The organism is Bacteroides caecimuris (assembly GCF_001688725.2).
Taxonomy (GTDB): domain Bacteria; phylum Bacteroidota; class Bacteroidia; order Bacteroidales; family Bacteroidaceae; genus Bacteroides; species Bacteroides caecimuris.
Map to the genome: position 1 here is coordinate 1441785 of NZ_CP015401.2, position 115343 is coordinate 1557127.

87 protein-coding genes and 5 pseudogenes (1 of these 92 only partly in view) are annotated in these 115343 nt (G+C 45.7%); 61 read left to right on the plus strand and 31 right to left on the minus strand.

What is annotated here, in order from left to right; genetic code table 11:
• The 3 genes in view from A4V03_RS06080 to A4V03_RS06090 are tightly spaced (at most 54 nt apart) and all read right to left on the minus strand, a layout consistent with a single transcriptional unit that may run on beyond the window.
• A protein-coding gene (locus A4V03_RS06080) for a S46 family peptidase (protein WP_065538306.1) crosses the window boundary here: on the minus strand, nucleotides 1-1242 show its 5' portion. It extends 918 nt beyond the left edge of the window; 1242 of the gene's 2160 nt are visible here — the first part of the coding sequence; its start codon is at nucleotides 1240-1242; the stop codon falls past the left edge of the window.
• Nucleotides 1243-3402, minus strand: coding sequence for a S46 family peptidase (locus A4V03_RS06085; RefSeq protein WP_065538307.1), 2160 nt, complete (start codon nucleotides 3400-3402; stop codon nucleotides 1243-1245).
• A 54-nt stretch (nucleotides 3403-3456) separates the two neighbouring features.
• Complete coding sequence (locus A4V03_RS06090; protein WP_065538308.1) at nucleotides 3457-4701, minus strand: anaerobic sulfatase-maturation protein; 1245 nt, start codon at nucleotides 4699-4701, stop codon at nucleotides 3457-3459.
• A gap of 157 nt (nucleotides 4702-4858) precedes the next feature.
• Here A4V03_RS06090 and A4V03_RS06095 point away from each other — a divergent pair, with 157 nt between their 5' ends.
• On the plus strand, nucleotides 4859-5593 hold the full coding sequence (locus tag A4V03_RS06095; RefSeq protein WP_065538309.1) for a DUF4369 domain-containing protein: 735 nt from the start codon (nucleotides 4859-4861) through the stop codon (nucleotides 5591-5593).
• Nucleotides 5594-5920: 327 nt separating this feature from the next.
• Here A4V03_RS06095 and A4V03_RS06100 read toward each other — a convergent pair whose 3' ends face one another.
• Nucleotides 5921-6679 carry a lysophospholipid acyltransferase family protein gene (locus A4V03_RS06100; protein ID WP_065538310.1) on the minus strand — a complete coding sequence of 253 codons (759 nt, stop codon included), beginning with the start codon at nucleotides 6677-6679 and terminating at the stop codon, nucleotides 5921-5923.
• 348 nt (nucleotides 6680-7027) lie between these two features.
• Here A4V03_RS06100 and A4V03_RS06105 point away from each other — a divergent pair, with 348 nt between their 5' ends.
• Both A4V03_RS06105 and A4V03_RS06110 read left to right on the plus strand, forming a co-directional pair.
• Nucleotides 7028-8263: a site-specific integrase gene (locus tag A4V03_RS06105; RefSeq protein ID WP_004291422.1), complete on the plus strand. Its 1236-nt coding sequence runs from the start codon at nucleotides 7028-7030 to the stop codon at nucleotides 8261-8263.
• 11 nt (nucleotides 8264-8274) lie between these two features.
• Complete coding sequence (locus A4V03_RS06110) at nucleotides 8275-8637, plus strand: hypothetical protein (RefSeq protein WP_004291423.1); 363 nt, start codon at nucleotides 8275-8277, stop codon at nucleotides 8635-8637.
• 77 nt (nucleotides 8638-8714) lie between these two features.
• On the opposite strand, the gene A4V03_RS06115 is transcribed toward A4V03_RS06110, so the two are convergent.
• Nucleotides 8715-9020 (minus strand): helix-turn-helix domain-containing protein, encoded by a 306-nt coding sequence (locus A4V03_RS06115; protein WP_004291424.1) that lies wholly within the window; start codon nucleotides 9018-9020, stop codon nucleotides 8715-8717.
• Nucleotides 9021-9051: 31 nt separating this feature from the next.
• Nucleotides 9052-9351: a helix-turn-helix domain-containing protein gene (locus tag A4V03_RS06120; protein WP_004291426.1), complete on the minus strand. Its 300-nt coding sequence runs from the start codon at nucleotides 9349-9351 to the stop codon at nucleotides 9052-9054.
• Nucleotides 9352-9489: 138 nt separating this feature from the next.
• On the opposite strand from A4V03_RS06120, the gene A4V03_RS06130 reads away from it, so the two are divergent.
• The 17 genes and pseudogenes from A4V03_RS06130 (at nucleotide 9490) to A4V03_RS06215 (ending at nucleotide 36401) form a co-directional block, all read left to right on the plus strand.
• Nucleotides 9490-9915 carry a helix-turn-helix domain-containing protein gene (locus A4V03_RS06130; RefSeq protein WP_004291432.1) on the plus strand — a complete coding sequence of 142 codons (426 nt, stop codon included), beginning with the start codon at nucleotides 9490-9492 and terminating at the stop codon, nucleotides 9913-9915.
• A gap of 3 nt (nucleotides 9916-9918) precedes the next feature.
• Nucleotides 9919-10269, plus strand: a complete 351-nt coding sequence (locus tag A4V03_RS06135; RefSeq protein ID WP_004291454.1) for a helix-turn-helix domain-containing protein — start codon at nucleotides 9919-9921, stop codon at nucleotides 10267-10269.
• A 20-nt stretch (nucleotides 10270-10289) separates the two neighbouring features.
• Nucleotides 10290-11861: a DUF3945 domain-containing protein gene (locus A4V03_RS06140; protein WP_004291455.1), complete on the plus strand. Its 1572-nt coding sequence runs from the start codon at nucleotides 10290-10292 to the stop codon at nucleotides 11859-11861.
• A 60-nt stretch (nucleotides 11862-11921) separates the two neighbouring features.
• Nucleotides 11922-14009, plus strand: coding sequence for a type IA DNA topoisomerase (locus A4V03_RS06145; protein WP_004291456.1), 2088 nt, complete (start codon nucleotides 11922-11924; stop codon nucleotides 14007-14009).
• Nucleotides 14010-14036: 27 nt separating this feature from the next.
• Nucleotides 14037-14624 carry a DUF1896 domain-containing protein gene (locus A4V03_RS06150; RefSeq protein ID WP_004291461.1) on the plus strand — a complete coding sequence of 196 codons (588 nt, stop codon included), beginning with the start codon at nucleotides 14037-14039 and terminating at the stop codon, nucleotides 14622-14624.
• A pseudogene (locus tag A4V03_RS06155) lies at nucleotides 14614-18300 on the plus strand (N-6 DNA methylase); the annotation flags it as partial. The gene A4V03_RS06150 and the pseudogene A4V03_RS06155, both read left to right, overlap by 11 nt.
• 126 nt (nucleotides 18301-18426) lie before the next feature.
• The gene (locus tag A4V03_RS06160; RefSeq protein ID WP_016278433.1) at nucleotides 18427-19638 is read left to right on the plus strand and encodes a tyrosine-type recombinase/integrase; all 1212 of its coding nucleotides are present in this window, start codon (nucleotides 18427-18429) and stop codon (nucleotides 19636-19638) included.
• The gene (locus tag A4V03_RS06165) at nucleotides 19635-20591 is read left to right on the plus strand and encodes a tyrosine-type recombinase/integrase (protein ID WP_016278434.1); all 957 of its coding nucleotides are present in this window, start codon (nucleotides 19635-19637) and stop codon (nucleotides 20589-20591) included. The genes A4V03_RS06160 and A4V03_RS06165 overlap by 4 nt, the downstream gene beginning before the upstream one ends.
• Nucleotides 20575-21624, plus strand: a complete 1050-nt coding sequence (locus A4V03_RS06170; protein ID WP_016278435.1) for a tyrosine-type recombinase/integrase — start codon at nucleotides 20575-20577, stop codon at nucleotides 21622-21624. Before A4V03_RS06165 ends, A4V03_RS06170 begins: the two co-directional genes overlap by 17 nt.
• A 169-nt stretch (nucleotides 21625-21793) precedes the next feature.
• A pseudogene (locus A4V03_RS06175) lies at nucleotides 21794-23935 on the plus strand (helicase-related protein); the annotation flags it as partial.
• 657 nt (nucleotides 23936-24592) lie between these two features.
• Nucleotides 24593-26518: a tetracycline resistance ribosomal protection protein Tet(Q) gene (gene tet(Q), locus A4V03_RS06180; RefSeq protein ID WP_004291466.1), complete on the plus strand. Its 1926-nt coding sequence runs from the start codon at nucleotides 24593-24595 to the stop codon at nucleotides 26516-26518.
• Nucleotides 26518-28837: pseudogene (locus tag A4V03_RS06190) on the plus strand (hybrid sensor histidine kinase/response regulator). Before tet(Q) ends, A4V03_RS06190 begins: the two are co-directional and overlap by 1 nt.
• Nucleotides 28830-30152, plus strand: a complete 1323-nt coding sequence (locus A4V03_RS06195; RefSeq protein WP_004291471.1) for a sigma-54-dependent transcriptional regulator — start codon at nucleotides 28830-28832, stop codon at nucleotides 30150-30152. Before A4V03_RS06190 ends, A4V03_RS06195 begins: the two are co-directional and overlap by 8 nt.
• A 279-nt stretch (nucleotides 30153-30431) precedes the next feature.
• Nucleotides 30432-30854, plus strand: a complete 423-nt coding sequence (locus A4V03_RS06200) for a dihydrofolate reductase family protein (protein ID WP_004291474.1) — start codon at nucleotides 30432-30434, stop codon at nucleotides 30852-30854.
• A 238-nt stretch (nucleotides 30855-31092) separates the two neighbouring features.
• Entirely contained in the window at nucleotides 31093-31698 is a 606-nt protein-coding gene (locus A4V03_RS06205) for an RteC domain-containing protein (protein ID WP_004304269.1), read from the plus strand.
• A gap of 301 nt (nucleotides 31699-31999) precedes the next feature.
• Nucleotides 32000-33130, plus strand: a complete 1131-nt coding sequence (locus tag A4V03_RS06210) for an ATP-binding protein (protein WP_004291480.1) — start codon at nucleotides 32000-32002, stop codon at nucleotides 33128-33130.
• A gap of 16 nt (nucleotides 33131-33146) precedes the next feature.
• Nucleotides 33147-36401, plus strand: coding sequence for a P-loop NTPase fold protein (locus A4V03_RS06215; RefSeq protein ID WP_004291481.1), 3255 nt, complete (start codon nucleotides 33147-33149; stop codon nucleotides 36399-36401).
• 131 nt (nucleotides 36402-36532) lie between these two features.
• Here A4V03_RS06215 and mobC read toward each other — a convergent pair whose 3' ends face one another.
• Genes mobC through mobA form a run of 3 tightly spaced genes read right to left on the minus strand, consistent with a single transcriptional unit; the run spans nucleotide 36533 to nucleotide 40236 of the window.
• Nucleotides 36533-38551, minus strand: a complete 2019-nt coding sequence (gene mobC / locus A4V03_RS06220; protein ID WP_004291482.1) for a conjugal transfer protein MobC — start codon at nucleotides 38549-38551, stop codon at nucleotides 36533-36535.
• 30 nt (nucleotides 38552-38581) lie between these two features.
• The gene (mobB, locus tag A4V03_RS06225; protein ID WP_004291483.1) at nucleotides 38582-39829 is read right to left on the minus strand and encodes a conjugal transfer protein MobB; all 1248 of its coding nucleotides are present in this window, start codon (nucleotides 39827-39829) and stop codon (nucleotides 38582-38584) included.
• Nucleotides 39808-40236, minus strand: a complete 429-nt coding sequence (mobA, locus tag A4V03_RS06230) for a conjugal transfer protein MobA (RefSeq protein WP_004291488.1) — start codon at nucleotides 40234-40236, stop codon at nucleotides 39808-39810. The genes mobB and mobA overlap by 22 nt, the downstream gene beginning before the upstream one ends.
• 421 nt (nucleotides 40237-40657) lie before the next feature.
• Between mobA and A4V03_RS06240 the strand changes: the two genes are divergently transcribed.
• The 22 genes and pseudogenes from A4V03_RS06240 to A4V03_RS21525 all read left to right on the plus strand — a co-directional run bounded on the left by A4V03_RS06240 (nucleotide 40658) and on the right by A4V03_RS21525 (nucleotide 57475).
• Nucleotides 40658-41707, plus strand: a complete 1050-nt coding sequence (locus A4V03_RS06240; protein WP_084081124.1) for a ParA family protein — start codon at nucleotides 40658-40660, stop codon at nucleotides 41705-41707.
• A 2-nt stretch (nucleotides 41708-41709) separates the two neighbouring features.
• Nucleotides 41710-42150: a DUF3408 domain-containing protein gene (locus tag A4V03_RS06245; RefSeq protein WP_004291503.1), complete on the plus strand. Its 441-nt coding sequence runs from the start codon at nucleotides 41710-41712 to the stop codon at nucleotides 42148-42150.
• Nucleotides 42151-42152: 2 nt separating this feature from the next.
• The gene (locus tag A4V03_RS06250; RefSeq protein ID WP_004291505.1) at nucleotides 42153-42506 is read left to right on the plus strand and encodes a DUF3408 domain-containing protein; all 354 of its coding nucleotides are present in this window, start codon (nucleotides 42153-42155) and stop codon (nucleotides 42504-42506) included.
• Nucleotides 42507-42522: 16 nt separating this feature from the next.
• A complete protein-coding gene (locus tag A4V03_RS06255) occupies nucleotides 42523-43251 on the plus strand; it encodes a hypothetical protein (protein WP_004304280.1) in 729 nt (242 codons plus the stop codon).
• 201 nt (nucleotides 43252-43452) lie between these two features.
• Nucleotides 43453-43770, plus strand: coding sequence for a DUF4134 domain-containing protein (locus A4V03_RS06260; RefSeq protein WP_002560983.1), 318 nt, complete (start codon nucleotides 43453-43455; stop codon nucleotides 43768-43770).
• Between the two features lie 10 nt (nucleotides 43771-43780).
• A complete protein-coding gene (locus tag A4V03_RS06265; RefSeq protein ID WP_004291514.1) occupies nucleotides 43781-44113 on the plus strand; it encodes a DUF4133 domain-containing protein in 333 nt (110 codons plus the stop codon).
• Complete coding sequence (locus A4V03_RS06270; protein WP_004291515.1) at nucleotides 44110-46614, plus strand: TraG family conjugative transposon ATPase; 2505 nt, start codon at nucleotides 44110-44112, stop codon at nucleotides 46612-46614. Before A4V03_RS06265 ends, A4V03_RS06270 begins: the two co-directional genes overlap by 4 nt.
• A gap of 40 nt (nucleotides 46615-46654) precedes the next feature.
• Entirely contained in the window at nucleotides 46655-47035 is a 381-nt protein-coding gene (locus A4V03_RS06275) for a DUF3876 domain-containing protein (RefSeq protein WP_004291516.1), read from the plus strand.
• A 23-nt stretch (nucleotides 47036-47058) separates the two neighbouring features.
• Complete coding sequence (locus A4V03_RS06280; protein ID WP_004304283.1) at nucleotides 47059-47688, plus strand: DUF4141 domain-containing protein; 630 nt, start codon at nucleotides 47059-47061, stop codon at nucleotides 47686-47688.
• Between the two features lie 3 nt (nucleotides 47689-47691).
• A complete protein-coding gene (gene traJ / locus A4V03_RS06285; protein WP_004291518.1) occupies nucleotides 47692-48696 on the plus strand; it encodes a conjugative transposon protein TraJ in 1005 nt (334 codons plus the stop codon).
• Nucleotides 48697-48727: 31 nt separating this feature from the next.
• Nucleotides 48728-49351, plus strand: a complete 624-nt coding sequence (traK, locus tag A4V03_RS06290) for a conjugative transposon protein TraK (RefSeq protein ID WP_004291519.1) — start codon at nucleotides 48728-48730, stop codon at nucleotides 49349-49351.
• Nucleotides 49352-49378: 27 nt separating this feature from the next.
• Nucleotides 49379-49666 carry a TraL conjugative transposon family protein gene (locus tag A4V03_RS06295; RefSeq protein WP_018697145.1) on the plus strand — a complete coding sequence of 96 codons (288 nt, stop codon included), beginning with the start codon at nucleotides 49379-49381 and terminating at the stop codon, nucleotides 49664-49666.
• Nucleotides 49647-50999, plus strand: a complete 1353-nt coding sequence (gene traM, locus A4V03_RS06300) for a conjugative transposon protein TraM (RefSeq protein ID WP_004291521.1) — start codon at nucleotides 49647-49649, stop codon at nucleotides 50997-50999. The genes A4V03_RS06295 and traM overlap by 20 nt, the downstream gene beginning before the upstream one ends.
• Before the next feature lie 34 nt (nucleotides 51000-51033).
• Nucleotides 51034-51438 (plus strand): annotated as a pseudogene (locus A4V03_RS06305) (DUF4138 domain-containing protein); the annotation flags it as partial.
• A 39-nt stretch (nucleotides 51439-51477) separates the two neighbouring features.
• Nucleotides 51478-51966 (plus strand): hypothetical protein, encoded by a 489-nt coding sequence (locus A4V03_RS06310; protein WP_016270895.1) that lies wholly within the window; start codon nucleotides 51478-51480, stop codon nucleotides 51964-51966.
• Nucleotides 51967-52000: 34 nt separating this feature from the next.
• A complete protein-coding gene (locus A4V03_RS06315; RefSeq protein ID WP_016270896.1) occupies nucleotides 52001-53812 on the plus strand; it encodes a reverse transcriptase/maturase family protein in 1812 nt (603 codons plus the stop codon).
• 106 nt (nucleotides 53813-53918) lie between these two features.
• Nucleotides 53919-54509 (plus strand): annotated as a pseudogene (gene traN / locus A4V03_RS06320) (conjugative transposon protein TraN); the annotation flags it as partial.
• Between the two features lie 2 nt (nucleotides 54510-54511).
• The gene (locus A4V03_RS06325) at nucleotides 54512-55087 is read left to right on the plus strand and encodes a conjugal transfer protein TraO (protein WP_004291523.1); all 576 of its coding nucleotides are present in this window, start codon (nucleotides 54512-54514) and stop codon (nucleotides 55085-55087) included.
• A 7-nt stretch (nucleotides 55088-55094) separates the two neighbouring features.
• A complete protein-coding gene (locus tag A4V03_RS06330) occupies nucleotides 55095-55997 on the plus strand; it encodes a toprim domain-containing protein (protein ID WP_004291524.1) in 903 nt (300 codons plus the stop codon).
• On the plus strand, nucleotides 55994-56497 hold the full coding sequence (locus tag A4V03_RS06335) for a DUF3872 domain-containing protein (RefSeq protein ID WP_004291525.1): 504 nt from the start codon (nucleotides 55994-55996) through the stop codon (nucleotides 56495-56497). The genes A4V03_RS06330 and A4V03_RS06335 overlap by 4 nt, the downstream gene beginning before the upstream one ends.
• A complete protein-coding gene (locus A4V03_RS06340; protein ID WP_004291526.1) occupies nucleotides 56494-57021 on the plus strand; it encodes a glycoside hydrolase family protein in 528 nt (175 codons plus the stop codon). Before A4V03_RS06335 ends, A4V03_RS06340 begins: the two co-directional genes overlap by 4 nt.
• A 64-nt stretch (nucleotides 57022-57085) precedes the next feature.
• Nucleotides 57086-57475, plus strand: coding sequence for a hypothetical protein (locus A4V03_RS21525; protein WP_004291527.1), 390 nt, complete (start codon nucleotides 57086-57088; stop codon nucleotides 57473-57475).
• Nucleotides 57476-57508: 33 nt separating this feature from the next.
• Here A4V03_RS21525 and A4V03_RS06350 read toward each other — a convergent pair whose 3' ends face one another.
• The 8 genes from A4V03_RS06350 to A4V03_RS06385 are packed head-to-tail and all read right to left on the minus strand — an operon-like array spanning nucleotide 57509 to nucleotide 60854.
• Complete coding sequence (locus A4V03_RS06350) at nucleotides 57509-57817, minus strand: hypothetical protein (RefSeq protein ID WP_004304290.1); 309 nt, start codon at nucleotides 57815-57817, stop codon at nucleotides 57509-57511.
• A gap of 53 nt (nucleotides 57818-57870) precedes the next feature.
• Nucleotides 57871-58116: a DUF6956 domain-containing protein gene (locus A4V03_RS06355; RefSeq protein WP_004291529.1), complete on the minus strand. Its 246-nt coding sequence runs from the start codon at nucleotides 58114-58116 to the stop codon at nucleotides 57871-57873.
• On the minus strand, nucleotides 58113-58346 hold the full coding sequence (locus A4V03_RS06360; RefSeq protein ID WP_004304291.1) for a DUF3873 domain-containing protein: 234 nt from the start codon (nucleotides 58344-58346) through the stop codon (nucleotides 58113-58115). The genes A4V03_RS06355 and A4V03_RS06360 overlap by 4 nt, the downstream gene beginning before the upstream one ends.
• Before the next feature lie 19 nt (nucleotides 58347-58365).
• Entirely contained in the window at nucleotides 58366-58623 is a 258-nt protein-coding gene (locus A4V03_RS06365) for a hypothetical protein (protein ID WP_004291531.1), read from the minus strand.
• Between the two features lie 24 nt (nucleotides 58624-58647).
• Nucleotides 58648-59979: a PcfJ domain-containing protein gene (locus A4V03_RS06370; RefSeq protein ID WP_004291532.1), complete on the minus strand. Its 1332-nt coding sequence runs from the start codon at nucleotides 59977-59979 to the stop codon at nucleotides 58648-58650.
• The gene (locus tag A4V03_RS06375; RefSeq protein ID WP_004291533.1) at nucleotides 59976-60392 is read right to left on the minus strand and encodes a PcfK-like family protein; all 417 of its coding nucleotides are present in this window, start codon (nucleotides 60390-60392) and stop codon (nucleotides 59976-59978) included. The genes A4V03_RS06370 and A4V03_RS06375 overlap by 4 nt, the downstream gene beginning before the upstream one ends.
• 13 nt (nucleotides 60393-60405) lie before the next feature.
• On the minus strand, nucleotides 60406-60627 hold the full coding sequence (locus A4V03_RS06380; protein ID WP_004291534.1) for a hypothetical protein: 222 nt from the start codon (nucleotides 60625-60627) through the stop codon (nucleotides 60406-60408).
• Between the two features lie 11 nt (nucleotides 60628-60638).
• Entirely contained in the window at nucleotides 60639-60854 is a 216-nt protein-coding gene (locus tag A4V03_RS06385) for a hypothetical protein (protein WP_004291535.1), read from the minus strand.
• A gap of 347 nt (nucleotides 60855-61201) precedes the next feature.
• Between A4V03_RS06385 and A4V03_RS21760 the strand changes: the two genes are divergently transcribed.
• The 3 genes from A4V03_RS21760 to A4V03_RS06410 all read left to right on the plus strand — a co-directional run bounded on the left by A4V03_RS21760 (nucleotide 61202) and on the right by A4V03_RS06410 (nucleotide 66088).
• Nucleotides 61202-61414 carry a hypothetical protein gene (locus A4V03_RS21760; RefSeq protein ID WP_171031146.1) on the plus strand — a complete coding sequence of 71 codons (213 nt, stop codon included), beginning with the start codon at nucleotides 61202-61204 and terminating at the stop codon, nucleotides 61412-61414.
• 556 nt (nucleotides 61415-61970) lie between these two features.
• On the plus strand, nucleotides 61971-63224 hold the full coding sequence (locus A4V03_RS06405; protein ID WP_065538312.1) for an exonuclease SbcCD subunit D C-terminal domain-containing protein: 1254 nt from the start codon (nucleotides 61971-61973) through the stop codon (nucleotides 63222-63224).
• The gene (locus A4V03_RS06410) at nucleotides 63221-66088 is read left to right on the plus strand and encodes an SbcC/MukB-like Walker B domain-containing protein (protein ID WP_065538313.1); all 2868 of its coding nucleotides are present in this window, start codon (nucleotides 63221-63223) and stop codon (nucleotides 66086-66088) included. The genes A4V03_RS06405 and A4V03_RS06410 overlap by 4 nt, the downstream gene beginning before the upstream one ends.
• Before the next feature lie 19 nt (nucleotides 66089-66107).
• On the opposite strand, the gene A4V03_RS06415 is transcribed toward A4V03_RS06410, so the two are convergent.
• The 5 genes from A4V03_RS06415 to A4V03_RS06435 form a co-directional block, all read right to left on the minus strand.
• On the minus strand, nucleotides 66108-66683 hold the full coding sequence (locus A4V03_RS06415; protein WP_065538314.1) for a hypothetical protein: 576 nt from the start codon (nucleotides 66681-66683) through the stop codon (nucleotides 66108-66110).
• Between the two features lie 5 nt (nucleotides 66684-66688).
• Nucleotides 66689-67198 (minus strand): RNA polymerase sigma factor, encoded by a 510-nt coding sequence (locus A4V03_RS06420; RefSeq protein WP_065538315.1) that lies wholly within the window; start codon nucleotides 67196-67198, stop codon nucleotides 66689-66691.
• Nucleotides 67199-67266: 68 nt separating this feature from the next.
• On the minus strand, nucleotides 67267-68169 hold the full coding sequence (locus A4V03_RS06425; RefSeq protein WP_065538316.1) for a vitamin B12 dependent-methionine synthase activation domain-containing protein: 903 nt from the start codon (nucleotides 68167-68169) through the stop codon (nucleotides 67267-67269).
• A 140-nt stretch (nucleotides 68170-68309) separates the two neighbouring features.
• Nucleotides 68310-69650: a dihydroorotase gene (locus tag A4V03_RS06430; protein ID WP_065538317.1), complete on the minus strand. Its 1341-nt coding sequence runs from the start codon at nucleotides 69648-69650 to the stop codon at nucleotides 68310-68312.
• Nucleotides 69647-70390, minus strand: coding sequence for a polyprenol monophosphomannose synthase (locus A4V03_RS06435; protein WP_065538318.1), 744 nt, complete (start codon nucleotides 70388-70390; stop codon nucleotides 69647-69649). The genes A4V03_RS06430 and A4V03_RS06435 overlap by 4 nt, the downstream gene beginning before the upstream one ends.
• Before the next feature lie 434 nt (nucleotides 70391-70824).
• Between A4V03_RS06435 and A4V03_RS06440 the strand changes: the two genes are divergently transcribed.
• From A4V03_RS06440 to mfd, 5 genes are all read left to right on the plus strand, one after another.
• Entirely contained in the window at nucleotides 70825-71976 is a 1152-nt protein-coding gene (locus tag A4V03_RS06440) for an ISAs1 family transposase (RefSeq protein WP_024988584.1), read from the plus strand.
• A 221-nt stretch (nucleotides 71977-72197) separates the two neighbouring features.
• Nucleotides 72198-73349: an ISAs1 family transposase gene (locus tag A4V03_RS06445; RefSeq protein ID WP_065538319.1), complete on the plus strand. Its 1152-nt coding sequence runs from the start codon at nucleotides 72198-72200 to the stop codon at nucleotides 73347-73349.
• Nucleotides 73350-73581: 232 nt separating this feature from the next.
• Nucleotides 73582-74556 (plus strand): hypothetical protein, encoded by a 975-nt coding sequence (locus A4V03_RS06450; RefSeq protein WP_065538320.1) that lies wholly within the window; start codon nucleotides 73582-73584, stop codon nucleotides 74554-74556.
• Nucleotides 74549-75760 carry an acyloxyacyl hydrolase gene (locus tag A4V03_RS06455; protein WP_065538321.1) on the plus strand — a complete coding sequence of 404 codons (1212 nt, stop codon included), beginning with the start codon at nucleotides 74549-74551 and terminating at the stop codon, nucleotides 75758-75760. The genes A4V03_RS06450 and A4V03_RS06455 overlap by 8 nt, the downstream gene beginning before the upstream one ends.
• A gap of 82 nt (nucleotides 75761-75842) precedes the next feature.
• Complete coding sequence (gene mfd / locus A4V03_RS06460; protein ID WP_065538322.1) at nucleotides 75843-79217, plus strand: transcription-repair coupling factor; 3375 nt, start codon at nucleotides 75843-75845, stop codon at nucleotides 79215-79217.
• A gap of 171 nt (nucleotides 79218-79388) precedes the next feature.
• Here the strand turns inward: mfd and A4V03_RS06465 are convergent, their stop codons facing one another.
• The 8 genes from A4V03_RS06465 to A4V03_RS06500 form a co-directional block, all read right to left on the minus strand.
• A complete protein-coding gene (locus A4V03_RS06465) occupies nucleotides 79389-81275 on the minus strand; it encodes a YgiQ family radical SAM protein (protein ID WP_065538323.1) in 1887 nt (628 codons plus the stop codon).
• A 106-nt stretch (nucleotides 81276-81381) separates the two neighbouring features.
• Complete coding sequence (locus tag A4V03_RS06470; RefSeq protein ID WP_065538324.1) at nucleotides 81382-81606, minus strand: sulfurtransferase TusA family protein; 225 nt, start codon at nucleotides 81604-81606, stop codon at nucleotides 81382-81384.
• A complete protein-coding gene (locus A4V03_RS06475; protein ID WP_004312597.1) occupies nucleotides 81606-81923 on the minus strand; it encodes a hypothetical protein in 318 nt (105 codons plus the stop codon). Before A4V03_RS06475 ends, A4V03_RS06470 begins: the two co-directional genes overlap by 1 nt.
• A 79-nt stretch (nucleotides 81924-82002) precedes the next feature.
• On the minus strand, nucleotides 82003-84912 hold the full coding sequence (locus A4V03_RS06480; RefSeq protein WP_065538325.1) for a golvesin C-terminal-like domain-containing protein: 2910 nt from the start codon (nucleotides 84910-84912) through the stop codon (nucleotides 82003-82005).
• A 217-nt stretch (nucleotides 84913-85129) separates the two neighbouring features.
• Nucleotides 85130-87121, minus strand: a complete 1992-nt coding sequence (locus tag A4V03_RS06485; RefSeq protein WP_065538326.1) for a glucosamine-6-phosphate deaminase — start codon at nucleotides 87119-87121, stop codon at nucleotides 85130-85132.
• A 148-nt stretch (nucleotides 87122-87269) separates the two neighbouring features.
• On the minus strand, nucleotides 87270-88046 hold the full coding sequence (locus tag A4V03_RS06490; RefSeq protein WP_065538327.1) for an amidohydrolase: 777 nt from the start codon (nucleotides 88044-88046) through the stop codon (nucleotides 87270-87272).
• A gap of 37 nt (nucleotides 88047-88083) precedes the next feature.
• Entirely contained in the window at nucleotides 88084-88638 is a 555-nt protein-coding gene (locus tag A4V03_RS06495; protein WP_065538328.1) for a 1-acyl-sn-glycerol-3-phosphate acyltransferase, read from the minus strand.
• Nucleotides 88639-88645: 7 nt separating this feature from the next.
• Nucleotides 88646-88915, minus strand: coding sequence for a hypothetical protein (locus A4V03_RS06500; protein ID WP_004306027.1), 270 nt, complete (start codon nucleotides 88913-88915; stop codon nucleotides 88646-88648).
• A gap of 1004 nt (nucleotides 88916-89919) precedes the next feature.
• Between A4V03_RS06500 and A4V03_RS06505 the strand changes: the two genes are divergently transcribed.
• The 7 genes from A4V03_RS06505 to A4V03_RS06535 are packed head-to-tail and all read left to right on the plus strand — an operon-like array spanning nucleotide 89920 to nucleotide 105330.
• Nucleotides 89920-90813 (plus strand): ABC transporter ATP-binding protein, encoded by an 894-nt coding sequence (locus A4V03_RS06505; protein ID WP_065538329.1) that lies wholly within the window; start codon nucleotides 89920-89922, stop codon nucleotides 90811-90813.
• 15 nt (nucleotides 90814-90828) lie between these two features.
• Complete coding sequence (locus A4V03_RS06510) at nucleotides 90829-94143, plus strand: golvesin C-terminal-like domain-containing protein (RefSeq protein WP_065538330.1); 3315 nt, start codon at nucleotides 90829-90831, stop codon at nucleotides 94141-94143.
• Between the two features lie 19 nt (nucleotides 94144-94162).
• Nucleotides 94163-95659, plus strand: a complete 1497-nt coding sequence (locus A4V03_RS06515) for a TolC family protein (RefSeq protein ID WP_065538331.1) — start codon at nucleotides 94163-94165, stop codon at nucleotides 95657-95659.
• Between the two features lie 7 nt (nucleotides 95660-95666).
• Nucleotides 95667-96728: an efflux RND transporter periplasmic adaptor subunit gene (locus A4V03_RS06520; protein ID WP_065540319.1), complete on the plus strand. Its 1062-nt coding sequence runs from the start codon at nucleotides 95667-95669 to the stop codon at nucleotides 96726-96728.
• A gap of 48 nt (nucleotides 96729-96776) precedes the next feature.
• Nucleotides 96777-99875 (plus strand): efflux RND transporter permease subunit, encoded by a 3099-nt coding sequence (locus tag A4V03_RS06525; protein ID WP_065538332.1) that lies wholly within the window; start codon nucleotides 96777-96779, stop codon nucleotides 99873-99875.
• Nucleotides 99876-99892: 17 nt separating this feature from the next.
• Complete coding sequence (locus A4V03_RS06530; protein WP_065538333.1) at nucleotides 99893-104620, plus strand: efflux RND transporter permease subunit; 4728 nt, start codon at nucleotides 99893-99895, stop codon at nucleotides 104618-104620.
• A complete protein-coding gene (locus A4V03_RS06535) occupies nucleotides 104617-105330 on the plus strand; it encodes a hypothetical protein (RefSeq protein ID WP_065538334.1) in 714 nt (237 codons plus the stop codon). The genes A4V03_RS06530 and A4V03_RS06535 overlap by 4 nt, the downstream gene beginning before the upstream one ends.
• Nucleotides 105331-105358: 28 nt before the next feature.
• Here the strand turns inward: A4V03_RS06535 and A4V03_RS06540 are convergent, their stop codons facing one another.
• The gene (locus tag A4V03_RS06540) at nucleotides 105359-107575 is read right to left on the minus strand and encodes a patatin-like phospholipase family protein (protein WP_065538335.1); all 2217 of its coding nucleotides are present in this window, start codon (nucleotides 107573-107575) and stop codon (nucleotides 105359-105361) included.
• Between the two features lie 271 nt (nucleotides 107576-107846).
• Here A4V03_RS06540 and A4V03_RS06545 point away from each other — a divergent pair, with 271 nt between their 5' ends.
• From A4V03_RS06545 to A4V03_RS06560, 4 genes are all read left to right on the plus strand, one after another.
• Nucleotides 107847-109103, plus strand: a complete 1257-nt coding sequence (locus A4V03_RS06545) for an efflux RND transporter periplasmic adaptor subunit (RefSeq protein WP_024986623.1) — start codon at nucleotides 107847-107849, stop codon at nucleotides 109101-109103.
• Between the two features lie 3 nt (nucleotides 109104-109106).
• A complete protein-coding gene (locus A4V03_RS06550) occupies nucleotides 109107-112214 on the plus strand; it encodes an efflux RND transporter permease subunit (protein WP_024986624.1) in 3108 nt (1035 codons plus the stop codon).
• Entirely contained in the window at nucleotides 112211-113584 is a 1374-nt protein-coding gene (locus A4V03_RS06555) for an efflux transporter outer membrane subunit (protein ID WP_065538336.1), read from the plus strand. Before A4V03_RS06550 ends, A4V03_RS06555 begins: the two co-directional genes overlap by 4 nt.
• A 588-nt stretch (nucleotides 113585-114172) precedes the next feature.
• Nucleotides 114173-115336 (plus strand): 6-bladed beta-propeller, encoded by a 1164-nt coding sequence (locus A4V03_RS06560; protein WP_317045369.1) that lies wholly within the window; start codon nucleotides 114173-114175, stop codon nucleotides 115334-115336.
• Nucleotides 115337-115343 lie beyond the last annotated feature (7 nt).

A 115343-nucleotide genomic window follows, 5' to 3' on the forward strand; every position in this document is an offset into this window, starting at 1 on the left:
TTCCATCGTGGAAGGGATGCGCATAAAATCGAGTGCGGTGACCAATGCTTCATTGATAGCCTGCTGATGATAGATCGCGTCACGGCGATGAGCTACAATAGAGCGAATCTCATCAAAAGCTTTCTGATATGAATCATCTCCTTTTTTACGGCCGCGGGCTAATAATTCCTCTTGCTGCGCACGTTTGGTATCCAGTACGTTGAGACGTACCAGTCCTTCGTTCATACCGATAGCATTCTTCCAGTAGTTGGCTGATGAAGCATATTTGCTTGCATAATGAATACGTACGGCAGGATCTTTCAGCATTTGCTCCATGAGCACTTTCTGACGGGCTCCACGTACATGCTGGCGCATAAAGTTAGTCGTTTGCATCCGTTCTTCCACTTCGTCGGAAATCATATATCGCCAGTTACGTCCCGGAAATCCCATCACAAAGGTGAAATCTCCTTCCTGAACTCCGGCAATGCTGATTTTCAGGTGTTTCTTTACCTGCAAAGGAACGTTATCTTTTGAATATTCTGCCGGTTTTCCGTTCTTGTCCGCATAAATACGGAAAAGGGAAAAGTCGCCTGTGTGACGAGGCCACATCCAGTTGTCGGTATCTGCACCGAATTTGCCGATGGAAGAAGGAGGAGCGCCCACCATACGAATATCACTGTACACTGTTTTGATGAACATATAATATTTGTTTCCTCCGTAAAAAGCCTTGAGCTCCAGTTTTGTTGCAGGAGTTATTTCTATGTTCTCTGCTTTGGCGAAACGTTCTGCCACGGTGCCCAGATAACTTGGTGATAGGTAGTTGATACCTTCCGGGTCCGAATCTTTTTTCAGTTGCTCATTGACGTAATCGGTCACATCCAAAATCCGGTCGATAAATGTGACGGTCAATCCCGGAGTAGGAAGTTCCGCGTCACGGTTCATAGCCCAGAAACCATCTGTCAGGTAGTCATGTTCCACATTACTGTGTTGCTGGATAGCTCCATAACCACAGTGGTGATTCGTCAGTACCAGTCCTTCGGAAGAGATAATTTCTCCTGTGCATCCTCTTCCAAAGTGTACCACAGCATCTTTCAGAGAAAGACCGTACGCGTCGTATACTTCTTCGATCGGAATTTCAAGACCGAGTTCGCGCATGGCAACTGCGTTCTGAGTTTTCAGATCGGTTAGCATCCACATGCCTTCGTCGGCGTGGATGCTAAGAGTTGCCAGTGAAAATAGGACAAATAGGATTTGTTTTCTCATTTATTCTACGATTGTCATTTCATTAATCAGATGTCCGCAGTTGCCTAACTTCTCTAGAATGAACAAGACATAACGGATATCCAGGTTGATACAACGTTGCAGGTTGTTGTCGAAGTTGATGTCACCGCTCAATGATTCCCAGTTACCATCGAAAGCACAGCCGATCAGTTCTCCGTTTTCATTCAGTACCGGGCTGCCGGAGTTACCACCGGTGATGTCATTGGTAGACAGGAAGCAGACAGGCATATCACCGTTCGGTAAAGCATAACGGCCATAATCTTTCTTCTCAATCAGCTCTTTCAGTTTGGCAGGTACAACGAACTCACGGTCTTCCGGATTTTCTTTTTCAAGAATACCTTTAGTGGTGGTGTAATAGTTGTAGTGTACACCGTCTTTCGGATCGTATGGTTTCACGTTACCATAAGTCAGACGAATGGTAAAGTTGGCGTCCGGGTAAGAAGGTACAGGCAATTTCATTTCGCCCAGACCACGAATATAAGTTTTGTGTAGCAAAGCCAGTTCCTGATCCATGTCCTTGAGCTGGGAAACCAGTTTATCCATCAAGTCATATTTAGACTGGCAGTATTGCAGTGCAAGATCGTTGTCGATTGCTTTCACTGACGGCTTCTTCATAAACTTCTCGAAGTTTGCGCGGTTGGCAAAAATAGAGTTGTCGTACATATCATCAACAAATTTGTTGTAATCGCCCTTATATTTCTGCTCAATCACTTTGTAGATAGACGGACGCTGGTCAGCCGGAATCATTTCCGCATATAACGGGAACAATGCTTTAGCAACCTTGCGGTCTACTTCATGGTCATAATCTTTGTTGTGGATACTTTCGTAAGTGCTTTCCAGCGCTTTCATACGTGCTTCGATCACAGAGTCGTTCTTTTCAAGCAATGCTTCACGTGTGTTAGATAACATGACATTACCAAATTCGATAGCTCCGAAGAAAGTCTCTCTCAAGCAAGTATATTGATAATTGAGAGGAGTTGTTTTAGCTACCAAGTCGTCGATGTTCTTCACAACTGCCGCATACTCGGCATTGTTTTGTGCCTTTGCAAATTCTGCGAATTTAGCTTCCTGTGCAGCTTTCGTTCCCAACACATCATTATCGATGATGGCTTTATTCATACCGATGGAGTTTTTCCAATAATTGCTGGAACCCGCATACTTGTTAGCATACTGGATACGGATTTTATCACTGGCATTCATCACTTCCTTCAGGACAGCCAAACGTGCGCCACGAATACGGATACGCGGGTCGTTCTCCGATTCCATACGTTCTTTCACCTCTGATACAGTCAGGTAACGGCTCGTGCTTCCGGGGAATCCCATAATCATTGCGTAATCTCCTTCTTTCAAACCTTTGATAGAGATAGACAAATGTTTCTTTGTTTTCAGGGGGACATTGTTTTCACTGTATTCTGCTGGTTCACCGTTCGCGTCAGCATAGATACGGAACATGGAGAAATCGCCGGTATGGCGCGGCCACATCCAGTTGTCTGTCTCGCCGCCAAACTTACCGATAGAAGAGGGGGGAGCAGCTACCATACGTACATCCGGATATATTTTCTTATAAAAAAGATAGAATTTATTTCCGGCATAGAATGGAAGAGCCTGCGGAACAATTCCTTTTTTGTCTGCCAGGTCACTTTTGATATAAAGGTCATGAGCCAGCTTTTGAAGGAATGTATTGCTGAATGATTCGGATTCGGTGATTTCTTTTGCCGCAATCTTGGCATTGACAATATCCGTAATATCGTCGATACGTTCGATAAATGTGAATTTCAGTCCCGGAGTAGGAAGCTCTTTATCTCTGGAAGTAGCCCAAAAACCATCTGTCAGATAATCATGCTCAACACTACTATGTTGCTGGATAGAAGCGTAGCCACAGTGGTGATTGGTTAGAATCAAACCTTCGGGCGAGATAATTTCTCCCGTACATCCACCTCCGAATATACCTACAGCATCTTTGAGAGAAACACCGTTTGGATTGTATAAATCCTGGGCTTCTAGTTTTAATCCCTGTTTTTTCATCATGTCTATGGAGTGTTGCTGTTGCATCAATTGCAATAGCCACATACCCTCATCCGCTCTAACGGAAAATACAACAAGCGCAGCCAGCGCTAATAAATAAAATCTTAGTTTGTTCATTATTTAACGATAAAATTTGAATATATGATTGTTAATATGTTCTGTTCCTCATTCTCAACTCTCCACCCTCAATTCTCCATTTCTTAAAGCTTCCATGATATTAGCAGGCGGACGTTGATTCATCAGTTCGTTTTTCATGAAGTCCATGTAAGGAGCTACGTGTTTAAAGAACTGATAATAACCTTTGCATAAGTAGTTCAATCCCGGTTCTCCTTCTGCCGTTTGGCTAAAACGGTTTTTGGGGCATTCCCCGTTACAGGCAAACAGGAACTCACACTCCTTGCATTGAGTAGGGAGAGACTGGTATTTCATGTTTCCGAAGTTGTGCTGACGTTCGCTATGCATCATTTCTACCAGTGTCTTACTGTAAATGTTACCTAACTTATATTCAGGAAATACAAAATGGTCGCAAGAATAAACATCTCCGTTGAATTCCATTACACCGGCATGGCCGCAAGTCTTTGCCATCGTGCATATACCGGGTTGTTCACCCATCCAGTTGGCTAGGGTAGAATCGAATATCTGCACATAGTATTTGCCTACATCTTCTTTCACCCATTCGTCGAAAATAGTACAGAGGAAGTTCCCCCATTGTTCCGGAGTGATTGAAAAGTCAGCCAGTGTTCCGGCTTTATTTTCGGCAAGCGAAGCGAGATGACGTCCGTCTTCATGTGAAAGAATACGTTCAACGATGGGAGCGAACTGGATATACTGACAGCCGATTTCTTTGAAGAAACGATAAAACTCTAACGGATAGTCGGCATTGAAGTCGTTAATAACTGCCATTGCATTCCATTCTACCCCGTGTTTCTTCAGAAGATTGATGCCTTGCATCACTTTCACAAAAGAAGGTTTTCCCAGTTTGTTTTTGCGATACTCGTCATGAAACTCCTGGGGACCGTCGATGGAGACACCTACCAGCCAATTGTTTTCACGGAAGAATTCGCACCATTCGTCCGTGAGCATAGTTCCGTTGGTCTGGATGCAATTGTCGATCGTACGTCCGTGAGCATATTTCTTTTGCAGTTCCATTGCCCTTTTATAGAAGGAGAGTGGTCGCATCAGCGTTTCTCCTCCGTGCCAGGTGAAAAGTACCTGCGGCATGGTTTGTGAGTTTATGTACTCGTCGATAAACTTTTCTAGAAGTTCATCGCTCATAACGTGTTTGGGATTGTCTTTGTATAGGTTGGCCTTTTCCAAATAATAGCAATACTCGCATGCTAGGTTGCATACGGCACCTACAGGCTTTACCATTACATAAAGCGGTTTTGCAAAAGGAGCAAATGTTGATGTTTTCATGACTGCAAAATTAGATAAACTAAATGAAAAAAACTGCCTTACACCTATGTTTATAAGGATTATTAAAGAAAAGAGTCTTACAAGATTTAAATATTGATAAAATGTTTCATTGAATTCTGAATCAGTTGTACCTTTGTGCACAGAATTTAATGAATAGATGAACGTGAATAAAATTTTGCCTTTTTTGCTTTTGCTTCCGTTTCTAGCTTCCTGTACCAGTAAGTACAAGATTGAAGGAACATCTTCAGTGAATAGTCTGGATGGAAAGATGCTATATCTTAAATCCCTGCGTGATGGCGAGTGGGTGAAGCTGGATTCTGCTGAAGTGGTGCATGGTCTGTTTTCAATGAAAGGGAAAATAGATTCCGTACAGATGGTGACACTATATATGGATGAAGAAAGCATTATGCCGATCGTTCTGGAAAGTGGAAAAATAACCGTTACCATCAGCAATACAGACTTGAAGGCAGTGGGGACCTCTTTAAATAATGCGTTGTACGAGTTTATCAGCCAAAGAAACCAATTGGAAGAAAGTATCAGCGAACTGGAGCAGAGAGAAACCCGTATGGTATTGGATGGAGGGGATTTGGATGAAATTCACAGTCAGCTGGTAGTGGAAGGTGATTCGCTGATGAAAGCGATGAATCAGTATGTGAAAACGTTCATTTCCGACAATTACGAAAATGTATTGGGACCCAGTGTATTTATGATGCTTTGCAGCTCTTTGCCTTATCCCATTATGACTCCGCAGATAGATGAGATTATAAAAGATGCTCCTTATTCTTTTAAAGACAATAAACTGGTCAGAGAATTCCTGTCTAAAGCAAGAGAAAACATGAAGTTGATAGAAGAACATCAACGATTGGAACAAAATGCTTCAACAAATAAGTAATACTTGAATTTTTGTGTAATTCTGAAAGGCTTTTATAACTTCTTTATTTGTACGAGAGGTGTCCGAAGGACGGGGTGGTAGGATAAATGGGGTCATTCCTATCTTAGTGTAGATGATAGACTTATGTATTTACCTACCACCTCCCCCTACGGGTACTCCTCCTTCCTGAAGGAGGAGAATCGAAAAGTACAGGCATCTATCGAACTCACGTTAAATATGACAAAAGAAACTAGAGTCGAACACTTTCGCTTTCAAGGGTGTCTGCAGCAAAAAACACCGATGAAAAGGGGCTTTTTCAAAGAACTGAAGGCGGTTTATAATACTGGATTACTGATCCTGATCTTCGTTTTTCACCATTCCCTTATGTTGCTCCGGGAGGGCACTTTCAACAGCAGCGTATGCCTCTGCCATGGTTGCCTTGATATTTTCCATGCCTTTTCCTTTGGGAGGAATAGGGTTGTGAATAGTCAGAATCATGCGATGGCGATGTATCCATTTGCCTGTGCGTGGGAGGATTTCAAATGAGCCATCGATAGTGACAGGTACCACTGCCAACTGTAAATCATCTGCCAATTGGAAAGCCCCTTTTTTAAAATATCCCATGTGCCCGGTAAAAGTGCGTGCGCCTTCGGGAAAGACCACTAGAGAAACTCCGTCTTTCAACGAGTCTTTTGCCTGCCGGATGGTTTCCAAAACCTTTTTCGGACCGGAACGGTCTACAAAGATATGTCCTGCACTTTCACAGGCTTTTCCGACGAATGGCAATTTGCGCAGACTTTTTTTCATCATCCATTTAAAGTTTCTTCCAATGAAGCCGTAGATGAGGAATATATCAAATGACCCCTGATGATTAGGCACAAAAATATAGGAAGTTTTGTCATGCAGCTTTTCGCGCCCCTCAATCTTCACGGGAATCAACAGGAACAGACAAATTAATTGTGACCATATCTTCCCCGGATAATATCCCCAAAAGTGGGCTCCTCCCAAGAGGGAACCTACAATAGTGACGATTGCTGTAAGGATGGTCAGCACTAATAAAATAGGCAATGCGATGCAAATCTGATAAATATAATACAGTATCTTCATAAGGTTGGACTTTTAGTTTGCAAAGTTACTACAAAAAAGTGAAATGCGGAAAGATATAGTGATAGAATTGAGTTACAAGGGTTTTGGTTGAAGTGGCGATAATCCGTGAAGCCATTACAATCCCTGCCGAAGCCAAATCCTGACGCCGCTACGTTACTTGTTCGTAACCATGCCCGAAAATGCGACAAACGGGTACGAATAGCGAAACAAGGCTCTAAGGAATAGTGAGTTATCCATAACTCATGCGAAAAATCAGGTTACGGAAAAAGATTGCGCCGTTCCTCCCCGTTTTGCGTACCAACACCGGACTCTTCACCAACTAATTTTGAAACCCAAAAATTAAGGACAATGAAGAGTACATTTTCAGTAATCTACTACCTCAAGCGTCAGGTAGTGAAAAAGGACGGGACAGTTCCCGTCATGGGACGCATCACGGTGGACGGCAGCCAGACACAGTTCAGCTGCAAACTGACTGTCGATCCGAAACTGTGGGACACCAAAGGTGGACGTGTCACGGGCAGAAGCACGGCGGCACTCGAAACGAACCGTATGCTTGACAAGATGCGGGTACGCATCAACAGGCATTATCAGGAAATCATGGAGCGTGACAACTTCGTCACGGCGGAGAAGGTGAAGAACGCCTTTCTCGGACTGGAACACCGCTACCACACGCTGATGCAGGTGTTCCGCCAGCACAACGAGGACTACGAGAAGCAGGTGGAGGCAGGCATGAAAGCCAAAGGCACGCTGCTGAAGTACCGCACCGTTTACAAGCACATGCAAGAGTTCCTCGACATCCGCTACCATGTGAAGGACATCGCCCTAAAAGAGCTTACCCCGGCTTTCATCTCCGACTTCGAGATGTTCCTGCGCACGGACAAGCACTGCTGCACCAATACCGTGTGGCTGTACGTCTGCCCGTTACGGACGATGGTATTCATCGCCATCAACAACGAGTGGCTGACGCGCGACCCGTTCCGCGAGTATGAAATCAAGAAGGAGGAAACAACACGCAGTTTCCTGACCAAAGATGAGATCCGCCTGCTGATGGAGGGGAAACTGAAAAACGCCAAACAGGAATTGTACCGCGACCTCTACCTGTTCTGCGCCTTCACGGGGCTGTCGTTCGCGGATATGCGCAACCTTACGGAAGAGAATATCCGCACCTACTTCGACGAACACGAGTGGATAAACATCAACCGCCAGAAAACGGGCGTGGTGTCCAACATCCGCCTGCTCGACATCGCCAACCGCATAATCGGCAAATACCGGGGACTGTGCGGGGACGGCAGGATATTTCCCGTTCCGCATTATAACACGTGCCTTGCCGGTATCCGTGCCGTCGCCAAGCGTTGCGGCATCACCAAGCATATCACGTGGCATCAGAGCCGCCACACGGCAGCCACGACGATATTCCTCTCCAACGGTGTTCCCATCGAAACGGTCAGCTCCATGCTCGGACACAAGAGCATAAAGACGACGCAGATTTACGCAAAGATAACCAAAGAGAAGCTCAATCAGGACATGGAGAACCTTGCCGCAAGATTGAACGGCGTCGAGGAATTTGCAGGTTGCACCATCTAAAAAGAAAAGCCATGAAACGTGACACAATCATCATCGAGGACAAGGCAGTCAGCGTAACCGGTAACGACGTGTGGATGACCGCCACCGAAATAGCCGGATTGTTCCATACGACCGTCCCGGCAGTGAACGCCGCCATCAGAGCCGTCCGCAAGTCGGACGTGCTGAACGACTACGAGGTGTGCCGCTACATGCAGCTTGAAAACGGGCTGCACGCGGACGTGTACGCCCTTGAAATCATCATCCCGGTCGCTTTCAGGGTGAATACCTACAACACCCACCTGTTCCGCACATGGCTGGTGGGAAAGGCACTCTCACAAGAGAAACGGCAGACATACGTGATGTTCATACAGAACGGAAAAGCCGGGTATTGCTGATTGCACATACCCCATAAGACAAGTAAACGGGTAGCACCACAAAAGGTGTCACCCGTTTACTTTTTCATGAAACCGCCTCACTCCAGCGGCTTGCGGTAGTTCGCTTCCAGTACCCCGCGCAGCCCCGTTTCCGGGTAAAGCACCTTCCCTCCCAAAAGTATGAAGGGCAACACGCGGTTGTTGCGGTATTCCTGCAAGGTGCGCCGGCTCACACGGAGCAGTTCCGACACCTCGCCGTCCGTCAGGTAACGTTCCCCGTCCAGCGGAGGACGGTAGCTTTCCAGAAATGCGGACAGCCATTTCGAGCCTTTGCGCATATCCTGCACCACAGAGGCTATCGGCTCGTCTTCCATCGTAAAAACATCGTTGTTCTCGTTCATCATAACTTCGGATTCAGTGGGTGAATAAATCAAATCATCTGCCGTGCGGATAGAGCGTGCCGACAAGCGGTATCAGCCGCTTCACCTCCTCTGGCTTGTAATAGAACCTGCGGTTTATCTGCGAGTAGCCGATAAGCCGCCTGTCACGCAGCGTCTGCAACGTGCGCGGGCTTATTCTCAACTGCCCGCAGACCTCCTCGCCCGTGAGCCATCTTTCCATGCGCCCCGTGTCGCTTTTGCGCCTCAGGGCGGCGACCTTCTCCGAGAGTGCGCCGAATGCCGCCACCATCATCTCGAAAGTCTTTTTCTCGATAGATACTATTTCCATATTCATGTCATTTAGAGTTTGCCGCAAAGGTAACGAAACGGCATACAAGACGTATCGTTTTCCGCTGAAAGGCTGCCTGTTGCGCCGTTTGACCGGGTTACGGAGCCATCTTCCGCAAAAATCTTACGTGAGTCACGTAGTGAGTTGTTAAAGCCCCTTTTGTTTATTGCCGAATTTTGTCGCAGAAACAAAAAGAAAGGACTGAACATGAAAGTGATAACAATGGAAAGTTCCGCCTACAAGGAGATGATGGCGCAGATTGCGAACATCGCAGGGTACATCCGCGAGGCAAGGGACGAGAAGAAACGGAAGCGGGAAACCGAAGACAAGCTGCTTGACACGGCACAGGCGGCGAAGATGCTCAACGTGAGCAAGCGCACCATGCAGCGTATGCGCACCGACCACCGTATCGAGTATGTGGTGGTACGCGGAAGCTGCCGCTACCGCCTTTCCGAGATACTGCGGCTATTGGAGGACAACACAGTAAGGAACGAGGAAGGGACAATAGACACCCTGTTCCACAACCACACGCTGCGCACGGGCGGCAAACCAAAAGGAAGGAGGACATAGGTCATGGAACTGCTCACACGAAACAACTTCGAGGGCTGGATGCAGAAGCTGATGGAACGGCTCGACCGTCAGGACGAACTGCTGCTGGCGATGAAGGCTGAGGGGAAACAGCCCACTATCACGGAAAGCATCCGCCTTTTCGACAATCAGGATTTGTGCATGTTGCTCCAGATAAGCAAACGCACCCTCCAACGCTACCGCAGCGTAGGCGCATTGCCCTACAAGACGCTGGGCAAGAAGACCTATTACAGCGAGGAGGACGTGCTGACATTCCTTTCCAACCATATCAAGGACTTCAAAAAGGAAGATATAGCCTTCTACAAGGCTCGTATCCATAATTTCTTTCATAAATAACCCATTAAAACATTTTTCAGATGGCAAAGAAAAAAGACGAAAAGGACGTGCTGGTAGTCCGTGACGAGAAGACAGGCGAGATCAGCGTGGTAGCCGGGCTGAACGCGGACGGCACACCCAAGCGCACCCCCGCAAAAGCGGAGAACGCGCAGAGTTTCCTGCAATTCGACCGACATGGCGACGTGCTGGACAACTTCTTCAAGAACTTCTTCCGGCAGTGCAAGGAACCCAGCCGCTTCGGTTTCTACCGCATTGCGGCAGACCAAGCTGAAAATCTCTTAGAGGTGATGAAGCAACTGCTGAAAGACCCCGAAGCGAACAAGGAGCTGCTCGCCCCTCACAAGGTGGACACCTCCGACTATGAGAAGAAGGTGCAGGAAGAGATGGCAGCACAACAGACAGAGAAACAAGAACCTCAAAAACAGGAGAACATGGAACAACGGAAAGAACAGCAACAGGACAAATCCGAACAGATGCAGGGCAAACGTGGCTACCAGCCCATCGACGAGAGTAAAATCAACTGGCAGGAGCTGGAGGACAGATGGGGCGTAAAGCGGGACAACCTTGAAAAGTCCGGCGACCTTACGAAGATGCTCAACTATGGCAAGTCCGACTTGGTAAAGGTCAAACCGACCTTCGGCGGCGAATCATTCGAGCTGGACGCCCGCCTCTCCTTCAAGAAGGACGGTGAGGGAAACATCAGCCTCGTGCCGCACTTCATCCGCAAGGAGCAGAAGCTGGATGAGTACAAGGAACACAAATTCTCCGACAATGACCGGAAGAACCTCCGCGAAACGGGCAATCTCGGTAGGGTCGTGGACATTGTGGACAGGGAAACGGGCGAGATCATCCCCTCCTACATCAGCATCGACCGCAAGACGAATGAAATCACGGACATTCCGGCAAGCAGGGTGCGCATCCCGGAGCGCATCGGCAAGACGGAAATCACCACGCAGGAGCGGGACATGCTCCGCGCCGGACTGCCCGTACGCGACAAGCTCATCGAGCGCAACGACGGCAGAAAGTTCGTCACCACCCTGCAAGTGAACGTGGAGCAGCGCGGCGTGGAGTTCGTGCCGGGAACCGGCAAGTCGCCCCGTACCGCACAGACACAGGAAACCAAAGGCGACACATCGAAAAGTCAGGCGCAGGGCGGGGAAAATGCCGCACAGACCAAGAAGGAGCAACGCCGCAACACGTGGACGAACGAGGACGGCAGCATCCGCCCCATCAGCAAATGGAGCGGCGTGAGCTTCACCGACCAGCAGAAAGCCGACTATGTGGCGGGTAAAGCCGTGAAGCTGGAGAACGTGACCGACAAGCAGGGCTTCCATGCCACGATGTATATCAAGTTCAACCCGGAGAAGGGACGCCCGTACCGCTACGACACGAACCCTGACAATGCACAGCAGGTTGCTCCGTCCAACGAGAGCCGCACGCAGGTGGCGGTGAACAACGATGGCAAGACCAACGAGGCTACAAAGAATCTGAGAGAGCCGTTGCAGAAAGGTCAGACCAACCCGAAGGACGCCCGCCAGCAACAGCAGCAGGAGAAGCCGCAGAAGAAAACGGGCAAGGGCATGAAAATGTAATCCCGTGTCCGCCACTGAATCCAAAATAAAATCCAAAGTATCAACAAAAAAGAAGAAGACATGAAGACAATCATTGCAGAAAAGCCCTCCGTGGCACGTGAAATCGCCCGCATCGTGGGCGCGACAAAGAGAGAGGAAGGATATTTCGAGGGAGGCGGTTATGCCGTGACATGGGCATTCGGACACCTCGTTCAGCTTGCCATGCCCGACGGCTACGGCGTGCGCGGATTTGTCCGTGACAACCTCCCGATTATTCCCGACACATTCACGCTCGTCCCCCGTCAGGTCAGGACGGAGAAAGGTTACAAGCCCGACAGCGGCGTGGTGTCGCAGATAAAAGTCATCAAAAGACTGTTCGACACAAGCGAACATATCATCGTGGCGACCGATGCCGGACGCGAGGGAGAGCTTATCTTCCGCTACCTCTACCACTATACGGGTTGCACCACTCCTTTCGTGCGCCTGTGGATCAGCTCTCTCACCGACAAAGCTATCCGCGAGGGACTGCGGAAACTCGAAGACGGCAGCAAATACGACAACCTCTACCTCGCCGCCAAAGCGCGGAGCGAATCCGACTGGCTCGTGGGCATCAACGGCACACAGGCGTTATCCATCGCCGCCGGACACGGCACGTATTCCGTGGGGCGGGTGCAGACACCAACGTTGGCTATGGTATGTGAACGCTACTGGGAGAACCGCCGCTTTACGTCCGAAGCATTCTGGCAGCTCCATATCGCAACGGACGGTTGCGACGGCGAAGTCGTGAAATTCTCATCCTCCGAGAAATGGAAAGAGAAAGAACCGGCGATGGAACTATATAATAAGGTAAAGGCGGCAGGTTGCGCCACTGTCACGAAAGCCGAGCGCAAGGAGAAGACGGAGGAAACTCCCTTGCTCTACGACCTGACCACGCTCCAGAAAGAAGCCAACGCCAAGCACGGCTTCACGGCGGAACAGACGCTTGAAATCGCGCAGAAACTCTACGAAAAGAAGTTGATAACCTATCCGAGAACGGGAAGCCGCTACATCCCCGAAGACGTGTTTGCCGAAATTCCCAAACTGCTCGCTTTCATCGGCACACAGCCCGAATGGAAAGACAAGGTGCGGGCAAAAGCCGCCCCGACACGCCGCAGCGTGGACGACGGCAAGGTGACAGACCACCATGCCCTGCTCGTCACGGGTGAGAAACCGCTCTTCCTCTCCAAAGAGGACAATACCATCTATCAGATGATTGCCGGGCGCATGGTCGAGGCATTCTCTGAGAAATGCGTCAAGGATGTGACCACTGTCACGGCGGAATGTGCCGGAGTGGAGTTTACCGTAAAAGGCAGCGTCGTGAAGCAAACCGGATGGCGTGCCGTCTATGGCGAGGAAAAAGAGGAAATTACCATCCCCGGCTGGCAGGAAGGCGACACGCTGACACCGAAAGGCTCGTCCATTACCGAAGGAAAGACCAAACCCAAGCCGCTGCATACCGAAGCCACCCTGCTCTCGGCAATGGAAACGGCGGGCAAGGAAATTGAGGACGACGCACTGCGGCAGGCGATGAAGGACTGTGGCATCGGTACTCCCGCCACACGCGCCTCCATCATCGAAACGCTTTTCAAGCGCGGTTACATGGAACGCTGCAAGAAGTCGCTTGTTCCCACCGAAAAAGGACTTGCCCTCAATTCCGTCGTCAAGACGATGCGCATCGCCGATGTTGCCATGACGGGCGAATGGGAAAAGGAGCTGGCGCGTATCGAGCGCGGGGAACTGTCCGACGACACCTTCCGCAAGGAGATAGAGGCGTACACACGTGAGATAACCTCCGAACTGATCTCGTGCGACAAGCTCTTCGGCAGCCGTGACTCCGGCTGCGCGTGTCCCAAGTGTGGCACGGGCAGGATGCGGTTCTACGGCAAGGTGGTACGCTGCGACAACACGGAGTGCGGACTGCCCGTGTTCCGGCTGAAAGCGGGACGCACCCTGTCCGACGATGAAATCAAAGACCTGCTCACCGAAGGGCATACCAAGCTGCTCAAAGGGTTCAAGAGCAAACAGGGCAAGAGTTTCGATGCTGTTGTCGCCTTTGACGGGGAATATAACACGACTTTTGTGTTCCCGGAGGCTAAAAAGGACAAGAAATTTTCAGGACGGAAGAAATAGTATTAACTTTGCCACTTGTTCAGAGTAATGAATTGTTCTTCGATACCGGATTACACTCATACTTTGGATTTAGTGGTGGCACTCGGAGGGATACCGAGTGCCTTTTTCTTCCTTTTTCCAACCGATTATCCCGTTAATTATCAATCCGCTAAATCCAAAGTAATGAACAACAAGAAGAAAAACGAGGGTCAGACCGACTTTTCCTATTACGGTCTGTACCTGCTGGACTATCTCCGCACGAACAAGTTTGAACAGGCTGACGACACCGCTTTCATACGGGAACGGGCCGACCGTGCCGCCGAAACGTATGAGAGGGCACGGCTTGAAGGCTATCCCGCCGATGGTGCGCAGGAACTGGCGATGGACACGCTGCTGCGCGGGCTGCATTATTCCCGTTACGCCATCCTCCGCGAAGTCGTGGAAAACGAGTTTGCCGATGAAGTGCCGGAAGAGAAGCGTGAAGCCTTTGTCCTGAAACTGCTGCCGCTTGTCGGCAACGTGTTCTCCGTCTATGACCTCTCGGATGACAATTTCGCCCTGTCTTCCGATTACGACCTGCTCTACACGGAGCTGACGGGAGCAACCGTCCTTTACTTAGACGAATATGGCGTTTAACCGCAAACAGAAACTGCGGGACAACATCGAGGCGATACGGACGGCATTCATCCTTGACAGGGAAAATAGGACAGCGACAACCGAAGAGCGTGCCATACTTCAAAGGTACTGCGGTTTCGGCGGTCTGAAATGTATCCTCAACCCTGCAAAGGAACTGACGGATGCCGTCCGGTGGGCGAAATCCGACCTCGAACTGTTCGCCCCGACGGTGGAGCTGCACAGGCTTATCCGTGAGAACAGCAAGGACGAAACAGAGTACAAGCGGTTTGTGGATTCGCTGAAAGCGTCCGTGCTGACCGCTTTCTACACCCCCAAAGAGATAACCGACACCATCGCGGACGTGCTGGCAGATTACAGCGTCCGCCCCGCCCGTATGCTCGAACCGTCGGCAGGTGTCGGCGTGTTCGTGGATTCCATGCTGCGGCACAGCCCCAATGCGGATGTGATGGCTTTCGAGAAGGATCTGCTCACGGGTACAATCTTGAGGCATCTCTATCCCGACCAGAAAATGCGCACCTGCGGTTTTGAGAAAATCGAAAGACCGTTCAACAATTATTTCGACTTGGCGGTGTCCAACATTCCGTTCGGTGACATTGCCGTGTTCGACGCGGAGTTTCAGCGGAGCGACTCTTTCGGCAGACGCTCCGCCCAGAAAACCATCCACAACTATTTCTTTCTCAAAGGACTGGATGCCGTGCGTGACGGCGGTATCGTGGCGTTCATCACCTCGCAAGGGGTATTGAATAGCACCAAGACCTCCGTGCGTAACGAGCTGTTCAGTCAGGCCAATCTGGTATCCGCGATACGCCTGCCCAACAACCTGTTCACGGACAACGCGGGCACGGAGGTGGGCAGTGACCTGATTGTCCTGCAAAAGAACCTCAGCAAGAAGGAAATGTCGCAGGACGAGCGGCTGATGACCGTGATACAGACGGACACGAAAACCGCCCTGACCGACAACGCCTATTTCATCCACCACCCGGAACGCATCGTGCATACGATGGCGAAACTTGACACAGACCCCTACGGGAAGCCCGCTATGGTTTATCTGCACGAGGGCAAGGCAGCAGGCATCGCCGGGGATTTGCGCCGTATGCTCGACGAGGATTTCCATTACAGGCTTGCCATGCGCTTGTATTCGGGTTCAATCCGGCAGGCAGGAACGGAAGAAAAAGTTGCCGTTCAAAATAAAGTAGAGCGTCCTGCCATAAAATTGGAAACAGTATCCTCGGCGCAGACGGTGGAAACTCCGACAGAAAAGCCGCAACCCGCAGATGAAAAGCCGGAGATAGAACCGCGCCCGCAATATTCCGCAGGCGTGCAGCTCACCCTGCTTGACCTCTGGGGGATGACGGAAGAGGTCAGCCAACCGAAAACCTCCAAAAAGAAAAAGACGGTGAAAAAGGCAGTTACGGCAAAGTCCACTCCGCCCAAACCGAAAGTCACGGTTACACCGACAGCTCCAACTGCAAAACCCGCAATGGAGAATAAGGAGGTGAAAGCGGAGAACACCGCCAAGCCTGCCGACCCGGACGACATCTATGCCACACTGGACTGGGATACCAATCCTCCCATCAACGGTTTCTATGAAATGATGATGGGTTTGACGCCGGAGCGTAGGAAAGAACTTCGGGAACTGGCAAGGCAGCATAACGAGAAACAAGTGGCGGAAAAGACGGAAGTGAAAGCCGTGCCGGAAACTTCCCGTGAGCAGCCACGACAGGAGGAAACACAGCCGGAGGCAGTCGCCGCACCTGCCGTTACAGATACCCCATCGGAAGCGGTGGGGACTTTCCTTTTCCCCGACATCGAAGCGGAAAAGCCGAAGGAGGAAGTCGTGGACCTTTCTCCGCGTGCCTACCACCGCACGCCGGAGATGCACCTGCGCGAAGGGTCGCTGGTGGCTGACCGGGGGCGTCATAACATCGGCTACCTGAAAGACATCACGCCATACGGGGCGACATTCCAGCCGCTCGACCTGAAAGGATACCAGAAGGAAAAGGCGTTGTTGTATGTGTCGCTGCGTGACGCCTACGAGCGTCTGTACCGTTATGAATCGCTCCGGCGCGAGGCAAATGTTCCGTGGCGAGAGCATCTGAATACCTGTTACGATGAGTTTGTCATGCGCTACGGCAACCTCAACGCCAAGCAGAACGTGAAGTTAGTGATGATGGATGCGGGCGGGCGCGACATCCTTTCGCTGGAACGGATGGAAAACGGAAAGTTCGTCAAGGCGGACATCTTCGAGCATCCTGTTTCCTTCGCGGTGGAGAGCCATGCCAACGTAGGCTCTCCCGAAGAAGCCCTGTCTGCGTCGCTCAACAAATATGGTACGGTCAATCTCGACTATATGCGGGAGATAACCGACAGCACGGCGGAGGATTTGCTCACTGCCCTGCAAGGGCGCATCTACTACAATCCGCTCGTGACCGGTTACGAAATCAAAGACCGTTTCATCGCCGGAAATGTCATAGAGAAAGCGGAACGCATAGAGGCATGGATGGGTGACAATCCCGAAAATGAGCGTATGCCGGAGGTGAAGCAGGCGTTGGAGGCTCTGAAAGATGCCGAGCCGCAGCGCATCGCCTTCGAGGATCTGGACTTCAATTTCGGGGAACGCTGGATTCCGACGGGTGTCTATGCCGCCTACATGAGCCGGCTGTTCGACACGGAGGTGAAAATCGCCTATTCCGCAAGCATGGACGAGTTTTCGGTGGTGTGCGGCTACCGCACCATGAAAATCACGGACGAGTTTCTGGTGAAGGGGTATTACCGGAACTATGACGGTATGCACCTCCTAAAACACGCCCTGCACAACACCTGCCCTGACATGATGAAGTCCATCGGCAAGGACGAGCATGGCAACGACATCAAGATGCGCGACAGCGAGGGAATACAACTCGCCAACGCCAAGATTGACGAGATACGAAACGGCTTCTCCGAATGGCTCGAAGAGCAGTCGCCGCAGTTCAAGGAGCGGCTTGTGACGATGTATAACCGCAAGTTCAACTGTTTCGTGCGCCCGCGCTACGACGGCTCCCATCAGACCTTTCCCGACCTCAACCTGAAAGGGCTGGCAAGCCGGGGTATCAAGAGCGTCTATCCCTCACAGATGGATTGCGTCTGGATGTTGAAACAGAACGGCGGCGGAATTTGCGACCACGAGGTGGGAACCGGTAAGACGCTGATAATGTGCATCGCCGCGCATGAGATGAAGCGTCTGAATTTGGCACACAAGCCGATGATTATCGGGCTGAAAGCCAACGTTGCGGAGATTGCAGCCACCTATCAGGCGGCATATCCCAACGCACGTATTCTGTACGCTTCGGAGAAGGACTTTTCGACCGCCAACCGTGTGCGCTTCTTCAATAATATAAAGAACAACGACTACGATTGCGTCATCATGTCGCACGACCAGTTCGGCAAGATACCGCAGTCGCCGGAATTGCAGCAGCGCATCCTGCAAGCAGAGCTTGACACGGTGGAGGAAAACCTCGAAGTGCTACGGCAGCAGGGAAAGAACGTGTCGCGGGCGATGCTGAAAGGATTGGAGAAGCGCAAGCACAACCTTGAAGCGAAGCTGGAGAAGGTGGAACACGCCATAAAGTCACGCACGGACGATGTGGTGGATTTCAAGCAGATGGGCATCGACCACATCTTCATAGATGAGAGCCATTATCAGAACTTTTATGAGTTTCCTATTAAATTACTCAATTATTTAGTAATCATTTGTTTTGATCCGTAAACAGTTCTGATTATATTCCGTCATAATTGTAGAATAACTTTTAAACAAGATGCGATTATGGACATATTTAATCTGAATGAAAAAGTCGAGGGGCTTGTTTCTTATTTACAAGAAACCGGTTATTCAGCCATGTACATAGGCTATGTGAAGAAAATGGCTGAGTGGCTATCGGAAAATGCTAACCATTATAAATGGCAGAGTTTCTCCGACGTTGAACCGACATTAAAAGAATTGTGGTCCAACAAGTATACCTACAGGAACAAGGTACGCCTGTTGCGTGTAATCTGCCAATACATTGAGAATGGATTATTACCCGATGGTTGCAAACACTACAGCAAGCCTCACCACTATGAGTTGCTCGGCGCAGAATACAAGGATGTAACGGACATGGCTTTCAACATGGTAGACAGACGTTGCAAATTTTCAATAAATGTGAAGTATGCGCTATCTTCGTTCTTCTTCCGGCTACAGGAAATGGGAGTGTACTCATTCGAATCAATAACAGAAGATGCGGTATTGGAAGTGTTTTCCAAAGACAGAAAACCGAAAATGGGCCATTCGCTCAAATATTCGGTGGAATATGGGCTGAAAGCCTGTTTGCCTCACTATGGCAAATCCGTTGAACGTATAATCGCATACCTGCCGTCCATACCCAATATGCGGAAAAACATTCAATACCTTACGGAGCAAGAACTGACTGCTATCAGGCATACTTTAGAACACGATAGCACAATATCTCTACAGGACAAAGCCATCATAACCTTGGCCATGTACACGGGATTGCGTGGATGTGACATCTCTGCACTCACGCTTGACAGCTTCGATTGGGAACACGACCTGATAAAAATCACTCAGGCAAAGACGGGACAGCCCCTGACATTGCCACTCCGTGCCGTGGTAGGAAACGCTGTATTTGATTACCTGCTCAAAGAACGTCCCCGAAGCCCGGAACCATATGTTTTTCTTACAGTACAGGTGCCATACAGAAGGCTTCATACAAGCAATCTCGATGCTATATGCTCAAAAGTCATGTGCAAAGCAGGAATAAGACAAGGTGAAAATGAGAGAAAGAGTCTGCATCTGTTCCGCCACAATGTGGCAACGGCCCTGTTGCAGGGCGGTGTGCAGCAACCTGTCATAAGTGCCACCCTCGGCCATGCGTCCCCGGATTCTCTCGACCGCTACCTTAGTGCGGAATTCAAGAGGCTGAAGGAATGTTCATTGAGCATAGAATACTTTCCCGTAGGAAAGGGGGTGTTTGACGTATGAAAACTATTTCATTCCTATCCAACGCTATAGAATGGTATGAAAAATACCGCAAGGCTTCCGGGCGTAACAGCCATAGCTATGTCAAGAACGTAATACTGTTCGATCATTTTTGCGCAAGGGAATATCCGGGACAAACTGAGCTTACCCAAGAAATCGTGGACAGATGGTGCAGGCTACGTCCGACTGAATGCACAAACTCCTGCGTGTCACGTGTCTATCCTGTCTTGGACTTCATCAAGTACATGAACAAGCGTGGAATGACGAAAATTGACTTGCCGCAAGTGCCAAGGTCTGTGCCGAGGACTTATACGCCGCATCCTTTTACACACGATGAATTGAAACGCTTCTTTGACGCTTGCGACAACATAAAGCCAAGGCGTGGCAGACTCGCGGCCATCCAGCGCATGACACTGCCGGTGTTCTTCCGTTTACTGTACAGTTCAGGAATAAGGACAACCGAAGCCATCCTGCTGGAACGCGATGACGTAAACCTTGAAAATGGCGTGGTATCCATCAAACGTGGCAAAGGGTATGACCAGCATTATGTAGTCCTCCATGACACAATGTTGCCCCTGATGCGTACTTATGACGGAAAAATAGATGGACTGATTCCGAACCGCAGGGTGTTTTTCCCGACACCGGATGACAAGCCGCACCCTCCTGTATGGGTAACGTACCACTTCAAAGTGCTGTGGCAAAGCTGCAATTCATCCCGCGCAATCCCATACGAACTAAGGCACAACTACGCCATAGAGAACATAAACAGCTGGACACACCAAGGATTTGCCGTACATGACAAATTGCTGGCTCTAAGCAAGAGTATGGGGCACAGGCAAATAGAAAGTACATTGGCTTACTACTCTTTGACTCCGGCGATTTCGGACATAATGGCGTGTACCGACAATGAAATCAGCCAACAATTAACGCAAGACGATTATGAAAAAGAAGATTAACCCACAGGCCATGCAGATTGCCGCGTGCCTGCATGACTGGCTTGAACACCATGTGCCTTCCATCAAGGCGTGCAGCCGACATACCCTAAGAAACTACCATGTTTCCATGACGCTTTATGCAGAGTTCCTCAGAACGGTAAAAGGCATAACGCCCGAAACGTTGAATGCTGATTGCTTTTGCAAGAAAAACATTGAGGAGTGGATTGTTTGGATGAAAAAAGTCCGTAACTGTAGCCCGGCAACCTGCAATGTGAGATTGTCCGCCTTGCGCGCTTTTCTGAAATACCTATCAGATAATGACATATCATTCGTTTCAGTGTTCCTGCAGGCGGAGAATGTGCCGAATGAAAAAACTCCAAAAAGGAAAGTGATCGGGCTCAGCAAGTTGGCTGTTGACACGCTTTTATCCATGCCAAACCAAAGAACCGCCATTGGTTTTCGTGATTACACGCTTCTGCTTCTTCTGTATTCGACTGCCGTGCGCATCAATGAGCTTTTGACGCTGAAGATTTGCAATATTACCATGGACTGCGCAAAACCTCACATAATTGTCATAGGAAAAGGACGAAAGAGACGCCCAATACCTCTTCTGGCAAAGCCTGTTCAATATTTGAAGAAATACCTTACCGAGTGTCATCCTAATCCTGGCGATGCTGAAGCATTACTCTTCAGTTCAAAAAGCAGAGGTATATACACACCCATGTCTGCGGAAAATGTTAATAAAATGCTGAAAAGGTACGCAAAGATGGCGCATGGCAAATGCAGTGACGTTCCTTTGGACATACATGCGCATCAGTTCAGGCACGCCAAAGCATCCCATTGGCTTGAAAACGGCATGAACATTGCCCAAATCTCTTATTTGCTTGGGCATGAGAATATCCAAACGACAATGGTATATCTTGACATAACTACCGAACAAGAGGAAAAAGCATTGGAAACGCTTGAGGATGAAAACCAGAGGTGCGTTGGTAAGAAATGGAAATCGGCAAAAGGTAAAATGGAACTTGAGGTTTTCTTGGGTTTGCATAAATGACGAATGTGGGGTATTGTGCTTGTAATAAGTACAATGCCTCATTTCATAACAACTCACTCAATAAATAATCCGAACTATATTAAAATGCAACAAAATAAGAATCAGCAACTTGATGCGAAATTTAGGAAATTCATAAAAGTTCTGATAATGACATAAATCCAAAATTCCGGATTTGAGCCACCAGTTCAAGAATCTGACTTTCAACACGCGCCACGACCGTGTGGCGGGATTGGGAAACAGCGAGGGAAGCCAGAAGGCACTTAACATGCTCTTTGCCATACGCACCATACAGGAGCGCACAGGAAAAGACTTGGGTGCGACCTTCCTCTCCGGCACGACTATCAGCAACTCACTGACTGAATTGTACCTGCTGTTCAAGTACCTGCGCCCGAAGGAGCTGGAACGGCAGGACATAAGGTGTTTCGACGCTTGGGCGGCGATATTTGCCAAGAAGACGACGGATTTTGAATTTAACGTGACGAACAATGTGGTCCAGAAGGAGCGTTTCCGCTACTTCATCAAAGTGCCGGAGCTTGCCGCCTTCTATAATGAAATCACGGACTACCGCACGGCGGAGGATGTGGGCGTTGACCGTCCTGCCAAGAACGAGATACTGCACCATATACCGCCCACGCCGGAACAGGAGGACTTCATACAGAAACTGATGCAGTTCGCCAAGACGGGCGATGCCACCTTGTTGGGCAGGCTGCCGCTTTCGGAAACGGAAGAAAAGGCGAAGATGCTCATCGCCACGGACTATGCCCGGAAAATGGCACTCGACATGCGCATGATAGACCCGAATTACGAAGATCATCCCGACAACAAAGCGAGTCACTGTGCCAAGATGATCGCGGAGTATTATCAAAAATACGACGCCCAGAAAGGCACGCAGTTCGTTTTCTCTGATTTGGGGACATACCAGCCGGGCGACGGGTGGAACGTCTATTCGGAAATCAAGCGCAAACTGACGGAGGACTACGGTATACCGCCAAGCGAGGTGCGCTTCATTCAGGAGTGCAAGACCGACAAGGCGCGGAAGGCGGTGATAGACGCCATGAACGCCGGGACGGTGCGTGTGCTGTTCGGCTCTACCTCTATGCTCGGAACGGGTGTGAACGCCCAGAAACGGTGTGTGGCTATCCATCATCTCGATACGCCGTGGCGACCGTCCGACTTGCAACAGCGTGACGGACGCGGAGTTAGGGCAGGTAATGAGATTGCCAAACATTTCGCCGGGAACAACGTGGATGTAATCATCTACGCGGTGGAGAAGTCACTGGACAGCTACAAGTTCAACCTCCTGCACTGCAAGCAGACTTTCATAAGCCAGCTCAAAAGCGGTGCGATGGGTGCGCGTACCATCGACGAGGGGGCAATGGACGAAAAATCGGGCATGAATTTCTCGGAATACATGGCGTTGCTCTCCGGCAATACCGACCTGTTGGACAAGGCGAAACTGGAAAAGCGGATCGCATCGCTCGAAGGGGAACGCAAGTCGTTCAACAAGGGCAAGCGTGATTCGGAGTTCAAGCTGGAGTCAAAGACCGGCGAGTTGCGCAACAACACGGCTTTCATAGATGCCATGACGGAGGACTGGAACCGCTTCCTGTCGGTGGTGCAGACCGACAAGGAGGGCAACCGCCTTAATATAATAAAGGTGGACGGAGTGGATTCCGCCGATGAGAAGGTCATCGGAAAGCGTTTGCAGGAGATAGCCAAGAATGCCACGACCGGAGGGTTGTACACGCAGGTCGGTGAACTTTACGGTTTTCCGATAAAGGTGGTGAGCGAAAGGATACTCAAAGAGGGATTGGAGTTCACCGACAACCGCTTCGTGGTCGAGGGGAACTACAAGTACACCTACAACAACGGGCATCTGGCGATGGCTGACCCGTTGGCCGCCGCCCGCAACTTCCTCAACGCGATGGAGAGGATACCCTCCATCATCGACCAGTACAAGGCGAAGAACGAGGTGCTGGAGATGGAGATACCGCAGTTACAGGAGATAGCGGGTAAGGTGTGGAAGAAGGAGGACGAGCTGAAGCAGTTGAAGTCCGAACTTGCCGCCCTTGACCGAAAAATTCAGCTGGAGCTTGCGCCACCCACGCCCGAAGTCGCAGAAAAGGAGAATGAAGGGCAACAGCTCAAGCCGGAAGCGGAAGATGTGAGGAACAGGCAGGCGCAATATCCCGAAAATGCACCGCCGCAGATACGCAGTCCGGCGGATAGTATCGTTGCCAACCATGTCATAATCGGGCGTCCGGGACTGTATGCCAAGGAGGAAACCCGGTCCAAAGGATTGAAAATATAACCTAAGGAATTTTATCTGAAGTATTAATAAGGGCTATCCCAAAAGGTCTAAAAGTAAATTTTATCCTTTCTGCAAGTATCTATAGGATGGCAACTGCATTTTTTTCTTTTTGGGCAGCCCTTATTAAAATTTATTCTTATTTTAGGTTATATACATTCATGTCCATTTATGTAAAAAATTCCTGCTGACCTTGTTTATGTCTTGTCAGTCACCATTTGCAAAACCATATTTGACCCTCAAAGAGGCTGAATTTGATAAGTAACTTGCTACATACTCATAATAAGGAGCTAAATAGAACACGAATGGGAAATACACAAATGCTAAACTAAAGAAGATATTGGCCAAAATAAACGCTATACCGAGAGAGAAACTTGATTTTTCAACTTCCTAAAACGGTGTTGTTCAAACATTTCTACTTATTTGTACTTGCCAGTTGAACCTACGCTTCCCTAATAAAATGTCTATGGTAAAAAGTTAAAAAATCCTCCCACTTTTGTTAGATATATTTTTTTGTGTAATTTTGTAATCGTTATGCGGCAGTAATAATATACATATTAATACGAGTTAGTAATCCTGTAGTTCTCATATGCTACGAGGAGGTATTAAAAGGTGCGTTTCGACAATGCATCTACTGTAGTATATTATTGCTTAATCCAAATGAATATTATAAATTTAGGAATTCTTGCTCACATTGATGCAGGAAAAACTTCCGTAACCGAGAATCTGCTGTTTGCCAGTGGAGCAACGGAAAAGTGCGGCCGTGTGGATAATGGTGACACCATAACGGACTCTATGGATATAGAGAAACGTAGAGGAATTACTGTCCGGGCTTCTACGACATCTATTATCTGGAATGGAGTGAAATGCAATATCATTGACACTCCGGGACACATGGATTTTATTGCGGAAGTGGAGCGGACATTCAAAATGCTTGATGGAGCAGTCCTCATCTTATCCGCAAAGGAAGGCATACAAGCGCAGACAAAGTTGCTGTTCAGTACTTTACAAAAGCTGCAAATCCCGACAATTATATTTATCAATAAGATTGACCGTGCCGGTGTGAATTTGGAGCGTTTGTATATGGATATAAAAACAAATCTGTCGCAAGATGTCCTGTTTATGCAAACTGTTGTCGATGGATCGGTTTATCCGGTTTGCTCCCAAACATATATAAAGGAAGAATACAAAGAATTTGTATGCAACCATGACGACGATATATTAGAACGATATTTGGCGGATAGCGAAATTTCACCGGCTGATTATTGGAATACGATAATCGCTCTTGTGGCAAAAGCCAAAGTCTATCCGGTGCTACATGGATCAGCAATGTTCAATATCGGTATCAATGAGTTGTTGGACGCCATTTCTTCTTTTATACTTCCTCCGGCATCAGTCTCAAACAGACTTTCAGCTTATCTCTATAAGATAGAGCATGACCCCAAAGGGCATAAAAGAAGTTTTCTTAAAATAATTGACGGAAGTCTGAGACTTCGAGACGTTGTAAGAATCAACGATTCGGAAAAATTCATCAAGATTAAAAATCTAAAGACTATTTATCAGGGCAGAGAGATAAATGTTGATGAAGTGGGTGCCAATGATATCGCGATTGTAGAAGATATAGAAGATTTTCGAATCGGAGATTATTTAGGTGCTAAACCTTGTTTGATTCAAGGATTATCTCATCAGCATCCCGCTCTCAAATCCTCCGTCCGGCCAAATAAGCCCGAAGAGAGAAGCAAGGTGATATCCGCTCTGAATACATTGTGGATTGAAGACCCGTCTTTGTCCTTTTCCATAAACTCATATAGTGATGAATTGGAAATCTCGTTATATGGTTTGACCCAAAAGGAAATCATACAGACATTGCTGGAAGAACGATTTTCCGTAAAGGTCCATTTTGATGAGATCAAGACTATCTACAAAGAACGACCTATAAAAAAGGTCAATAAGATTATTCAGATCGAAGTACCACCCAACCCTTACTGGGCCACAATAGGGCTGACTCTTGAACCCTTACCGTTAGGGGCAGGGTTGCAAATCGAAAGTGACATCTCCTATGGTTATCTGAACCATTCTTTTCAAAATGCCGTTTTTGAAGGGATTCGTATGTCTTGCCAATCTGGTTTACATGGATGGGAAGTGACAGATCTGAAAGTAACTTTTACTCAAGCCGAGTATTATAGCCCGGTAAGTACACCTGCTGATTTCAGACAGCTGACCCCTTATGTCTTCAGGCTGGCTTTGCAACAGTCAGGTGTGGACATTCTCGAACCGATGCTCTGTTTTGAGTTGCAGATACCCCAAGTAGCGAGTTCCAAAGCTATTACAGATTTGCAAAAACTGATGTCTGAGATTGAAGACATCAGTTGTAATAATGAGTGGTGTCATATTAAAGGGAAAGTTCCATTAAATACAAGTAAAGACTATGCCTCAGAAGTAAGTTCGTACACTAAGGGCTTAGGCATTTTTATGGTTAAGCCATGTGGGTATCAAATAACAAAAGACGGTTATTCTGATAATATCCGCATGAACGAAAAAGATAAACTTTTATTCATGTTCCAAAAATCAATGTCATTAAAATAATGGAGCGGTCAGGAAATTTCTATAAGGCAATACGGTTGGGATATATACTTATCTCCATTCTTATCGGATGTATGGCATATAATAGCCTCTATGAATGGCAGGAGATAGAAGCATTAGAACTTGGCAATAAAAAAATAGACGAGCTCCGAAAAGAAATAAACAATATCAATATTCAAATGATAAAATTTTCTCTATTGGGTGAAACAATACTGGAATGGAACGATAAAGATATCGAGCATTACCATGCACGGCGTATGGCAATGGACAGTATGCTCTGCCGTTTCAAGGCCACCTATCCAGCAGAGCGCATCGATAGTGTGCGCAGTCTTTTAGAGGATAAGGAACGACAGATGTTCCAGATAGTCCGGTTAATGGATGAACAACAATCTATTAACAAGAAGATAGCCAATCAAATTCCGGTTATTGTACAGAAAAGTGTGCAGGAACAGTCCAAAAAGCCAAAACGAAAAGGTTTCTTAGGCATATTCGGCAAAAAAAAAGGAAGTAACTCCAGCAGTATCAACCACTATCCTTCATTCGGTCAATAGAAACGTAATCAGCGAACAGAAAGTGCAGGATCGCCAATTGTCGGAACAAGCCGACAGCCTTGCAGCTCGTAATGCAGAACTTAACAGACAACTGCAAGAATTGATTTGCCAAATAGAAGAAAAGGTACAAACCGAACTGCAAAGCCGGGAAAACGAAATAGTTGCCATGCGTGAAAAGTCATTTATGCAAGTAGGCGGTTTAATGGGATTCGTTCTTCTATTGTTGTTAATTTCCTACATCATCATACATCGTGATGCAAAAAGCATTAAACAATACAAGCACAAGACAACTGATTTGATAAGGCAACTGGAACAATCCGTACAACGGAACGAGGCACTGATAACGTCAAGGAAGAAGGCGGTACATACTATCACCCATGAACTGCGCACACCGCTGACAGCAATAACAGGCTATGCCGGACTGATACGGAAAGAACAGTGTGAGGATAAGTCCGGGCAGTATATCCAAAACATACTGCAATCCTCCGACCGTATGCGGGATATGCTTAACACTTTGCTTGACTTCTTCCGCCTGGACAACGGCAAGGAACAGCCCCGTCTGTCACCCTGCCGGATTTCAGCAATCACGCACACACTTGAAACGGAGTTCATGCCTGTTGCCGTGAACAAAGGGCTGTCCTTGTCCGTGAAGACTGGACACGATGCCATTGTATTGACCGACAAAGAGCGAATAATACAAATCGGGAATAACCTGCTGTCAAACGCTGTCAAGTTCACAGAAGAAGGCGGTGTTTCTTTGATTACTGAATATGATAATGGAGTTCTGACACTGGTCGTTGAAGATACAGGTACAGGCATGACAGAAGAGGAACAGAAACAAGCGTTCGGTGCGTTTGAACGTCTATCAAATGCCGCCGCAAAGGAGGGTTTCGGGCTTGGGCTTGCCATAATGCGTAATATTGTGTCGATGCTTGGCGGAACAATCCGTTTAGACAGCAAGAAAGGGAAAGGCAGTCGTTTCACAGTTGAAATTTCTATGCAGGAAGCTGAAGAACAGCTTGGATATACAAGCAATACACCTGTTTATCATAACAATAAATTCCATGATGTTGTCGCCATTGACAATGATGAGGTATTACTTCTGATGCTGAAAGAGATGTATTCCCAAGAAGGAATACACTGCGACACTTGCACCGATGCTGCGGCACTGATGGAAATGATACGCCAGAAAGAATACAGCCTGTTGCTGACAGACTTGAATATGCCCGATATAAACGGTTTCGAATTGCTGGAACTGTTGCGTTCGTCCAACGTGGGCAATTCACCAACAATCCCGGTGGTTGTGGCAACCGCTTCGGGCAGTTGTAACAAAGGGGAACTATTGGCAAAAGGCTTTGCCGGATGCCTGTTCAAACCGTTCTCCATATCGGAACTGATGGAGGTTTCCGACAGGTGTGCCATAAAAGCGACACCGGACGGGAAACCGGACTTTTCCGCCTTATTGTCCTATGGCAATGAAGCCGTCATGCTGGAAAAGTTGATAACTGAAACAGAAAAGGAAATGCAGGCGGTACGGGATGCAGCAAAAGAAAAAGACCTGCAAAAGCTGGATTCCCTGATCCACCACCTGCGCAGTTCGTGGGAGGTGCTCCGTGCCGACCAACCGCTGAATGTACTTTACGGATTGCTTCGTGGCGATGCTCTCCCGGATGGTGAAGCGTTAAGCCATGCCGTGACTGCCGTGCTGGATAAGGGAGTGGAAATAATACGGTTGGCAGAAGAGGAAAGGAGAAAATACGAAGATGAATAAGACAAAAATAATTGTGGTGGAAGACAACATCGTGTATTGCGAATATGTCTGCAATATGCTGTCACGGGAGGGCTACCGCAATATGAAGGCTTACCACCTCTCAACCGCGAAGAAACATCTGCAACAGGCAACAGATAATGATATCGTGGTTGCCGACCTGCGTCTGCCTGACGGCAGTGGCATAGACCTTTTGTGCTGGATGCGAAAGGAGGGAAAGATGCAGCCCTTCATCATTATGACCGACTACGCCGAAGTTAATACCGCCGTGGAAAGCATGAAACTCGGCTCGATAGACTATATTCCCAAACAGCTTGTGGAGGATAAACTTGTCCCCCTGATCCGTTCCATACTGAAAGAACGTCAGGCAGGACAACGCCGTATGCCTATATTCGCCCGTGAAGGTTCCGCCTTTCAGAAAATCATGCACCGCATAAGGCTGGTAGCCGCCACCGATATGAGCGTGATGATATTTGGTGAGAACGGCACGGGCAAGGAGCATATTGCCCACCTGTTGCATGACAAGAGCAAACGTGCAGGCAAGCCATTTGTGGCGGTGGACTGCGGTTCACTCTCCAAAGAGCTTGCACCGTCGGCTTTCTTCGGACACGTCAAAGGTGCATTTACAGGTGCGGACAATGCCAAGAAAGGATATTTCCATGAGGCGGAAGGCGGCACGTTGTTTCTGGACGAGGTAGGAAACCTCGCGTTGGAAACCCAACAGATGTTGCTCCGTGCCATACAGGAGAGGCGGTATCGCCCGGTCGGAGACAAGGCAGACCGGAATTTCAATGTCCGCATCATCGCTGCTACCAATGAAGATTTGGAGGTATCGGTGAATGAAAAGCGTTTTCGGCAGGATCTTCTGTACCGCCTGCACGACTTCGGGATAACCGTTCCTCCGTTGCGTGACTGTCAAGAAGACATTATGCCGCTGGCAGAGTTCTTCCGTGATATGGCAAACAGAGAGCTGGAGTGTAGCGTGAGCGGGTTCAGTTCCGAAGCACGTAAAGCGTTGCTGACACACGCATGGCCGGGCAACGTGCGGGAACTTCGGCAGAAAGTTATGGGTGCTGTATTGCAGGCGCAGGAAGGTGTTGTCATGAAAGAGCATCTGGAACTTGCCGTGACGAAACCGACCTCTACTGTCAGCTTCGCCTTGCGCAATGACGCGGAGGATAAGGAGCGGATATTGCGTGCGTTGAAACAGGCAAACGGCAACCGGAGTGTCGCCGCAGAACTGCTCGGCATAGGCAGGACAACACTATACAGCAAACTTGAAGAGTATGGACTTAAATATAAATTCAAGCAATCATAGCCCGTAATTCACTGAATTTGGCTATCTTTGCATAACATTTGAGAAAAACGGCGATTGGCAGGAGCTTTTCGCCGCCAACATATAGGATAAGACCGCAAGGCGTTTCAAGCGAAAATCTGGTAAATTGGAACTACGGAGACGATTGCGTGATGCTTATGCTATGCTTACGCATAGCGTGCATTCACGTACTCTCCGTAAAGGCTTTACCAGAGCCATCGCTTGAAGGTAGTGTGAATTGCACGCTACTTTTTTACCCTTGCCTAACGAAAGGAAACGATTATGGGTAAAGTTCAGATTCTCGCCGTACTGACGATGGACGGATGTCTTTCTTCAGAGTTATATGATAAAGCACATCAGGATTTGTGCCTTGACCGTTGCGGTCTTGATGAAATCAGGAAGAAAGCCTTTTACCGTGTGACACCGGACTATTCCATTTCAATGCTGCACGAATGGAGAAAAGACTGCACAAACATCCGTTACCTCGCGGAAGCCACACCGGACACGGCAGACTATATAAACGGACTGCTGCGGATGCACGCTGTGGATGAAATCATACTATACACCGTTCCTTTCATATCCGGAAGCGGACGACATTTTTTTAAGTCGGCTCTGCCAGAGCAACACTGGACGCTTTCCTCTTTGAAAAGCTATCCCAACGGTGTATGTCGCATTATCTATATCCTTGATAAAAAAGCAAGATAGCCAAAATGTGCGGCAAGCATACATTTCTATTTTCAGGAATAGAATAAATGTTCCGATTACAAACAATTTAAGTCGGAGATAATTTGTCCTTGTGAAAAAATACTGAATTTTATACCTCTGAAATCCAGCACTTTGTAAAATTGAGTGTTGGATTTTTTATTTTCTGCCGCGTTTTTTGCCAATTATATTCATGTGCGCACGCAGAAAACAAAGTGTAATTTTCAAAATTGACAGAACCATGAATTATTTCTTGCTGGCGGAAACCGACTTTTTCCGCCTGATAAACGAAGCCGGCGACTGCAATATGGAAACGGCATACACGGCTTTCGCCACCCAAGTGATCGAACTGTGCAACGGCGGCATGGACATGAACCTTACCGTCATCGCGCTTGCCTACATCGAAATCGAGTTGCAGCACCATCCCGTACGTAATCTGTCAGAAGAAAAAAGAGAGATTGCCGCCTACGTCAGCAAGGCTCTGTCTTTCGTAAGAAAGATGCAGAAATTCCTTGCCACGCCCCAAGTGCCACCACTAATATCCGCCAACAACGCAACAGAAACCACCGCCAGCCTTCTTCAATGGACGGGCAATGCCATCGACCTCGTGGAACTTATCTACGGCATAGACGTGATGGGCTGCATCAACAACGGCAATATGCCGCTCAAACAGCTCGCCCCACTTCTCTATAAGATATTCGGGGTTGATTCTAAAGACTGCTACCGCTTCTACACTGATATCAAACGCCGGAAGAACGAAAGCCGCACCTATTTCATTGACAGGATGCAGGAAAAACTGAACGAGAGAATGTTGCGTGATGAGGAGTTGGAGCGGATGAGAAAATAAAAAAATATCCATTACATATGAGAAGACAGGAATACTCGTATCCTGTCTTTTTATTTTCATTTAATTATATATTAATTAGCACAATATATGTGAGTTTTTCATTCCTATAAGGACAAATTTCAGAAACGTATGTCTGGTAAATTATTGAGTCATCATAGTATGAACATATATCATTACTAAAAACAATGAAACAACTTCCATAAGATTGTGGTTGTAAAAATCGCCATTTAATAGCCCGTTTTTTTTGTAAAATTCGCCAATTAAAAAAATATGATTATCTTTGCATTATATTTTATAAGGTATGGAAACAGTAAATAGAATACTTCAAGAGAAGATTACAGCACGAATCGCGCCCAATAAAGCAGTACTGATTTTTGGTGCTCGCCGTGTTGGTAAAACGGTAATGATGCGTAAAATTGTGGACAACTATTCAGGTAGGACGATGATGCTCAACGGCGAAGACTACGACACATTAGCACTATTGGAGAATCGCTCAATAGCCAATTATCGGCATTTATTGGATGGTATTGATTTGCTGGCTATTGATGAGGCACAGAACATACCACAAATCGGTAGTATTCTGAAGTTGATAGTTGATGAAATACCGGGAATAAGTGTCTTGGCAAGTGGTTCTTCGTCATTCGATTTGCTGAATAAGACTGGTGAACCGTTGGTCGGCCGCAGTACGCAATTTCTCCTTACACCATTCTCGCAACGGGAAATCGCACAGACGGAAACGGCACTTGAAACCCGCCAGAACCTCGAAGCGCGCTTGATTTACGGTTCCTATCCCGAAGTAGTAATGATGGAGAACTATGAACGTAAAACAGACTACCTACGTGATATTGTCGGTGCATACCTGCTTAAAGATATCTTAGCAATTGACGGCTTAAAAAATTCGAGCAAGATGCGCGATCTACTGCGATTGATAGCTTTTCAGTTGGGCAGCGAAGTTTCTTACGAAGAGTTAGGTAAACAACTCGGCATGAGCAAGACGACCGTTGAAAAATACCTCGACCTATTGGAAAAGGTCTTCGTTATCTATCGTCTGGGGGCTTATTCGCGTAACCTACGCAAGGAGGTTACAAAAGCTGGCAAGTGGTACTTCTACGACAACGGCATTCGCAATGCCATTATCGGGGCTTTCTCACCGCTGGCCATTCGGCAGGATGTCGGTGCGCTGTGGGAGAACTACATCATCGGAGAGCGGCGCAAAGCGAACTTCAATGAGGGACTGCACAGGGAGTTCTATTTCTGGCGCACCTACGACAAACAGGAAATCGACCTGATTGAGGAGAGTGCCGACAGTCTTACCGCCTTGGAGTTCAAGTGGGGAAATAAAATGCCGGCCGCACCGAAAGCCTTCCAAGAAGCCTATCCCTATGCCGAGTTTCATGTGGTAAATCGGGAGAATTATTTGGAGTTCGTATAATCAATAAATTACGTATATGGAAACAAAACTACAATCCAAACAGCAATATCCGCGGTTTATCCAAAATAAACCGTGTGGTATTGACAAATTCGATGGAGGTTCGCAAGAAAGGTTGGCAAAAACTATTGCTCGCCATTTTTGTCAGAATGATTCATTGGATGAGGAATGTACTTTACCTCGAATTATCGGCATCGAAGGTATTTGGGGATCTGGAAAATCCAACGTGGTTAAAATGTTGGAACGTGAATTATCAGACGACTATTACTTTTTTGAGTATGACGCATGGGGACATCAAGAGGACTTGCAACGCCGCTCTATATTGGAATTGCTTACAAGCAAACTTATTGATGATGGTATCCTATCTGGAAATGCAACAATAAAAGTCAAAGGTGGAGGTACGAAAACCGTATCATGGTCTGAAAAGCTGAAATATTTATTAGCCCGTAAAACGGAGACCGTAACCGAAAAATATCCCCTTATCAGTAATGGTATGGTTGCGGCATTTTTGGTTGCAGTTTTAACTCCGATATTTACATTTATTGCGTATGCAGTAAAACCTACACCCACAACATGGTGGTTTTCTTTATTGTCTATTATCATAGCTGCACTGCCAGTTCTTATTGCATTGTGCGTTTGGAAATGGGCATATAGCAAAGATCATAAATATGGATGGAGTTATATGTTAGCTATTTATCAAGATAAAGTCGAAAAGGACGTTTGCTATGAGACTTTGAGCGAAGACGAACCAACGGTTTACGAGTTCAAAACATGGATGCAAGACATTTCTGATTTTATCAAGGAAAAAGGACAACGTAAATTAGTCCTTGTTTTTGACAACATGGATCGTCTCCCCGCTGAAAAAGTAAAAGAATTATGGTCTTCTATCCATACGTTCTTCGCCGATAGCGGTTTTGAAAATGTTTGGGCTGTTATTCCTTTCGATGAAACACATTTAGCTTGTGCATTCGGAGATGAGACCGACGAACAAACGAAACAACTGACCAAGTATTTTATCAATAAAACTTTCCCTATTGTTTATCGTGTTGCTCCTCCTGTTATTACCGACTATCGAAGTATATTCAACAAACTGTTTGTTGAAGCATTTGGAGAAACAGAAAATGAAGCGAAAGAAACTATAAATCGGATATTCAGATTGGTAAATCCTAATGCCAATGTTAGGGAAATTATATCATATATCAATGAGATGGTCGCTCTTAAACAAGAGTGGTGTAACGAAATTTTGATGATAAACATAGCATTGTTCTGTTTGAAGAAGACGGATATTCTGGCAAATCCAGTAGAACAAATATTGTCCGGCGACTATCTGAATGGCATTCAAACAATAATTAACAATGATCTGCAAACACAACGCGAAATTGCAGCTTTGGTATATGGTGTCGATGTTGAAGATGCTCGACAAATTCCATTGAAAAAATATATTGAAGGCTGCATCAACGGAGAAGAAGACCACGACATAAATCAATATGCAGAGACTAATAAACAATTTGACACTGTATTAGAAGAAGTTATACAATGTATGGACAATGCGCTTATCGATAAGATTATACATTGTTTGCATAAATTAACTCGAAAGAGCGATGTTATTCTGCGTGTATGGCAAAGAATAGCACAATTGAAATTAAAAGAATCCATAGAGAAGCAGGTGTTCCCTGTCGAATACCAAGAACTGCTGTTGCATTTAGACACGGAAAGCCAAAACCATGTGATTGCTCAATTATATAAGAAGATAGTTCGGTTCAATGACTTCAATGGCGGCGACTATTTCAAAACGTTAGATGCAATAGACAGGTTTATTGCGCAAAATAAGTTGGCGTGCGATTTTACGTCATTGATTGAAGCAAAAACAGTCAAGCCAAATACATTTATCGATTATATTCAAGCTGCAAATGCAACAGATGCTGCCTATCGGGATAACGCGACAACTAAAGCATATAAATATTATCAAGTAGCAACAAATTCGGAGGCGCTCGATAATTATTTGGCAAACTTACTACCCGATAATTTCGACCATGCAGATATTGTAAAAACGTTAAAAGATAATTCTACCTATACGTTTCCAACGCTTTTGCAAGCGATCACGAATTGCATTGATGAACAGAATGTAAATAAAGATAATATAGGGGCTATATTTACAACCTATCGTTTATTGGCATCTGACGAAGAAAGACCTTTACCTGTAACGTTAGATTCAACCTACATAAATCAGTTGCATTCTGAATTAGAAACTGATGGCCGAAACATTAAAGAGTCTGGATATTACGATTTAGTCGCCATGCAATTGGCACATGGTCATTCCGTTTCCTTAATAGAGGGTGGAGATATAAAATATGTTGCAGAACTCATGGACTATTATGTGGATCATGGAGACTTATTAGTAAATAGTGTGGGATGGAATATACCGCTATTAAATGAAACACTACAATACATGGTAAATCATAAACTTGGCTATAAATTATTGCTCTCAGACATATTGCCCCAATTTGAAGATATTAAGAACAGAATAGGTGTAACGGATGAGGTATTTATCGAGCATTTAGCAGAGTGGAATACCGATTTGGATAAGTATATCACTAAGAACAATATTAAAGATGTAATTCCTGACGCATCTTTTTACGATTTGACCACTAAAATAAGCAATGTCCTGACCGATCATATCAATAAAATAGCGTTCGAAGCGTTGTCTGAAATAAGTGTTGATACATTATACGCCCAAAGAACAGCACATACATCATATTATTGGTTTGTCGCAATAAAACATTTACTGGCTAAAATCAAATCCTTGCCAGATAACTTGACTGAATTTGGCAAAAAGATTCTGATGGATATTGCTTCTGGAACTCAAAGTTTGAATCCTTTCCCTAATTGTTTCAAGAATATAGTTGAAAGATTGGATAAACGAAAAATTAAATCGACAGTTACCGATATAAGAAATGATTTCTGCATCGGTAAAAAGACTATCAATGCAATAAAGTTTCAATTTTTCGAAACATGGCTTAGATCGCATGGTAATTTGAAAAGTCAAGCTGGAGACGTTATTGATAAAATAGTGAAACCTGTAATTTCCGATGGGGCATGCCGTTCATTGATTCTGCAAAACAAAGATTTTTATATGGATTTAATAAATACAGCAGGGGATGATGCTTATGAATTGAAAAAGAGTCTCCGAAACCTCATACAAAAAGATTCAGATCCGCAATTGGTTAAATTTGTCAATTCGATAGATTCAGTACCTGAGGTTGAAACCGCGTAAGTATTTGTCTAACAAGTCCGAATTTTACGATTTTACCCGTCAGAACTGAAGTGCCCCCCAAAAAAATTGTATCCAACTTTTGGGGGTCACTTCAAACTTCGATAGGGATAATTTTCAATTTTGGGGACTTGTTAGACAGTCTCATTATCTGGTAGCAGTTTACACAGCACCGGATCGTTTTTGATACGCTCCAGTTCCTCCTGCACAATCTGCTTCACCTCTTCCTTGATGCGCCGGTAGTTCGCCTGCACCGTTTCCTTCATGCGGTCGTTGCCGTCCTCGTCCGTGAAGTTTGTAATGACGGGAATTTTCTTGTAGGCACTTTCTTCCCGTTTCACCTTTTCGGCATCCACCACAATCTCGCAATGAAAAATCTTCTGCTCGATACGCTCGTTGAAGTTGTCGGATACAGAACCGACAAACATTCCCTGCGTAAGCCCGGAAATCTTACTCGGTGGAATGAGCGCGTCCATCTGCGTGTTGATGGAGGTGGAAACATCCTGCCGGTTGATGGAGATGGACTGCCGTTTCTGCAACACCTTACCGAACCGCTCGGAGAGCGTCTTGGCTGTTTCCCCCACCACCTGACCGGAGAAAATATTGCCGACAGTGTTCATCACCACTTTCGCCTCTTTGTCCCCGTAGTCACGCACTAACTGGCTGAAATCCTGAAAGCCCAGACACACGGCAACCTTGTTGCTTCGGGCGGTAGCTATAAGATTGTCCAACCCTTTGAAGTATATTGTGGGCAACTCGTCGATGATGACCGATGACTTCAGCATCCCCTTCTTGTTGATGAGCTTCACGATACGGGAATTATACAGACCGAGTGCCGCACCGTAGATATTCTGACGGTCGGGATTGTTACCCACGCAGAGGATTTTCGGCTCTTCGGGATTGTTGATGTCCAGCGTAAACTCGCTGTCTGACATCACCCAGTAGAGCTGCGGTGAAATCATCCTCGAAAGCGGGATTTTTGCCGACGCTATCTGACCCATGAGCTGCTCCGCAGCCCCTCCAAGCCACGCATCCATGAACGGCGAAAGGTAGTTCTCCAGCTCCGGATAAGAGGTCAGTATCGGAAATATATCCTCGTAACGGCGGTTCAGAAACTCGATAGCATGGGGAAACGTGCAAAACTTCCCGTTCTGATAGATTTTGAGATACCAGATAATACTGGCAAACAGAATGATAGGTGACTCCACGAAGAAGTCGCCCTGCTTTTGCACCCACGTTTTATTGAGGTTGAGCATTATTGTGTAGGCACTCTCATAGGCATCCGTAATATCTTCCATAAAATCCGGGTGAATGGGATTGCACCGATGAGAGCGTCGCGGGTCGTCGAAGTTGATCACATAGAACTTCGGCTTTACCTTGTAGCCGTCCGGGTGGTTCAGCAAATGGTTGTAGGCAATAGTAGATAGGTCGGGATACTTGAAATCGTAGATGTATTGACTAAAGCCCTTTTCAATCTGTTGCTTGATAAAATTGTTTACCACGGCATAGGACTTGCCGCTGCCCGGCGTACCCAACACGATGGACGCACGGAAGGGATTAACTACATTGATCCAACCGTTGTTCCAGCGTTTCCTGTAATAGAAACGTGTCGGCAGATTGACCGAATACTCGCTTTCGATAAGCCTCGTTTCCTGCATGAAACTCTCGTTCTCGTTGTTGAAAACATCCTCCATCAAATTGTGTTTCAACAGGCGGCTCATCCACAGACCACCCATCAACAGGCAGACATAGCCCGTTCCAATGGTAAGGACATACAGTCCCGTCACCGCTTCAAGCGGCAGCGGCAGGGGCAGCAACCACCAGTTCAGGAAAAACAGCACGAACCCGACGGCAAATGCTGTCCAGATTCTCCCCCAAGTGATTTTCTCACCCTTGACACCCTTCGTACCCAGACAGGACAAGGCAAGCAAAAGGACGGAAAACAGCTTCGTGTAGAGAATGGAATGGAACAGCCCCGCCGTGCGGTCGAAGTTCAGAAGGATTTTGTCCACCACGCCGATGTTCACGCCCCACAGCCGGATGGCTTCGTAGCAGAACCAGTACACGTTCATGACCACTAAAATGATACTCACGGCACGCAGAAAATCCATGATTTTCGCCAATGCCCTCAAATCGTCTTCTTGTTGTGACATACATTGATTTTTTAATTGTTGATACTCTGATTACATACCCAAGCCCTTGCGTTTTTTCTTCTTTTTGCGCTTCATCGCCCGGATGAAAGCCTCTTCCTCGGCATCTACCGCCGGACCTTCGGGAGTGAGCAAGCCCATACCGCCCGATATATCTTCACTGTCGTAGGCGGTCTGCCCGTGTGCCTTGTCCGCAGCATCCACAGGGATGGATAGCGGTATCGGCGGTTGTCCGGCGTATGGCAGGGTGAAGTGTTCCTGCAAGGCATTCGCCGAAAGCTCCTTACCCATGCGCGAACCGTTCAGCACGCATCCCGTGCGGTGGTCGATGAAGGTAGCCCCATAGATGCGCCCTTCCTCTGTGTAGCGCAGTACGGTGTCGATGCCCTTCTCTTTGAGTTGGGATACAAATTTGTCCTTGTCATAAGTGCCTTGCAGCACGGAAAGGACGGTGCGTTTCGTCATGTCTGCCAGTTTCCTATCCTTGATTTCCGATTTGGAACGGACAAACTTCTTCTGTACGGCTTCATAGCCTGCGGACTTCCCGAAAAGCGAGGATTTGAACGGGTTGCCCACCTTGTTACCCTTGTCGTCCGTGACGGAATAGACCAGCCCGTGATACTCCCGTCCGCGCACGTTGCCCCTCGCTTCCTCCACCGTCATATTATATAAGGAAAGGAGCGCACGGTATTCGCCCATCGTCTGGAAACGGTACTGCCCATTCAGAGCCTTCACGGTGTTGCCTACCTGCTTCTTCACATCACCTGCCGATGCGGCCACCTTGCGCAACGGATTATCCAATCTCTGATTTTTACGTTCTGCCGGATGCAATCCGTACTTCTGTTCCAGTTCCCTGCGGATACGGTCGCTGCGGCGGTAGAGAAAATCCCGGTTGAGCCTTTTCCCGTTCTCGTCCACGTTGACCGTCACGATGTGCAGGTGGTGGCGGTCGATGTCCTCGTGCTTGAATACAAGATAAGGCTGGTTTCCGAAACCGAGTTTTTCCAGATACTCGCGGGCGATATTCTGCAACTCAATATCGGTCAGCACATCCTCCGGGTGCGGGTTGAGAGAGATATGCACCACCGGCTTCTCGATCTTCATCTGCGGTGGCAGGAAGGTGAGAAAACCCTCCATCGCCTTGCCTATGTCCACCGTTCCCGAACCGTCATTGTAGATGCGGTTGGTGGTGAGAAGCCGCCCCTGCGCCTCGTTAATCTTCTCCCCGTTGTAGGCAATCGCGCCGTACAACGAACTTCCTACACTGATTTTTGCGACCATTTTGCCTCCATTTCCCTTGAAAGTTCCACAATCCGGCGGCTCAGTTTCACGAGTTCGACGGTGTGTTGCTCTAATTTGTAGAGCAACGCCATCGCCTTTTTCTCTGAAAAATGCAGCCTCAGTTCCTTCACGACTTGGTTGTAATTCGTACCCACGGCACGGAATTGTGCATGAAAATCCGACAGTTTGGTGTAATAGTCCACCAACGTCTTGTCCACCTTCAGCACCTTGAACGGTTGCCCGAAGAAGTGCGCTTTGAGGAAAACAGACCGTGCATAGACACCCGATTTTCCGAACATGGCGAGGAAACGGTTGTGTTCCTCCTCGTTGAAACGGACGGTGTACCGGTACACCGCCGGATCAAGTTTGGGATTTCTCCCTGATTTGCTTTTCCTTTTCTCTTTCATATTACTTTGGATTTAGCGGATTGACGGCATAAGCCGCCGCTTCGGATTACAGCACCGCAGTTCTGAAAGGCTTCCCGACTTCGGAGGGAAAGCCCGCCCCCTGCAAGGGCAAGTGCTTTTCGTGGCTGCTCAAAATATTTTGAGCGGCTGAAAAGACATCTTGCTATGTTCAGGTGAACATAAAAATCCGTCAGGGGACGGATTGGGAAAATACCTTTCAGGACTCCGGGCCGCGCGTCATCGGCGAACCCTGCTGTCCGGGTGCAAAGTTACGCCCTTAAAGCGGTATCGGACAGATGCTTGACCCGGTCAATGACTGCCAACCGGCGCAACGTGCCGCCACTTGCCGGAGAAGTGATACAGGTTCCAAAATATACTTGTTTATTTGCAGCATGATTCAAGAAACGAACGATTTGAAGATATGATAAACGGAACATTCAAATACCCGGAAATCCGCTTCTTCGGATACTTGCCGAAACGGATACCCGAACCGTCGGAAACCCGGTTCTCCGACAATTCGGTGACGTATGGATTCAATGACTTCATGACGCAATGTCGTCAATCACCATTTGTCCGACGCACCGCTTCACCACAGAACCGGATACGCGACGACCCGCCTGCGTGTGTAGTCACGGAAGCGGATGGTGCGACAGCCAAATCCGTATGGAAACAGAAAAACAAATCATCAACAATTAAAATAAATGGAACTATGAGTAAGGAAATCTTCGTTGCATTCGCAACACAGAAAGGTGGCATCGGCAAATCCACTGTCACGGCACTTGCCGCCAGCTACCTGCACAACGTGAAAGGCTACAATGTCGCCGTCGTGGACTGCGACGACCCGCAGCACAGCATCCACGGGCTGCGCGAACACGAAATGGGGCTTATCGACAGCAGCACCTACTTCAAGGCTCTCGCTTGCGACCATTTCCGCCGGATCAAAAAGAACGCCTACACCATCGTCAAAAGCAATGCGGTGAACGCCCTCGACGATGCCGAGAGGATGATTGCCACTGAGGACGTGAAACCCGACGTGGTGTTCTTCGACATGCCCGGCACACTCCGAAGCAACGGCGTGATAAAGACGCTCTCGCAGATGGACTACATTTTCACTCCGCTGAGTGCCGACCGCTTTGTCGTGGAGAGTACCCTGAAATTCGTCACGATGTTCCGCGACAGGCTGATGACTACCGGACAGGCGAAAACAAAGGGGCTGCATCTGTTCTGGACGATGGTGGACGGCAGGGAGAGGAACGACTTGTACGGCATCTACGAGGAAGTGATAGCCGAAATGGGCTTTTCGGTACTTTCCACCCGCTTGCCCGACAGCAAGAAGTTCCGCCGTGACCTTTCGGAAGAGCGCAAGAGCGTTTTCCGCTCCACCATCTTCCCGATGGACACGGCACTGCTGAAAGGGAGTGGCATCCGGGAGTTTTCCGAAGAGATAAGCGACATCATCAGACCGCAGTGAGCATGGGCAGCAGGAAAGTGAACACGGAAGGCATCGACGAGGAACTGCTGTTAGCCTCCATCGGGCGGCGCACACAGGACGGGACACTGCGCCCCGCACAGGAAGTACCCGCAGCTGCACCGACCGAAGAGGACACCGCCGCACCGGAACCATCTCCTGTGCAACCCGTAACACGGGAAAAAGCGCAGAGGGAAAGTGGACGCCGGAAAAGGCAGGACGAGGACTACAACGAGCTATTCCTGCGCCGCAACGAGATAAAGACCCGCCAATGTGTCTATATCAGCCGTGACGTCCACGGCAAGATCCTCAGAATCGTGAACGACATCGCCGGAGGGGAAATCTCAGTAGGCGGATATGTGGATACCGTGCTGCGCCAGCATCTGGAACAGCACAAGGAGAGAATCAACGAACTGTACAAGAAACAACGTGAAGATCTGATTTGAAAATGGAAAAAGAAATGACACCGAATGAAAAAAGACCACAGCAAGACTGCGGAGGTATGTTTACCCAAGTGCAGGCGAGTGTGGAAATACTGTCGCCTGTCCCGGTAAGCGGCAAATGCAGTGAGAAGGACTATGAACGCCTGTTCATCCGCGACCCGGAAGTAAAGGCACGTGAGGGGAAGATGGCGTATGTGCGCCCGGAGTACCACGAGCGTATCATGCGTATCACCCGTGTAATCGGGCATGACCGGCTTACGCTGTCCGCTTACATCGACCATGTGCTGACGCACCACTTCAACCAGTGCGAAGATGCGATAAAGAGCCTTTATGCCCGAAATTACAATTCAGTATTCTAACCAAAAACGGAAGGATATGAATTACACAATCAGCATGACAGACATTCTGCTGGCGGTATCGGTCGGCTGCAACCTCTGGTTCCTGTTCCTGCTCCTTTACGAGCGCATCATGGACACGCGGATTGTCCGCTTCTTCAAGGGCATTGTCGGATTATGGCGGTCACTGGACGGGAATGAGGCTAAACGCATAGCGGCACACGAGGAAGTCCCTGCGGAAAAGGCGGACATCATCGGCAAGAGCCGTTTCAGGATGGCATCCACCCGGACAACCGCTGCCATACCGACGCAAGAAGCCGCCACTATTGAAAAAGGCATTGAGCTGTCGGAGGAAGAGGCTACTTTTGACGACGGAAAAACGGGAAACGCATCCCGCCCGGCACAAGTCCCGGAGGAAAAACTCGATGAGACCTTCACGAGCATACCGCCGGAGGAACTGGGATACGGGGACGACGAACCGGAAGAGGACGCCTCGGACACGCCACGGGCTTCGGGCAGCAGCTTTGACGAGATTGACGACGCCTGCAAGACCGCCAAAAACCCGGACGCGACACAGGCGGAACGTGAAAAGGCGGCTAAGGTGTTCACCGACATGGAGGGCACGGAGTTGTACGAGAAAATGATGGAAGGCTCTTCGGAGATAGGCATCCGCATCAAGGGGCTTATCGAGATTCGGCTGAAGAAATCTGAAAAGGAGTTCGTCGTGCCGGACAACATCGAGGAGTTCGACATTCGCAACTATGTATGACAACAATAAAAGAAATGAACATGAAAGAATGACATCAACCCACGCGGCGAGGAAACGCAAGGCGCATCCCCATCCGCAACGGACACGCCCACGTCCGTGGAAACAAACGGGCATCCACTAAAACCAAAGTAAAGAAACAAAGTATCAACCGCCCGACAAAGGACCATCCACCCTTTTGACGGCAAAAAACAAGAACAGTTTATGAACAAGAACATCTTGAAAAACAGAAAAGCAATCCTCTCCGCGGCACTTGTCATCGCCGCAACCGCCTCCGCTTTCGCGCAGGGAAACGGCATCGCGGGCATCAACGAAGCCACCTCTATGGTGAGTTCTTATTTCGACCCCGGAACTAAACTGATATACGCCATCGGTGCAGTCGTCGGGCTTATCGGGGGCGTAAAAGTGTACGGCAAGTTTTCATCGGGCGACCCCGACACCAGCAAGACAGCCGCCTCGTGGTTCGGCGCGTGCATCTTCCTGATTGTTGCCGCCACCATCCTGCGCTCATTCTTCCTTTAATAAATAATGTATGGCTGAATACCCAATCAACAAGGGTATCGGCCGTCCGGTAGAGTTCAAGGGCTTGAAGGCACAGTACCTCTTCATCTTCTGCGGAGGTCTGCTGGCTCTCTTCGTCCTGTTCGTCATCCTCTACATGGTCGGTATCGACCAGTGGATATGTATCGGCTTCGGCGCGGCATCGTCCTCCCTCCTTGTATGGCAGACCTTCGCGCTGAACGCCCGGTACGGTGAACACGGGCTGATGAAATTAGGAGCGGCACGGAGCCATCCCCGATACCTTATCAACCGGCGGCGGATAACCCGTCTGTTCAAACGACAACGAAAGGAAGAAAGACAATGAGGAATACATCGAAAATGACAACACTGGAAAACAGGTTCCCACTTTTAGCGGTGGAGCATGGCTGCATCATCTCAAAGGACGCCGACATCACGGTGGCTTTCGAGGTGGAACTACCGGAACTTTACACCGTGACGGGTGCGGAGTACGAGGCGATACACAGTTGCTGGTGCAAGGCTATCAAGGTGCTGCCGGACTACTCCGTCGTCCACAAACAGGACTGGTTCATCAAGGAACGCTACAAACCGGAGCTTCAGAAGGACGACATGAGCTTTTTAAGCCGCTCTTTCGAGCGTCACTTCAACGAGCGTCCGTACCTGAAACACACCTGCTACCTCTACCTGACCAAGACAACAAAGGAGCGTAACCGGATGCAGAGCAATTTCAGCACGCTGTGCCGGGGACATATCATCCCGAAGGAGCTGGACAGGGAAACCACGACCAAGTTCTTGGAAGCCTGCGAACAGTTCGAGCGCATCATGAACGACAGCGGGCTTGTCAGGCTGCGCCGCCTCTCCACCGATGAGATTGTGGGTACTGAGGGAAAGACGGGACTTATTGAACGCTACTTCTCGCTCATGCCGGAAGGTGACACCACCTTGCAGGACATCGAGCTTTCGGCAAGGGAGATGCGCATCGGCGACAACCGCCTGTGTCTGCACACCCTCTCCGACGCGGAAGACCTGCCGGGCAAGGTGGCTACCGACACCCGTTACGAGAAGCTCTCCACCGACCGGAGTGACTGCCGACTGTCATTCGCCTCCCCGGTGGGGCTTCTGCTCTCCTGCAACCATATCTACAACCAGTATGTGCTGATAGACAACAGTGAGGAAACCTTGCAGAAGTTCGAGAAGTCCGCCCGTAACATGCAGTCGCTATCTCGCTATTCAAGGAGCAACAGCATCAACCGCGAGTGGATAGACCAATACCTGAACGAAGCCCATTCCTACGGACTGACCTCGGTACGGGCACACTTCAACGTCATGGCGTGGAGCGACGATGCGGAGGAACTGAAGCATATCAAGAACGACGTGGGCAGCCAGTTGGCAAGCATGGAATGCGTGCCGCGCCACAACACCATCGACTGCCCGACACTCTACTGGGCGGCGATACCCGGCAATGCGGCGGACTTCCCGGCGGAAGAGAGTTTCCACACCTTCATCGAACAGGCGGTGTGCCTGTTCACAGAGGAAACCAACTACCGCAGCTCGCTCTCGCCCTTCGGCATCAAGATGGTGGACAGGCTCACGGGAAAACCGCTGCACCTTGACATCTCCGACCTGCCCATGAAGCGAGGTATCACGACCAACCGCAACAAGTTCGTGCTGGGTCCTTCGGGCAGCGGCAAGTCTTTCTTCATGAACCACCTCGTGCGCCAATATTATGAGCAAGGCGCACATGTGGTATTGGTGGACACGGGAAACTCCTATCAGGGCTTGTGCGGCATGATCCGACGCAAGACAGGCGGAGCGGACGGTGTGTATTTCACCTACACGGAAGATAAGCCCATCAGCTTCAACCCGTTCTACACCGACGATTACATCTTCGACGTGGAGAAGAAGGACAGCATCAAGACCCTGTTGCTGACGCTCTGGAAGTCGGAGGACGACAAGGTGACAAAGACGGAGAGCGGCGAGCTGGGCAGTGCCGTGAGTGCCTATATTGAGCGCATCCAATCCGACCGTAGCATCGTGCCGTCGTTCAACACCTTCTACGAGTATATGCGTGACGACTACCGCAAGGAACTGGCACAGCGTGACATCAAGGTGGAGAAGTCCGACTTCAACATCGACAACATGCTCACCACCATGCGGCAGTATTACCGGGGCGGGCGTTACGATTTCCTGCTCAACTCCACGGAGAACATCGACCTGCTCGGCAAGCGGTTCATCGTCTTCGAGATAGATTCGATTAAAGAAAACCGCGAACTGTTCCCCGTCGTGACCATCATCATCATGGAAGCCTTCATCAACAAGATGCGGCGGCTGAAAGGCGTGCGGAAACAGCTTATCGTGGAAGAGGCTTGGAAGGCCCTCTCATCGGCGAACATGGCTGAATATCTGCGCTATATGTATAAGACGGTCAGAAAATATTACGGCGAGGCAATCGTGGTGACGCAGGAGGTGGACGACATTATCAGTTCTCCGGTGGTCAAAGAGAGCATTATCAACAACTCGGATTGTAAAATCCTGCTTGACCAAAGGAAATATATGAACAAGTTCGACCAGATACAGGCGTTGCTCGGACTGACGGAAAAGGAGAAGTCGCAGATACTCTCCATCAACATGGCGAACAACCCTTCACGGCTCTACAAGGAGGTGTGGATAGGCTTGGGCGGCACGCAGTCGGCGGTCTATGCCACGGAGGTCAGCGCGGAAGAGTATCTGGCGTACACCACCGAGGAAACGGAAAAAGTGGAGGTTTACCGTCTGGCGGAGAAGCTGGGCGACGACATCGAAGCCGCCATCCGGCAGCTTGCCGAAAGGCGGAGAAACAAGGAATAACTAAAAAACAGAATGTATCAACCAAAAAAGAAAAACGCGTATGAATTTACCAAAAGTGAAAATGCTGCAAGTCAGCAAGTGCCTTATCGGATTGGCGGTCATGATGCTGCAATCCTGCGACGTGGCCGACAACCGCCGCGACATGCTGTGCGGGAACTGGGAGAGCGTGGAGGGAAAACCTGACGTGCTTATCTACAAGGAGGGCGAAGCCTACAAAGTGACGGTGTTCCGTCGTAGCGGTCTGCGCCGCAAGCTCAAGCCGGAAACCTATCTCTTGCAGGAGGAGAACGGCAACCTGTTCATGAACACCGGCTTCCGCATCGACGTGTCCTACAACGAGGCCACGGATGTGCTGACTTTCTCGCCAAACGGGGACTATGTGCGGGTGAAGCCGCAGCCGGGACATCCGACCGAAGAATAACAACCACTAAAATCCAAAGTAACATGAGAACAAGAATAACAATGATTATCTGCCTGTGCCTGCTTTTCGCGGGCAGGGCAAGCGCACAGTGGGTCGTAAGCGATCCGGGCAATCTAGCGCAGGGCATCATCAATGCCTCCAAAAACATCATCCATACCTCCAAGACCGCCACGAACATGGTGAGCAACTTTCAGGAGACGGTGAAAATCTATCAGCAGGGCAAGAAGTATTACGATGCCCTCAAATCGGTGAACAATCTGGTCAAGGACGCCCGCAAGGTGCAGCAGACCATCCTGATGGTGGGCGACATCACAGACATCTATGTGAACAGTTTCCAACGGATGCTCCGTGACGGGAATTTCAGACCCGAAGAGCTTTCCGCAATCGCTTTCGGCTACACGAAACTGCTGGAGGAAAGCAACGAAGTGTTGACGGAACTCAGGAACGTGGTGAACATCACCACGCTCTCCATGACCGACAAGGAGCGCATGGACGTGGTGGAACGCTGCCACTCGAAGATGAAGCGTTACCGCAACCTCGTGAGCTACTACACGAACAAGAACATCTCCGTGAGTTACCTGCGTGCGAAAAAGAAGAACGACCTCGACCGCATCATGGGGCTGTACGGGAACATGAACGAAAGATACTGGTAGCCTATGAAGTTCGACAACCTTCATCAGATTTTACGTTCACTTTATGAGCAGATGATGCCGCTGTGTGGGGACATGGCTGGTGTGGCGAAAGGCATCGCCGGGCTGGGTGCGCTGTTCTACGTCGCCTACCGGGTATGGCAGTCGCTGGCGAGAGCTGAACCGATAGACGTATTCCCGATGCTCCGTCCTTTTGCCATCGGTCTGTGCATCATGTTCTTCCCGACTGTGGTGCTGGGCACGATAAACAGCATCCTCTCACCCGTCGTACAGGGCACGGCAAAGATGCTGGAGGCGGAAACGCTGGACATGAACCGATACCGGGAGCAGAAGGACAAACTGGAATACGAGGCGATGGTACGCAACCCCGAAACCGCCTACCTCGTGTCCAACGAGGAATTTGACAAGCAACTGGAGGAACTCGGCTGGTCGCCCTCCGACATGGTGACGATGGCGGGAATGTATATCGACCGGGGAATGTACAACATGAAGAAGAGCATCCGCGACTTCTTCCGCGAGATACTCGAACTGCTGTTCCAAGCCGCCGCCCTCGTGATAGACACCGTCCGCACCTTCTTTCTCGTGGTGCTGGCGATTCTCGGTCCGATAGCCTTCGCCCTGTCGGTATGGGACGGTTTCCAAAACACGCTCACGCAGTGGATATGCCGCTATATACAGGTCTATCTGTGGCTACCGGTATCGGACATGTTCAGCACCATACTGGCGAAGATACAGGTTCTGATGCTGCAAAACGACATCGAGCGGATGCAGGCAGACCCGAACTTCTCGCTGGATTCGAGCGACGGGGTGTATATCGTATTCCTCTGCATCGGCATCATCGGCTACTTTACCATTCCCACCGTTGCGGGCTGGATTATCCAAGCCGGAGGCATGGGCGGTTACGGTCGCAACGTGAACCAGATGGCGGGACGAGCCGGAAGCATGGCGGGCAGCGTGGCGGGTGCAGCCGCAGGAAACGCAGTCGGACGTGTCGGCAAATTGCTGAAATAATCAATGTGCAATCATAAATTGGAAAATATAAATGGAATTCAAATCACTTAGAAACATCGAATCGTCGTTCAGGCAGATACGCCTGTTCGGTATCGTCTTCCTCTCGCTGTGCGCCGTGGTGACGGTGTGGAGCGTGTGGAACTCCTACCGTTTCGCAGAGAAGCAACGGGAGAAAATCTATGTGCTGGACAACGGCAAGAGCCTGATGCTCGCCTTGTCTCAGGATTTGTCGCAGAACCGCCCGGCGGAGGCACGGGAACATGTGCGCCGTTTCCACGAGATGTTCTTCACGCTATCACCTGAAAAAAGCGCGATTGAACACAACGTGAAACGTGCCTTGCTGCTGGCGGACAAGAGCGTGTACCACTATTATTCGGACTTCGCGGAGAAGGGGTACTACAACCGCATCATCGCCGGGAACATCAACCAAGTGCTGAAGGTGGACAGCGTGGTGTGCGACTTCAACGCCTATCCCTACCGTGCCGTGACCTACGCCACACAGAAAATCATCCGGCAGAGCAACGTCACCGAGCGCAGCCTCGTGACCACCTGCCGCCTGCTGAACGCATCGCGGTCGGATGACAACCCGAACGGTTTTACCATCGAGGGTTTCACCATCATTGAGAACAAGGATTTACAGACTATCAAACGGTAACAGGACATGAAAAGTATCAGAAAATCAATGTGGGGCATGTATTGGAAACTCCACGACAAACGGAAACGCTTGGCGGCAAGTCTCAAAGGGTATCTGGACGGCTTGCCGCCGGAAACACGCCGCCGCATCGTGCTGGGGATGTTCGCCGCCTTCGCGGTGCTTGCCCTTTACACCTTCGGCAGAGCCGTCTATGACATCGGCAGGAACGACGGCTCACATATGGAAACGGGACACGCCGGACGGGTGGAACTGCCGACCCCGGCGGAAACAGGCAATCACTTAACACCTTATTTATATGGAACAGACAAAGAATGAACCGACGAAAGAGAACAAAGCTGCTCCCGAAACGGGGAAACCGAAAAAGGAGCGCGAACCGCTGACAGAGGCGCAACGGCTGAAACGGCAGAAGATGATCGTGCTGCCCGCTATGGTGTTGGTGTTCATCGGGGCGATGTGGCTGATATTCGCCCCGTCCTCCGGCAAGGAGCAACCGCCGGGAACGGACGGATACAACACCGAGATGCCCGACGCTGACAAGGCGAACCGGCAGATTATCGGCGACAAGCTGAAAGCCTACGAGCATGGGGAGATGGAAGAGCGTCAGGAGAGCCGCAACCGTGCCATCGGGCAGCTGGGCGACATGTTCGACCGCGAGATAGCGGGAACGGAGAACGGAGTGGACTTCGACCTCGCCAATCCGGGCGGCAAGGAAGAAAGGGCAAAGCCAGCCACGCCGCAGACCATCCAGTCCTCCGCAGCCGCCTACCGTGACCTGAACGCCACGCTCGGAAACTTCTACGACCAGCCGAAAAACGACAATGCGGAGATGGACGAATTGTTGGAGCGCATCGCATCGCTGGAGTCGGAACTGGAAAGCGAGAGGGGCAAGGCTTCCTCTATGGACGAGCAGGTGGCTCTTATGGAGAAGTCCTACGAGCTGGCGGCAAAGTACATGGGCGGTCAGAACGGAGGACAGCCATCGGCGGAACAGAGGGCAGAGCCAACTACCGTGCAGAAAGGGAAGAAGAACAAGGCAATGCCTATCAGACAGGTGGAGCATCAAGTAGTTTCTTCACTCTCACAGCCTATGAGTAACGCGGAGTTTGTCGCCGCCTTATCGCAGGAACGCAACCGGGGTTTCAACACGGCTGTCGGCACGGCGGAGGTATTGGACAGGAACACCATACCGGCGTGCGTGCATGGGGCGCAGAGCGTGACGGACGGGCAGACGGTAAGGCTGCGCCTGCTGGAGCCTATGGCGGTGGCAGGCAGGACAATACCCCGGGGTGCGGTGGTGGTCGGCACGGGCAAGATACAGGGTGAGCGGCTCGACATCGAGATTACCTCGCTGGAATACGACGGCACGATTATCCCCGTGGAGCTTGCGGTCTATGACACGGACGGACAGCCCGGCATCTTCATCCCGAACTCGATGGAGATGAACGCCGTCCGGGAGGTCGCCGCCAACATGGGCGGCTCGCTGGGAAGCAGCATCAACATCTCCACCAATGCCGGGGCGCAGCTCGCCTCCGACTTGGGCAAGGGGCTGATACAAGGCACGAGCCAGTACATCGCCAAAAAGATGCGAACCGTCAAGGTGCATCTGAAAGCCGGGTACAGGGTCATGCTTTACCAAGAAAAATATTGAAAACAATAAAAATTACCACTAAAATCCAAAAGTAATGAGAAAAGTAATCATCATGTTTGCCCTCGCTATGGGCATCATAACTGCCAACGCGCAGGAGAATGTAACCGTTGAAACGACCAACGGAAGTGAACAACCGACCTTGACGAAGGAGGTCTATCCGCAGAAGGAGGCGGACGGCGACCTATATCACGGGCTGTCACGCAAGCTGACCTTCGACCGCATGATACCGCCGCACGGTCTGGAAGTGACCTACGACAAGACCGTCCACGTCATTTTTCCGGCGGAGGTGCGCTATGTCGATTTAGGCTCGCCCGACCTGATTGCCGGGAAAGCCGACGGAGCGGAGAACATCATCCGTGTGAAGGCTACCGTAAGGAATTTTCCCAACGAAACGAATATGTCCGTCATCACGGAGGACGGCAGTTTCTACACCTTCAGTGCGCCCATAATAGGGGCTTGATAATAATCACACTGGCAAGTGATTAGGTTAGTATTCCAATTAAGAAACCTATCCCAAACCGACTTATCCGAATGGGAAACCAAACGGGGAGTGAAGCATGTCGGTAACGCGATAAGTCAGTTAATAGCTAAACTGCGACTGAATTGCTATTGGGAAAAGACAGACATAAGGATGAAGCCTGATTGGTTGAACAATAGTCCTATGACTTATGTAGAGGTGGCAACGGAAAGCAGTTACATACGTTGCCTCGCAGTACCCACGCTTATTGAACGGAGTGATGGGCAAGGAATTTACTGCGACATATCCGACAGAAAACGGAAAAGGATGTACGTTGCATCCGATAGTCTGTCAAGCCAAGTTATCAAGTCCACTAAATGGGGATTGCCTACACGGAGATGCCGAAAGGCTATGAGCGCAGGCTCTGAAAACTCCGCATGGCAACGGAGTTCCCGTAGTAGTCTGAGCGTGGGAAAGCCACGTACATGGCGAAGGGGAACAGCTTGGTAATCTTAATATAGTCAAATGATAACGTGTGAGACGTATGAGAAATCCAGAGACCATATTAAACAGTTTATCTGCACATAGTAAAGATGTGCATTACAAGTATGAAAGGTTGTACCGCATCCTATTCAATGAACAGATGTTTTATGTAGCCTATCAGCGGATATATGCAAAACCCGGTAACATGACACCTGGCTCAGACGATAAAACCATTGACGGAATGAGTATTGAAAGAATAGGACATCTGATAGCTACGCTAAAGGATGAAAGCTACATGCCAACACCAGCCCGAAGAGTCTATATTCCCAAAAAGAATGGGAAGAAAAGACCATTAGGCATACCATCAATCGAAGATAAGATGGTACAAGAGGTCGTCAGACTTATTCTTGAAGCTATTTACGAAGGACATTTCGAGGATACTTCGCATGGATTCAGACCAAGAAGAAGCTGTCAGACAGCCTTGCGTTCCATCCGAAATCTCTTCACTGGTGCAAACTGGTTCATTGAAGGAGACATCAAAGGGTTCTTCGACAACATCGACCACCATATTTTGATTGACACTCTTCGTGAGCGTATATCAGACGAAAGATTTATTCGACTGATATGGAAATTCCTTAAGGCTGGTTATATTGAAGATTTTACATTTCACAACACGTATTCGGGAACACCACAAGGAGGAATTATAAGCCCCATTCTGGCTAATGTTTACCTTGATAAGTTCGATAAGTACATGCGTGAGTATGCTGAATCCTTCGATAAAGGCAAGAAAAGGCGGGAAAACCCACTCCACGCAAAATATAGTCGAAAGGCTATAAGGTTACGCAAGGCTATCAGAAACGCCACAGATGAGGACATCAAAAGAGAATTGCTTTCCCAACTGAAAGTTGCGGAAGCAATGACTCGCAATACATCAGCGTCAATGGCTATGGATAGCAATTACAAGAGACTCAAATATATCAGATATGCCGATGATTTTCTAATCGGTGTAATTGGTAGCAAGGACGATTGTGTAAAGATGAAAAAGGATTTTACAACCTTCATGAGAGACAAGCTAAAACTTGAACTATCTGAAGAAAAGACTCTTATCACAAATGCACAGGACTCAGCAAAGTTTCTTGGGTATGAAATCTCTATCAGAAAATCCGAAGCCATGAAGCGAAATAAGCTGGGTTGGTTGAAGAGACCGTTTAGCGGACGCATAATGCTTACTCTGCCCATTGCCACCGTCCAAAAGAAATTATTGGAACTGAAGGCTATGGAACTTAGGGTAATCAATGGAAAGGAAATTTGGTATGCCATGCCACGCAATTACCTAACCAAGGAAGACCCTGCAACAATCTGCGCACGCTATACAACTGAAATTAGAGGTTTGTACCAATATTATAGAATTGCGGACAACATCTCTTATGCAGGAAGTAAATTCGGTTACATAATGCGATATAGTTTCTGCAAGACCTTAGCAAAGAAATTAAATTCATCTACTGCCAAGGTAATACGAAAGTACAGGAGAGACCATGATTTGGCAATTCCTTATCAAGAAAAGAAAGGGGAAACCAAGTTCCGAATATTCTATAACGATGGATTTGCGAGGCAAGAACCAAACAAAGACGCAACTTGCGATAATTTACCAAATACATTTGTACTTCCGTTTCCTACTCTCGCAGAGAGACTTATGGAACACAAATGTGAACTGTGTGGAGCAACCAATGTCAAGACCGTAATGTATCAGGTTCGTAAACTCAAAGGGATACCCCTCAACACTGAGTGGCACCGAATAATGATTAAGAAATGGCGCAAGACATTGGCGGTATGTGAACATTGTAATGCCAAAATTCATGAACATGACAAATAAACTGATATTACCAGTGGAGAGCCGTATGCAGGGAGACCTGCACGTACGGTTCGGGGGCAGGTTATGGGAAACCTACCACCGAAAGGTGGCAAGGCGTCCATTACCGAGCCTACACGTGAAGTACGCCGCCGAACCGCTGTTGCTCAACGTGGAGATGTGCGACTTCATCCATGACGGCAGCACGGTGAACCGCCCGAACAACGCGCAGGAAATCTATCTGAAAGAGCTGGGCAGCGAAAGCCCGATGCTGGTGCGCCTTATCATGAAGTCCATCCACAAACAGAACAAGCGCGAGGTGAAGCATATCGGCTGCAAGCGTTTCGGCATCCAATACCTGTTGAAAGGCATCTACACGCACAACGGCTTGCTTTATTTCCACACGGAGATAAAGAACCAGAGCAACGTGCCTTTCGATGTGGACTACATCACTTGGAAAATCGTGGACAAGAAGGTTGCGAAGCGTACTGCCGTGCAGGAGCAGATTATTCTGCCGCTCCGCGCGCAGAACTACGCCACCCTCGTGCCGGGCAAAAAGAGCGAGCGCACGGTCTTCATGATGGCGAAGTTCACCATCCCCGATGACAAGTGCCTCGTGGTGGAATTGAACGAGAAGAACGGCGGCCGTCACCAGTCCTTCGTGATTGAGAACGAGGATTTGGTACGCGCGGGTACCATCAACGAACTTCAAGTACGCTGACCATGAGAAAGTACATCGCAATAATCATCGCGTCGCTTGCCCTTTTTACAGGGCAGGCGCACGCCCAGCGGTGTCTGCCGAAGATGCAGGGCATCGAGGTGAGGGCGGACATGGCGGACGGCTTCAATCTCGGCGGCAAGGACGGCGGGTACAGCTTCGGGGCGGCTCTCTCCACCTACACGAAGAAGGGGAACAAGTGGGTGTTCGGTGGCGAATACCTGTTGAAGAACAATCCCTACAAGGACACCAAGATACCCGTGGCGCAGTTCACGGCGGAGGGCGGCTATTACTTCAAGATACTGTCGGACGCCCGAAAGATTGTTTTCGTCTATGCCGGGGCTTCGGCTCTCGCCGGATATGAGGCGGTAAATTGGGGGAAGAAGGTGCTGCATGACGGCTCCACGCTGCACGACCGGGACGCCTTCATCTACGGCGGTGCGCTGACGCTCGATGTGGAGTGTTACGTGGCAGACCGTATCGCCCTGCTTGCCAACCTGCGGGAGCGTTGCCTTTGGGGTGGCGACACACGGAAGTTCCACACGCAGTTCGGGGTCGGTATCAAGTTCATCATCAACTGACACGGGCATGGAAAGGACGGAAATAGATGCTGTCAGAAGGATGCCGCTTGCGGATTTTCTCGCACGGCTGGGGCATGAGCCTGTCAGAAGGAGCGGTAACGAGCTGTGGTATCTTGCCCCGTACAGGGGCGAGCGCACATCCTCTTTCCGTGTGAACGTGGCGAAACAGCTCTGGTACGACTTCGGTTTGGGCAAGGGCGGCGACATCTTCACGCTTGCCGGGGAGTTTCTGCAAAGCGATGACTTCATGAAGCAAGCGAAGTTCATAGCGGAAGCCGCCAATATGACGGTTGCCGGATGGGAAAAGCCCGTCTATCTCTCGAAGCCGACCGAATCCGTTTTTGAGGATGTGGAGGTCGCTCCGCTGCTCCGCTCACTGCTGACGGAGTATTTAGAGGAACGGGGCATCCCTTACGCCATCGCATCCCGTCACTGCTGCCGCTTGAACTACGGTGTGCGTGGGAAACGGTATTTTGCCGTTGGCTTTCCGAACATGGCAGGTGGCTATGAAGTCAGAAGCCGATATTTCAAGGGTTGCATACCTCCGAAGTCTGTATCACTGGTAAAGGCGAATGACATCCCGGCTGACGAGTGCCTCGTGTTCGAGGGCTTCATGGACTTTCTCTCTGCCGTGACGCTTGGTGTAACCGGTAACGCTGACTGTCTTGTGCTGAACTCAGTCGCCAACGTGGAGAAGGCGGCGGGATTGCTGGACGGATACGGGCGCATCGGCTGCTTCCTCGACCGTGACGAAGCCGGACGGCGGACGCTTGCCGCACTTACCATGCGATACGGGGAACGTGTCACCGACCGTTCCTCCCTCTATGACGGTTGCAAGGACTTGAACGAGTACCTGCAACTGACAACGAAAAAACAGAAAAACAACCATCTAAAAATCGAAGAACAATGAACATACTGAACAACAGAAACAAGAGAACATCAATATTCAAGGCAGTGGCGTTATGCCTGATAGCCGCCATGTCATTCACCCTCGTGTCATGTGACGATGACATGGACATCCAGCAGTCCTATCCCTTCACGGTGGAGGTCATGCCCGTGCCGAACAAGGTAGTAAAGGGGCAGACAGTGGAAATCCGCTGTGAACTGAAAAAGGAGGGCGACTTTTCGGGTACGCTCTATACCATCCGCTATTTCCAGTTCGAGGGGGAAGGCTCGCTCAAAATGGATAACGGCATCACCTTCCTGCCTAACGACCGCTACCTGCTGGAGAACGAAAAATTCCGCCTGTACTACACGGCGGCGGGTGATGAGGCGCATAATTTCATCGTGGTGGTGGAGGATAACTTTAGCAACTCCTACGAACTGGAATTTGACTTCAACAACAGGAATGTAAAGGACGACGATCTTACCATCGTTCCCATCGGCAACTTCAGCCCCTTGTTGAAATGATGCGTGTATTCATGACAATGCTCTGTTCACTTCTGACGGTCTGTTCTGTGTCCGCGCAGATCAGCCGCCAAGAGGGAACGGACGGGCAGGCGGCAATCTACCGACTGCCGCTTATGGAACGTGCTTTTTTATGCTGCCGCTACTTTGAAGGCTGGCACTCAGAAAAACACTACCCATACGTCGGTTGGGGTCACAAACTTTTGCCAAACGAGAAGTATTCGGCACGAACCATGACAAAACGGGATGCGGATGAACTTTTGCGGAAAGACCTGCGCAAATTTGTCGCCATGTTCCGTAAATTCGGGGTTGATTCGATTTTGCTTGGCACGTTAGCTTACAATGTGGGACCGGCGAAGCTGTTAGGCAGCAAAACAATCCCCAAAAGCACCTTAATCAAGAAGCTGGAAGCTGGTGACAGGAACATCTACCGTGAGTATATAGCCTTCTGCAACTACAAAGGAAAACGCCACGCCATGCTGCTCAAACGGAGAAAGGCGGAGTTTGCGCTGTTGTATATCCCATAAAAGGACTGACAAAACTGGCAAAAGACGTGCCATATTTAACTTGGCACGTCTTTTGCTCTATCACTTGATAGATTATCGTAGGATTTTCTCGTTAATTGACATCGTTGAGCCATTTTTGCCTATCGGTTTCCAAATAACACTTCAAGTTGTAAGTGTTGTGAGAGCAATACAAAACATAGTTATTAACCATAAAAAGTATAGCGAAATTATGAAGAAAGTATTTAGGAAAATTCAGAAAGGAACAACAAAAATGATTGAACGTATCAAATCGTTGGGGGAAATGGAGACGAAGCAGAAATGTGTAGTTCAACGGTTCGAGATTATCATTCCCCTCCACCAAAAAATAACGACCCAATATATAGCCTCCGCAAGTTTTACTTGCGGATTTTTTAGTTATCGCAGATTGGACAAAGGTTTCTTTGCTACTTTCTTTGTCCGCCATCATGCTCACTGAAAGAAAGTAGGGCGGCTCTCGCCGCCCCGCCACTCAAAAGCGTGTGTAAAGTCCCGTCACCATCGTGAACATTTCCTCCAGCATATCAAAATAGATACCCTCGTGTACGGCAATGTCCTTTGTCTTGCACTCAAAGGTCTTTTTGCTGAACGTCCTGCGGTAGAAGCGCATATTGTAGAGGTCTGCCCCTTCGTCATAGATGATGTCAAGGCGGTTGGCACTTGTTTTGTTCCTTGCAAGGCTCATCCGTAAGCCGTTGCCCATATCTATGAAATCACGGCTACCTGTCATGGCGGTGAAGCGTTTTCCGCCTATCTGCTGTAATATCGTCTTGGCTATCATATCTTTTGTTTTTAGGGTTTTAAGTATTGGCGGTGCGGACACCGCCATCCCGTTCAAAATTCTCGCATTTCGGAAATGGGGGTCTGCCGTTGTAGCCACTCTTTCACACATTCCATATTGTACTCGCTCGTGATGACTGCCGTATGGCTGTCGGTGGCGGTGAAACGTGTGCTTTCGTAATCATCTATCCACCCCTTGAGGGTGTCCGTTCCCCACGCTCCGGTATCGTCAAAGATACCGTCCAATGCCGTGATAGGTTCGCTGAACTTGACTATCAGCGTTTGATAGGTCGTGTTCATAGTCTGTCCTCCTTTCCCTTCTTTGCGTTCAGCCACTTGTCCCGTGCGGCTCGGCACTCGTCCAACGTGGGTTTGACACAAGAGAACAATTCTCTGTCTATGGGGTGGCGGTAGTCGTACTGCACAAGTGTCCGCCTGCGTCTTCCGATACCCGATTGGAAACGCTCGTATTTCTCCGTACCTGCTTCCGCGCAGGTGCTTACTCCGTTGATGGTCATTCGTGTTGTCATAATGTTGCTTTTTAGATGGTTAAAAATGTACTGACAGAACTCTGTTCTTCATCACCATTTCGGGGTTGCTTGTGTAGCGTTGGTGCAGGTAGAAATGGTGTGAGCCGAAGCCGTAAAGGAAAAACTTGTCAAGTTCGTGCTTCTCGGCAAACTCCTTTACGCTCTTTCTCAATTCCCCCTCACTCGTTGTGAGAGTGAGGAGGTTCACAAATTCAAGGAACATCGTGGGGATTGCATCATCCCACACACAAATCATACTTTCAATTCTTACTTCCATATCAATGTTGTTTTAGGGGTTATGCTATGCCGCTTTCATCCGCTCACGGATAAGGTTGGCGTTCTTGTTCACAAGGTCTATGATGCGCTCGTGATATTCGGTGTCCTGGTTGTGCTTGCCGTGGCACTGCACCACTTCGAGGGTTCGCAAGTCCACCTCTACGGTTTCAATAATCTCATCGCCAATCCTTGCCGATAGTATGAGGGTGTCGGCTTTCTTGTAGTATCCACTGCCAAACACGCAGATGCCCTGCGTCTTGCCCTCGTTGTAATACTCGTCTATGCTTTCAAGCACCTTGACGATTATTTCCTCGTCCGTGATTACCAAGCCGAAGAATTTGGATTTGTTGGCGATGAAATCCTCCGCATCTTTCTTTCGTTGGAGTTGTCGCTGTTGCTCACGCTCACGCCTTTCAATCTCCCAACGGCGTTGCTCTGCGGCTCTTTCCTTCTCGTGTATGGCTTCAATTTTTCGGGTTGCGTTGTCGTGTGCCGCCATGAAATCTTCGGGACAGATGTTCTTCGGGTTACGGAGGTCTTGACCGAGTTTTTTGAGCATACGCAGATAGTCGCACCACATTGAGAGGTTGTCTATCTGATACTTGTGACGCTTGGCAATCAGATATGATGCCCAACATTCATCGGCAGTACGGGTATTGAAAAGAAAGTGTTTCATGACCTCAATCTCACCGCCTTTCATAAGGGTTTCAATTCTTGGGTCTGAAAGCAAGGCTTTGAAAAGACGCACGGGGGAGATGCCGTGGAAATCGCCCTTGAAGCCGTTACGTCTGAGTTGGGGCAATATCCTCATCTTTGGATATGCACAGCTTCTTGCCACCACATCATCGTATAGGCTGTTGTGCGGTCTTACCTCCATATCGCTGCCTAATGCCCACACATCGCAATAGCAGAAAAGGAAGCCACGGAGCAACGCCATGTCCGTAACCTTGCCGTCGGGTGAAATCCAACGCTGCACGACCTCGTGGCAGTAGAAACGCATCGGTTCGCCTTTCCTGCTCTCGCATCTGACCTGCGCCACGCGGATTACCTGATACCCTTTGCAGGTGGTTATCACGCTGAAATTCTGCGTTTCCTTGTAGATGCGTCTGCGTGTGTCCTGCACTTTGAGTTCGGCATGGCATTTGGGGCAGGTGCAGCCTTCAAGGGTGTCGCATAGTCCGCTGTCGCTGTGCCACTCGTGACCGCAGTCGGAACAGGTGATGTTCCCTTTCTTGGTGCGGTAGCCGATATGCTCAACGCAGTGGCGGTATGCCCAATCTATTTGTGTCGCTGATATGGGGCGAAGGTTGGCGGAAAGTCTTGCCACCTCTTTCTGTATCTTGGTCTTCGGTTTCATAAGCCTAAATCAAATAATGAGGGTTGGGGTTGGTTTTCTTTTCTCGCTGACGGTCTGTGGCGGTTCTGCAACTTGCGGAGTTCCTCCTCTTGGTATTTGCGGACAGCGTTCTGACGTGCCTCCGCCTTTTCCTCTGCCGTGAGTTTCACAACGTGGTTCACAACCACTTGGCAGTCCATCGGTTTGCCCACCTCTATCTCGTTTTCCTCATAGTAGTGGATGGCTTGCCCGAATATCTCTCCGTCCGTGAAACCGTTGCAACCGCTTTTCTGCACATAGTTCAGAATGTGGGTCACGCACTCGTCCATGTTCTTGGCAGGGTTGCGGTACTTCTTTGCAAATAGCGCATCTTCCTCCGCACGCTGTTCCAAGTACATATATATCGTTCTCTTGAAATGGTCTGTTCCTTTCATATCGCTGTCATTTTTAGATTATCTGTTTCAGTATCTCTCTCCAATAGGTCGGCTCTACCTCGCTGAGAAGGAAGTCCATGAAATCCCTCCGTGCGTCCTTGTTCAGTTCGTGGTACAATCTTCGGAAAGTTTCAAAATTGCCGTTGATGTACGTTTCCACCATATACACGAAGATGTTGTCCACCTCGTAATATCTGCACTGCTGCGCTGCCGTCTTGCTGTTTCTTTTTGCCATGTCGGTAAGGGTTAAAGGGTGAATAACCAAAGGATGAAGCCAAAGAAGGCAATGGTGGAAAGGATAGCCACGATTACACCTATCGCCACTCGGAACACTCCGTTTACAATCTCTCTGATGATGCCCCAAAGGATGCCGAACACCCCGAAGGCGGTGCGCATCATCAAGCCGCATATCGCCAACCCGATGTGTTGCGCCATTTGTCTGAAATTTGCCGTTGCCGTCATATCTTCGCTGTTTTTGATTTTTTTGTTTTTAATGCGGATTCAAGAGCTGAGGGAGTTGAGTTTCAAACTATCTTATCTGCCTCTCGTTTATCCGACATTTTTTTTATGCGTCTTTCTGTCGCATCGGTCGTTTTCGTTTCGGGTGCTTGAAAAGGTAGGGATTAGGGAATGCAAGGTTTTTCGGTCAAAATACTACCCGCAGGGCTGGAGATTTTTACCGAAAACAGGAGGCTTGACCTTGCTTTCCCGTCCAATCCCGGAATTACCTTTGCGCCCAGAACGAAAATGACTGACTGATGCGGCTTACTGAAAGGCGCAAAATGGAGGTAAACGAAAACAGAGGCAGATTGTGTAGAAAAAAACTTCAGGGGAAAATCCGTAAAAAAAAGAATCACCAAAAGGAAAAAGACATCACCGGAAGCGTGAAAAGGGCAAACCACAACAAAGGAAGTATGATTGTTTCCGATCCGACGGAACTTGTTCAGCCGGGTGGCAACAATCATTCTTCCCGGTTTGTCCGGCTGTGTGTGGGCGCCTGTTTCATTCATGGGGCAGGCTGACACACTCTGCATTCACTTTCCGCTTCCGGCAAAAGAGACAGCGAAAAAAGAAAAATCATTTGAAAACCCGTAAAAGCACCTCTTGGCATAGGCGCAAAAGAAAGGGGCATTGCTTCATCTGTCTAAACATCGTTTAGGCGTGAGGCAATGCCCTTTTCTCCAGCTATGCGGTAGTCGGCACACGTTTGTTCCAAACTCGTTTTGGGCAATGGTGTGCCGACGGACAATACCGCTTTTACGGAAAATTCTTATGAATGAGGGGATAAAAAACGGGAGTTTATATCAAAATCTCGAATTAAATAGCTACTTTTGCATACGAAGAGTTCTTTGAAGGTTACGCAACGCGCAGAAGGATAATGCAGTAGATAACTAACTAAATCGTAACCTATTACTATCAAGAGCAATTAACCTACGCTCATTTCCAATAAATTACACTCTTTTCGTAACTTCATAATGCAAATATACATGATTATTGGTAAAAAAGAGAGGTCGATGCGGGATAATCTTTCCGATTGTGTTATTTTTGCCTTTTGTTAGTAGAGATAGTTACAAAATTATGATACGTATATTACATACTGCCGACTGGCATTTGGGACAAACCTTTTTTGGATATGATCGCACGGGAGAACATGAGGTATTCCTGAATTGGCTGGCAGAAGAAATTCGTCAGAAAGAGATTGATGCATTGATTATAGCCGGAGATGTTTTTGATGTTTCCAACCCTTCCGCTGCATCCCAAAGCATGTATTATCAGTTTATTTATCGGGTGACAGTGGAGAATCCGAATCTGCAAATTGTCATTGTGGCCGGCAATCATGATTCGGCTGCACGTCTGGAAGCTCCTTTGCCTCTGTTGCAGGCTATGCGGACAGAAGTCAGAGGGGTGGTGCGCAAACTTGAAGGTGGAGAAATTGATTATGACCATTTGATCGTGAAATTGAAGAACCGGAAAGGGGAAGTGGAACTGCTTTGTATGGCTGTCCCTTTTTTGCGCCAAGGGGATTATCCGGTCGTGCAGACAGAAGGCAACCCGTACGCGGAGGGAGTTCGCGAACTATATTCGCAGCTTCTGCAAAGGCTATGGAAGCAAAGGACAGCGAATCAGTCGATTCTTGCCATCGGTCATTTGCAGGCTACAGGATCGGAGATTGCAGAAAAAGATTATAGTGAGCGTACGGTGATTGGCGGTCTGGAATGTGTATCGCTGGAAGCTTTTTCCGAACAGATAGCATATACGGCATTGGGGCATATACATAAAGCGCAGCGAGTGTCGGGAAGGGAGAATGTGAGATATGCAGGAAGTCCCATTCCGATGTCTTTTGCAGAGAAACATTATCATCATGGAGTCGTGATGGTGACCTTTGACGGAGGTTGTGCAGTAGACATTGAACGGTTGGAATGCCCGAAATTAATCCCTTTGGTAAGTGTGCCGAATGGAGATCCTGCCTTGCCGGAAGTGGTGTTGGAAGCCTTGAAAGAATTGCCGGACACGGAAGAAACAGCTCCTTATTTAGAAGTGAAGGTACTGCTGGAGGAACCGGAGCCCATGCTTCGGCAAGAGATTGAGGAGGCATTGGCAGATAAAAATTATCGATTGGCACGCATTGTGTCTACCTATCGCACCAATGTAGAAAATATGGAGAAAGAAAATGAGAACTGGAAGAGAGGATTGCAGGAGATGTCTCCCTTGCAGATTGTGCAGTCTGCCTTTGAAAAGATTTATCAGGTAGAAATGCCAGCCGAACTGACAGGTTTGTTTCGGGAAGCCTATTTGGCTGCTACTCGTAAAGAAGAGGAGGAAGAAGAATGAAAATACTGGCTATACGATTGAAGAATCTGACCTCGATAGAGGGGACAGTAGAAGTTGATTTTACAGCAGAACCATTACATTCTGCTGGTATATTTGCCATATCAGGACCTACGGGTGCCGGTAAGTCTACTTTATTAGATGCTTTATGTTTGGCACTGTATGATAAAGCTCCCCGTTTCGCAACTTCGGTGGAAAGTGTGAATCTGTCAGATGTAGGAGACAATCAGATAAATCAGTCCGATGTAAGAAACTTATTGCGCCGGGGAACAAGCGATGGTTATGCGGAAGTCGATTTCTTAGGCATTGACGGACGACGTTACCGTTCTCGCTGGTCGGTGAGGCGGACAAGAAATAAGATAAGCGGTTCTTTGCAGCCACAAACGATGGAGGTGAAAGAACTGGATACAGAGAAAGAATTCCAGGGTACCAAAAAAGAGTTGTTGATTCAGTTGGTGGAGCTGGTGGGGTTGACGTATGAGCAGTTTACCCGTACCGTATTATTGGCGCAGAATGATTTTGCGACATTCCTGAAATCGAAAGGAGCGGCCAAAGCGGAGTTGCTTGAGAAGTTGACGGGAACCGGTGTTTATTCTCGGATTTCTCAAGAAGTCTATGCCCGGAATAAGGCGGCACAGGAAGAAGTCACTTTGATTCAGAATCGAATGAATGTGATCGAATTGATGCCGGAAGAAGAATTGCTTGCTTTACAAAAAGAGAAAGAACTGTTGGCGGAAAAGCGTGTGGCAGGAATCAAACTGCTGGCGGAACAGAATGAACAGCTGAATGTGGTTCGTTCATTAAAAATGCAAGAAGATCTTTGGAAGAAGAAGCAACAGGAAGAACAGGAGGAACAGGCAAGATTAAAAATGTTACAAGGCGCATTGGCTTCACAAGAAGAAGGATTGGTGCATTTCAAGGCACAATGGGAAGCCATACAGCCGGACTTGAAGAAAGCCCGTCAATTGGATGTACAGATACTGTCGCAACAGGACAGTTACACACAATCGCAACAGATGTTACAGTCCGCTAATAAACAGGTGTCGGAGCAGGAACAAAAAATGCGGATGGCTACGGAGCAGTTGCAGGGTGCTTATTCTTCTCTGAACCGTTTGCTGAATCATGTAGGAATAGAAGAAGCGTTGCAGCTAGAACAGGTGGAAGAAATTCTACGACAGGAAGAAAACAAACTGACAGCCGGGATGAACACGAATGAAGAACGGTTATTGCAATTAAATTCTTTCGGATATCCGTTATTGGCCGAAGAACAGATGAAGTTGCAAAAAGAGTTGACACGCCAACAGAATATCCGGCAATTGACGGAAATGCAGACGAAAACCAAGGCGGAAATAGAACGGTTGGAGAAAGAAACAACTGATTGTTTGAAACAATTGACGGAACAAGAAACCGCATTGAAAGTAACTCAACGCCTTTACGAAAATGCACGTATGGCAGTGGGAAAAGACGTGAAAGCATTGCGTCGGCAATTGCAGGAGGGGGAAGCTTGTCCGGTTTGCGGTAGTACGGCGCATCCTTACCATCAGGAACAGGAGGTAGTAGATACTCTTTTCCGGAGTATAGAACAGGAGTATAATGCAGCAGTAGCAAACTGTCAACAGATCAATAACCGGAGCATTGTCTTGCAACGTGATTGGACGCATCAGAAGATGGTGGACGGACAGATTGGAGAACAGTTGGCGGCATTGTATAAAGCTGGGATCAATGCTGGTAACGAAGAGCAGATACAACATCGTTTGACGGAACTGGCTGAACGTATTTTAGCATATCGTAATCTTTATGCAGAATGGCAACGCAGCGATGAAGAAATTAAAAAGATGCGTTCGCATTGTGAAGCTCTTCGTGAGAATGTATCTCTCTGTCGCCTGGCGATGCAGAAAGTGTCGTCTGCTAAGGAGCAGTTGGTGTTACTGCAGAATACTGCTTCAGCCGAGCAAAAGAGATTTGAAGTTATAGAGAAAGCGTTGAATGTGCTTCGTCAGGAACGTTCGCAACTGTTGAAAGGAAAAAGTGCGAATGAAGCGGAAGCTGTCGTAGCAAAAAGAGAAAAAGAACTGAATCTGGCTTTGGAGAAAGCACGCAAAGAAGTAGAGGCTGTGCACAATCGGCTTTCCAGTTTGCAAGGAGAGATGAAGCAAATTACGCTGGCTATCGGAGAATGTCAGGAACAGTATAAAAAGATTGAGTTTCCCGAACAACTTCCCGAAATAATAAAGAAACAACAGGAAGAAAACCTGAATACCGAACGTACCTTTTCTACTATGGAAGCCCGTCTTCTACAACAGGAAAAGAATAAGCTAACTGTGGAACAGATAGCGAAGGAGCTGGCAGAGAAACAGACGATTGCCGAACGTTGGGCGAAACTTAATAAACTGATTGGCAGTGCAGACGGAGCGAAATTTAAAGTGATAGCTCAAAGTTACACTTTGAATTTGCTGTTGCTTCATGCCAACAAACATTTATCCTACCTTTCTAAACGCTATAAGTTGCAACAGGTTCCCGACACGTTGGCGCTTCAAGTGATAGATTGTGATATGTGTGATGAAATACGGACTGTGTACTCTCTTTCCGGTGGTGAATCATTCCTGATATCTTTGGCATTGGCTTTGGGCTTGTCTTCCTTATCAAGCAATAACCTGAAAGTAGAATCTCTTTTTATTGATGAAGGATTCGGCTCTTTGGATGCGGAAAGCCTGCGTACGGCAATGGAAGCACTGGAACAATTACAGATGCAGGGACGGAAAATCGGAGTTATTTCTCACGTACAGGAGATGAGTGAACGAATTTCTGTTCAGGTGCAAGTGCATAAGAAAGTGAATGGAAAGAGTGTGCTTACCGTTGCAGGGTAAGCACATGCATTATCTCCTTTTACATTAATTCGTTCAATTCGCTTAAATTCTTCTTTATTTCGTGGATGCGATTTAAGAACTTCTTGCGGTAAATCCATAAAATCAATCCTAGTCCTCCGCCCCATAACAGGATAAAGAAGGCTATCATGCCTATTCCATATTGCCACACTTGCCAGTAGATAAATGAGAGTACAGCCAGTACCAAAAGGAAAGCAATGGCAATCAGCCGTTCTCTGATGGTCCATCGGTGTATACGGTTCACGCGGCTGATTACTTCTACCAGAGGCATCTCGTCTATTTGAGTCCGTTGGAGAAAGCGGGTGGTGGCGATGTCCCAGCAAAGTGCGGGAATCCATGCGAAAATGATAATGATATAGATCGGGTTCAATCTGTTGTGCAACAACACCTCCGCTAGAAACAAGATTAATATCGGCAAAGAAATCAGAATAAGCTTGATGTTCAGGCTGGCGATGGCATGGATACCTTTGTCTGCATGCCTTATCAGCTTCTTAAGCTCTTCTTCTTTGATGAACTCTCTGTCTTTCAAGTGTTCATCCAAGGCATTCCAAGATTTTTTCAGTTCTTCCAGTTCCATATATCTTATTCCTCCTTTTTCATTCTTTTAAGTTTGTCTTTGATGCGGCTTAGTTTGGTCGCTACATTGGTAACCGTCAGTCCGGTAATTTCTGCTATCTCTTCATAACTTTTGTCTTCGAGATAGAGCAGGATAATTGATTTGTCGAGTTGTCCCAGCTGGTTAATCATCTGATAAAGCTGTTTCAGCATTTCGTTGATCGGGTCGTGTGCTTCGGTCCAGTCAGTATCTTTGGTGAGACTGACAATTTCCGGTACATTCTTTTCTTTACGATAAAAACTGATACAAGTGTTGAGGGCAATACGATAAATCCATGTAGATACTTTACATTCTTTTCTGAATTTAGGATAAGCTTTCCAAAGATTCAGTAGCACATCCTGATAAAGGTCATTGAGAGGAGCATTGGGGTTGGCGTACAGATAGCACACTTTGTAGATCACCCGTTCATATTCGCGGATTACCGACAAAAACTCTTGCTCAATAGGAGGATTGGCTTCTGTTGTTCGTTCTCTCATGGAATCGATGCTTGCTTTTCTGGTTAGTTAGTTGTAAGAAAAGGAGAAAAATCACAGGAGAATGATGATTATTGAAGATTCGCTGCCAGAAACTTGCGCATTTCTTCGATGTTTTTTCCCCGGCGGCGGGTATAATCTTCGAGTTGGTCTTCTCCAATCTTTCCTACAGAGAAATATTCGGAAGCCGGATGTGAAAACATAAGTCCGCAAACAGAAGCGTGCGGATACATGGCTCCGTTTTCAGTCAATGAAATACCTATCTGTTTCATGTCCAACAGTTCATCCAACAGGAAGTTGACAGACTGATCCGGTAAAGACGGGTAGCCGACGGCAGGGCGAATACCTTGATATTTCTCGACCAATAAATCCGCTATGCCCAGATTTTCTTCTTTGGCATATCCCCATGCTTCTTTTCGTACATACTCATGCATCTTTTCTGTTGCAGCTTCTGCCAGTCGGTCGGAGAGGGTTTGGACAAGCAAGTGTTTATATGGGTCCTGTTCGTACAGCCCTTCCATGTCCGCATCAATAGAAGAAGCAAAAGCACCGATGGTGTCGGGGATGCCGGAAGAAAGAGGACGGATAAAGTCGCTTAGACAAAGGAAAGGACTTCCATCTCTTTTGGGCGTCTGCTGACGCAGTAAAGGAAAGGTGATGAATTGGTCTTTTTCTTTCTCAATAATCAGGTTATCTCCGTCAGAATTTGCTTTGCAGAGCTTGAATAGAGTTTTTACCTCATAATCCCGGTCGAGCAGATCGAGCATTCGGTTGGCTTCTTTAAATAGCTGCATTGCTTCGGAGGCTTTATTACGTTCTTCTTCCGGGAAAGTTGTTAGCCACGAAGCACGGCAGGCATCACATCCATGAATGTTGGCGATGGCTGCAAAACGTGGCTGGAAACCCCATGCGTGGAAAAAGTAAATCCAGTTGATGTAAGGGGTAACTGTGTGTATTTTATAAGATAGAATCATAATTTATACAATTAAATGGGAATTTAGGGGCGTAGCGCCCCAACAAGGTTTCCATTCGGCATGTTATCGTTTTAGACATACCCTAAAGGGTGGAACTGTATACAATTATGCCCTTTCAGGGCACTCCGCAAAATTATCATTTATCGTTCGAAGAACAATTCTTGTCCGCGATAAGTCTCATCTATTTCTCCGTTGTTATATAACAGATGTCCGTTTGCGAATGTTTTCTCTACCTTCCAATTGAATGTATGGCCTTCCAGCGGGCTCCATTTGCATTTACTTAAGATGCAGTCTGTGGTAACGGTCCATTCGGAGTCGGGGCGTACCAATACCAGGTCAGCCTGATAGCCTTTGCGGATGAATCCCCTGTTGCGTATCTCATACATCTGTGCGGGAGCATGAGCCATTTTTTCTACCACTTTCTCGATGGTAAACACTCCTTTATCTGCCAATTCCAACATGCTGACTAGCGAGAACTGAATCATCGGCATTCCGGACATTGCCTTTAATGCACCGCCTTCTTTTTCACTAAGCAAGTGTGGAGCATGATCGGTTGCGATGGCATCAATCAGGCCGCTGTTGACAGCCTCTTGCAAGGCTTTCCGGTCTTGTGCAGTCTTGATGGCAGGGTTGCATTTGATGCGGGCACCCAATGTCTGATAATCTTCTTCCGTAAAGAGTAGATGGGAGACGCAGGCTTCTGCCGTAATTCTTTTTTGTGCCAGAGGAGCGTTGGAAAACAGACTCAGCTCTTTGGCGGTGGAAATATGCATGATGTGCAGGCGGGCATTTGTTTCCCTTGCCAGTTGCACAGCCAGTTCGGACGAACGATAGCAAGCCTCTTCCGAACGGAGAAGCGGATGAAGAGCCAGAGGTACATCGTCTCCGTATTCTTTCTTATATTTATCCGTATTTTCTTTGATAATTCCCTGGTCTTCGCAATGGGCGGCGATAAGCAGATCGGTTCCGCCGAATATATTACGCAGGCTGGCCATCCGGTCTACCAGCATATTGCCGGTGCTTGAACCCATAAATAACTTCACGCCACAAACCCGGTGTTTATCCAGTTGTGCAAACTGGGTATAGTTAGTGTTTGTTGCTCCGAAATAGCAGGAATAGTTGACTGCTGATTTCTCACCTAGTAGGGTGAATTTCTCTTCCAAAGCCTCCAGCGTCGTAGTCTGCGGGTTTGTATTGGGCATGTCCATGATGGAAGTGACCCCTCCTGCTGCAGCGGCATGGCTTTCGGTGGTAATATCTGCTTTATGAGTCAGTCCGGGATCACGGAAATGAACATGTTCGTCGATGACACCCGGCAGGAGATAACACCCGCTTGCATCAATGACTTCGTCACAAGGGGAAGCTGCTTTTTCTTCACCCACCAGTATTTCGGCTATCTTTTCATTTTCAATGACTACTGAACCCAGTACTTTTCTTCCTTCGTTAACAATAACGGCATGTTGAATCAGTGTACGTTTCATGACTTTTGCGGGAATTTATGGAACCAACTATTTACTTTTAATTTAATCACACCAAATATGGCCTCTCCAAAGATGCTGCTGTTCATCTTGGAAGTGCCCAATTCGCGATTGATAAAGATTACGGGAACTTCAATGATTTTGAATCCGCATTTGTAAGCGGTGAACTTCATTTCAATCTGAAATGCATATCCTTTGAAGCGGATATGGTCCAAATCGATTGTTTCCAATACCTGACGACGGTAACAGACGAATCCGGCGGTGGTGTCGTGTACGGGAATCCCCGTGATAAGTCTCACATACTTGGAGGCAAAATACGACATCAACACCCGTCCCATCGGCCAGTTCACTACGTTCACTCCGCTGATGTAGCGGGAGCCGATGGATACATCCCCACCCTGTTCCGAACAAGCCTGATACAAACGGGGCAAATCGTTCGGATTATGGCTGAAGTCGGCATCCATTTCGAAGATGTACTCGTAGGCATGTTCCAGTGCCCATTTGAAACCGGTGATATAGGCAGTGCCCAATCCAAGTTTCCCTTTGCGTTCAATCATGAAAAGCCGTTCGGGAAATTCTTGTTGCAAGGTTTTTACGATGGCTGCCGTTCCGTCCGGAGAGCCGTCTTCTATGACCAGGATATGGAATGTCTTGGTGAGTCCGAAAACGGCTCGGATGATATTTTCTATGTTCTCCCGTTCGTTGTAGGTAGGGATAATTACGATGCTGTCCGATGTCTGCATATAAATAGTATAAAATTTAGAAACAAAAGTAGCTTTTTTCCTTTAGTTATGGATAGAACTAAGGATTATTTAACGTGGAGGCACGTCCGTATGTGCCGCACAATGGTGTTTAAGGTATTAATGGATGTGCCCGTAAGTATTAACGGAAAACTTCTTCCTTATTAATAGTAAGCTTCTTCGTTGCCGTTATCAGACTTTCCGACGGGCAACTGTCAACTATAAACGCAACCTTTGTTTTTATAAACGCCTACTTTGATTATAAAAACGAAGCTTGTGTTCAGGGCAGACGCATTATATTTTGTCTATCAATTAGTCAACTATTATCTATATTTCATTTTTATTATTTGTCTTATTATTAATCTATTAATATTTTGTATATTAATTATTTATTTGTATTTTTGTTGTATTGAATTTAAACAAAAATAAACCCTAAAATGAGCTTAATTAGTCTTTGTAAACAACTTGAAGATCCTCGTATTGACCGAAAAAAAGAACACTCTTTGGAAGTCATCGTTTATATAGCCTTGTGTGCTGTAATCTGTGGAAGTGAAAGCTGGAATGAAATAGAACGGTTCGGTATTTGTAAGTTTGACTTCTTTAAACGTCGTTTTCCTGATTTAGTAAAGATCCCAAGTCATGACACTTTCAATCGTTTTTTCAGTTTACTCAAACCCGGTTATTTTGAATTGGTCTTTCGTGATTGGGTATCTGAGCTTTGTGGTAAGTATGAAGGGGTTGTTGCTATAGACGGTAAAATGCTTCGTGGAGCAAGTAAGTGCAGCAAAGACAATCCCTTTGGCAAAAAAGGATTCAAGCTTCATATGGTTAGTGCCTGGGCTGTTTCCAATGGAATCAGTATGGGTCAGGTAAAAGTAGATGATAAAAGCAATGAAATCACCGCTATTCCTTCTCTTATAAAATCTCTGGATTTGCAGGATTGCATAGTGACAATTGATGCTATTGCATGCCAAACAGATATTGCCGAAGTAATAATAGAAAATAATGCAGACTATATTCTGGCATTAAAGGCCAATCAAAAAAACAGGTTAATGGATGTGGAACGCTGGCTAGACGAGATGGATGGTGTTGATATTGATCGGCCGGTATACCGTTCACACTATGGAAAATATGTCACAGAGGAGGTTTCTCATGGGAGAATTGAGACTCGTGAATGTCTGGTTTATAGCCCGGGAAAGATTATGGAATCAATGCTGAAAGATAAATTTGAGGGGGTCAAGTCCATCGTAAGAATTAGTACCGAAAGACTGGAGGTAGCCACTAAAAAACTTTCCGTAGAAAAAAGATATTACATTACTTCACTAGGGCTAAAACCGAAAGAAATTTCAGAGGCTATAAGATCGCATTGGGATATAGAAAACAGGCTACATTGGCAGTTAGACGTATCGTTTAGAGAAGACGCAGGAAGGAAAGTAGGTAATGCTGCGCAAAATTTTTCTTTAATTAATAAGATAGCCCTTTATATCATCAAACAAGATGAAACAAAGGGCAGTGTAGCAGCCAAAAGAAAAAACGCAGGATGGAATGATGAATATTTGTTCAAACTATTAAATAAGATAAAAATATAATGCGTTTGCCCTGAGCTTGTGTTTTTATAAATGAAAGCTTTGTTTATAGTTTGATGGCAGTAAATCAGGGCAGACGCATTATATTTTGTCTATTAATTAGTCAACTATTATCTATATTTCATTTTCATTATTTATCTTATTATTAACCTATTAATATTTTGTATATTAATTATTTATTTGTATTTTTGTTGTATTGAATTTAAACAAAAATAAACCCTAAAATGAGCTTAATTAGTCTTTGTAAACAACTTGAAGATCCTCGTATTGACCGAAAAAAAGAACACTCTTTGGAAGTCATCGTTTATATAGCCTTGTGTGCTGTAATCTGTGGAAGTGAAAGTTGGAATGAAATAGAACGGTTCGGTATTTGTAAGTTTGACTTCTTTAAACGTCGTTTTCCTGATTTAGTAAAGATCCCAAGTCATGACACTTTCAATCGTTTTTTCAGTTTACTCAAACCCGGTTATTTTGAATTGGTCTTTCGTGATTGGGTATCTGAGCTTTGTGGTAAGTATGAAGGGGTTGTTGCTATAGACGGTAAAATGCTTCGTGGAGCAAGTAAGTGCAGCAAAGACAATCCCTTTGGCAAAAAAGGATTCAAGCTTCATATGGTTAGTGCCTGGGCTGTTTCCAATGGAATCAGTATGGGTCAGGTAAAAGTAGATGATAAAAGCAATGAAATCACCGCTATTCCTTCTCTTATAAAATCTCTGGATTTGCAGGATTGCATAGTGACAATTGATGCTATTGCATGCCAAACAGATATTGCCGAAGTAATAATAGAAAATAATGCAGACTATATTCTGGCATTAAAGGCCAATCAAAAAAACAGGTTAATGGATGTGGAACGATGGCTAGACGAGATGGATGGTGTTGATATTGATCGGCCGGTATACCGTTCACACTATGGAAAATATGTCACAGAGGAGGTTTCTCATGGGAGAATTGAGACTCGTGAATGTCTGGTTTATAGCCCGGGAAAGATTATGGAATCAATGCTGAAAGATAAATTTGAGGGGGTCAAGTCCATCGTAAGAATTAATACCGAAAGACTGGAGGTAGCCACTAAAAAACTTTCCGTAGAAAAAAGATATTACATTACTTCACTAGGGCTAAAACCGAAAGAAATTTCAGAGGCTATAAGATCGCATTGGGATATAGAAAACAGGCTACATTGGCAGTTAGACGTATCGTTTAGAGAAGACGCAGGAAGGAAAGTAGGTAATGCTGCGCAAAATTTTTCTTTAATTAATAAGATAGCCCTTTATATCATCAAACAAGATGAAACAAAGGGCAGTGTAGCAGCCAAAAGAAAAAACGCAGGATGGAATGATGAATATTTGTTCAAACTATTAAATAAGATAAAAATATAATGCGTTTGCCCTGGGCAGTAAATCGGAATTTCACTACGGATAAATCGGAAGTTTACTATTAACAGACGGCAACTTTTCTATTAATACCTGATGTGTCAACAAGCGGTTGCCGACGAGTGGGTATGAGACATCTTGTATGTTAAAACAGGATAAATAATTTCTTGCAGAATGATAAATGTGAAAAAATACCGTACTTTTGAAACTGTTAATGATTGATTGACTGTTTGACAGCATGAAATGTGAGACCATATATATCGCTTTAATCGGACTTGTCCTTGCCGCATGCAATGGCGATGTCTTTGTGGACGATTATCTGCCACACGGTGCGGCAACCGTTCTGATGTCGGAGGACAACCGGACGGCAGAGATTACTTTCACTTCTGACAATTGGGGGATTGAAAACATTGAAGGCTGGACGGGCGAGTTCAAGGCGTATACATCGGACGGGAAGGAAACTTTTCTGCCTCTTAAAGAAAAAGAATTGGGAGTGGTGCACTGTAAGAACGAGTATGTGGATTTCCGCATCGAAAAAAGCAGTGGTAACAAGTTGAAGGTTTCGTACAGCGAGAACCTTTACAATCAAGCGCTGGATATAGGTATCCTGACAGGCAATGCTTATAAGATGGAAGATATCAGGGTGAGACTTGCGCCCACCTCGAAGTATCGGGTAGACAGCGTAGTGTACGATTGGGAACAGTTCTACCTCTATGGATACGGCATGATAGACGAGATGGAAAGTATCGTTGTAGACAATACACTTGCGGATGCTCCTACCACCATAACCGTATATCCTTACCGAAACACCCGTCGGGAGTTGCGTTTCTGGCCTTACAGCCATGGTGGCAACTGGGAGGAAGAAAAATACAGTCTGCTTTTTGGAGACAATCTGCCCGCGATAGTCATTCCGGATATAATCAATCAAGAGAAGCCCGTACTTGGGAATACGAAAATACCTTTTGGCATCAAACAGCAATACATAGCGGCAGATGTGGATAAGGATAAGGCAGTAGAGGTGAAAATAGATGCGCATGATAAGAGGAAGGTGGTTGTCTACAATTACCTTGAACGGTATGAAGTCCCTCTCAAGGTATATGCGTCCAATCCGATAACGGGTGGCAAGCGCGAATTCAGTGCTTTTCTTTACAGTCAGAGCTATATAAATTATTTAATTTTCAAGGAAAAGATGGAGTCTGAACAATATGATTAAGTTCCGAATATTTCCGCTTGTGCTTTCGGCAGCCTTATCGGTCGCTTCGCTTTCCGCGTCCGAAGCCGACACCGTTTCACGGAAGGTGATACATGCGCTTAGTGTCGATTTCCGTCCGGCGTACGTTTTTCCTACGCACGATTTCTTTAGAGGCGTCAATCGTACGGGAAACAGCATCAACTCCACTCTTTCGGGACATCTGAAGTATGGCTTCAAGTTCTCGCCCGATACGGAAACGGGTAGGAGATATCCGTATGCCGTACAGGGTATCGGCGTGGCTTACAACACATTCCATAATACCGTCGAAGTGGGCAATCCGCTTGCCGTCTACGTCTTTCAGACATCAAAGATTGCCGACATTACTTCCCGTCTGTCGTTCGACTACGAATGGAATTTCGGCGCGTCGTTCGGATGGAAGAAGTTTGATAAGCTCGACAATCCGCATAACGAGGTAGTGGGGTCGAAAATCAATGCCTACATCAATCTGGGTTTTCTGCTCAACTGGCGGATTTCATCACACACCCATCTGCGTGCCGGTGTAGGTATGTCACACTATTCAAACGGAAACACCCGTTATCCGAACTCGGGAGTCAACACCTTGGGAGCATCGGTAGGCGTCACCCACTTCTTGGGTGACCGTGAAGAGCCCCATCGCACGCTTTCTGTCGGACGGCAGCTCCGGACGCCTTTCAGAAAATTCGTAAGTTACGACCTTGTCGTTTACGGTGCCACACGGAAGAAAGGCATTTGGCCCGAAGGCGCGAACCCGCTGATGGTGCCGGGCTCTTTTGGTATCATCGGACTCAATTTCAATCCTCTTTACAACTTCAACAAATATTTCCGGGCGGGCGTGTCCTTGGATTTGCAATACGATGAAAGCGCCAACATCATGAAGCACATAGCCAACGAGTATATTCCTTCCAATCCTGAAGAGGTGAAATTCTATCGTCCCGCTTTCAAAGAACAGTTTTCGGCAGGACTCTCGGCGCGTGCGGAAATCGTGATGCCCATTTTCTCTATCAACTTGGGCATTGGCAAGAATTTCTTCTGCCAAGGTGCCGATACAAACGCTTTCTATCAGACCTTTGTGCTGAAAACAACCCTGACGAAGAACGTTTTTATCCATACCGGCTATCAGTTGTATGACTTCAGATACCCCAACAACTTGATGTTGGGACTTGGCTTCAGATTCAATGCAAAGTGACGAATGGAGACGTTAGAGTGACAGGATGGAGAAACGGTTTGGATTTTTTTTGTACTTTTGCGCGTAATTTTTTGAATGAGGTATGACAATAACTGAATTGCAACGGCAATATGCCGCCCACCCCAATATGGCAGTAATGAAGCGCTTGTTGAAGGACACTTCCGCTCAAACTATCTTTTGTGGTGGACTATGCGCGTCCGCCGCTTCTCTTTTTTCTTCCGTATTGGTGCAAGAGGGTGGCTGCCCGTTTGTCTTTATTTTAGGCGACCTTGAAGAAGCCGGCTATTTTTATCATGACTTGACGCAGATATTGGGCACGGAAAAGGTGCTGTTTTTTCCGTCTTCCTTCCGTCGCTCTATTAAATATGGACAAAAAGACGCAGCGAATGAGATTCTGCGTACGGAAGTATTGAGCCGCTTGCAAAAGGGAGAGGAAGGATTGTGCATCGTCACGTATCCGGATGCGTTGGCGGAGAAGGTGGTGTCCCGAAAGGAATTGAGTGACAAAACCCTGAAACTGAATGTTGGGGAGAAAGTGGACACCGCTTTTATCACGGATGTGTTGCATAGTTATGGTTTCGAATACGTAGACTATGTATATGAACCGGGGCAATATGCCGTTCGCGGCAGCATTATCGACGTTTTCTCTTTTGCTTCGGAATATCCTTATCGTATCGACTTCTTTGGCGATGAAGTAGAAAGTATCCGTACCTTTGAAGTGGAGTCCCAATTATCCCGCGAGAAGAAAAGTGGAGTGTCCATTGTGCCCGATTTAGCAGTGACGGGAGACGTGACAACTTCCTTTCTGGATTTTATCCCGAAAGATACAGCTTTGGCAATGCGCGATTTTCTTTGGTTGCGTGAACGAATCCAGGTGGTGCATGACGAGGCGTTGACTCCCCAGGCAATAGCTGTCCAGGAAGCCGAAGAGAATGGAGGCATTACATTGGAGGGAAAATTGATAGACGGCAGCGAGTTTACTGCACGTGCACTCGATTTCCGCCGGTTGGAATTTGGGAACAAACCAACCGGAACGCCGAATGCCAGTGTTACTTTCAATACATCTGCCCAACCCATCTTTCATAAGAATTTCGATTTGGTAGCTTCTTCCTTCAAAGATTATTTGGAAAAAGGTTATTCGCTATATATCTGTAGTGACAGTATGAAGCAGACAGATCGTATCAAGGCTATTTTTGAAGACCGGGGCGATCAGATTAATTTTACTCCCGTAGAGCGTACCATACACGAAGGATTTATAGATAACACACTACGGCTTTGTATCTTCACAGATCATCAGCTGTTTGACCGTTTCCATAAATATAATCTGAAAAGTGATAAAGCCCGTTCGGGAAAAGTGGCACTGTCCTTAAAAGAACTGAACCAGTTTACTCCGGGGGATTATGTGGTGCATACCGATCATGGTATCGGGCGTTTTTCCGGTTTGGTGCGTATACCGAATGGTGATACTACGCAGGAGGTTTTGAAGCTGGTGTTTCAGAATGAAGATGTAGTGTTCGTTTCCATTCATTCACTGCATAAAGTTTCCAAATACAAAGGTAAGGAGGGAGAGGCTCCCCGACTTAATAAATTAGGTACAGGGGCATGGGAGAAACTGAAAGAACGTACGAAGAGTAAAATCAAGGATATTGCCCGCGATTTGATAAAATTGTATTCGCAGCGTCGTCAGGAAAAAGGGTTCTCTTATAGCCCCGATAGTTTCTTGCAGCGTGAGTTGGAAGCATCCTTTATTTATGAAGATACTCCGGATCAGAGTAAGGCGACGATTGATGTCAAAGCAGATATGGAAAGTGACCGCCCGATGGACCGCCTGGTCTGTGGAGATGTAGGATTTGGAAAAACAGAAGTTGCGATTCGTGCCGCTTTCAAAGCCGTTGCCGATAATAAGCAGGTAGCCGTTCTGGTTCCGACAACGGTGCTTGCTTACCAGCATTTCCAGACATTCCGCGAACGTCTGAAAGGACTGCCATGCCGGGTGGAATATTTAAGCCGCGCACGTACTGCCGCACAAACCAAAGCTGTATTGAAAGGACTGAAGGATGGAGATGTCGGTATTCTGATAGGAACTCACCGTATCTTAGGCAAGGATGTTCAGTTTAAAGACTTGGGACTGCTGATTGTTGACGAAGAACAGAAATTCGGAGTTTCCGTAAAAGAAAAGCTGCGTCAGTTGAAGGTGAATGTAGATACACTGACAATGACTGCTACTCCGATTCCCCGTACCCTTCAATTTTCGTTGATGGGCGCGCGTGATTTGAGCGTGATTTCCACTCCGCCGCCCAACCGCTATCCGATTCAGACCGAAGTGCATACTTTTAATGAAGAAGTGATAACGGATGCCATCAATTTTGAGATGAGCCGCAACGGACAGGTCTTTTTCGTCAATAACCGGATTGCGAACTTGCCGGAACTGAAAGCAATGATCGAGCGCCATATTCCGGATTGCCGTGTAGTAATCGGACACGGGCAGATGGAACCGGCAGAACTGGAGAAAATTATTCTGGATTTTGTCAACTATGACTATGACGTGCTCTTGGCAACCACAATCATCGAAAGTGGTATCGATATTCCGAATGCAAATACCATCATTATTAATCAGGCGCAAAACTTCGGTTTGAGTGATCTTCACCAGATGCGTGGACGGGTAGGGCGTAGTAACAAGAAAGCATTCTGTTATCTGTTGGCTCCTCCGTTGAGCAGTTTGACCACCGAAGGGAAACGACGTCTTCAAGCGATTGAGAATTTTAGTGATTTGGGAAGTGGTATTCATATTGCCATGCAGGATTTGGACATTCGTGGAGCCGGGAATTTGCTTGGAGCTGAGCAAAGTGGTTTTGTTGCTGATTTGGGATATGAGACATATCAGAAGATTCTGACCGAAGCTGTCCGTGAGTTGAAAACAGATGAATTTGCAGAACTGTATGCTGATGAAATAAAAGGTGAAGGACAAATCAGTGGAGAAGAGTTTGTAGATGAGTGTCAGGTAGAAAGTGACCTCGAACTTTTATTGCCGGCCAACTACGTAACCGGCAGCAGCGAACGTATGTTGCTTTATCGTGAACTCGATGGACTGACATTGGACAAGGATGTGGAGGCTTTCCGCTCCCGCTTGGAAGACCGCTTCGGTCCGGTTCCGCCTGAAACGCAGGAGTTGTTGCGTATTGTACCTCTCCGCCGTCTCGCAGCACGTCTGGGAGCAGAGAAGATTTTCCTGAAAGGCGGACGAATGACCTTGTTCTTTGTTTCCAATCCGGATAGTCCGTTCTATCAAAGTAAGGCTTTCGGTAAAGTGATAGACTATATGATGAAGTATACCCGGCGCTGTGATCTGCGTGAGCAAAATGGCAGACGGAGTATGTTGATTAAGAATGTTACTAATGTGGAGACGGCAGTCAGCGTGTTGCAGGAGATTGTGGCGTTGCCGGTGAAAGAAGAATAAATGAGTGGTTTATGCATGGTAATGATGTGAATCAGTAATTGAATTAGAGTAAAAACCTACGGAAAGGAATATATTTTTTAGACACGGATTATGCGGATAAATATAGCTGTGCAACTTAAAAAACGTATAATCCGCGTAATCTGTGTCTAATCCCTAATTTGAAATTTCACTCTATCTTTTTCCTTTCCCTCTTTCCGTGTCCTTTCCTTTTCCGTATAATTTGTCTATCAGATCAGAACGTCCGATACGTTTCAACTCATTGATGATATTTCTCCTTTCTTCCGGCTTATACCAGAAGAAAAACTGCCGTTGGGCGAGTTTCTCCCGTTGGGTTTTAGCACTGAATATCGGTTCTAATGTGTATGGATGGAATCCGGTATACCAAGCTTCGGTAGCAACCGTCATCGGAGTAGGAGTGAAGTCCTGCACTTGTTCCAAATGGAAGTCCAGACGTTTAGTGATAACGGCAAGTTCCGCCATATCTTCTTCTTTGCATCCGGGATGCGAGGAAATGAAATACGGAATCAGTTGTTGACGTAGATTCTCTTCCCGGTTGATACGGTCAAATATCCTCTTGAATGTTTCAAATTGCTTGAAAGAAGGTTTGCGCATTACAGATAATACCCGGTCACTGGTATGCTCCGGAGCTACTTTCAGCCGACCACTTACGTGATTGACAATCAATTCACGGGTATACTCGGCAGTGCTGCGGTTGATCGCTTCATCTTTACTTTGATGAAGTAACAGGTCATAGCGTACTCCGCTACCGATAAACGATTTTTTTATTCCGGGCAAGGCGTCTACTGCACGGTAAATATCCAGTAGGGGGCGATGGTCGGTATTTAGATTCGGACAAACTTTCGGATGGATACATGACGGTCGTTTGCACTTCTTGCAAATAGCTTCGTCTTTTCCTTTCATCTGATACATATTAGCGGAAGGACCACCCAAATCGCTTAAATATCCTTTGAAATCGGGCAACTGAATGACCTCTTTCACCTCTTTTAGTATAGACTCTTTGCTACGGCTGACGATAAACTTTCCCTGATGAGCGGAAATGGTGCAGAAGGCACAACCGCCGAAACATCCCCGGTGAATGTTGATGGAAAACTTAATCATGTCATAAGCCGGAATCCGCTTTCCTTTATATTTAGGATGAGGCAGCCGGGTATATGGTAAATCAAACGAACGATCAAGATCTTCCTGGCTCATCGGAGGATATGGAGGATTGACTACTACTATCTTGTTTCCGACAGCTTGCGTGATTCGGGAAGCCGAATATTTGTTAGATTCTTCTTCGATATGCCGGAAATTGCTTGCCTGTTTCTTTTTATCTGCCAAACATTCTTCGTGCGAATAAAGTGAAAGGTCATCTTCAGCAGAGGTCCATTCTGTTGCACGACAAAGATAGGCTGTTTGAGGAACTGATCCGATGATTGTTCTGAATTTATTGCTTGTCAGTATTGGCTCTTCGACAGTAAGCAGACTTTTCATATTCTTCACCAAGTCTGGAAGTGGCTTTTCTCCCATTCCGTAAATGAGCAGGTCGGCACCGCTGTCGCACAAAATGCTCTTTTGCATTTTGTCTTGCCAATAATCGTAATGACTTAACCGTCTTAAACTAGCTTCGATTCCTCCGATAACTACGGGAACATCCGGATAAAGTTTCTTTAGTATCTGGCTATAGACCGTGGAAGGATATTCCGGACGCATATCCGGACGGCCGTCCGGGGTATATGCATCTTCACTGCGTAATCGTTTATTGGCAGTGTATTTATTTACCATCGAATCCATGCATCCACCGGAAATGCCGAAGAATAGCCGTGGGCGTCCCAACTTCTTGAAGTCACGCAGGTCGTCGCGCCAGTTGGGCTGGGGGACAATGGCTATTTTCAAACCTTCCGCTTCAAGAATCCGTCCAATAACGGCAGCACCAAAAGAAGGGTGATCCACGTATGCATCAGCACTGAATAGAATGACATCCAATTCATTCCATCCGCGAAGTTCTACTTCTTTCTTGGTAGTAGGTAACCAGTCAGTCAATCGATATTCTTTCATGCTGCAAAGATACGGATAATAAAAAAACATCCCAATGTTTTTTTATTCATTGAGATGTTTAACTTCGATTATCGGGATGTTTTGCTTCAATCATTGAGATGTTTTTTTAAAACTTCCCATTGATTGTGAACTGTAATGTCATTTGTTCTCCACCATAGATTTCACGAAAACCGATACCTTGCTCGGACAGATATTCCTTTAGATCCTGAAACGCGTCAGCATGGTTCATGATAATCTCTATCGTTTCTCCCGGAGAGGCAGTACACATTGCTTTTATTGCAGGAATCAGCGGACTGTATGCTGTTATTCCGCAGGTATCTACCGTAATCATTATTCCTCCTCTTCTTCCGCTTCCGTGTTGGAAAGCCAGGTAAGATAGAGCTTGATGAGCTGTTGCAGACCGAATGCCTTCATATTATTGTGATAAATCACGTCGATACAAAGGTCCAGCAAGTCTTTACTGTCTTCTTCCTGACTAGCGATAAGGGAGCGGATATTTAGTTTCAACTTATCCAGAACTGCTTCATCTACAATACCGGTACTGTCGATAAGATGACGGAACAGAGCATATTTCTCAATCGTTCTCAAGTTCTCATTAGATACTTCTATGCTGCGTGTACCGCTAGGGTTTGCTTGTATAGTATACATTGTTTTTTAGTTTTAAAGGTTATTATAGTAGCAAAGATAGAATTTAAAATGAGAAACGGATTAAAAAAAAGGATATTTTTTATTTTTGAGTAAAGAATCCCAGGATGCCTGCCATGATGGTTGCCCGATCCGCTTCCGACTGAATGCTTTCGAAAGGAAAGCCTAATACAAAAGTGCGGTAGTTTCCTTTGTAAGCGATACCTGCGCTCTGATTGCCGGGGACATACGTAAATACAGGGAAAGCAGTGTCTACAGGAACGATGTAATCTGCTGCAGGAACCGCATAACTGTTCTCATTGGGCAGACGCGGGATCGTGATTGTGCACCCCAATCCATTTATCAGATTTACACTCTTGTCCGTCAGGCTACTTTGATAACCATATTTCAGTATTTTCTCTGTAAACTCCCGGTTACCTTGTGTACCACTCATATCGCTTCCTACATAAGCACCGCTGACAAATAGATTACCTCCCGACTGACAATAACTGGTCATAATTCGTTGCATAGCCGAGGAGAATGTCTTGTAGTACGCTTTATTTGCGGGATCTTCTTTTTCCAGTCCCAGGATATAATCTACCACCGGATAATCTTCTAACGTAACCAATCCGTTTTCTACCGCTTCGTCACTGCATGACACAAAACTATATTTGCCGGCTGCCTGAATCGCTTTTCCATGAATGAAAGGATAATCGAATGTGTTCCCTGCTATTTTCATTCCTTCTAACTCGTTTCCGCTATGTCCCAGGCTGCCTTTTCCTTCTTTTCCGGCTTGTGTACGGTCGAAGTCTGTTTGTGCTCCGCAAAACGAAATGTTTGATATATACGGAACTCCGGGATCTTGTGATAAATCGAATCCTGCTTTATCAGAAGTATTAACGACCGCCGGACCGCTGATTCTGTCAAAGCCATTGATGATAATTACCTTTTCTTGTTCGCGTTTGGCTTTATAAGCGGAAAGGATTTCGGAGGGAAAACTTTCCCCGCCGCGGTTTACGGCAGTCACTTTGAATGAATAAACGAGTCCTGGTTCTATTTTCACGGTGTGGGACGTTTTGCTGACTAAGGTTCCATTGTCAAAGCCTCCATAACCGATGCGTGTATATACGATGTATTCCCGTGGACGTGCAGTTGGTTCTTGCGGATCATCTTCACCTTTCCATGAAAGTTCCAGCGTATTCTTTTTCTTTCCGAATTGAATGGCGAAATTGCTGACTGGCAGGGGCTGAACTATATATTCTTTATCATGCTGGCTGGTAATGAACTGCAAAATACCTTTGTAAATAGCTCGTCCCACTGTAAACTTGAAGTTCGGATCATGTCCTAACTGCATATCTGCGAAGTTCTGATGGGAGAGCAGTTCGATAATCGTAGAAGGCGTAGCCGGGAGACGTGTTTCACTGTAATTCCGGTTCCACATACTGCGGCGTGTCCAAGGGATACTGTAACTTGAATAAATATCTTTTTGAATCTGTGTGAGCAGAATATCGGCTAAGTCACGTGATGCATACCGGTCTGTTCCTGTATTCAGCTTTCCATTATTGAAATCGGTGGTATAGATACCGAGCGATCCGATAAACTCATCTATTTTGCTGCATCCGGCATCACTGTGCAACGCCATAGTCATTTCCAAAGGTACGCCTAAACCCGATTGTTGCGGGTTGTAGACAGAACTGCCCGACAAATAGTTGATAGCGTTGGAACGTGTGTTGATGTCGTCTGTATAGTCGTTTTCACCTTTGCGTCCTGCATATACTTCGTATGGCATTCCCGCCCATTGCGCAGAGTAGCGTGCTCCTTCCAAGTAACGGGGTAGCCCGCTGGTTTTTCCTCCACGGGCAATGTTTCCCATTCCACCTCCAAAACGTACTGCATCGGCGCATACAACTCCTTGTTCGCTGCTTTCGTTGCTAAGTACCACCATGCCGTAGTCGTTGTTTCCTTTATCGAATTCAAACGTTCCGAGGTAAACCCATGTACCTCCACCAATTTTCTGATTAACTTTAAATTCGGTTACTCCTCCGTTATGGAATACCAGATATTTGGCGTCGCTTACACTATTGGGGAGTGTCTGATAAGAAACATAAACGGCATACTTGCCTGTTGCCGGTAGAGTAGGTACCCATTCGGCAAATACCTGGTCTTTATTCTTCTTTTTCTTTCTTTCGGTTGGTATGAAACGGCAGGTTCCGTCGGTGAAAGGATTTTCTCCATCTTTATAGATTGTTTTCTTTTGAGCAAATCCTCTTACCGGGGCATTTGTCCAATTAGCTTTTTTACTACCCACTTCCAGATAAAGGGAAGTGTTGGGAGTGTCATTATCTACAATGATCTCATTCTTCTGTGTATCCCGTTCACGGGGAGTGTAAACAATCGCTCCTGCATTCTCCAACATGGGAATCACGTATGGAAGAACGAAAGATTGAGTGAACATATCTTCCGTGGTGCAGAATAATCGAGGGCGTTGCCATCCCCATTCGTTTTTATCATTTTTGAAGTAGTTGCCGTGGCTTTGCCAGATTGCGATATGACGGTCTTGCAGTCCGCGTGAAATTTCATTGGGGCGTGAAATGTTTTTCACCCAAGGAGCTCCTTTATAATCTACATTTAAAGATAACCGTTCCTTATCCTTTTTCTTATTCCGGTAGAAATTAGGAACCAAATCCTCAATAGGGTTTCCATCCGCATAAATGGTGAGTTGGTAATAATGAACAGGTCCCGGAAGCAGTTCTTTAACTTGATTATAAATGTTTTTTACAGTTTCCGGACGGAAAGGCTGATAGGCGAAACTTTCCGATGCATAGATTGCAATCGTCTTACGATTATAATTTATATCGAAACTGTCCAGTTTTGGAGTGCTGATTTTGGCTGTTGCGATATATTTGTTGAAATAATCCGTCAGCCGTTTTTTCACATTTCCTTCAATATCTTGAGCGAAAAGAAAATTAGCACTTACAGTAAGGCATAGAAGAAATACTATTATCTTTTTCATTATTCAATGCTTTTGTTCTCATTTTCACCACAGAGGAAAGGAGGACACAGAGTTATTATGAACAACCATTTTATATCGCTTCATAGATTTAACCTCCGTGTCCTCCTTTCCTCTGTGGTGAATTCTATCGCAAAAATAACAAAAAAAGAGCGAGAAGTATCGAAACTTCCCGCTCTTCTTTCATTGTTTTATATTCTCTTAATTAAGAATATTATTCTTATAAAGGAACGTATTCTACAAATGCTTCCATTGCTTCGTAAGAAGCCAGTCCTAACTTATCATACAAAGTAGCTGTGCCACGGTTGCGGTCTTCGCTACGTTGCCAGAACAGCCGTTCATCATTGCCTAGGAACGGAGCGCTTTCCATTTGCGACTGATGTTTCAGAATAGAGTTACGTTTTGCACGAAGTTCTTCCGGACTGATGGGCACTGCCATTTCAATATTTTCGATTTCCCATTCAGCCCACGCGCCACGGTACATCCAGATACGGCAGTCTTTCAGCCATTTCGCACCTTCTTCTTTTTCAAGATCAACGGCTGCGAATACGGCGTCCGTACATACACGGTGTGTTCCGTGCGGGTCGGCCAAGTCACCTGCAACGAAAATCTGATGAGGTTTCACTTCACGAAGCAAGTTGCGTACGATTTCCACGTCTGCTTCACTGATCGGGTTTTTCTGAATCTTACCTGTTTCATAGAACGGCAAGTCGAGGAAGTGGCATCGTTCCAATGGTATATTGTTATAAGTGCAGGCCGTACGGGCTTCACCACGACGAATCAGACCTTTGATAGTCAGAATGTCACGGCTGTCCATATCACCATCTTTCTTCTCTTTCAAGAAATTACGTATTTCTGCATATTTCTCATTGATAACCTGATCTGCGCTGTTATTGAAGAGCTGGTTGAATCCGTTGATGAAATGCATGAAACGAACTACTTCTTCGTCGCCAACGGCGATATTGCCGGAAGTTTCGTAAGCTACGTGTACTTCATGTTTTTGTTCTACCAAGCGACGAAGCGTACCACCCATCGAAATAACGTCATCATCCGGATGCGGAGAGAAGATGATTACACGTTTCGGATACGGTTTTGCACGTTCCGGGCGGTAAGTGTCATCAGCATTAGGTTTGCCACCCGGCCATCCGGTAATGGTGTGCTGTAAATCATTGAAGATTTTGATGTTTACATTGTACGCAGAACCATAAAGTGCTAGAAGTTCACTCAAACCGTTTTCGTTATAGTCTTTATTAGTCAACTTCAGAATCGGTTTGCCGGTCAACTGACATAACCAAACGATGGCACTACGGATTAGTTTATCATTCCATTCGCAAGAAGTTACCAGCCACGGACGTTGGATACGTGTTAAGTTCGTAGCTGCTGAAAGATCAAGAGCTACATGTGCGTTGTTGTGAGTTTGCAGATAAGAAGCCGGAATAGTGTCAGTGATCGCACCTTCCACACATTCTTTAATCATAGCTGCTTTGTTTTCTCCCCATGCAAGCAGATAAATCTTCTTTGCACCAAGGATAGTGGATACACCCATTGTAATAGAACTGATCGGCGTATTATCCAGCGTTCCGAAAATCTTGGATGCTTCATTGCGTGAGGCATTATCCAACAAGATCAGACGAGTGGTAGAATTCAGTCGGGAACCCGGTTCGTTGAACGCGATGTTACCTACACGACCAATGCCCAACAAGGCAATATCAATACCTCCGAAGCTTTCAATGCGTTGTTCGTACAGACGGCAATATTCGAAGATGGTATCTTTGGCAATGCTTCCGTCGGGAGTGAATATATTCTGTTTGTCAATATCAATGTGATCCAATAACATACTCTTCAAAGCGTTGAAGTTACTGTTGATTGCATCGGGAGCCAACGGATAATATTCATACATGTTAAATACGATCACATTGCGGAAGCTAAGACCTTCTTCCTTATGCATGCGGATGAGTTCGGTATATACGTGGCTGGGCGAATCACCTCCGGGGAGTGCCAATACGCAGAAGCGTCCTGCTTTTTGTTTTTCGCGGATGGTTTGTGCTATTTCGCGAGCAATATAATTAGCACCTTCTTCTGCGGATTCGTAGATGTCCGTAGGGATTTTTTCGAGTCTTGTCAAGACTGATTTTTCAAATGCATTCTCCGGTCTGTAGTATTTGGGGGAGACCCGGTGGAGACTGATTTGAGAACTAAGATTTGTTTTCATAAAGTTGTTAATTAAGTTATGTAAGATTAGCGTCCTTACGACTGTATTTTCACGACAAAGATACAAAAGAAGTCTATATAATTAATTACCGAGTTCTAGGTATTGTTGCTATATGAATCTGTTTTTAACATTTGTTATTTGGCAAATGTTACAGATGAAATTCATCTGCATCTTTCCATACCGGGAACTTCTCTCTGAACTGGTTGAGAGTAGTCAGATTTAGTCTGACCGTCGTTATTCCTTCCTTTTCATCTGGGAATGAGCCGATTTCTTCTCCGAAAGCGGAATAGACTTTACTTCCTCCATTATATGAAAGTTGGTACCCGTCTGTACCTACTCTGTTGACACCGCATACATAGCATTGATTTTCTAAAGCGCGTGCCCGGAGTAGAGTATCCCAAGCCAGGCGGCGGGGGATAGGCCAGTTGGCTACATATATTAAAAGGTCGTACTCGTTGCCTATGTTTCGGCTCCATACAGGAAAACGAAGGTCATAGCAAACTAGCAGGCAGATATGCCATCCGTGATAGGGGATGATAAGTCGTTTATCACCAGCCGAAAAATGTTCGGCTTCCCGTCCCATACGAAACAGATGCCGTTTGTCATAATAGAACTCTTCTCCTTCCGGTGTCAGAAAGAACGCACGGTTATAAAACTGTTCGTTTTCTGTTGCTATATAGCTTCCGCAAATGGCTAGCTGGAATTTGGCAGCCCATTGTTTGAGTGTTGTAATGGTTTCCCCGGAATTTGGCTCTGCCAGTATTTTGCTCTGCATACTAAATCCGGTAGAAAACATCTCCGGTAAAACAACAATCTCCGTTATTCCACAAAGACTTTGCAGCTTTTCGTGGAGCAAACGGAGATTTTCTTGTTTATTTTCCCAAACAATATCGGTTTGTATGATAGAAATACGGATAGACTCCATGATAACTAAGTATTATACTTGATACCTAATACTTCAATCATATTTCTCCAAGAGCAAAATTCTCCGGATGTTTTCCTTTGAAATCCTTGAAATAAAGTTTGATTTCTCTCATGTCCTTATTAATATCTCCTGACGGCATGATAGCTTTCGTTGCCGAAATCGTTTTCTTGCTGTAATCAATACCAATCAGCACGATCGGAATCTGAGCATTCAAGGCTATAAAATAAAAGCCTTTTTTCCAGTTTGGATTCGCTTTACGGGTTCCTTCGGGGGTGATAGCCAAATTAAACTTTTTATATTCGGCAAATTTATGAACCATCTGATCTACTAGCGAAGTTTTTCGACTGCGGTCGACGGGAATTCCGCCAACTGCTTTGAAAAAAATTCCAAGCGGAAAGAAAAACCATTCTTTTTTCATCATGAAACTTGTCTTACGGCCTATAGCACCATAAAATAGTTTTCCAATAAATAAATCAAGGTTTGTTGTGTGTGGAGCGGCACATATCACACATTTATCATAATTAGGCACCGTAACGTTTGTCTTCCACCCTAACAGACGGTAATAGATAAAGCTATAAATTGCTTTTTTCATTCTGTTGTTAGTTCAATTTTCCTATAGCTTCAATAATCTCGTTTACCTTTGCATTAAAATCAGCACGGAATTTCTTATAAAAACCTTTCACGTTGCCTGGTTCTGTGTGGCTGATGCGAGTGACAAACTCATCCTGCATCTTCAGTACCTCTGCCATCAGTTCATCTGCTTTTACCTTGTCTGTGCCAGGGATGAACATACTGTTGATTAAACACTCGGTGAATAATTCTCCTGCAATATAGTTTACGTTCTTTTTGAGTTCTCTTCTACTTGCCATAATCTTTACATTTAATGGTGAATAATAAAAAATACTTGCGGTAAAGATAGGCACTTTCTTTGATTTTAGCGAATTATATGGGGAAAAACATTATTCAGGTCTTCATCTTCTTAACTATATCCCTTCATTTAAATAATTTTGCAGGCTATTATTGATGGAATAACAGGTTCGATTGTCATCCTGAATACTACTTATGTGATTTACTTGTTACATCTGATATTTTAAAATATATAGAATAAATGTGGTGAATCGTGTTCGTTTCTGCACGGAAATGAATGAAATTTTTTCCTACTATAAAGTTGAAAAGGGTTTTCGTCAAATTTGGTGGTAAGTTCTTTATCTCTTTATTTCCAAGTTAATAATTGTCTCTTTTTACTTACTTTCATAAGAAAATATAGGCACTAACCGAATTGGCTAAATGAACGGAGAAAAACTTACCACCAAATTTGACGAAGAACCTTGAAAAGTATAAAAACATCTGCCACCTGCAACGAAACGCATGTAATATACTAGTTAATAAATAGTTGGAACGTGGCATATACTGTTGCAGATAGGTTGTAGATAAAGTATCTGCAATACGTTATATAATCAAGGAAATTTATGTAAAGCTATGGGATAATTGGGGTGACTGTATGGAGAAATGGTGGTGTCTCTGCGGGGAAACGACAGTTCCCCGTTTGGAAACGGGAAGTTAATGTATACAATAAACTTTTGTACCCATGGAGTCTAGTTGATAGCAGTATAATCAGTTTTTGATTATTCAATTTGAGATAAAACCCTTTTGAATGTACTCCTTTTTTTTCAATAAACCCTTTTGGAGCATGTTCATATAGAGTATAGAAGGAGGAGGACACTGTGAAGCGGTTTCCTCTTTTGCATTGAAATGATTTTTCGTTTCCTTTCGTTAGACTGCTAATATAAGTTAATGTTTGCAATTGTCTCTCTTATAATGTAAATAAGGCTTATCTTTATCAGCCAAAATAACATAGGGCTAACAATATGTCATGAGCATAACTATTAGAAATCTCAATAAGATATATCCAAACGGGAATCATGCATTGAAAAACATCAATCTGGAAATCCCTGCAGGGATGTTTGGTTTATTGGGACCCAACGGTGCCGGCAAATCTACTTTAATGCGTATCTTGGTTGCATTAATGGAGCCGACTTCCGGACAAGTCGAAATTTGTGGTTACGATTTGATGAAACAGCGAAAAGAAATCCGTGGTATATTGGGATATCTACCTCAAGATTTTCGTTTTTTCGCCAAATATAAAACGTATGAATTTCTGGACTATGCAGCTCGCTTGTCGGGAATGACTCAAAACAGACAACGAAAGCAGGCTGTAGATGAAATGCTTGAAAATGTGGGGTTGTTTGATGTCCGGGAACGATATGCCAACAAATTATCAGGAGGTATGAAACGGCGGTTGGGAATTGCACAGGCATTGATACACCACCCCAAAGTAATCATCGTAGATGAACCTACTACCGGACTTGATCCAGAGGAGCGCATCCGTTTCCGTAATCTTCTTTCTGAAGTTAGCGAGAATGACGTAACAATCATCTTATCTACTCATATTGTTGGGGATATTTCAAGTACCTGTAATAATATGGCGTTGATGAATCGGGGAGAAGTCTCTTTCTATGGTTCCCCGCAAGATATGTTGAAGAAAGCCGAAGGTAAGGTATGGCGAATCAGGGCCGGTGGTGACCAATTGCATGAGATCGATAAAAAATATCCGGTCATATCTACTATTCCGTCGGGGGCAGCCTGGGAGGTACAGGTGGTTGCCGATAGTGTGGAGGGATACGAAGCAGAGCCATTTTCTCCTAATCTTGAACATGCTTATGTATATTATATGGAGAATCAATTGAACCTTTGGATGAACGACTAAACATGATATGCTGATATGACCTTTTTATCTAATATACAATCGGTTGCAAAATATGAAAGTAAGTTATTAATAAGAAGTTGGTTCTTCAGAGTATTTACAGTACTCGCCATAGGCATCACTACTCTTTTTAATTTTCTTTTATTTGTATCGGAGGACATTTCCGGTTTTTGGATTGCTACGTCTATTCCATCGAATATCCCTTATTTAATCCTGTTGTTGTTGAATACAGGACAGGCTGTTATTGCTATCTTTCTAGCCTCCGATTTTCTGAAAAGAGATAAAAAACTAGATACATCGGAAGTCTTTTATGTCCGTCCGTTAAGTAATGCCGAATACGTTATTGGAAAGATCTGGGGAAACCTGCGTGTCTTCTTGTTGCTTAATCTCATTATAATGAGCATTACTGTGGCATTTAATCTGACATCGGGAGAAGTGGACTGGATGGCTTATCTACTTTATTTTCTGTTGATTAGTGTACCTACTTTAATCTTTATCATCGGTTTATCTATCTTTCTGATGTTGGTGTTGAAGAATCAGGCACTTACTTTCGTCCTATTGTTAGGGTATATCGGATTGACTGTATTCTATATTGAAGATAAGTTTTACTATCTCTTCGATTATATGGCTTACAGTCTCCCATTAATAAAGTCTACTATTGTCGGCTTTTCCAACTTGGAGGTGATTTTAAACCACCGGGCTATTTACTTTTTTGCTGGGTTAGCGTTTGTCTTTTTCACAATCTTTTTGTTCCGGCGTCTACCTCACTCGTCACGCAGTAATTATCCATGGATATTTTTTTCTGTTTGTGCTCTTCTGTTGAGTTTTGCCTGTGGATATTGGCACGTACATTCGATATTGTATAAGAGCGATATACGGACAGTATATACACGTATTAATAACCAGTATGTTACTACTCCGAAGATGTGTATTCATCAATACGATTTTTCGATAGAACAACGTCCTGACAACTTTTTATCTGAAGTAACTATGAGAGGGGAGGCTCTGGACTCATCTGCCGTATTCACGTTCTGCCTGAATCCGGGATTAACCGTACGTTCTGTTCATTCAGGCGGACAATCTCTTCAATTTAAACGTGACAGGCAAATTGTGTTAGTAGATTTCGGTAGGGATCTGGCAAAAGGTGACACGGCTTCGGTGACATTTAAGTATGACGGGCGGATAGATCATTCGTTTTGTTATTTGGATATTCCTCCCGAAGTATTGCAAGCTTCGAAAAAGAAGTTTCTATTCAATATTGATAAGCAGTATAGTTTCCAGACGAAGGATTATCTGTTGCTTACTCCTGAAACATATTGGTATCCTCGTGCGGGGACGAGTTATAGTGATGAAAACCCGAATTGGCAACAAACTTATTTCAGTAATTATCATTTGAAGGTGAAACCTCTCGATGGATTGATTCCTCTTTCTCAAGGTGAGGGTAAGGGGGATGAACAGGGAACTTATACGTTTAAAGGGGATTTCCCGTCTCAAACCATATCGCTGGTTATTGGAGATTATCAGCAAAAAAGCGTATTGGCAGATAGTGTCTTGTATAGCATCTGGCACCTGAAAGGACATGACTTTTTTACAGCAGCCTTGGATTCTATTCACGATACTATTCCTTCACTGATACGTAATGTTAAAGACCAATTGGCACGAAATTATAAATTGGACTATCCTTTCAAACGGTTTTCGTTGATAGAAGTACCGATACAATTTGCCGGTTATGAGCGTGCCTGGTCGCAAGCACAAGAAACCATACAGCCTGAAATGGTCTTATTCCCAGAAAAAGGAGCGTTGTTTGATGAACTGGATGTAAAGAAACAGGTTCAAAATCACATACGATGGTCAAAATATGGAAATGGGAATGAAATCGGTATAAAAGAAGCGCAGATGCGTACATTCAGCAATTTTGCCTGGATGTTTTTGCAAACAGAGGGGGATTATAATTTTTCATCAGATAGAGGAAAGGGTAATTTATCATCAGAATCAAATCCTTATTTCCTTTTTCCACAGATCTATAATTTTCGTTATAATATCTTCTCCTCAGAATGGCCGGTAGCCAACCGGGTGATTGAATTGTATTTGCAGAAGAAATCGGAGAATGAGGGATGGGAACGTCAGATTAATGGTATTAGTAATAATGAGAAGGCTATTCTGTTATTAGAAACGCGTACCTTTAAAGAACTATTGGCTGATGTCGAATTACGTAACCTGCAAAATAATATTGTCGGGCAGGAAGCAAGCCGCCTTTTTGCCCGGTCAGAAATAAATATGGGGGTAGAAGCTTTTAGAGATTCACTGTATTCGATGTTGAAACGTAATACCTTCCTGAATATAAAATTTGAGAATATGCTTGATACATTGGGGAAGATAAGCCGGACGGATATTCGTTCGTTGTTGGGAGAATGGGAAAAACCTACACCTCTTCCTTTTTACTCGTTGGGAGAACCTACATTGACTAAAATTGTCAACAAAGGTGGGGAAGAACTTTTTGTATTAAGAATGTTGGTAAGCAATAATTCGGATTACGAAGGGATTATTCACATGAATATTCGTAAGGATGGTTGGTGGAGTGATCCTTTGGAGGATCCCAGAGCCAGAATGAAAATAGAGATGCCCGCCCATACAACTAAAGAACTTGTTTCGGTTTGGGAAGACCAAATTCGTAACATTGAAATTAATACCATGCTTTCCGGCAATCTACCTAATGTGATAAATCAGGAGATAGGTAATGTTAAGAATGAGCGGAACAGAATAGTTAAAGACAGTATTTATATATTGCCGGAATCGTCGTTCGAGCTGCCGGGAGAAGTTATTGTGGATAATGAAGATTCCACTCTTTTTGTTCTGTCTGCTCCTCCTATTATGGGGCTTCTGCCTAAGTGGCTGGATGAAGTCGAGGAGACACCTTTCAAATATTCAGGAATATCCTGGTGGCGTCCCCCTTTACAGTGGACGGCTACTACTAATAGTAAATATTATGGAAAATATATTCGCTCGGCTTTTGTGATAAAGAGTGGGGATGGCAGCCAGACTGCCACATGGAAAATTCCTGTACCGGAAGCCGGTCAATACGACTTGTATTACTATGTATTTAAAAATGACGAACTCCGATGGAACAAGAATTTTCAGGGAGAATATCATTTTAAAGTACAGTACGACGGTGGAGCGGAAGATGCTTATATAAATTTAAGAAAAGCCAATGAAGGTTGGGAACAGCTGGGTAGCTATTACTTTGATTCTGATACTGTCCGGGTGGTTCTGACAGATGAATGTAAGCTGCGCTCTGTTACAGCCGATGCGGTAAAAATAGTGAAACGATATTAATTAAAAAACAGTAAACTATATGCAAAGTGACTTACTACTATTAAAAAGAATACTACTGACAATTGTTGTTGTCATGGGGGTTACCTTGTCTTCACGAGGGCAAATACCCCTAACGATTGACAAAGCGATGGAGATTGCGCAGGAGAATAGTCCTTCTCTTCGCCGTTCTTATATGAATTTGGAGAGGTACCAACAGAATTTAGTTGCACAGAAGGCTTCATTGAAATCACGATTCTCGTTGAATCTGAATCCGTTGGAGTATAACAAAAATAGGCGTTTCGACAACCGTCTGTCACAATGGTATACCAATGAGACGCTCAATAGCAGTGGCACTTTGCAAATAGAACAGCCTATTTTGTGGACAGACGGTACGATTTCTTTAATCAACAAATTCGGGTGGCAAGATAATAACTCTATTTTGGAGGGCAATAAAACCAGTGACCGGGCATTCAGTAATGATCTCTATCTGCAATTGACGCAACCTATTTTCACTTATAACAAGCGGAAGATGGAATTGAAGCAAATAGAGTATGATTATGAAAATGCCAATATTAGTTATGCTTTGCAGCGGTTGAATACAGAAAAAAGTATAACAGAACAGTTTTATGCGGTTTATATGGCACAAAGTAATTTGGAAATCAGCCGTGAAGAATTAAGTAACGCCCAGCAGAGTTATGATATCATAAAAAACAAGGTAGAAGCGGATTTGGCTGCTAAAGATGAGCTTTTTCAGGCAGAGCTGAATCTTGCAACGGCCCGTTCGTCGGTAGACGAGAGTCTGGTTAATATGGAGAACGCGAAAGATAAATTGAAACAAACGCTGGGAATGAGACTGGATGAGGAAATCCTGGTGCTTGCAGAGGTTGATATAAAACCGATTCAGGTGGATTTAGAGCAAGCGATCACACATGGATTAGGTTCACGTTTGGAGTTGCGTCAACGTGAAATAGAAAGTAAGGAGCTTGAATTTGAAATGATTAAAACGAAAGCGTTGAATGAGTTTAAAGGGGATGTTTCTTTGTCATTCGGTTTGATGGGAGATAATCGTCATTTGAACCAAATGTTTAGTAATCCGACACAGAATCCACGCGTTTCGATTAGTTTTACTGTTCCTATCTTCGATTGGGGTGAAAAGAAGGCACGAATCAAAGCGCAAAAGATGGCGCAACGGATTAACGAACTGGAATTTCACGAGGAGAAGGTGGATATAGAACTGAATATTCGTCAGGTATGGCGTAATCTCGAAAATCTGCGGACACAGATAAAAATAGCCGAACAAAATGTGCAAAATGCCCAATTGACTTATGATCTGAACCAGACACGTTATCGGGAAGGTGATATTACCGGTATGGAAATGAGTCAGTTTCAAACGCAGCTTTCGAATAAAAAAATCACTTATACGCAAGCATTAATCAACTACAGAATAGAATTACTTAATCTTAAAATTCTTTCATTGTATGACTTCGATAAGAATATTCCTATTGTTCCGATGAAAGATATAATTGATAAAAAATAAGCAGGCCATGAAACAGTATCACATTTTAATTGCATCTTCTTTATTAGTGATTATAGCATTGACAAGTTGTGGTGGAAGACCACAAAATGCCCCCAATAACATTGCTACTCCGGTATCTGTCGTTGAATTGAAGAAAGGGTCGATCAGTAAATTGATAAATACAACAGGAACGGTGCAGCCCACTTATGGGGTGTCTTTAAACGCTGAAATGAATGGCTTTTATAAGCTTCAGACTAACCCGAAAACCGGAAAACCCTTTAAGATGGGTGACAGGGTGAATAAGGGAACTCTGATTATTCAATTGGAAGACAGAGAATATGAGAATGGCATTGCTATTGACGCCAAACAGTTAAGTCTTGAAATAGCTGAACAGGAACAATCGAAGCAAAAGGCGCTTTATGAAAAAGGAGGAGTGACGATGAGCGAAATGCGGAACACGGAAGTTAAGGTGACGAATGCCCGTTATGATTACGAAAATGCTCAGCTCAGCCTGGAAAAAATGAAAGTAAAAGCTCCGTTTGATGGAGTGATTGTTGATTTGCCGCATTATACAAATGATATAAGAGTGGAACAAGGTAAAACGATGGTAAGTCTGATGGCTTATGACAAAATGTATATGGATATCAATCTGCCGGAAAGTAGTATTCGTTATATTAAAGAAGCGCAACCGGTGTATATTACTCACTATACCATACCCGGTGATACTTTGAAGGGGAAAATAAGTGAATTATCTCCCGCAATCAGTTCGGAGACACGTACCTTTAAAGGAAAAGTGCTGGTTGATAACACTCAATTAAAATTGCGTCCGGGTATGTTTGCTAAAGCGGATATTGTGGTGGACAGAGCTGATAGTTCTATTATTATCCCTAAAGACGTGATTTTATCGAACCGTCGGCGCAAATATGTATATATCGTTGAAAAGAATACTGCAAAGATACGTAATTTGGAGACTGGGTTGGAAGATGAATATAACATTGAAATTGTGTCCGGGCTTAATGTAAATGATAATCTGGTAGTGAAGGGTTTTGAAACATTGAAAGAAGATGCTAAAGTGAAAATTCAAAAGTAAATCATTGGTGTGATGAATAAACGCATCTTTTGAAAACAGGAAATACTTATGAAGAATATAATCAAATTTGCAGTAGGCAATCCGGTTACGATTTGTATGATTGTATTTGCCCTCTTATTACTGGGAAAGGTATCATACGATCAGTTGAGTGTCGACTTATTGCCTGATCTGAATAATCCCCGATTGTTTATCGAATTGAAGGCGGGAGAACGTCCTCCTGAAGAGATTGAAAAACAATTTGTGAAAAATATGGAATCTATGGTCATCCGGCAGAGTGACGTTACGCAAGTCTCTTCGGTGATTAAAGCGGGGACGGCACGAATTACCGTAGAATATACTTGGACAAAGGATATGGATGAGGCTTTTCTCGATTTGCAGAAAGCTATGAATCCGTTTGCACAGAACAAGGAGATTACTGAATTAAAAATTACGCAGCACGATGCGAATCTGTCACCGGTTGTCCTGATAGGTATGTCCCATCAGAATATTACGGATATGGCAGAGCTGCGGAAGATTGCAGACAGTTATATTCGTAATGAGTTGATTCGTCTGGAAGGGGTTGCCGATGTAACTCTTTCAGGTGAGGAAGTGACTACTCTTACTGTTCAGACCGACCCTTACAAATTAGGTGCTTTCCAATTAAAGATTGAAGACATTGCTTCACGTATTGAATCTAATAATCAGAGTATATCCGGAGGACGGGTAAGCGAGTTGGGGTTGCAATATCTAGTGAAAAGTTCGAGCCTGTTTTCTACAGAAGCCGATTTTGAAAACCTGATCGTTGGATATAAACCGGTGCAACAGCAGGAGACTTCCGGGAATAGTTCTTCAGAAACAGTGATAGATGTAAATAAGGCTCCTATCTTCCTGAAAGAAATAGCGACTGTGCAATTTATGAACGCTCGTCCTGAGAATATTGTACGTATTAACGGGAAGCGCAGTATCGGTTTGTCTATTTACAAGGAAATGCGTTTTAATACAGTGAAAGTGGTAGATGAAGTAAGTAAACGGTTGGCGGTGATAGAGGATGCTTTACCTGGCTATCATTTTCAGGTCATTTCCAATCAGGGAACATTTATAAAAAATGCCATTGGAGAAGTGAAAAGCAGTGCTGTATTGGGGATTGTTCTTGCCATCATCGTATTGTTTGTCTTTCTTCGTCGAATGGGAACAACGCTGATTGTCAGTCTTTCTATCCCGATTTCTATTGTGGCAACTTTCAATTTGATGTTTTTCAACGGACTTACATTGAATATAATGACTTTGGGTGGATTGGCTCTTGGGGCGGGTATGCTGGTGGATAATGCTATTGTAGTCATAGAAAGTATTTTTCGGAATCAGGAAAAAGGAATGAGTGTCCATCAGGCTGTTATTACTGGAACTGCGGAAGTGGCGAATGCGGTCATTGCTTCTACATTGACGACTATTGTTGTTTTTCTCCCGATTGTTTATCTGCATGGAGCTTCGGGCGAATTATTTAAGGATCAGGCATGGACAGTAACTTTCTCACTTGTGTCCTCTTTGTTTGTGGCTATTCTGGTGATTCCGATGTTGTATGTTCAACTCTCCGGTAAGAAAGTGAAAATGGAAGAGGTGAAATCAATTCGTATTACAAGATATAGCAAGATACTTCGCAAATTGGTTCAGCACCGTTGGTGGGTGATTGGGGTGGCGGTGTTGCTGCTCGTTGTAACAGGGTTGTTGACTCCATTCATTGGAACAGAATTCATGCCACGGGCAGAAAGCAAAGTTTTTACTGCCGTTGTGAAAATGCCCGAAGGTACGCCAATGGAGCGTACTGCGGCCGCTATCGGCAATCTCGAAGATCTATTGTATACTATTGTTGGAGGTGATTCTCTGTGTACGTTGTATAGCCATATCGGAGAAGGAAGCGGTTCGGTAAATGCTATATTTGAAGGAGAGAATACTGCGATGATGAAAGTTATTCTTTCGCCCGAATGTATTCTTTCGCCCGAAAGAGTTATTGCCCAGTTTATTGAAGAGGCAAAGAATCCCGACGGTCTGGAACTGTCTATACGGCAGGACGAAAACTCTTTGAGTTCGCTTTTAGGAAGCGAAGGGGCACCAATCGTTGTAGAAGTGAAAGGGGAGGAACTGGACGAGGTAGCGCAGATTACTGAAGAGGTAAAAGAGCGGATGCTTAGGGTTGAAGGATTGTATGATGTCGTTACCTCCATAGAAGACGGTGCTCCGGAAGTGGTGATTTCGATAGATCGTACCATAGCCGGTATAAATAATTTGAGTGTCGCTACGGTAATTGAACAGTTAAAACAGCAATTAAGTGGCAAAGAGGTTGGTAAAATGGAATATCGTGGCGAGATGCGTGATATTGTGATAAAAGTGCCGGATATATCGCTGGGATCCCTTGGAGCACTTGTCATTAGAAGCGGTGCTCAGGAATTTCTGTTGCATGAGATTGCTACTATTACTTATGGACAGGCACCTAAAGAAATTTTACGCCGTAATCAGAGTCGTATAAGTAAAATAATGGCTAACATGGATGCTGGAAAATCTCTTGATAAAATGGCTGCGGAAGTACGTCTGGCGGTTAAGGATATTGATTTACCTGCTAATTATCATATCACAGTGACCGGAGAAGAGGAAAAAAGGCAGGAATCTATGCACAGTTTGTTGTTTGCTTTGTTACTCTCTGTTGTACTTGTTTATATGGTAATGGCTTCACAGTTTGAATCATTGTTGCACCCTTTTACCATTCTACTGACTATTCCGTTGGCGGTGGTAGGTGCTGTCCTGCTTTTCTTTATTACCGGAACAACCATTAATATGATGGGAGTTATCGGCATCGTGATGTTGGGAGGTATTGCTGTTAACAATTCTATTATTTTGGTAGACCGTATCAACCAGCTTAGTCAGGCAGGAATGGAACTGACTGATGCTATTGTAGAAGCAGGACAACAACGTATCCGTCCTATCATCATGACCACATTGACAACGATTCTGGCTATGTTTCCGATGACATTCGGTTTTGGTGAAGGTGCTTCTCTTCGTTCGCCGATGGCCATTGCCGTTATTGGAGGATTGATAACTTCTACTTTGATGAGTTTGATGGTTATCCCATGTGTATACTATGTCCTTGAAAAAATGAAAAGGCGTATCAATCATTGAACTAAAAAAGGTTGAAGATGAATTTTTTACTAAATAAGAGAATTACAATTTGTATGCTGTTTATAGCCCTTAGCCTTTTGGGCTATATGTCCTATAAACAGCTTCCGGTAGAGTTGTTACCTAATGCAGAGCTTCCGGTACTGTTTATCCAAGTGTCATCACAGCAGGATATGGATCCTTCGTATGTAGAGTCGGAAGTGATTATTCCACTTGAAGGAGCGGTCAATACAATTGGTGGAGTAGACAAATTGCAATCTTATATAGACAGGAGACAGTCGAGCATACAAATTGATTTTAAGAAGAATATCAACTTTAAGATGGTCTCTCTTAAATTGCAGGAAAAGGTAAATGAAGTGGCAGCTTCTTTTCCTACTGGTTTTACCGTGCAGGTGCAGAAAGTCGACATTGCGCAGATGAACAATAACTTTATGGTACTTCAGGTACGTGGTCTGGGAAGAACAGACCGCATCAGGAATCTAGTGGAGGATTATATTCTTCCCGATCTGGAGAACATAGACGGTGTAGCGTCTGTCAATATATATGGAGGACGGCAAAAAGCGATTGAAATACGTCTTAATCCGGAAGCGTGTAAGGCACTGAACCTTACACCGTCCAAGATAAGCAATCTGCTTTCACAGAACACACAGGAAAAAACATTTGTCGGTTTTGCCAATGAACCGGACAGTAAGAATTTTGTCCATGTCAATGCGATGTATACCAAAGTATCTGACTTGGAAAATATAGTGGTGGCTCCCGGACCTGTTCTGTTGAAAGATGTGGCGACTGTATTTTTTGATTTGAAAGATGAAACTACTTATAGTCGTGTTAATGGAAAGGAGGCTGTCTCTGTAGCATTGATAAATGATTCGCAGGCCAATTTGATTGAACTTTCTCATCGTGTCTCTGATGCGATTGACAAGCTGAATGAAAAACTGGTGCCACTTGATCTGGAAATTGTTACTCAAGAGAATAAAGCTGAAACCATGGAGAATAATATTAATCAGATCATTAACCTGGCATTGGTGGGTGGGCTGTTGGCTGTTCTTATCCTCTGGTTCTTTCTGAAAAATATGCGGTTGGTATTCTTTATCGCACTTTCAATTCCGATTTCAGTCTATACAGCTTTCAATTTCTTCTATGCTTCCGGTATTACTATCAATAGTCTTACATTAGTTGGGATGGCACTTGCTATCGGGATGTTGCTGGATAATAGTGTCGTGGTGCTTGAGAATATTTATCGTTTATCCGGGAGCGGTTGTACACCCGAACGTTCGGTTACTCAGGGGACTAAAGAGGTGTGGCGTTCCATTGTGGCAGCTACGCTGACCACGGTCACTGTATTTTTGCCATTTGTTTTTTCTGATAATTTTCTGATTAAACTGGTCGGACATCATATCGGGGTATCTATTATATCCACATTGACCATCTCTTTGTTTGTGGCTTTACTTTTCATTCCGATGGTCACTTATGTTATTCTGAAAAAGAAGAAAGGGAGAAGTGTTGTTTATGAGAAGGTCTCTATCATTCAACGTCCGATACAGATTTATCTGGTTTTGCTAAAGACTTGTATGCGTAATCCGGGAGTTACTATATTCGGAGCGGTGATTTTGCTTTTTGTAACTTTGATATTGTCGCTGACCTTGAATGTACAGCAGATGAAAGCGGTTGATTCGGACCGATTTAATATAAGTGTTGTGATGCCTACCGGAAGTACCCTTGAGAATACAGACAAGATAGTCAAAGTGCTGGAAGAACGTCTGACAGATTTTCCTGAAAAGAAAGACTTGATCTGCCGTGTTCGGGAGAAAGAGGCAACTATTACCCTTATTTTGCAAAAAGATTATCAGAAGATAGGCAAACGGAAAATAGCAGATATTAAATCAGATGTACAATCCAAGGTTTCTAATATCAATGGAGCGGAAATCTATGTCTCCTATGCTATGGGAGGAGGGCAGGAGAATTCAGCTTTGAGCAGCCTCGGAGGTTTTATGCGTTTATTGGGTATCGGTGATAATAGAGAACGAGTAGTAGTCAGAGGAGCCGATTTCGAAATGATGCAGATGGTAGCAGAGGAAATACGCTATTTGTTGAATGAGCAGGAATTTGTACAACACACTCATGTCTCGTATACTCCTCGTCAAGCGGAAATAAATCTGAATTTTGATCCGGTTTTATTGACTACTTATGACATCAATCGTGCTAATATTACCTCTGGATTAACAGCGCTCAATAATGAGTATTCTTCGGAAGTGACTTTTAAAGTAGGAGAAGATAAATATGACATTATCATCCGCGATGAAATTCGGGAAGAAGAGACGGAAGAAGAAATACAGGAGAAAGCGCATAAAGAGAAAACGGTAGACGACCTGCGTGCTATTCGGATAGAAAATGAGAAAGGAGGGATGCACAATCTGGAAGATATAGCATCTATTAATTATGGTCGTGGACGTTCGCGGATCATACGTGTCAATCAGGATAAACAGCTCGAAGTATATTATAATTTCTCAAGAGATGTGCAATCCTCGAAAGAGTTGTTGGATAGTTATCGTTCTGATATAGACCAGCTGATTGCCGGTTATAATCTCCCATCCGGTGTTGCTTTACAAGTATTCCATGAAGAAGATCAGTTTGGGGATTTCAAATTTCTTATTCTAGCAGCTTTCATCTTGATTTTTATGATACTTGCTTCTGTATTCGAGTCTGTGGTAACTCCTTTTGTATTGCTCTTTACGATTCCGTTGGCTGCTATCGGCTCTTTATTGGCGTTGTTACTTTCGGGCAATAGCTTGATGAATGCAAATACGCTGACCGGATTTTTGATTTTGTTAGGGGTAGTTGTCAATAACGGAATTATTTTGATAGACTATGCCAACATTTTACGTAAAAGGGGATATCGACGGAACCGGGCATTAATGGTTGCCGGTATGTCACGTATTCGTCCGATTTTGATTACTTCAATAACGACCATTGCTGCTATGCTTCCGTTGGCTATGGGAGATACGGAGTATGCTGGAGCTATTGGTGCTCCTTTTGCTATTACAATGATTGGTGGGCTTCTCTTCTCTGCTTTATTAACGTTGATTTTAATTCCTACAGTTTGTCTGGGATTAGAAAATGTGCTTCAGTGGTATCGTTCGTTGTCTCGTAAGTTATGGTTCTTCCATTTTATTCTTTTCGTGTTCGGTGTCATCGGTATTTGGTTATATGCTGAAGGAATACTTTGGCAATCAATTTATCTTGTTGCACTTATTGCAGGTATACCGGGACTGACTTATTTTGCACAGACTAGCCTTAGAAGGGCAAAATCGAAAGTGATAGATCCGGATGAAGATATACATATATCTGTTAGGAATCTGGTTAAAATATACGACTGGCCAGGGCGCATCAGCCGACAGTGGTATAGCGGTTTGCAAATACGTAAACGGTTGGGATTGAGTAATGAATATCATTCTCTGAAGGATTTTGTTAATGTGTTGTGGCAGTTCGGCATATTGCTATTCGGTATTTATTTCACTTATTTTTTTATTCAGGACAGGCTTTGGATATTCTTGTTTTCATTTGCTATTTATGCTTCGGTTCTGTATCTGTGGAGAAAGATACGTTCTTACTTGTATTATCGTTACGAAAACAGTAGAAGAGTGAAGATAATAAACCGTGTGATATTCTGGGGACTTCCTCCTGTAATCTTGTTCGAGTTATTCAAGAAGATGGATAATAACGGCTTGGTTATCATGATCGCATTACTATGGTTTATGGGTATTGCTATCTATGTCACCTCTCAATATTTATATGACCATCATATAAATATTGAGCGTGTCACCGGGCGATTTGCCGGACTTCGCCGTTCCTATTTCCGTATGGTGAAGAGTGTTCCTTTGATTGGGAAACAACGTAAGCCTTTTAAAGCATTACGTGGAGTATCATTTGAGATTCAGACAGGTATGTTCGGACTCTTGGGACCCAATGGAGCTGGAAAATCTACTTTGATGCGTATTATATGTGGTATATTTGAGCAAAGTTACGGCAGTATCTGGATAAATGGAATGGATACCCGTGTCTATAGGGAAGAACTGCAAAGCCTGATAGGATTCCTGCCACAGGAATTTGGAACTTATGAGAATATGACATCATGGGAATTTCTTGATTATCAGGCTATACTAAAAGGTCTGATAAATGAAAATATACGAAAAGAAAGGTTGGAGTATGTTTTGAAAGCAGTACACATGTACGAGCGAAAAGATGAAAATATCGGCTCTTTCTCAGGAGGTATGAAACAAAGAATCGGTATTGCATTGATTTTGCTTCACTTACCACGTATTCTGGTAGTAGATGAGCCTACTGCAGGACTCGATCCCCGTGAGCGTATTCGTTTTCGTAATCTGTTGGTAGAATTGAGTAAGGATCGTGTGGTCATTTTCTCCACTCATATCATTGAAGATATATCCAGCTCTTGTAATCAAGTGGTGGTCATAAATAAGGGTGAATTGAAATATTTCGGTGATCCTGCGGATATGGTGGAAATGGCTAATGGAAAAGTATGGCAATTTAATATAGATAAGACGGAGTTTGAAAAGGTGTTGGATAAGTCTTTGGTAATACATCATATTCAGCAGGGTGACACTATTCGTGTCCGCTATCTTTCTGTTGAACAGCCGTATGATGGAGCCGAGGAGGTGGAGGCCAATCTGGAAGATGCTTATCTCTGCTTGTTGAAAAATATGAATGATAAGAAAAAAAAGATATGACATTTAATCAATTAATAAAGCTATTGCCCAAGTTGGTGAAATATAATTTGAAGATTATTTTTGCCGGAAAGTTCTTTTGGTTCCTGTTGGCGGCATTTGGATTCTTTGCTTTTTTTATGTTTCAGAATGCATGGAACCGGGCAGAGATCAATGAAGGGCTTATCTATAATATCTTAATGTTTCCGTGTTTATTGCTGATATTTTATCCGGCTGTTTTCGGTATTCAGAACGATGAAGACAGCCGGATTTTGGAGATCCTTTTTGGTATTCCCAACTATAGGTATAAGGTTTGGGGAGTACGGTTACTCATGATTTATATAGCTGTTTTTGCTATTTTAATCATTTTCTCATACATCGCTATCTTACTGCTTTATCCGATCAATCCTCTTGAGATGTCTTTGCAGTTAATGTTTCCGGTTCTCTTTTTTGGTAGTATGACCTTTATGTTTTCTACTATTACCCGGAGTGGAAACGGAACGGCAGTACTTGTGATTGTTATCGGTATTGCATTGATGTTTTTTAGTAATATGAATAGTATCGAACATTCTTTTTGGAATATTCTGTTGAATCCATTTCGCGTACCTGACAATTTTCATCCGATGATTTGGGAAGGAATCCTTATCAAAAATCGTATCTTCCTTTTTTCTGCCAGTCTAATCTGGATGATGATCGGTTTACTTAATCTGCAAAAGCGAGAGAAATTCGTATGACATAAAGTTTAAATTATAGATCTTGTTATCAGAAGTAATACCCTAAATTCACATAGCAACTTCCTTTGTCCGTCTGATTGGAGTATCCCAACGATATTTCCAATGGTCCGAAGATGCTATCCATTCCATAGCCTGCACTAACACCGAATAATTGCTTGCCTTTCAATATATCGAAGAAATTACTATTCGTTAGCCCATAGTTACCCGTCAGTGTGAGATAATGAATGGCTCCCATACGTTGTCTGAACTTAATAGACGCGATCATAATGGTGTTATCCATCAATTCCAGGTTGGTAACCCCGGCAAACGGTAATTGCTGTGGAATATAGAAACCGGGTACGTCACCGCCAATGGCATTTTGTAGCGGATAAGGAAAATCTCTTCCGATCAGGATACGTCCGTAAATGGAAGGAATGACGGAGAAACGGCGGGTTACAGGGATGACACTTGCCCACGAAGCATTCAATGCTGAAAATGGAGCATGCTCGTTGTATTGTGCCATATTATCCGTATAAAGCGAATAGGCGGCTCTGAAGTCACTTCCTTTAGAAGGGAAGCGTCCTTTATCGTATGTATTATATTGCACCTGAGCATAATAACTTAGAAAATGTTCCGATTCCACTTTCAGATCGGAGATTTCAGTTTTTTTGAACAGGAAATCTTTGTACTTGTAATATTCAAAACGCAGACCGAGTCCGAAGCGGAAATTCTTGTACCATACATCGGAGAAACCGAATTCTGCCAAATGATATTTATACGTGGTATTATAGGCACGGTCACCCTCCTCGTAGATATTGATATCGTTGTATTGGAACATATACGAGAAGTTGAAATTACGTTGCTGCATGGGTTCCAGCGTATAGTCTATGCGGGCAGCATATCGTTTACCTAATCGACCGGTAAGAGACAGGCGGGAAGGAATATGCGTTTTGAGGTCTGCCGTTGCATTCACCAACAAAGACGCGATTTCTTCCGAATCAAAACGGATGCCTAAATTGATTCTTCTTTCATATTTTTCCTGCAACAGGAAATTGAGGTGATAACCTTCAGGAGTTTCTTTCAACGTATAGCTGGCACTGGAATAGAATTGGCTGCCACGTAATTGATACAAGGCCTGTTCTATTTGTTGAGTGGTAATGTCACTGTTTTCTTTCAGATTACATTTCTTCATCAGCCATTTTTTATCATTCACTTCTACACCGGAAAATGAGATATCCGTCACATAAACCGTACGTGCATTGGAAAGAGAAGAATAAGGGCCATGTTGCTTCGGAGTATAATCTTCGGCTATTCCTATCTTCTTTTTCAAGGCAAGCAACGAATTCCATTGTTCTTTAGCCGCTTCTTCGCCTCTTCGCATCAGAGTGTCGATGGCTGCCGGGGTAAAACTGGCAGATGAATATCCCTCCACATTGACACGGATATAAGTGTCTGTGAGGTCTACATTCTTTTCGTGATTAGACTGGCAGGTGATGTCTACAATCTGTCCCAGAATATCGGGGACGCTGTTGAGCTTGTCGGCTTTTTTAAGAGCATTCTGTACGTCTACTCCGATAATAATATCGGCTCCCATGGCTTTCACAACATCTGCCGGATAGTTGTTTACAATGCCACCGTCCACTAACACCATACTGTCTTGTCGTACTGGAGTAAAAACACCCGGAATAGCCATGCTGGCACGCATGGCGGTAGAGAGTATTCCGTCATGAAATACAATTTGCTCTCCATTGACAATATTGGCTGCTACACAAGCAAAAGGAATGGGAAGTTTATTGAAATTGATGGAGTCGTGATACCCCACAGTGAGCTCTGAAAATAGGTTGGCCAGATTTTTCCCTTTCATGAGTCCTCCGGTAGCAGCATCTTTGGGAGTTTTGGTGAAAGGGATAGAGATTGTATATTTTTCAGACCGCTCGCGATCAGTCAATGACATCGCACTTCGTTTGATACGGTCGCTCAACAGGAATGCCCAATCCTGTTTCCGTACCATGCTGTCCAATTGTTCCGTAGTATAACCAATGGCATAAAGGCCACCTACGATGGCTCCCATACTGGTACCGGCTATATAATCGATAGGAATTCCTGCTTCCTCAATTACTTTCAGTGCTTTGATATGTGCCATTCCTTTGGCACCGCCGCCACTTAGTACGACACCCACCTTTTTCCTTTGCTCTTGAGAATGCAAAGAAAAAGGCAATAAGATGCCAATTGATAAAACCAATGTTGAAAAGATTTGTTTTTTCATTAGGATATGGTCTAGTGTTGATGTTTAATATAATACAAATGTATAGCATAATTTGTTTAGTTGTTGAAATGGGAACTAAAAAAAATGTTCTAAAAGTCGGAAATGTGGATTTTTTCTACACCATACAGTGGATTTCCACACTTTCTGCAAAACGAAAGAATATCTAATGCTTTGATTTTAAGCAAATAATGTAGGTGACGCATTTTTGGTATATGAGTTGTAAATAAGGATATAGAACAAACATAAGTTAAATTAAATAATAAGATTCGATATGAGATTATTCTTTTCGAAAAATGAGTTGAAACTGAGGAGAAAGAGAACCATTGCTGCTATTATGTGTATGGTAATTGTGTTGGGTATGTATTGGATACTGACCCGGCCTCAGAAGGTTGCGCCGGAAATGCCGACAGTCATTGTTGAACCGGTAGTGAAAGACGACGTAGAGATATATGGGGAATATGTGGGGCGTATTCGTGCCCAACAGTTCGTCGAAGTACGTGCCCGTGTGGAAGGTTATCTGGAAAATATGCTTTTTGCCGAAGGTACATATGTCAATAAGAATCAGGTTTTGTTTGTAATCAACCAGGACCAGTATCGTGCCAAAGCAGATAAAGCTAGGGCGCAATTGAAAAAAGACGAGGCACAGGCTTTGAAAGCGGAACGTGATTTAAAGCGTATCCGTCCGTTGTTTGAGCAGAATGCTGCAAGCCAGTTGGACTTGGATAATGCGGAAGCTGCTTATGAAAGTGCCGAGGCAACAGTAGCCATGAGCGAGGCGGATTTGGCACAGGCTGAACTGGAATTGGGGTATACCATTGTTCGTTCGCCCTTATCGGGACACATTAGTGAAAGAAATGTGGACTTGGGTACGTTAGTAGGTCCCGGAGGAAAATCATTGCTTGCTACTATTGTGAAAAGTGATACAGTGTTGGTGGATTTCAGTATGACAGCACTCGATTATCTGAAGAGTAAAGAACGAAACATTAATTTGGGGCTGCAGGATCCCACTCGTTCTTGGCAACCGAATATTACCATTACATTGGCAGATAATACCGTTTATCCGTTCAAGGGATATGTGGATTTTGCCGAACCGCAGGTAGATCCTCAAACCGGAACTTTCTCTGTACGTGCAGAAATGCCGAACCCCAAACAAGTATTGTTGCCCGGACAATTTACAAAAGTAAAATTATTGCTGGATGTTCGTGAGGGTGCACTAGTTGTTCCGATGAAAGCCGTTACCATTGAAAAAGGTGGAGCATATATTTATACCATGCGCAAAGATAATACGGTAGAGAAACGTTTTATCGAGTTAGGACCGGAAGTCGGGAATAATGTGGTGGTAGAACGAGGGCTGGCAGAAGGAGAAATGGTGGTTGCAGAAGGCTTCCATAAGTTGACTCCGGGCATGAAAGTACGGGTCAGCGAACCGAAAACCGAAGCTGGAGACAGTATTATTACGACAAAAAATGAAGTGACCGGAGTAAAAGAAAACATTGCCGGAACGAAGGATAACGTGAAAGGAGAATAAACGATGAAAGTTACTTTTTTTATAGATAGGCCGGTCTTCTCGGCTGTAATCTCCATCGTGATTGTGATTGTCGGTGTGATTGGTCTGACAATGCTTCCGGTGGACCAATATCCGCAGATTACACCCCCGGTGGTGAAGATCAGTGCTTCCTATCCGGGTGCCAGCGCACTTACCGTGTCGCAGGCGGTAGCCACTCCAATTGAGCAGGAAATCAATGGTACGCCGGGTATGCTTTATATGGAATCAAATAGTTCTAACTCCGGAGGTTTTTCGGCAACAGTAACTTTTGATGTATCTGCCGATCCGGACTTGGCAGCCGTTGAGATTCAAAACCGTGTGAAACTGGCGGAATCCCGTCTGCCGGCGGAAGTCATTCAGAATGGTATTTCGGTAGAAAAACAGGCTCCCAGTCAGTTGATGACGCTTTGTTTGACTTCTACTGATCCGAAGTTCGACGAAATTTATTTGAGTAACTTTGCTACTATCAATGTGCTTGATGTGATTCGCCGTATTCCGGGGGTTGGACGTGTGTCGAACATCGGTAGCCGTTACTATGCGATGCAGATATGGGCGCAGCCCGATAAACTGGCAAACTTCGGGTTGACTGTGCAGGATTTGCAGAATGCCTTGAAAGACCAGAACCGTGAATCGGCAGCCGGTGTATTGGGACAGCAGCCGGTGCAGGGGTTGGATATAACGATTCCTATTACGACTCAAGGACGTTTGTCTACCGTGGGGCAGTTTGAAGATATCGTAGTGCGTGCCAATGCCAACGGGTCTATCATCCGGTTGAAAGACGTGGCGCGTGTATCGTTAGAGGCCTCTTCTTATAATACGGAGAGTGGTATCAACGGTGAGAATGCTGCTGTGCTTGGCATTTATATGCTGCCGGGAGCAAATGCGATGGAAGTGGCCGAGAGGGTAAAAGAGGCTATGGATGAAATTAGTAAGAATTTCCCGGAAGGATTGAGTTATGAGATTCCGTTCGATATGACGACTTATATTTCCGAATCTATACATGAAGTATATAAGACGTTGTTTGAAGCGTTGGTATTGGTTGTGTTGGTGGTTTATCTATCCTTGCAGAGCTGGCGTGCGACGTTGATTCCGGTAGTAGCAGTACCTATTTCATTGATCGGTACTTTCGGATTCATGTTGATTTTCGGTTTCTCGCTCAATATACTGACATTGCTCGGATTGATTCTTGCCATCGGTATTGTGGTGGATGATGCGATTGTGGTGGTGGAAGGCGTGGAACATATCATGGAAACGGAAAAATTGAGTCCATACGAAGCAACGAAGAAAGCGATGAACGGACTTGCCAGTGCTTTGATTGCTACTTCGTTGGTATTGGCGGCGGTGTTTGTTCCGGTTAGTTTCCTAAGCGGGATTACGGGACAGTTGTACCGCCAGTTTACGGTGACGATTGTAGTGTCCGTACTTATCTCTACGGTAGTGGCTCTGACATTGAGCCCAGTGATGTGTTCATTGATTTTGAAGCCGAATAATGGAAAGAAAAAGAATATCGTTTTCCGGAAAATTAATGAATGGTTGGGCATCGGTAGCAATAAATATGTAGCTGCTGTGGCTCGTACAATCAAACATCCCCGCCGGGTTTTGAGTGCTTTTGGTATGGTTTTGATTGCTATTATGCTGATTCACCGGATTATTCCGACCAGTTTCTTGCCTGTGGAAGATCAGGGATATTTCAAGATTGAATTGGAACTGCCGGAGGGAGCTACTTTGGAACGTACCCGTATCGTAACAGAACGTGCCATTGCTTATTTGGAAAAGAATCCATATATTGAATATATACAGAACGTAACGGGAAGTAGTCCGCGTATCGGAAGTAACCAGGGACGTGCTGAACTGACGGTGATCCTGAAACCTTGGGAAGAGCGGAAGAACACCACTATTGAGAAGATTATGGATACGGTGGAAAAACATTTGAGTGAATATCCCGAATGTAAAGTCTACCTGTCCACTCCTCCGGTTATTCCGGGTCTGGGTAGTTCGGGAGGTTTTGAGATGCAACTGGAAGCCCGTGGAGAAGCCACTTTCGATAATTTGGTAGACGCGGCAGATACATTGATGTACTACGCATCCAAACGCAAGGAATTAGCCGGACTGTCATCTTCCTTGCAATCGGAAATACCGCAACTCTATTTCGATGTAGACCGTGACAAAGTAAAGATGCTGGGCGTGCCACTGGCTGATGTGTTCTCTACAATGAAGGCTTATACCGGTTCGGTGTATGTGAACGACTTTAATATGTTCAACCGTATATATAAGGTTTACATTCAGGCGGAAGCTCCTTACCGGGAACATAAGGATAATATTAATCTGTTCTTTGTGAAAGCCTCCAATGGAGCGATGGTACCGTTGACTTCTTTAGGAAATGCCTCCTATACCACAGGACCGGGAAGTATTAAACGTTTCAATATGTTTACTACGGCCGTTATTCGTGGAGCAGCTGCACAGGGATATAGTTCCGGACAAGCGATGGAAATCATGGAGCAGATAGCCCGTGACCATCTTCCCGATAATATCGGTCTTGAATGGAGTGGTCTTTCTTATCAGGAGAAACAGGCGGGAGGTCAGACAGGTATGGTGATGGCATTGGTGTTCCTATTCGTATTCCTCTTCCTTGCTGCGCAATACGAAAGTTGGACAGTACCTATTGCCGTGTTGCTCTCTTTACCTGTTGCCGCTTTGGGAGCTTATCTGGGAGTCTGGGTTTGCGGATTGGAGAACGATGTCTATTTCCAGATTGGTCTGGTAATGTTGGTGGGACTTGCTGCCAAGAATGCGATTTTGATTGTAGAGTTTGCAAAAGTACAGGTCGATAAAGGTGAAGACTTGGTGCAGTCGGCTATCTACGCAGCCAAATTGCGTTTCCGTCCGATTCTGATGACCTCTCTCGCATTCGTACTTGGTATGCTTCCGATGGTATTGGCAAGTGGTCCCGGGTCGGCAAGCCGGCAGGCAATCGGTACAGGTGTATTTTTCGGAATGATATTTGCCATTGTGTTTGGTATCATTCTTGTGCCGTTCTTCTTTGTGATGGTATATAAAACAAAGTCGAAAATCTTAAAATATAAGAAATCATGAAACGAAAGAAACTATATATTGCCGTTTTATTACTGGCAGGAGTCTTGACTTCCTGCAAGATAGGAAAAAGCTATGTCCGTCCCGACCTTCATCTGCCCGATAGCTTGGCGCAGCATCAGGATTCTGTCAGCTTCGGCGACCAGGATTGGCGGGACATATACACGGATGCAACCTTACAGAACTTGATAGAACGTGCACTGGATCATAATAAGGATATGTTGATTGCCGCTGCCCGTGTACAGGAAATGGCTGCGCAGAAACGAATCTCTACTGCGGCACTGCTACCAGATATTAAAGGGAAGGTGACTGCAGAACGTGAATTGGAGAATCATGGGGGAGATGCCTTTAAAAAGTCGGAAACCTTTGAAGCTCAGTTTTTGGTCTCATGGGAACTCGATCTTTGGGGAAATCTGCGTTGGGCGCGTTCCGCCAGTATTGCCGAATACCTGCAATCCATAGAAGCGCAACGGGCACTTAGGATGACGATTGTAGCCGAGGTGGCACAGGCTTATTATGAATTGGTGGCTTTGGATACGGAACTGGATATTGTAAAACAAACATTAAAAGCCCGTGAAGAAGGAGTCCGCCTGGCACGCATCCGTTTTGAAGGGGGATTGACTTCGGAGACTTCTTACCGTCAGTCACAAGTGGAATTGGCACGTACGGCAACATTGGTGCCGGACTTGGAACGTAAAATCTCTTTGAAAGAAAACGATATTGCTTTTCTTGCAGGGGAGTATCCTAACAAGATAGCCCGTTCCCGCTTGCTTCGGGAGTTCAATTCTCCCCAAGCGCTACCGGTAGGTTTACCGTCCACTTTGTTGGAACGTCGTCCCGATATCCGTCAGGCGGAACAGAAATTGATTGCCGCCAATGCGAAAGTAGGAGTGGCTTATACGAATATGTTCCCACGTCTGGCACTGACCGGTGGTTTCGGTACGGAGAGCACTTCTCTGTCCAGCCTTTTGAAATCTCCCTATGCTGTTATGGAAGGAGCTCTGCTGACTCCTATCTTTGGTTGGGGGAAGAACCGTGCGGCACTGAAAGCGAAGAAAGCGGCTTATGAAGCCGAAGTACACAATTATGAGAAATCCGTATTGCAAGCCTTTAAGGAGACACGTAACGCAATTGTTAATTTCAACAAGATAAAAGAGGTGTATGAACTTCGTGCCAACCTTGAACGTTCGGCGAAGAGCTATATGGACCTTGCGCAGCTTCAATACATCAACGGTGTCATCAATTATCTGGATGTGTTGGATGCCCAACGTGGATACTTTGACGCACAGATAGGTCTGAGCAATGCGATTCGTGACGAGTTGATTACTGTCGTACAACTTTATAAAGCGCTTGGCGGTGGTTGGAAACAATAGCTTTTGACTTGTTTTTTTGAGGGAATAATGCAGTGATGTGCTTTTGGGCTATCACTGCATTATATGTTTAGAAAGGGGGAAACGACAGTAGCCTTACGTAGAAACTGTTAACAGTTGAACTTTTGGCTATTAACGAAAAACTTCCTTCCTATTAAGTGTAAACTTCCTTCGGATAGGAAGGAAACTTTTTTTTCATTCGATGAAAACTATAAATGAAGGCTTTGATTATATAATTGCAAGTTGCGTTTTTATAATCAAAGCCTTTGTTTTTATAAACGAAGCTTGCAATTATAGATTATAATTAATGAAAAATATGTTTATATGCTGATAATAAGAAGTTTACAATTAATGAAAGAGAACTTTTCTATTAATGGAAGAGAAGTTGGCTGTTAAGACCCTGTTCTTCATCTTTTGCCCGACACTGTTTGGAGATTTGCTTTCGAGTATATTTTCTGTTTATGTGAGGAACATTATAATTTTATCCTATCTTTACCTCGCTTCTTCCGGTGTGCTATTGAGCATCAAGTATAGAAAAAGCAAAAAGTGTTTATCAAGTATTTATCTAAAAGCAAAGACTGTTTCTGAATAATGATGAAAAATGTAAGTTTAATATTGGGGTTAGTTATTGTTTGTGCATGTACTTCTATCGACAGAAGTTTTTCGGATGGCATGGAAGTCATTCCGGTGAAGGTGGACCACCCTACCAAAGACCCCGCCTCTTTCCTTGAAAAAATAGAACTTGTGCCGTTAGAAACCAACGACTCGTCTTTGACTTCTATCGGTAGAAAAGTGATGTATGATAAGGAAGACAACCTTTTGGCGATTCTCTCTAAATCCGCTGTATATACCTTTACGGGAGAAGGACGATATATAGGCAATTCAAAGAAACGGATAGGGCAAGGCCCGCAAGAGTATAGCTTTGTGGTGGATATGAATTACAATCCTTATCTGAAAGGAATCGACTTCTTGAATCCTTACGGAACGGTCTATATTTACAGCCCTGCATTTGAGTTCATCTCTCAAAGGAAATTTCAACCGGAATCCGTAGTCAATCATTTGATGGCTTTGGATGCTGACCATGATATTTTTCTTCCAGGTGAATTTTCGGAAGTGCTGTTTGCCGATAGGAAGACACAGCGGATTACTCCTATACCTTACGAAGGAACGATATCTGGTGACAACGGGTTGTCGTCTCAAAACAATCTTTTCCATATAGGCGATGACGCTTATTTTGTTCCTTCCGGATTGAACTATTATTTATACCGGATAGATGCGAAAGAGAAAAAGTTGGTTCCTATTATCTATCTTGATTTCGGCAAGTATGAAGTGAAGGAAGAAGACCTGCCCGGTAGTGCGGGGGGAAAGCGGACAGATTCCGATGAAATGAGAAGGAAACTTTCGGAGGATGTACAGGTAAGAAGGAAGTATGTAAAATCCAATTGTGTAGTACCCATGCTGAAACTGTTCAGTGATGAATATGTGTATGTTTATTTCGTAAAGAAGAATATGGGAATGGGTAGTCATTTTATTTATAACAGAAAGAAGCGGAAAGGTGCCTTGTTGGAGGAAGAAGCGCCCTTTTCCATGTATCCGGGTTTTGTCTTGGCGGATAATGTGTTGTTTGCTCTTTGTGAGCCGGATTGGATAGAACGGGTGACTGACCGTAAATTGATGTCGGCAGAGGAAATCCGTAAGATGGAAGCGTTGAAAGAAGACGACAATCCGGTAGTCGTGAAATATTATTTGAAGTAGGGGTCTA

What these genes read in the sequence shown, in the direction of transcription:
- A4V03_RS06410 (WP_065538313.1), top strand. Translation starts at nt 63,221, where the DNA reads ATGAAAATACTGGCTATACGATTGAAGAATCTGACCTCGATAGAGGGG.
- traJ (WP_004291518.1), top strand. Translation starts at nt 47,692, where the DNA reads ATGAAGTTCGACAACCTTCATCAGATTTTACGTTCACTTTATGAGCAG.
- A4V03_RS06105 (WP_004291422.1), top strand. Translation starts at nt 7,028, where the DNA reads ATGAAGAGTACATTTTCAGTAATCTACTACCTCAAGCGTCAGGTAGTG.
- A4V03_RS06405 (WP_065538312.1), top strand. Translation starts at nt 61,971, where the DNA reads ATGATACGTATATTACATACTGCCGACTGGCATTTGGGACAAACCTTT.
- A4V03_RS06555 (WP_065538336.1), top strand. Translation starts at nt 112,211, where the DNA reads ATGAAACGAAAGAAACTATATATTGCCGTTTTATTACTGGCAGGAGTC.
- A4V03_RS06170 (WP_016278435.1), top strand. Translation starts at nt 20,575, where the DNA reads ATGAAAAAGAAGATTAACCCACAGGCCATGCAGATTGCCGCGTGCCTG.
- mobB (WP_004291483.1), bottom strand. Translation starts at nt 39,829, where the DNA reads ATGGTCGCAAAAATCAGTGTAGGAAGTTCGTTGTACGGCGCGATTGCC.
- A4V03_RS06415 (WP_065538314.1), bottom strand. Translation starts at nt 66,683, where the DNA reads ATGGAACTGGAAGAACTGAAAAAATCTTGGAATGCCTTGGATGAACAC.
- A4V03_RS06425 (WP_065538316.1), bottom strand. Translation starts at nt 68,169, where the DNA reads ATGATTCTATCTTATAAAATACACACAGTTACCCCTTACATCAACTGG.
- A4V03_RS06535 (WP_065538334.1), top strand. Translation starts at nt 104,617, where the DNA reads ATGACATTTAATCAATTAATAAAGCTATTGCCCAAGTTGGTGAAATAT.
- A4V03_RS06510 (WP_065538330.1), top strand. Translation starts at nt 90,829, where the DNA reads ATGACCTTTTTATCTAATATACAATCGGTTGCAAAATATGAAAGTAAG.
- A4V03_RS06455 (WP_065538321.1), top strand. Translation starts at nt 74,549, where the DNA reads ATGATTAAGTTCCGAATATTTCCGCTTGTGCTTTCGGCAGCCTTATCG.
- A4V03_RS06215 (WP_004291481.1), top strand. Translation starts at nt 33,147, where the DNA reads ATGGAAACAAAACTACAATCCAAACAGCAATATCCGCGGTTTATCCAA.
- A4V03_RS06520 (WP_065540319.1), top strand. Translation starts at nt 95,667, where the DNA reads ATGAAACAGTATCACATTTTAATTGCATCTTCTTTATTAGTGATTATA.
- A4V03_RS06260 (WP_002560983.1), top strand. Translation starts at nt 43,453, where the DNA reads ATGAACAAGAACATCTTGAAAAACAGAAAAGCAATCCTCTCCGCGGCA.
- A4V03_RS06205 (WP_004304269.1), top strand. Translation starts at nt 31,093, where the DNA reads ATGAATTATTTCTTGCTGGCGGAAACCGACTTTTTCCGCCTGATAAAC.
- A4V03_RS06440 (WP_024988584.1), top strand. Translation starts at nt 70,825, where the DNA reads ATGAGCTTAATTAGTCTTTGTAAACAACTTGAAGATCCTCGTATTGAC.
- A4V03_RS06135 (WP_004291454.1), top strand. Translation starts at nt 9,919, where the DNA reads ATGGAACTGCTCACACGAAACAACTTCGAGGGCTGGATGCAGAAGCTG.
- A4V03_RS06265 (WP_004291514.1), top strand. Translation starts at nt 43,781, where the DNA reads ATGGCTGAATACCCAATCAACAAGGGTATCGGCCGTCCGGTAGAGTTC.
- A4V03_RS06255 (WP_004304280.1), top strand. Translation starts at nt 42,523, where the DNA reads ATGAATTACACAATCAGCATGACAGACATTCTGCTGGCGGTATCGGTC.
- A4V03_RS06325 (WP_004291523.1), top strand. Translation starts at nt 54,512, where the DNA reads ATGAGAAAGTACATCGCAATAATCATCGCGTCGCTTGCCCTTTTTACA.
- A4V03_RS06470 (WP_065538324.1), bottom strand. Translation starts at nt 81,606, where the DNA reads ATGATTACGGTAGATACCTGCGGAATAACAGCATACAGTCCGCTGATT.
- A4V03_RS06480 (WP_065538325.1), bottom strand. Translation starts at nt 84,912, where the DNA reads ATGAAAAAGATAATAGTATTTCTTCTATGCCTTACTGTAAGTGCTAAT.
- A4V03_RS06115 (WP_004291424.1), bottom strand. Translation starts at nt 9,020, where the DNA reads ATGATGAACGAGAACAACGATGTTTTTACGATGGAAGACGAGCCGATA.
- A4V03_RS06140 (WP_004291455.1), top strand. Translation starts at nt 10,290, where the DNA reads ATGGCAAAGAAAAAAGACGAAAAGGACGTGCTGGTAGTCCGTGACGAG.
- A4V03_RS06490 (WP_065538327.1), bottom strand. Translation starts at nt 88,046, where the DNA reads ATGGAGTCTATCCGTATTTCTATCATACAAACCGATATTGTTTGGGAA.
- A4V03_RS06465 (WP_065538323.1), bottom strand. Translation starts at nt 81,275, where the DNA reads ATGAAAGAATATCGATTGACTGACTGGTTACCTACTACCAAGAAAGAA.
- A4V03_RS06365 (WP_004291531.1), bottom strand. Translation starts at nt 58,623, where the DNA reads ATGGAAGTAAGAATTGAAAGTATGATTTGTGTGTGGGATGATGCAATC.
- A4V03_RS06245 (WP_004291503.1), top strand. Translation starts at nt 41,710, where the DNA reads ATGGGCAGCAGGAAAGTGAACACGGAAGGCATCGACGAGGAACTGCTG.
- A4V03_RS06450 (WP_065538320.1), top strand. Translation starts at nt 73,582, where the DNA reads ATGAAATGTGAGACCATATATATCGCTTTAATCGGACTTGTCCTTGCC.
- A4V03_RS06540 (WP_065538335.1), bottom strand. Translation starts at nt 107,575, where the DNA reads ATGAAAAAACAAATCTTTTCAACATTGGTTTTATCAATTGGCATCTTA.
- A4V03_RS06280 (WP_004304283.1), top strand. Translation starts at nt 47,059, where the DNA reads ATGAGAACAAGAATAACAATGATTATCTGCCTGTGCCTGCTTTTCGCG.
- A4V03_RS06445 (WP_065538319.1), top strand. Translation starts at nt 72,198, where the DNA reads ATGAGCTTAATTAGTCTTTGTAAACAACTTGAAGATCCTCGTATTGAC.
- A4V03_RS06120 (WP_004291426.1), bottom strand. Translation starts at nt 9,351, where the DNA reads ATGAATATGGAAATAGTATCTATCGAGAAAAAGACTTTCGAGATGATG.
- A4V03_RS06090 (WP_065538308.1), bottom strand. Translation starts at nt 4,701, where the DNA reads ATGAAAACATCAACATTTGCTCCTTTTGCAAAACCGCTTTATGTAATG.
- A4V03_RS06500 (WP_004306027.1), bottom strand. Translation starts at nt 88,915, where the DNA reads ATGGCAAGTAGAAGAGAACTCAAAAAGAACGTAAACTATATTGCAGGA.
- A4V03_RS06545 (WP_024986623.1), top strand. Translation starts at nt 107,847, where the DNA reads ATGAGATTATTCTTTTCGAAAAATGAGTTGAAACTGAGGAGAAAGAGA.
- A4V03_RS06350 (WP_004304290.1), bottom strand. Translation starts at nt 57,817, where the DNA reads ATGATAGCCAAGACGATATTACAGCAGATAGGCGGAAAACGCTTCACC.
- A4V03_RS06315 (WP_016270896.1), top strand. Translation starts at nt 52,001, where the DNA reads ATGAGAAATCCAGAGACCATATTAAACAGTTTATCTGCACATAGTAAA.
- A4V03_RS06370 (WP_004291532.1), bottom strand. Translation starts at nt 59,979, where the DNA reads ATGAAACCGAAGACCAAGATACAGAAAGAGGTGGCAAGACTTTCCGCC.
- A4V03_RS06100 (WP_065538310.1), bottom strand. Translation starts at nt 6,679, where the DNA reads ATGAAGATACTGTATTATATTTATCAGATTTGCATCGCATTGCCTATT.
- A4V03_RS06250 (WP_004291505.1), top strand. Translation starts at nt 42,153, where the DNA reads ATGGAAAAAGAAATGACACCGAATGAAAAAAGACCACAGCAAGACTGC.
- A4V03_RS06420 (WP_065538315.1), bottom strand. Translation starts at nt 67,198, where the DNA reads ATGAGAGAACGAACAACAGAAGCCAATCCTCCTATTGAGCAAGAGTTT.
- A4V03_RS06145 (WP_004291456.1), top strand. Translation starts at nt 11,922, where the DNA reads ATGAAGACAATCATTGCAGAAAAGCCCTCCGTGGCACGTGAAATCGCC.
- A4V03_RS06295 (WP_018697145.1), top strand. Translation starts at nt 49,379, where the DNA reads ATGTGGGGCATGTATTGGAAACTCCACGACAAACGGAAACGCTTGGCG.
- A4V03_RS06355 (WP_004291529.1), bottom strand. Translation starts at nt 58,116, where the DNA reads ATGAACACGACCTATCAAACGCTGATAGTCAAGTTCAGCGAACCTATC.
- A4V03_RS06515 (WP_065538331.1), top strand. Translation starts at nt 94,163, where the DNA reads ATGCAAAGTGACTTACTACTATTAAAAAGAATACTACTGACAATTGTT.
- mfd (WP_065538322.1), top strand. Translation starts at nt 75,843, where the DNA reads ATGACAATAACTGAATTGCAACGGCAATATGCCGCCCACCCCAATATG.
- A4V03_RS06475 (WP_004312597.1), bottom strand. Translation starts at nt 81,923, where the DNA reads ATGTATACTATACAAGCAAACCCTAGCGGTACACGCAGCATAGAAGTA.
- A4V03_RS06375 (WP_004291533.1), bottom strand. Translation starts at nt 60,392, where the DNA reads ATGAAAGGAACAGACCATTTCAAGAGAACGATATATATGTACTTGGAA.
- A4V03_RS06240 (WP_084081124.1), top strand. Translation starts at nt 40,658, where the DNA reads ATGATAAACGGAACATTCAAATACCCGGAAATCCGCTTCTTCGGATAC.
- A4V03_RS06330 (WP_004291524.1), top strand. Translation starts at nt 55,095, where the DNA reads ATGGAAAGGACGGAAATAGATGCTGTCAGAAGGATGCCGCTTGCGGAT.
- A4V03_RS06525 (WP_065538332.1), top strand. Translation starts at nt 96,777, where the DNA reads ATGAAGAATATAATCAAATTTGCAGTAGGCAATCCGGTTACGATTTGT.
- A4V03_RS06550 (WP_024986624.1), top strand. Translation starts at nt 109,107, where the DNA reads ATGAAAGTTACTTTTTTTATAGATAGGCCGGTCTTCTCGGCTGTAATC.
- traM (WP_004291521.1), top strand. Translation starts at nt 49,647, where the DNA reads ATGGAACAGACAAAGAATGAACCGACGAAAGAGAACAAAGCTGCTCCC.
- traK (WP_004291519.1), top strand. Translation starts at nt 48,728, where the DNA reads ATGGAATTCAAATCACTTAGAAACATCGAATCGTCGTTCAGGCAGATA.
- A4V03_RS06095 (WP_065538309.1), top strand. Translation starts at nt 4,859, where the DNA reads ATGAACGTGAATAAAATTTTGCCTTTTTTGCTTTTGCTTCCGTTTCTA.
- A4V03_RS06435 (WP_065538318.1), bottom strand. Translation starts at nt 70,390, where the DNA reads ATGCAGACATCGGACAGCATCGTAATTATCCCTACCTACAACGAACGG.
- A4V03_RS06360 (WP_004304291.1), bottom strand. Translation starts at nt 58,346, where the DNA reads ATGACAACACGAATGACCATCAACGGAGTAAGCACCTGCGCGGAAGCA.
- A4V03_RS06385 (WP_004291535.1), bottom strand. Translation starts at nt 60,854, where the DNA reads ATGACGGCAACGGCAAATTTCAGACAAATGGCGCAACACATCGGGTTG.
- A4V03_RS06335 (WP_004291525.1), top strand. Translation starts at nt 55,994, where the DNA reads ATGAACATACTGAACAACAGAAACAAGAGAACATCAATATTCAAGGCA.
- A4V03_RS06195 (WP_004291471.1), top strand. Translation starts at nt 28,830, where the DNA reads ATGAATAAGACAAAAATAATTGTGGTGGAAGACAACATCGTGTATTGC.
- A4V03_RS06275 (WP_004291516.1), top strand. Translation starts at nt 46,655, where the DNA reads ATGAATTTACCAAAAGTGAAAATGCTGCAAGTCAGCAAGTGCCTTATC.
- A4V03_RS06150 (WP_004291461.1), top strand. Translation starts at nt 14,037, where the DNA reads ATGAATTGTTCTTCGATACCGGATTACACTCATACTTTGGATTTAGTG.
- A4V03_RS06495 (WP_065538328.1), bottom strand. Translation starts at nt 88,638, where the DNA reads ATGAAAAAAGCAATTTATAGCTTTATCTATTACCGTCTGTTAGGGTGG.
- A4V03_RS06505 (WP_065538329.1), top strand. Translation starts at nt 89,920, where the DNA reads ATGAGCATAACTATTAGAAATCTCAATAAGATATATCCAAACGGGAAT.
- A4V03_RS06485 (WP_065538326.1), bottom strand. Translation starts at nt 87,121, where the DNA reads ATGAAAACAAATCTTAGTTCTCAAATCAGTCTCCACCGGGTCTCCCCC.
- A4V03_RS06200 (WP_004291474.1), top strand. Translation starts at nt 30,432, where the DNA reads ATGGGTAAAGTTCAGATTCTCGCCGTACTGACGATGGACGGATGTCTT.
- A4V03_RS06560 (WP_317045369.1), top strand. Translation starts at nt 114,173, where the DNA reads ATGATGAAAAATGTAAGTTTAATATTGGGGTTAGTTATTGTTTGTGCA.
- mobA (WP_004291488.1), bottom strand. Translation starts at nt 40,236, where the DNA reads ATGAAAGAGAAAAGGAAAAGCAAATCAGGGAGAAATCCCAAACTTGAT.
- A4V03_RS06270 (WP_004291515.1), top strand. Translation starts at nt 44,110, where the DNA reads ATGAGGAATACATCGAAAATGACAACACTGGAAAACAGGTTCCCACTT.
- A4V03_RS06430 (WP_065538317.1), bottom strand. Translation starts at nt 69,650, where the DNA reads ATGAAACGTACACTGATTCAACATGCCGTTATTGTTAACGAAGGAAGA.
- A4V03_RS06110 (WP_004291423.1), top strand. Translation starts at nt 8,275, where the DNA reads ATGAAACGTGACACAATCATCATCGAGGACAAGGCAGTCAGCGTAACC.
- A4V03_RS06160 (WP_016278433.1), top strand. Translation starts at nt 18,427, where the DNA reads ATGGACATATTTAATCTGAATGAAAAAGTCGAGGGGCTTGTTTCTTAT.
- A4V03_RS06085 (WP_065538307.1), bottom strand. Translation starts at nt 3,402, where the DNA reads ATGAACAAACTAAGATTTTATTTATTAGCGCTGGCTGCGCTTGTTGTA.
- mobC (WP_004291482.1), bottom strand. Translation starts at nt 38,551, where the DNA reads ATGTCACAACAAGAAGACGATTTGAGGGCATTGGCGAAAATCATGGAT.
- A4V03_RS06380 (WP_004291534.1), bottom strand. Translation starts at nt 60,627, where the DNA reads ATGGCAAAAAGAAACAGCAAGACGGCAGCGCAGCAGTGCAGATATTAC.
- A4V03_RS06340 (WP_004291526.1), top strand. Translation starts at nt 56,494, where the DNA reads ATGATGCGTGTATTCATGACAATGCTCTGTTCACTTCTGACGGTCTGT.
- A4V03_RS06165 (WP_016278434.1), top strand. Translation starts at nt 19,635, where the DNA reads ATGAAAACTATTTCATTCCTATCCAACGCTATAGAATGGTATGAAAAA.
- A4V03_RS06210 (WP_004291480.1), top strand. Translation starts at nt 32,000, where the DNA reads ATGGAAACAGTAAATAGAATACTTCAAGAGAAGATTACAGCACGAATC.
- A4V03_RS06530 (WP_065538333.1), top strand. Translation starts at nt 99,893, where the DNA reads ATGAATTTTTTACTAAATAAGAGAATTACAATTTGTATGCTGTTTATA.